This is a genomic window from Pantoea sp. GCM10028869 (assembly GCF_042666835.1).
Classification (GTDB): Bacteria; Pseudomonadota; Gammaproteobacteria; order Enterobacterales; family Enterobacteriaceae; genus Pantoea; species Pantoea leporis.
In genome coordinates, this window is sequence record NZ_JBHTGO010000008.1 from 1 (window position 1) to 113,895 (window position 113,895).

110 protein-coding genes (1 of these 110 only partly in view) are annotated in these 113,895 nt (G+C 55.6%); 44 read left to right on the forward strand and 66 right to left on the reverse strand.

Annotation, left to right across the window (positions count from 1 at the left end):
• From ACFQW4_RS18830 to fkpA, 9 genes are all read right to left on the reverse strand, one after another.
• A partial coding sequence (locus ACFQW4_RS18830) for a GTP-binding protein (protein ID WP_255526522.1) occupies positions 1 to 133 on the reverse strand: 133 nt, incomplete at its 3' end.
• Between the two features lie 69 nt (positions 134 to 202).
• Entirely contained in the window at positions 203 to 2,317 is a 2,115-nt protein-coding gene (fusA, locus tag ACFQW4_RS18835; RefSeq protein WP_101762633.1) for an elongation factor G, read from the reverse strand.
• Between the two features lie 93 nt (positions 2,318 to 2,410).
• On the reverse strand, positions 2,411 to 2,881 hold the full coding sequence (gene rpsG / locus ACFQW4_RS18840; RefSeq protein WP_007886246.1) for a 30S ribosomal protein S7: 471 nt from the start codon (positions 2,879 to 2,881) through the stop codon (positions 2,411 to 2,413).
• A gap of 96 nt (positions 2,882 to 2,977) precedes the next feature.
• Complete coding sequence (rpsL, locus tag ACFQW4_RS18845; RefSeq protein WP_006120575.1) at positions 2,978 to 3,352, reverse strand: 30S ribosomal protein S12; 375 nt, start codon at positions 3,350 to 3,352, stop codon at positions 2,978 to 2,980.
• 126 nt (positions 3,353 to 3,478) lie between these two features.
• Positions 3,479 to 3,766 (reverse strand): sulfurtransferase complex subunit TusB, encoded by a 288-nt coding sequence (gene tusB / locus ACFQW4_RS18850; RefSeq protein WP_137386634.1) that lies wholly within the window; start codon positions 3,764 to 3,766, stop codon positions 3,479 to 3,481.
• A gap of 9 nt (positions 3,767 to 3,775) precedes the next feature.
• On the reverse strand, positions 3,776 to 4,135 hold the full coding sequence (gene tusC, locus ACFQW4_RS18855; RefSeq protein WP_137386635.1) for a sulfurtransferase complex subunit TusC: 360 nt from the start codon (positions 4,133 to 4,135) through the stop codon (positions 3,776 to 3,778).
• Positions 4,135 to 4,521 carry a sulfurtransferase complex subunit TusD gene (gene tusD / locus ACFQW4_RS18860; protein WP_377726627.1) on the reverse strand — a complete coding sequence of 129 codons (387 nt, stop codon included), beginning with the start codon at positions 4,519 to 4,521 and terminating at the stop codon, positions 4,135 to 4,137. Before tusD ends, tusC begins: the two co-directional genes overlap by 1 nt.
• Positions 4,521 to 5,243 (reverse strand): transcriptional regulator, encoded by a 723-nt coding sequence (locus ACFQW4_RS18865; protein ID WP_007886240.1) that lies wholly within the window; start codon positions 5,241 to 5,243, stop codon positions 4,521 to 4,523. Before ACFQW4_RS18865 ends, tusD begins: the two co-directional genes overlap by 1 nt.
• 174 nt (positions 5,244 to 5,417) lie before the next feature.
• Positions 5,418 to 6,248, reverse strand: a complete 831-nt coding sequence (gene fkpA, locus ACFQW4_RS18870) for an FKBP-type peptidyl-prolyl cis-trans isomerase (protein ID WP_101762637.1) — start codon at positions 6,246 to 6,248, stop codon at positions 5,418 to 5,420.
• 280 nt (positions 6,249 to 6,528) lie between these two features.
• On the opposite strand from fkpA, the gene ACFQW4_RS18875 reads away from it, so the two are divergent.
• Positions 6,529 to 6,747: a protein SlyX gene (locus ACFQW4_RS18875; protein ID WP_137386638.1), complete on the forward strand. Its 219-nt coding sequence runs from the start codon at positions 6,529 to 6,531 to the stop codon at positions 6,745 to 6,747.
• A 44-nt stretch (positions 6,748 to 6,791) separates the two neighbouring features.
• Here ACFQW4_RS18875 and slyD read toward each other — a convergent pair whose 3' ends face one another.
• From slyD to kefG, 4 genes are all read right to left on the reverse strand, one after another.
• Positions 6,792 to 7,358, reverse strand: coding sequence for a peptidylprolyl isomerase (gene slyD, locus ACFQW4_RS18880; RefSeq protein WP_377726632.1), 567 nt, complete (start codon positions 7,356 to 7,358; stop codon positions 6,792 to 6,794).
• Positions 7,359 to 7,551: 193 nt separating this feature from the next.
• Positions 7,552 to 7,746, reverse strand: a complete 195-nt coding sequence (locus tag ACFQW4_RS18885; RefSeq protein WP_007892203.1) for a YheV family putative zinc ribbon protein — start codon at positions 7,744 to 7,746, stop codon at positions 7,552 to 7,554.
• Between the two features lie 45 nt (positions 7,747 to 7,791).
• A complete protein-coding gene (gene kefB / locus ACFQW4_RS18890) occupies positions 7,792 to 9,594 on the reverse strand; it encodes a glutathione-regulated potassium-efflux system protein KefB (RefSeq protein WP_110867600.1) in 1,803 nt (600 codons plus the stop codon).
• Positions 9,594 to 10,145 carry a glutathione-regulated potassium-efflux system ancillary protein KefG gene (gene kefG / locus ACFQW4_RS18895; protein WP_101762639.1) on the reverse strand — a complete coding sequence of 184 codons (552 nt, stop codon included), beginning with the start codon at positions 10,143 to 10,145 and terminating at the stop codon, positions 9,594 to 9,596. The genes kefB and kefG overlap by 1 nt, the downstream gene beginning before the upstream one ends.
• Positions 10,146 to 10,259: 114 nt before the next feature.
• On the opposite strand from kefG, the gene ACFQW4_RS18900 reads away from it, so the two are divergent.
• Positions 10,260 to 12,161, forward strand: a complete 1,902-nt coding sequence (locus tag ACFQW4_RS18900) for an ABC transporter ATP-binding protein (RefSeq protein ID WP_280172151.1) — start codon at positions 10,260 to 10,262, stop codon at positions 12,159 to 12,161.
• A 263-nt stretch (positions 12,162 to 12,424) separates the two neighbouring features.
• Here ACFQW4_RS18900 and tauD read toward each other — a convergent pair whose 3' ends face one another.
• Genes tauD through tauA form a run of 4 tightly spaced genes read right to left on the reverse strand, consistent with a single transcriptional unit; the run spans position 12,425 to position 15,844 of the window.
• Entirely contained in the window at positions 12,425 to 13,264 is an 840-nt protein-coding gene (tauD, locus tag ACFQW4_RS18905) for a taurine dioxygenase (protein ID WP_377726638.1), read from the reverse strand.
• Positions 13,261 to 14,088, reverse strand: coding sequence for a taurine ABC transporter permease TauC (tauC, locus tag ACFQW4_RS18910; RefSeq protein ID WP_217549937.1), 828 nt, complete (start codon positions 14,086 to 14,088; stop codon positions 13,261 to 13,263). The genes tauD and tauC overlap by 4 nt, the downstream gene beginning before the upstream one ends.
• Complete coding sequence (gene tauB / locus ACFQW4_RS18915) at positions 14,085 to 14,852, reverse strand: taurine ABC transporter ATP-binding subunit (RefSeq protein WP_101762643.1); 768 nt, start codon at positions 14,850 to 14,852, stop codon at positions 14,085 to 14,087. Before tauB ends, tauC begins: the two co-directional genes overlap by 4 nt.
• 11 nt (positions 14,853 to 14,863) lie before the next feature.
• Complete coding sequence (gene tauA / locus ACFQW4_RS18920; protein WP_377726642.1) at positions 14,864 to 15,844, reverse strand: taurine ABC transporter substrate-binding protein; 981 nt, start codon at positions 15,842 to 15,844, stop codon at positions 14,864 to 14,866.
• Between the two features lie 233 nt (positions 15,845 to 16,077).
• Here tauA and ACFQW4_RS18925 point away from each other — a divergent pair, with 233 nt between their 5' ends.
• Positions 16,078 to 17,058, forward strand: a complete 981-nt coding sequence (locus tag ACFQW4_RS18925) for a LacI family DNA-binding transcriptional regulator (RefSeq protein ID WP_101762645.1) — start codon at positions 16,078 to 16,080, stop codon at positions 17,056 to 17,058.
• A gap of 1 nt (position 17,059) precedes the next feature.
• Here ACFQW4_RS18925 and ACFQW4_RS18930 read toward each other — a convergent pair whose 3' ends face one another.
• The gene (locus ACFQW4_RS18930; protein WP_192414872.1) at positions 17,060 to 17,662 is read right to left on the reverse strand and encodes a LysE family translocator; all 603 of its coding nucleotides are present in this window, start codon (positions 17,660 to 17,662) and stop codon (positions 17,060 to 17,062) included.
• Between the two features lie 60 nt (positions 17,663 to 17,722).
• Here ACFQW4_RS18930 and ACFQW4_RS18935 point away from each other — a divergent pair, with 60 nt between their 5' ends.
• From ACFQW4_RS18935 to ACFQW4_RS18945, 3 genes are all read left to right on the forward strand, one after another.
• On the forward strand, positions 17,723 to 18,739 hold the full coding sequence (locus ACFQW4_RS18935; protein ID WP_110867605.1) for a hydrolase: 1,017 nt from the start codon (positions 17,723 to 17,725) through the stop codon (positions 18,737 to 18,739).
• A gap of 2 nt (positions 18,740 to 18,741) precedes the next feature.
• The gene (locus tag ACFQW4_RS18940; RefSeq protein ID WP_007892223.1) at positions 18,742 to 18,960 is read left to right on the forward strand and encodes a YheU family protein; all 219 of its coding nucleotides are present in this window, start codon (positions 18,742 to 18,744) and stop codon (positions 18,958 to 18,960) included.
• Positions 18,961 to 19,021: 61 nt separating this feature from the next.
• Positions 19,022 to 19,891 carry a phosphoribulokinase gene (locus ACFQW4_RS18945; RefSeq protein WP_101762648.1) on the forward strand — a complete coding sequence of 290 codons (870 nt, stop codon included), beginning with the start codon at positions 19,022 to 19,024 and terminating at the stop codon, positions 19,889 to 19,891.
• Positions 19,892 to 19,940: 49 nt separating this feature from the next.
• Here ACFQW4_RS18945 and ACFQW4_RS18950 read toward each other — a convergent pair whose 3' ends face one another.
• Complete coding sequence (locus ACFQW4_RS18950) at positions 19,941 to 20,345, reverse strand: OsmC family protein (protein ID WP_101762649.1); 405 nt, start codon at positions 20,343 to 20,345, stop codon at positions 19,941 to 19,943.
• A 305-nt stretch (positions 20,346 to 20,650) separates the two neighbouring features.
• On the opposite strand from ACFQW4_RS18950, the gene crp reads away from it, so the two are divergent.
• A complete protein-coding gene (gene crp / locus ACFQW4_RS18955; RefSeq protein ID WP_003852956.1) occupies positions 20,651 to 21,283 on the forward strand; it encodes a cAMP-activated global transcriptional regulator CRP in 633 nt (210 codons plus the stop codon).
• A gap of 58 nt (positions 21,284 to 21,341) precedes the next feature.
• Complete coding sequence (locus tag ACFQW4_RS18960) at positions 21,342 to 23,420, forward strand: YccS/YhfK family putative transporter (protein ID WP_101762650.1); 2,079 nt, start codon at positions 21,342 to 21,344, stop codon at positions 23,418 to 23,420.
• On the opposite strand, the gene ACFQW4_RS18965 is transcribed toward ACFQW4_RS18960, so the two are convergent.
• Together ACFQW4_RS18965 and ACFQW4_RS18970 are read right to left on the reverse strand one after the other, a co-directional pair.
• Positions 23,417 to 24,637: an aspartate aminotransferase family protein gene (locus ACFQW4_RS18965; protein ID WP_377726651.1), complete on the reverse strand. Its 1,221-nt coding sequence runs from the start codon at positions 24,635 to 24,637 to the stop codon at positions 23,417 to 23,419. The genes ACFQW4_RS18960 and ACFQW4_RS18965 overlap by 4 nt on opposite strands.
• 87 nt (positions 24,638 to 24,724) lie before the next feature.
• Positions 24,725 to 25,300 (reverse strand): aminodeoxychorismate synthase component II, encoded by a 576-nt coding sequence (locus ACFQW4_RS18970; RefSeq protein WP_137386648.1) that lies wholly within the window; start codon positions 25,298 to 25,300, stop codon positions 24,725 to 24,727.
• Positions 25,301 to 25,449: 149 nt separating this feature from the next.
• Between ACFQW4_RS18970 and ACFQW4_RS18975 the strand changes: the two genes are divergently transcribed.
• Together ACFQW4_RS18975 and ACFQW4_RS18980 are read left to right on the forward strand one after the other, a co-directional pair.
• Positions 25,450 to 25,821: a type II toxin-antitoxin system RelE/ParE family toxin gene (locus tag ACFQW4_RS18975; protein ID WP_192236992.1), complete on the forward strand. Its 372-nt coding sequence runs from the start codon at positions 25,450 to 25,452 to the stop codon at positions 25,819 to 25,821.
• Positions 25,805 to 26,128, forward strand: coding sequence for a DNA-binding transcriptional regulator (locus tag ACFQW4_RS18980; RefSeq protein ID WP_192236991.1), 324 nt, complete (start codon positions 25,805 to 25,807; stop codon positions 26,126 to 26,128). Before ACFQW4_RS18975 ends, ACFQW4_RS18980 begins: the two co-directional genes overlap by 17 nt.
• On the opposite strand, the gene ACFQW4_RS18985 is transcribed toward ACFQW4_RS18980, so the two are convergent.
• The 3 genes from ACFQW4_RS18985 to ppiA form a co-directional block, all read right to left on the reverse strand.
• Positions 26,120 to 26,722 (reverse strand): putative adenosine monophosphate-protein transferase Fic, encoded by a 603-nt coding sequence (locus ACFQW4_RS18985; protein WP_192236990.1) that lies wholly within the window; start codon positions 26,720 to 26,722, stop codon positions 26,120 to 26,122. The two genes, ACFQW4_RS18980 and ACFQW4_RS18985, sit on opposite strands and share 9 nt — an antisense overlap.
• The gene (locus ACFQW4_RS18990) at positions 26,712 to 26,882 is read right to left on the reverse strand and encodes a YhfG family protein (RefSeq protein ID WP_101762654.1); all 171 of its coding nucleotides are present in this window, start codon (positions 26,880 to 26,882) and stop codon (positions 26,712 to 26,714) included. The genes ACFQW4_RS18985 and ACFQW4_RS18990 overlap by 11 nt, the downstream gene beginning before the upstream one ends.
• 98 nt (positions 26,883 to 26,980) lie before the next feature.
• A complete protein-coding gene (gene ppiA / locus ACFQW4_RS18995) occupies positions 26,981 to 27,553 on the reverse strand; it encodes a peptidylprolyl isomerase A (protein ID WP_101762655.1) in 573 nt (190 codons plus the stop codon).
• 261 nt (positions 27,554 to 27,814) lie between these two features.
• Between ppiA and tsgA the strand changes: the two genes are divergently transcribed.
• The gene (gene tsgA / locus ACFQW4_RS19000) at positions 27,815 to 28,993 is read left to right on the forward strand and encodes an MFS transporter TsgA (RefSeq protein ID WP_008101801.1); all 1,179 of its coding nucleotides are present in this window, start codon (positions 27,815 to 27,817) and stop codon (positions 28,991 to 28,993) included.
• 33 nt (positions 28,994 to 29,026) lie between these two features.
• On the opposite strand, the gene ACFQW4_RS19005 is transcribed toward tsgA, so the two are convergent.
• Positions 29,027 to 30,310: a cytosine deaminase gene (locus ACFQW4_RS19005; protein ID WP_377726659.1), complete on the reverse strand. Its 1,284-nt coding sequence runs from the start codon at positions 30,308 to 30,310 to the stop codon at positions 29,027 to 29,029.
• Positions 30,311 to 30,596: 286 nt separating this feature from the next.
• Here ACFQW4_RS19005 and nirB point away from each other — a divergent pair, with 286 nt between their 5' ends.
• The 5 genes from nirB (at position 30,597) to ACFQW4_RS19030 (ending at position 36,225) form a co-directional block, all read left to right on the forward strand.
• Positions 30,597 to 33,137, forward strand: a complete 2,541-nt coding sequence (nirB, locus tag ACFQW4_RS19010) for a nitrite reductase large subunit NirB (protein ID WP_377726662.1) — start codon at positions 30,597 to 30,599, stop codon at positions 33,135 to 33,137.
• A complete protein-coding gene (gene nirD, locus ACFQW4_RS19015) occupies positions 33,134 to 33,460 on the forward strand; it encodes a nitrite reductase small subunit NirD (RefSeq protein WP_110867613.1) in 327 nt (108 codons plus the stop codon). The genes nirB and nirD overlap by 4 nt, the downstream gene beginning before the upstream one ends.
• 30 nt (positions 33,461 to 33,490) lie before the next feature.
• A complete protein-coding gene (gene nirC / locus ACFQW4_RS19020; protein ID WP_192236986.1) occupies positions 33,491 to 34,294 on the forward strand; it encodes a nitrite transporter NirC in 804 nt (267 codons plus the stop codon).
• Between the two features lie 44 nt (positions 34,295 to 34,338).
• Complete coding sequence (gene cysG / locus ACFQW4_RS19025; protein ID WP_377726667.1) at positions 34,339 to 35,703, forward strand: siroheme synthase CysG; 1,365 nt, start codon at positions 34,339 to 34,341, stop codon at positions 35,701 to 35,703.
• Positions 35,704 to 35,778: 75 nt separating this feature from the next.
• On the forward strand, positions 35,779 to 36,225 hold the full coding sequence (locus ACFQW4_RS19030) for a hypothetical protein (RefSeq protein WP_217549920.1): 447 nt from the start codon (positions 35,779 to 35,781) through the stop codon (positions 36,223 to 36,225).
• 49 nt (positions 36,226 to 36,274) lie between these two features.
• On the opposite strand, the gene trpS is transcribed toward ACFQW4_RS19030, so the two are convergent.
• The 12 genes from trpS to pilM all read right to left on the reverse strand — a co-directional run bounded on the left by trpS (position 36,275) and on the right by pilM (position 46,257).
• The gene (gene trpS, locus ACFQW4_RS19035; RefSeq protein ID WP_101762662.1) at positions 36,275 to 37,279 is read right to left on the reverse strand and encodes a tryptophan--tRNA ligase; all 1,005 of its coding nucleotides are present in this window, start codon (positions 37,277 to 37,279) and stop codon (positions 36,275 to 36,277) included.
• Between the two features lie 15 nt (positions 37,280 to 37,294).
• Positions 37,295 to 37,972 (reverse strand): phosphoglycolate phosphatase, encoded by a 678-nt coding sequence (locus tag ACFQW4_RS19040; protein WP_101762663.1) that lies wholly within the window; start codon positions 37,970 to 37,972, stop codon positions 37,295 to 37,297.
• A complete protein-coding gene (gene rpe / locus ACFQW4_RS19045; RefSeq protein ID WP_101762664.1) occupies positions 37,956 to 38,639 on the reverse strand; it encodes a ribulose-phosphate 3-epimerase in 684 nt (227 codons plus the stop codon). The genes ACFQW4_RS19040 and rpe overlap by 17 nt, the downstream gene beginning before the upstream one ends.
• Before the next feature lie 65 nt (positions 38,640 to 38,704).
• Positions 38,705 to 39,517, reverse strand: a complete 813-nt coding sequence (dam, locus tag ACFQW4_RS19050; RefSeq protein ID WP_101762665.1) for an adenine-specific DNA-methyltransferase — start codon at positions 39,515 to 39,517, stop codon at positions 38,705 to 38,707.
• A gap of 97 nt (positions 39,518 to 39,614) precedes the next feature.
• Positions 39,615 to 40,652: an SPOR domain-containing protein gene (locus tag ACFQW4_RS19055; RefSeq protein WP_137386657.1), complete on the reverse strand. Its 1,038-nt coding sequence runs from the start codon at positions 40,650 to 40,652 to the stop codon at positions 39,615 to 39,617.
• Between the two features lie 64 nt (positions 40,653 to 40,716).
• The gene (gene aroB / locus ACFQW4_RS19060; RefSeq protein ID WP_377726674.1) at positions 40,717 to 41,805 is read right to left on the reverse strand and encodes a 3-dehydroquinate synthase; all 1,089 of its coding nucleotides are present in this window, start codon (positions 41,803 to 41,805) and stop codon (positions 40,717 to 40,719) included.
• Between the two features lie 39 nt (positions 41,806 to 41,844).
• On the reverse strand, positions 41,845 to 42,366 hold the full coding sequence (gene aroK, locus ACFQW4_RS19065; RefSeq protein WP_008107887.1) for a shikimate kinase AroK: 522 nt from the start codon (positions 42,364 to 42,366) through the stop codon (positions 41,845 to 41,847).
• 481 nt (positions 42,367 to 42,847) lie between these two features.
• A complete protein-coding gene (gene hofQ, locus ACFQW4_RS19070) occupies positions 42,848 to 44,107 on the reverse strand; it encodes a DNA uptake porin HofQ (RefSeq protein WP_101762668.1) in 1,260 nt (419 codons plus the stop codon).
• The gene (locus ACFQW4_RS19075; RefSeq protein ID WP_350261220.1) at positions 44,052 to 44,429 is read right to left on the reverse strand and encodes a HofP DNA utilization family protein; all 378 of its coding nucleotides are present in this window, start codon (positions 44,427 to 44,429) and stop codon (positions 44,052 to 44,054) included. The genes hofQ and ACFQW4_RS19075 overlap by 56 nt, the downstream gene beginning before the upstream one ends.
• Positions 44,419 to 44,913: a hypothetical protein gene (locus ACFQW4_RS19080; protein ID WP_101762670.1), complete on the reverse strand. Its 495-nt coding sequence runs from the start codon at positions 44,911 to 44,913 to the stop codon at positions 44,419 to 44,421. The genes ACFQW4_RS19075 and ACFQW4_RS19080 overlap by 11 nt, the downstream gene beginning before the upstream one ends.
• Positions 44,906 to 45,448, reverse strand: coding sequence for a PilN domain-containing protein (locus ACFQW4_RS19085; protein ID WP_377726678.1), 543 nt, complete (start codon positions 45,446 to 45,448; stop codon positions 44,906 to 44,908). Before ACFQW4_RS19085 ends, ACFQW4_RS19080 begins: the two co-directional genes overlap by 8 nt.
• On the reverse strand, positions 45,448 to 46,257 hold the full coding sequence (gene pilM / locus ACFQW4_RS19090) for a pilus assembly protein PilM (protein WP_280172163.1): 810 nt from the start codon (positions 46,255 to 46,257) through the stop codon (positions 45,448 to 45,450). The genes ACFQW4_RS19085 and pilM overlap by 1 nt, the downstream gene beginning before the upstream one ends.
• A 149-nt stretch (positions 46,258 to 46,406) precedes the next feature.
• Between pilM and mrcA the strand changes: the two genes are divergently transcribed.
• A complete protein-coding gene (gene mrcA / locus ACFQW4_RS19095; protein WP_110867624.1) occupies positions 46,407 to 48,947 on the forward strand; it encodes a peptidoglycan glycosyltransferase/peptidoglycan DD-transpeptidase MrcA in 2,541 nt (846 codons plus the stop codon).
• 51 nt (positions 48,948 to 48,998) lie between these two features.
• On the opposite strand, the gene nudE is transcribed toward mrcA, so the two are convergent.
• The gene (gene nudE / locus ACFQW4_RS19100; protein WP_101762674.1) at positions 48,999 to 49,565 is read right to left on the reverse strand and encodes an ADP compounds hydrolase NudE; all 567 of its coding nucleotides are present in this window, start codon (positions 49,563 to 49,565) and stop codon (positions 48,999 to 49,001) included.
• Between the two features lie 397 nt (positions 49,566 to 49,962).
• On the opposite strand from nudE, the gene ACFQW4_RS19105 reads away from it, so the two are divergent.
• The 5 genes from ACFQW4_RS19105 to pckA all read left to right on the forward strand — a co-directional run bounded on the left by ACFQW4_RS19105 (position 49,963) and on the right by pckA (position 56,037).
• The gene (locus tag ACFQW4_RS19105; RefSeq protein ID WP_137386663.1) at positions 49,963 to 52,104 is read left to right on the forward strand and encodes an intracellular growth attenuator family protein; all 2,142 of its coding nucleotides are present in this window, start codon (positions 49,963 to 49,965) and stop codon (positions 52,102 to 52,104) included.
• A gap of 53 nt (positions 52,105 to 52,157) precedes the next feature.
• Positions 52,158 to 52,826: a GMP/IMP nucleotidase gene (gene yrfG / locus ACFQW4_RS19110; RefSeq protein WP_101762676.1), complete on the forward strand. Its 669-nt coding sequence runs from the start codon at positions 52,158 to 52,160 to the stop codon at positions 52,824 to 52,826.
• 18 nt (positions 52,827 to 52,844) lie between these two features.
• Entirely contained in the window at positions 52,845 to 53,246 is a 402-nt protein-coding gene (gene hslR, locus ACFQW4_RS19115; RefSeq protein ID WP_101762677.1) for a ribosome-associated heat shock protein Hsp15, read from the forward strand.
• A gap of 24 nt (positions 53,247 to 53,270) precedes the next feature.
• Entirely contained in the window at positions 53,271 to 54,143 is an 873-nt protein-coding gene (gene hslO, locus ACFQW4_RS19120; protein ID WP_192414824.1) for an Hsp33 family molecular chaperone HslO, read from the forward strand.
• Positions 54,144 to 54,417: 274 nt separating this feature from the next.
• Complete coding sequence (gene pckA / locus ACFQW4_RS19125) at positions 54,418 to 56,037, forward strand: phosphoenolpyruvate carboxykinase (ATP) (RefSeq protein ID WP_377726685.1); 1,620 nt, start codon at positions 54,418 to 54,420, stop codon at positions 56,035 to 56,037.
• Positions 56,038 to 56,073: 36 nt separating this feature from the next.
• Here pckA and envZ read toward each other — a convergent pair whose 3' ends face one another.
• Entirely contained in the window at positions 56,074 to 57,438 is a 1,365-nt protein-coding gene (gene envZ / locus ACFQW4_RS19130) for a two-component system sensor histidine kinase EnvZ (protein ID WP_101762680.1), read from the reverse strand.
• Positions 57,435 to 58,154 carry a two-component system response regulator OmpR gene (gene ompR, locus ACFQW4_RS19135; RefSeq protein ID WP_001157751.1) on the reverse strand — a complete coding sequence of 240 codons (720 nt, stop codon included), beginning with the start codon at positions 58,152 to 58,154 and terminating at the stop codon, positions 57,435 to 57,437. The genes envZ and ompR overlap by 4 nt, the downstream gene beginning before the upstream one ends.
• Before the next feature lie 512 nt (positions 58,155 to 58,666).
• Here ompR and yjbE point away from each other — a divergent pair.
• Positions 58,667 to 58,909 (forward strand): exopolysaccharide production protein YjbE, encoded by a 243-nt coding sequence (gene yjbE, locus ACFQW4_RS19140; protein WP_101762681.1) that lies wholly within the window; start codon positions 58,667 to 58,669, stop codon positions 58,907 to 58,909.
• A gap of 143 nt (positions 58,910 to 59,052) precedes the next feature.
• Here yjbE and greB read toward each other — a convergent pair whose 3' ends face one another.
• Positions 59,053 to 59,541 (reverse strand): transcription elongation factor GreB, encoded by a 489-nt coding sequence (greB, locus tag ACFQW4_RS19145; RefSeq protein ID WP_101762682.1) that lies wholly within the window; start codon positions 59,539 to 59,541, stop codon positions 59,053 to 59,055.
• Between the two features lie 192 nt (positions 59,542 to 59,733).
• On the opposite strand from greB, the gene ACFQW4_RS19150 reads away from it, so the two are divergent.
• A complete protein-coding gene (locus ACFQW4_RS19150) occupies positions 59,734 to 62,061 on the forward strand; it encodes a Tex family protein (RefSeq protein WP_377726894.1) in 2,328 nt (775 codons plus the stop codon).
• 113 nt (positions 62,062 to 62,174) lie between these two features.
• On the forward strand, positions 62,175 to 63,860 hold the full coding sequence (locus ACFQW4_RS19155; RefSeq protein WP_377726732.1) for an alpha-amylase family glycosyl hydrolase: 1,686 nt from the start codon (positions 62,175 to 62,177) through the stop codon (positions 63,858 to 63,860).
• On the opposite strand, the gene bioH is transcribed toward ACFQW4_RS19155, so the two are convergent.
• A complete protein-coding gene (bioH, locus tag ACFQW4_RS19160) occupies positions 63,844 to 64,614 on the reverse strand; it encodes a pimeloyl-ACP methyl ester esterase BioH (protein ID WP_222235075.1) in 771 nt (256 codons plus the stop codon). The genes ACFQW4_RS19155 and bioH overlap by 17 nt on opposite strands.
• Positions 64,615 to 64,649: 35 nt before the next feature.
• Here bioH and gntX point away from each other — a divergent pair, with 35 nt between their 5' ends.
• Together gntX and nfuA are read left to right on the forward strand one after the other, a co-directional pair.
• Entirely contained in the window at positions 64,650 to 65,327 is a 678-nt protein-coding gene (gntX, locus tag ACFQW4_RS19165) for a DNA utilization protein GntX (RefSeq protein WP_101762685.1), read from the forward strand.
• 58 nt (positions 65,328 to 65,385) lie between these two features.
• Positions 65,386 to 65,961, forward strand: coding sequence for a Fe-S biogenesis protein NfuA (gene nfuA / locus ACFQW4_RS19170; RefSeq protein ID WP_064741235.1), 576 nt, complete (start codon positions 65,386 to 65,388; stop codon positions 65,959 to 65,961).
• Positions 65,962 to 66,000: 39 nt separating this feature from the next.
• Here nfuA and malQ read toward each other — a convergent pair whose 3' ends face one another.
• The 5 genes from malQ to glpE form a co-directional block, all read right to left on the reverse strand.
• A complete protein-coding gene (gene malQ, locus ACFQW4_RS19175; RefSeq protein ID WP_377726738.1) occupies positions 66,001 to 68,055 on the reverse strand; it encodes a 4-alpha-glucanotransferase in 2,055 nt (684 codons plus the stop codon).
• 28 nt (positions 68,056 to 68,083) lie between these two features.
• Entirely contained in the window at positions 68,084 to 70,489 is a 2,406-nt protein-coding gene (malP, locus tag ACFQW4_RS19180; RefSeq protein ID WP_377726741.1) for a maltodextrin phosphorylase, read from the reverse strand.
• Positions 70,490 to 70,664: 175 nt separating this feature from the next.
• Positions 70,665 to 71,423 (reverse strand): DeoR/GlpR family transcriptional regulator, encoded by a 759-nt coding sequence (locus tag ACFQW4_RS19185; RefSeq protein ID WP_008107931.1) that lies wholly within the window; start codon positions 71,421 to 71,423, stop codon positions 70,665 to 70,667.
• A gap of 42 nt (positions 71,424 to 71,465) precedes the next feature.
• On the reverse strand, positions 71,466 to 72,290 hold the full coding sequence (gene glpG, locus ACFQW4_RS19190) for a rhomboid family intramembrane serine protease GlpG (protein ID WP_110867722.1): 825 nt from the start codon (positions 72,288 to 72,290) through the stop codon (positions 71,466 to 71,468).
• Positions 72,291 to 72,322: 32 nt separating this feature from the next.
• Positions 72,323 to 72,649: a thiosulfate sulfurtransferase GlpE gene (gene glpE / locus ACFQW4_RS19195; protein ID WP_008107933.1), complete on the reverse strand. Its 327-nt coding sequence runs from the start codon at positions 72,647 to 72,649 to the stop codon at positions 72,323 to 72,325.
• Positions 72,650 to 72,877: 228 nt separating this feature from the next.
• Between glpE and glpD the strand changes: the two genes are divergently transcribed.
• The gene (gene glpD, locus ACFQW4_RS19200) at positions 72,878 to 74,386 is read left to right on the forward strand and encodes a glycerol-3-phosphate dehydrogenase (protein WP_110867634.1); all 1,509 of its coding nucleotides are present in this window, start codon (positions 72,878 to 72,880) and stop codon (positions 74,384 to 74,386) included.
• 131 nt (positions 74,387 to 74,517) lie between these two features.
• Here glpD and iolE read toward each other — a convergent pair whose 3' ends face one another.
• The 3 genes from iolE to iolD form a co-directional block, all read right to left on the reverse strand.
• Complete coding sequence (iolE, locus tag ACFQW4_RS19205) at positions 74,518 to 75,414, reverse strand: myo-inosose-2 dehydratase (protein ID WP_008107936.1); 897 nt, start codon at positions 75,412 to 75,414, stop codon at positions 74,518 to 74,520.
• 65 nt (positions 75,415 to 75,479) lie between these two features.
• A complete protein-coding gene (locus ACFQW4_RS19210; protein WP_377726747.1) occupies positions 75,480 to 76,493 on the reverse strand; it encodes a Gfo/Idh/MocA family protein in 1,014 nt (337 codons plus the stop codon).
• Positions 76,494 to 76,561: 68 nt separating this feature from the next.
• A complete protein-coding gene (iolD, locus tag ACFQW4_RS19215) occupies positions 76,562 to 78,496 on the reverse strand; it encodes a 3D-(3,5/4)-trihydroxycyclohexane-1,2-dione acylhydrolase (decyclizing) (protein ID WP_192236966.1) in 1,935 nt (644 codons plus the stop codon).
• A gap of 549 nt (positions 78,497 to 79,045) precedes the next feature.
• On the opposite strand from iolD, the gene iolC reads away from it, so the two are divergent.
• Positions 79,046 to 80,959, forward strand: a complete 1,914-nt coding sequence (gene iolC, locus ACFQW4_RS19220; RefSeq protein WP_101762693.1) for a 5-dehydro-2-deoxygluconokinase — start codon at positions 79,046 to 79,048, stop codon at positions 80,957 to 80,959.
• A 331-nt stretch (positions 80,960 to 81,290) separates the two neighbouring features.
• On the forward strand, positions 81,291 to 82,136 hold the full coding sequence (locus ACFQW4_RS19225; protein WP_192414806.1) for a MurR/RpiR family transcriptional regulator: 846 nt from the start codon (positions 81,291 to 81,293) through the stop codon (positions 82,134 to 82,136).
• Between the two features lie 72 nt (positions 82,137 to 82,208).
• On the opposite strand, the gene iolB is transcribed toward ACFQW4_RS19225, so the two are convergent.
• Positions 82,209 to 83,024 (reverse strand): 5-deoxy-glucuronate isomerase, encoded by an 816-nt coding sequence (gene iolB, locus ACFQW4_RS19230; protein WP_377726753.1) that lies wholly within the window; start codon positions 83,022 to 83,024, stop codon positions 82,209 to 82,211.
• Between the two features lie 24 nt (positions 83,025 to 83,048).
• Entirely contained in the window at positions 83,049 to 84,554 is a 1,506-nt protein-coding gene (locus ACFQW4_RS19235; protein ID WP_192236963.1) for a CoA-acylating methylmalonate-semialdehyde dehydrogenase, read from the reverse strand.
• Between the two features lie 424 nt (positions 84,555 to 84,978).
• Between ACFQW4_RS19235 and ACFQW4_RS19240 the strand changes: the two genes are divergently transcribed.
• A complete protein-coding gene (locus ACFQW4_RS19240; protein WP_377726756.1) occupies positions 84,979 to 85,794 on the forward strand; it encodes a TIM barrel protein in 816 nt (271 codons plus the stop codon).
• 214 nt (positions 85,795 to 86,008) lie between these two features.
• On the opposite strand, the gene ACFQW4_RS19245 is transcribed toward ACFQW4_RS19240, so the two are convergent.
• Positions 86,009 to 87,232 carry an MFS transporter gene (locus tag ACFQW4_RS19245; protein WP_271461187.1) on the reverse strand — a complete coding sequence of 408 codons (1,224 nt, stop codon included), beginning with the start codon at positions 87,230 to 87,232 and terminating at the stop codon, positions 86,009 to 86,011.
• Positions 87,233 to 87,458: 226 nt separating this feature from the next.
• Between ACFQW4_RS19245 and ACFQW4_RS19250 the strand changes: the two genes are divergently transcribed.
• From ACFQW4_RS19250 to ACFQW4_RS19275, 6 genes are all read left to right on the forward strand, one after another.
• Positions 87,459 to 88,172, forward strand: coding sequence for an ABC transporter ATP-binding protein (locus tag ACFQW4_RS19250; RefSeq protein ID WP_377726760.1), 714 nt, complete (start codon positions 87,459 to 87,461; stop codon positions 88,170 to 88,172).
• Positions 88,150 to 89,121 carry an ABC transporter substrate-binding protein gene (locus ACFQW4_RS19255; RefSeq protein ID WP_222235067.1) on the forward strand — a complete coding sequence of 324 codons (972 nt, stop codon included), beginning with the start codon at positions 88,150 to 88,152 and terminating at the stop codon, positions 89,119 to 89,121. The genes ACFQW4_RS19250 and ACFQW4_RS19255 overlap by 23 nt, the downstream gene beginning before the upstream one ends.
• A 3-nt stretch (positions 89,122 to 89,124) precedes the next feature.
• Positions 89,125 to 90,774 (forward strand): ABC transporter permease, encoded by a 1,650-nt coding sequence (locus ACFQW4_RS19260; RefSeq protein ID WP_377726763.1) that lies wholly within the window; start codon positions 89,125 to 89,127, stop codon positions 90,772 to 90,774.
• Between the two features lie 199 nt (positions 90,775 to 90,973).
• Positions 90,974 to 91,648: a hypothetical protein gene (locus ACFQW4_RS19265; RefSeq protein WP_271461183.1), complete on the forward strand. Its 675-nt coding sequence runs from the start codon at positions 90,974 to 90,976 to the stop codon at positions 91,646 to 91,648.
• Positions 91,649 to 91,909: 261 nt separating this feature from the next.
• Complete coding sequence (locus ACFQW4_RS19270; protein ID WP_271461214.1) at positions 91,910 to 92,341, forward strand: type VI secretion system tube protein TssD; 432 nt, start codon at positions 91,910 to 91,912, stop codon at positions 92,339 to 92,341.
• A 230-nt stretch (positions 92,342 to 92,571) separates the two neighbouring features.
• Entirely contained in the window at positions 92,572 to 93,618 is a 1,047-nt protein-coding gene (locus tag ACFQW4_RS19275; protein ID WP_101762704.1) for an AI-2E family transporter, read from the forward strand.
• Positions 93,619 to 93,696: 78 nt separating this feature from the next.
• Here the strand turns inward: ACFQW4_RS19275 and ACFQW4_RS19280 are convergent, their stop codons facing one another.
• Positions 93,697 to 94,647, reverse strand: coding sequence for an ABC transporter substrate-binding protein (locus tag ACFQW4_RS19280; protein ID WP_350261235.1), 951 nt, complete (start codon positions 94,645 to 94,647; stop codon positions 93,697 to 93,699).
• A gap of 11 nt (positions 94,648 to 94,658) precedes the next feature.
• Positions 94,659 to 95,423 carry a class II aldolase/adducin family protein gene (locus ACFQW4_RS19285; RefSeq protein ID WP_101762706.1) on the reverse strand — a complete coding sequence of 255 codons (765 nt, stop codon included), beginning with the start codon at positions 95,421 to 95,423 and terminating at the stop codon, positions 94,659 to 94,661.
• Positions 95,424 to 95,650: 227 nt separating this feature from the next.
• Between ACFQW4_RS19285 and ACFQW4_RS19290 the strand changes: the two genes are divergently transcribed.
• Positions 95,651 to 97,255, forward strand: a complete 1,605-nt coding sequence (locus ACFQW4_RS19290) for an EAL domain-containing protein (protein ID WP_377726769.1) — start codon at positions 95,651 to 95,653, stop codon at positions 97,253 to 97,255.
• The gene (locus ACFQW4_RS19295) at positions 97,230 to 98,189 is read left to right on the forward strand and encodes a D-2-hydroxyacid dehydrogenase family protein (RefSeq protein WP_354467860.1); all 960 of its coding nucleotides are present in this window, start codon (positions 97,230 to 97,232) and stop codon (positions 98,187 to 98,189) included. Before ACFQW4_RS19290 ends, ACFQW4_RS19295 begins: the two co-directional genes overlap by 26 nt.
• On the opposite strand, the gene ACFQW4_RS19300 is transcribed toward ACFQW4_RS19295, so the two are convergent.
• The 3 genes from ACFQW4_RS19300 to ACFQW4_RS19310 all read right to left on the reverse strand — a co-directional run bounded on the left by ACFQW4_RS19300 (position 98,157) and on the right by ACFQW4_RS19310 (position 100,035).
• Positions 98,157 to 98,660, reverse strand: a complete 504-nt coding sequence (locus ACFQW4_RS19300) for a hypothetical protein (protein WP_271461179.1) — start codon at positions 98,658 to 98,660, stop codon at positions 98,157 to 98,159. The genes ACFQW4_RS19295 and ACFQW4_RS19300 overlap by 33 nt on opposite strands.
• Before the next feature lie 111 nt (positions 98,661 to 98,771).
• A complete protein-coding gene (locus tag ACFQW4_RS19305; protein WP_101762709.1) occupies positions 98,772 to 99,242 on the reverse strand; it encodes a hypothetical protein in 471 nt (156 codons plus the stop codon).
• Positions 99,235 to 100,035 (reverse strand): hypothetical protein, encoded by an 801-nt coding sequence (locus tag ACFQW4_RS19310; protein ID WP_192236954.1) that lies wholly within the window; start codon positions 100,033 to 100,035, stop codon positions 99,235 to 99,237. The genes ACFQW4_RS19305 and ACFQW4_RS19310 overlap by 8 nt, the downstream gene beginning before the upstream one ends.
• A 360-nt stretch (positions 100,036 to 100,395) precedes the next feature.
• On the opposite strand from ACFQW4_RS19310, the gene proP reads away from it, so the two are divergent.
• The 3 genes from proP to ACFQW4_RS19325 all read left to right on the forward strand — a co-directional run bounded on the left by proP (position 100,396) and on the right by ACFQW4_RS19325 (position 104,076).
• Entirely contained in the window at positions 100,396 to 101,901 is a 1,506-nt protein-coding gene (proP, locus tag ACFQW4_RS19315; RefSeq protein ID WP_101762711.1) for a glycine betaine/L-proline transporter ProP, read from the forward strand.
• A 116-nt stretch (positions 101,902 to 102,017) separates the two neighbouring features.
• Entirely contained in the window at positions 102,018 to 102,995 is a 978-nt protein-coding gene (hemB, locus tag ACFQW4_RS19320; protein WP_101762712.1) for a porphobilinogen synthase, read from the forward strand.
• Between the two features lie 109 nt (positions 102,996 to 103,104).
• A complete protein-coding gene (locus ACFQW4_RS19325; protein ID WP_101762713.1) occupies positions 103,105 to 104,076 on the forward strand; it encodes a diguanylate cyclase in 972 nt (323 codons plus the stop codon).
• Between the two features lie 30 nt (positions 104,077 to 104,106).
• Here ACFQW4_RS19325 and ACFQW4_RS19330 read toward each other — a convergent pair whose 3' ends face one another.
• The gene (locus ACFQW4_RS19330) at positions 104,107 to 105,129 is read right to left on the reverse strand and encodes an alpha/beta fold hydrolase (RefSeq protein WP_377726775.1); all 1,023 of its coding nucleotides are present in this window, start codon (positions 105,127 to 105,129) and stop codon (positions 104,107 to 104,109) included.
• A 317-nt stretch (positions 105,130 to 105,446) separates the two neighbouring features.
• Between ACFQW4_RS19330 and ACFQW4_RS19335 the strand changes: the two genes are divergently transcribed.
• Complete coding sequence (locus ACFQW4_RS19335; protein WP_354467941.1) at positions 105,447 to 105,938, forward strand: helix-turn-helix domain-containing protein; 492 nt, start codon at positions 105,447 to 105,449, stop codon at positions 105,936 to 105,938.
• 109 nt (positions 105,939 to 106,047) lie between these two features.
• Here the strand turns inward: ACFQW4_RS19335 and yfaU are convergent, their stop codons facing one another.
• The 7 genes from yfaU to ACFQW4_RS19370 form a co-directional block, all read right to left on the reverse strand.
• Positions 106,048 to 106,848 carry a 2-keto-3-deoxy-L-rhamnonate aldolase gene (gene yfaU, locus ACFQW4_RS19340; protein ID WP_192414779.1) on the reverse strand — a complete coding sequence of 267 codons (801 nt, stop codon included), beginning with the start codon at positions 106,846 to 106,848 and terminating at the stop codon, positions 106,048 to 106,050.
• Positions 106,849 to 106,861: 13 nt separating this feature from the next.
• The gene (locus ACFQW4_RS19345; RefSeq protein WP_101762717.1) at positions 106,862 to 108,148 is read right to left on the reverse strand and encodes an MFS transporter; all 1,287 of its coding nucleotides are present in this window, start codon (positions 108,146 to 108,148) and stop codon (positions 106,862 to 106,864) included.
• A gap of 47 nt (positions 108,149 to 108,195) precedes the next feature.
• Positions 108,196 to 109,398, reverse strand: a complete 1,203-nt coding sequence (gene rhmD / locus ACFQW4_RS19350) for an L-rhamnonate dehydratase (RefSeq protein ID WP_192414775.1) — start codon at positions 109,396 to 109,398, stop codon at positions 108,196 to 108,198.
• A gap of 13 nt (positions 109,399 to 109,411) precedes the next feature.
• Entirely contained in the window at positions 109,412 to 110,194 is a 783-nt protein-coding gene (locus tag ACFQW4_RS19355; RefSeq protein ID WP_101762719.1) for an IclR family transcriptional regulator, read from the reverse strand.
• Between the two features lie 177 nt (positions 110,195 to 110,371).
• Positions 110,372 to 110,908: a DUF1640 domain-containing protein gene (locus ACFQW4_RS19360; protein WP_101762720.1), complete on the reverse strand. Its 537-nt coding sequence runs from the start codon at positions 110,906 to 110,908 to the stop codon at positions 110,372 to 110,374.
• 267 nt (positions 110,909 to 111,175) lie between these two features.
• A complete protein-coding gene (locus tag ACFQW4_RS19365; protein ID WP_101762721.1) occupies positions 111,176 to 111,523 on the reverse strand; it encodes a hypothetical protein in 348 nt (115 codons plus the stop codon).
• 51 nt (positions 111,524 to 111,574) lie between these two features.
• Positions 111,575 to 112,759, reverse strand: a complete 1,185-nt coding sequence (locus ACFQW4_RS19370) for an NAD(P)/FAD-dependent oxidoreductase (protein ID WP_271461176.1) — start codon at positions 112,757 to 112,759, stop codon at positions 111,575 to 111,577.
• A gap of 241 nt (positions 112,760 to 113,000) precedes the next feature.
• Between ACFQW4_RS19370 and pitA the strand changes: the two genes are divergently transcribed.
• Positions 113,001 to 113,895: the 5' portion of an inorganic phosphate transporter PitA gene (gene pitA, locus ACFQW4_RS19375; RefSeq protein ID WP_137386695.1), read on the forward strand. 605 nt of this gene lie beyond the right edge of the window; only the first 895 of its 1,500 coding nucleotides appear in the window; its start codon is at positions 113,001 to 113,003; its stop codon lies off the right edge, out of view.

Here is a 113,895-nt window from a genome sequence, read left to right on the forward strand (position 1 = left end):
TTGCCTTACCGCCGTAGGTTTTAGCCAGTACGGTAGTAATTGCTGCAGTCAGGGTGGTTTTACCGTGGTCGACGTGACCGATGGTGCCCACGTTTACGTGCAGTTTGTTACGCTGAAATTGCTCTTTCGCCATGGCGATAATTCCTTACGTTGTGCCTTCATGAGTCATGAAGGCATCAGTTCACAATTTTTAAACCGTAGCTTATTTGCTACGAGCTTCAATAACGGCCTGAGCGACGTTGTTCGGCGCATCATCGTACTTCAGGAACTCCATGGAGTAAGAAGCACGGCCTTTGGTCAGAGAACGCAGCTGGGTTGCATATCCGAACATTTCAGACAGCGGAACTTCAGCATGGATCTGAACGCCAGTAGCGTTAGATTCCTGTCCTTTGAGCATACCACGACGACGGCTAAGGTCACCGATAACGTCACCGGTGTTCTCTTCCGGAGTTTCTACTTCAACCTTCATGATTGGCTCAAGCAGAACAGGTTGTGCTTTCTTAAAGCCATCTTTAAAGGCTAAAGAAGCAGCCAGTTTAAACGCCAGCTCAGAGGAGTCGACATCATGGTATGAACCGAAGTGCAGACGAACACCCAGATCAACTACCGGATAACCAGCCAGTGGACCTGATTTCAGCTGCTCCTGGAGACCTTTATCAACCGCAGGGATGTATTCAGTTGGAATCACACCGCCCTTGATATCGTTGACAAATTCGTAACCTTTCGGATTAACGCCCGGCTCCAGTGGGTACATGTCGATAACAACATGACCATACTGACCACGACCACCAGACTGCTTGGCGTGTTTACCTTCGATATCGGTAACTTTCGCGCGAATCGCTTCACGGTAAGCAACCTGAGGTTTACCGACGTTCGCTTCAACGTTGAATTCACGCTTCATGCGGTCAACGATGATGTCGAGGTGCAGCTCACCCATACCTGCGATGATGGTCTGGTTGGTTTCTTCATCAGTCCATACGCGGAATGATGGATCTTCTTTCGCCAGACGACCCAGAGCCAGACCCATTTTTTCCTGGTCAGCTTTGGTTTTCGGCTCAACGGCGATAGAGATTACCGGCTCAGGGAATTCCATACGCTCAAGAATGATGACGTTGTCTGGGTCACACAGGGTGTCACCAGTGGTTACGTCTTTCAGACCGATCGCAGCGGCGATATCGCCCGCACGAACTTCCTTGATCTCTTCGCGTTTGTTCGCGTGCATCTGAACGATACGGCCCAGACGCTCACGGTTTGACTTAACCGGGTTGAACACGGTGTCACCGGTGTTAACAACACCAGAGTAAACGCGGAAGAAGGTCAGGTTACCAACAAACGGGTCGGTAGCGATTTTGAACGCCAGTGCAGCAAACGGCTCTTTGTCATCGGAATGACGCTCAGCCGGCGTGTCTTTACCGTCGTCCAGCATACCGTTAATCGCGGTAACGTCAGTCGGTGCTGGCAGGTATTCAACTACCGCATCCAGCATCGCCTGAACACCTTTGTTCTTAAATGCAGAACCACAGGTAACCAGGATGATTTCGTTTTTCAGAACGCGCTTACGCAGAGAAGTTTTAATCTCTTCTTCGGTCAGTTCTTCACCGCCGAAGAACTTCTCCATCAGCTCATCAGAACCTTCAGCAGCGGCTTCAACCAGCTTCGCACGCCACTCTTCAGCCAGTTCCTGCATATCAGCTGGAATATCTTCGTAAACGAAGGTAACGCCCTGATCGGCATCGTTCCAGTTGATCGCTTTCATTTTCACCAGGTCAACAACACCGGTGAAACCTTCTTCTGCGCCGATAGCCAGCTGAAGTGGAACTGGGTTTGCACCCAAACGCACTTTCATCTGGTCAACAACTTTCAGGAAGTTAGCACCCATGCGGTCCATTTTGTTAACGAACGCGATGCGTGGAACTTTATATTTGTTAGCCTGACGCCATACGGTTTCAGACTGTGGCTGAACACCACCAACTGCACAGTAAACCATTACTGCGCCATCAAGCACACGCATAGAACGCTCAACTTCGATGGTGAAGTCAACGTGTCCCGGGGTGTCGATGATGTTTACGTGGTGTGGTTCAAACTGCTTAGCCATACCAGACCAGAAACAGGTAGTCGCAGCAGACGTGATGGTAATACCACGTTCCTGCTCCTGCTCCATCCAGTCCATGGTTGCTGCGCCGTCATGAACTTCACCGATTTTGTGGTTTACACCGGTGTAGAACAGAACACGTTCGGTAGTTGTAGTCTTACCGGCGTCGATGTGCGCACTGATACCAATGTTACGGTAGCGCTCAATGGGTGTTTTACGAGCCATTTGATTCCTCTGATTCTTAGACGTTCTAAGTTAAAAAAGCCCAGCAGGTGAGTCACTGGGACGCCCGCTGGGTTTATAACAACTACGTTGCTGTTACCAGCGGTAGTGTGCGAACGCCTTGTTGGCTTCAGCCATGCGGTGAACGTCTTCACGTTTCTTAACTGCAGTACCTTTGTTCTCTGCAGCATCAGAAAGTTCGTTCGCCAGGCGGAGAGCCATAGATTTATCACCGCGTTTACGAGCAGCTTCTACGATCCAACGCATTGCCAGGGCATTACGACGAACCGGACGGACTTCAACTGGAACCTGGTAGGTAGAACCACCAACGCGACGTGACTTAACTTCGACAGTCGGACGTACGTTTTCGAGAGCAACCTCGAACGCTTCCAGGCCATCTTTACCAGCGCGTTGAGCCAGGGTATCAAGCGCGGTATAGACGATAGATTCAGCAGTAGATTTTTTACCATCTACCATCAGGATGTTTACAAATTTAGCCAGCAGCTCTGATCCGAACTTAGGATCCGGCAGAATTTTACGCTGACCAATGACGCGACGACGTGGCATGGAAATACTCCGTTGTTAATTCAGGATTGTCCAAAACTCTACGAGTTTAGTTTGACATTTAAGTTAAAACGTTTGGCCTTACTTAACGGAGAACCATTAAGCCTTTGGCTTCTTCACGCCGTACTTGGAGCGTGACTGCTTACGGTCTTTAACACCTGAGCAGTCCAGCGCGCCACGAACGGTGTGGTAACGCACACCTGGCAAGTCTTTAACACGACCGCCACGGATCAGGATCACTGAGTGTTCCTGCAGGTTATGACCTTCACCACCGATGTAGGAGGTAACTTCAAAACCGTTGGTCAAACGCACACGGCAAACTTTACGCAGTGCTGAGTTTGGTTTTTTAGGGGTAGTGGTGTACACACGAGTACATACACCACGTTTCTGCGGGCAAGCTTCCAGCGCAGGCACGTTGCTCTTTGCAACTTTGCGTACGCGTGGTTTGCGAACCAGCTGGTTAACTGTTGCCATTAAATAGCTCCTGGGATTTAGCTTTTTGCTTCGTAAACACGTAATAAATCGCCTCGTATTACTACGAGGAGGCAGAATTTTAGGGCTGTGTCAAAAGGGTGTCAAGAAATAACCAGGTTTTCGCTCTTACCAGGCCACTTGTTGTGGATGCTTCGCTGTCATCGCAACGAAACCAGTATAGTCCAAACGTGCTACATTGGTCGAAATTTGCTCATCCAGGCCGCGCGCGCCCACATCTTCTTCTAATACCCACAGCGTAGCCGGCGACGCGCTGAGCTTGATTAACATTTGGCTGCCAGCCAAAGCGGCGCTGACGCCATCCTGCAATAAAAGTAGATCGTCGCCTTCCTGCAATAAAAGCAGCAGGCTATCGAGGTCGCATTGCCAGGGAGATTGCAACAGCGTGTAGAGCATGATCAGTTCTCAGAATCGAATAACACGATGATAGGAAGCCAGCTTCTCGCGTAGCGATGCGGCATCCATCACTTCAGCGTTTAACACACGTTCGGCCGTCAAACTTTGCCCGCGCGCCAGCAGCGAATCGGCGCAGACAAAACACTGGTCAATATCGTACAACTCCAGCACGCCAAAGGTCGCGATGTAGTTACGCGCCAGAATTTGCTCAGGTTGTTGGTCGCGATTGAGCTGCAGCACGCCATCCCCGATAAAGAACAGACCGATATCTTCGCTTAGCGCGCCCGTCGCCAGCACAGCATCCAGCCCTTCCCTGCCCGCGCTGCTGCCGTGCGGTGCCTGAGTAAATAGAAAAGCCACGCGGTTCATCAGAATTGCACCAGACGATCGCAGCTGAGCGCGGCTTCTGCCAATGCGCCCAAACCGCTGAGTTCAAAACCCGGCTGCAAGTTACTGCCCGCCAGTTGCAAGCGCGCGGCTTCATGCGCGTCGGTTACGCCACGACGTAATGCTGCGGCCACGCAGATATTCAGCGCGGCGCCACTCTCAGCGCGCAATTGCTGCCATTCACGCACCATATCCACCTCATCGCTGGCCGGCGCGCTCAGTTGGTTGGCATTCAACACGCCTTCACGATAGAAGAACACGCCCTCCAGCTGGTGCCCGGCCTTGATGAGTGCACGCGCAAACAGCAGCGCGCTGCTGGCGTGTTGCGTGCCGTATGCCGGTCCGGTGACCAGCAAGGTGTAGCGCATTAGCGATCCTGCCCCTGAAAATCACCGCTTTTAAACTGACGAATATAGAGGTAAACCGTGTGCTTGGAGATATTAAGGCGATCGGCCACCTGGTTAATCGCATCTTTAATGTCGAAGATACCCTTCTCATACATATTGAGCACGATTTGGCGATTCTTAGCATTATTAGAGACGTTACGGTCAGCGCTCACTTCTTCAATCGCGAACTCAAGCGTCTGCATCACCAGATCTTCCACCGAGCTGGCAAAGTTGACGTTGGAATCCACCTGCTGCATCTCCGGCGGCATAAAGGTCGACATAATCTGCGAGAACGGAACGTCGAGGTTCATGTTGATGCACAGCAAGCCAATAACGCGCTGCTGGCGATTACGAATCGCGATCGTGACCGATTTCATCAGCACACCGCTTTTCGCGCGCGTGAAGTAGGCTCTGGAGACATTGCTGTCGGCGCCGTGCATATCGTGCAGCATACGCAGCGCCAAATCGGTAATCGGCGAACCCACTTTACGCCCGGTATGTTCACCGTTGGCGATACGCACCGCAGAACACTTCAAATCTTCCAGCGAGTGCAGCACGATTTCGCAGTGCGAGCCAATCAGCATCGCCAGGCCATCGACAACGGCTTCGTAGGATTTGAGGATATCGTAATCTGCTTGCTCGAACGGACGTTGCTCCAGTAAATCGAAGTCAGTCAGTTCACCGGGATTGAATGGATTAGACATCGAAGACATTACCCTAAATGGCTGGAGCCTGTCTCGACAGCATTGGGGCAGACTCATATTGTGATAATTGTGCAGGCGCTAGTCTGGCAAATGTGATGGTCTTTAGCCAGACCTTTACTCTCTTCTCCGCAATAAAAACGCCGCCCGAGGGCGGCGTGATGCAGAAAGTTAAGATTACTGGGCTTTCTGATCGGCAGCGACTGGAGCCTGCGCTTTTTCGTCCGCTTTCGGCGCGGGTTTGATGTCGAGCAGTTCAACATCGAACACCAGCGTAGAGTTGGCCGGAATACCCGGAACGCCATTTTTGCCGTAAGCCAGGTTCGGTGGGATCACCAGCTTGATTTTACCGCCTTTCTTCACGTGCTTCAGACCTTCGGTCCAGCCCGGAATCACACCGTCCAGACGGAACGACAGCGGCTCACCGCGGGTATAAGAGTTATCGAACTCAGTACCGTCGATCAGCGTCCCTTTGTAGTTCACAACCACAGTGTCGCTGTCTTTCGGCGCGCTACCGGTACCCTCTTTCTCTACCTGATACAGCAGGCCAGATTCGGTTTTCTTCACGCCTTTTTCTTTAGCGAATTTGTCAGCGTAAGCGGAACCCTTATCGGAGTTCTCTTTCGCGTCTTTTTCCATCTTCGCCTGAGCAGCACCTTTTACGCGGCCTTCAAACGCCTGCAGGGTTTGCTCGATCTCTTGATCAGAGAGCTTGCTCTTGCCGCCAAAGGCGTCCTGAACACCCGCGATCAACTGATCTTTATCAAGTTTGATGCCCAGCTTCTCTTGTTCCTTCAGAGAGTTGTCCATGTAGCGACCCAGGGACGCGCCAAGTGCATAAGCTGATTGCTGGTCTTCGTTTTTGAAGGCTGCATTTTTCGGTGCTTGCGGCGCAGCCTGAGCGGCGTCTGCTGGAGCAGCGGCGGTTTCTGCTGCCATTGCCAGCGGTGCATTCAGCGCGAAGGCCATGGTGGTAGCTAACAATGTGACTTTAAACAGTGAATTCATCCTTTCTCCAAAACCGAAGCCTCTAACCTCGGGAATCATTGCGGACTGAGGCCCACACTATAACTTTACGTGGCAGCGGCGAACACTCCCACAATGTAATTACCCGTCCAACCTCCGACCTTTTTTGCTTCAGGAAGTTTCATCAGAGATATAGGCGTTATGCGCCGTTTCAATGCAGCATGGCGCGGAAAGGTAAAATATCAGGTGATTCTGAAGCGAAAGGCCGTAGAATCAGGCCCGAAACAGACTAACGTGCAGCACCGCAAGATGAGGAAAGATCATGCAACCAACAGAATGGGAACAACGCCTTGAGGCGCTGGAGAGCAAGCTGGCTTTTCAGGAATACACCATCGATCAGCTCAATCAAACGGTGGTTCAGCATGAGCTGGAGATGATCAGACTGCGTGAGCAGGTCCGTCTGTTAATCGATAAAGTGAAAGATAGCGCGCCGTCGATAATTGCCTCGCAATCTGAAGAAACCCCGCCGCCACATTACTAAAAAGAAAAGGCCACCCGAAGGTGGCCTCGCCAGCATCACACTAATTAGTGGCTGCAGCCGCAACCGCCAGTGCCACAACCGCCCTGGCCGTGATCGTGACCATGGTCGTGGTCATGATCGTGGTCATGATCGTGATGATGACCATCAGCGCCATGCACGTGACCGTGCGCCAGCTCTTCTTCGGTCGCTGCGCGAATCGCCACAACTTCCACGTTGAAGTTCAGGTTCTGACCCGCCAGCATGTGGTTACCATCAACCACTACGTGCTCATCTTCAACTTCGGTGATTTCAACCGGCACTGGACCCTGATCGGTTTCTGCCAGGAAGCGCATGCCAACCTGCAGTTCGTCAACGCCCATAAACACGTCTTTTGGCACGCGCTGTACGAGGTTGTCATCGTATTGACCGTAAGCGTCGTTCGCCGGGATATGCACGTCAAACTTATCGCCTACATCATGATTTTCCAGCGCTTTTTCCAGACCAGAAATCAGGGAACCATGACCGTGCAGATAGTCCAACGGCGCACTCACCGGTGACTCGTCAACCAACACACCGTCTTCGGTACGAACCTGATACGCCAGGCTCACCACCAGGTCTTTTGCTACTTTCATGATATCTCCTAACCGTTGAGAACTAAGATCCCGTCCCATTGGTCAATTTTGCGTGCAATAACCAACCAGAAAGGTTCAAGACTGAGGATGCCAACAAATGTGTTGTTGCATACTGCTCAGCGTTAATGGCGCCGATTGTAACGGAATTCAATCCCGCTGTAAGTTCAAGCTTAAAAAAAGCTGAGCCATTGCGCTACTCAGGATGAAAAATGCCGATCACTTGCTCATTGCTGCGAACCTGATCGCGCACCTGCTTATCCGCTTCCCGCATTTGATGACCGCACTCGACGCACTCCACCACATCAACATTGTTCTCACGCCACAATGCCAACGTGTCTTTTTCCTGGCAGTGCGGGCAAACCGCACCGGCAATAAATTGTTTACGCATACTGTTTCCTGCCGTCGTTAGTGAACGGATTGAGTAAGTATAGTTCTACTCGTCATCCCAGCCGTCAAACTGACGTTTCTCGTGCTGCATTTCGCGCTGGAAGATATCCTCCAGCTCGCGCCGCGCCTCACGCACACGCGAAACCTGCGCGCTGTCATCGTGGCTGGGCACCAGCTCACGCAGCATACGCATATCCAGACGACGGAAATGTTGCTGCGCGCGCTGCGCCTGATGCGGATGCATGCCCAGCGAGATCAGCGTTTTACGACCCAGCTCCAGCGCACTGGAGAACGTCTCACGCGAGAACAGCGTAACACCCGCCTGCAACAGTTCGTGCGCCTCAACACGTCCACGCGCACGCGCCAGGATTTCCAGCTGCGGGAAATGCTGCTGACACAGTTGTACGATGGTCATCGAATCTTCCGGATCGTTACAGGTAATGACGATGGATTGCGCATTCTCCGCGCCCGCCGCACGCAGCAGCTCCAGCTCGGTGGCGTCGCCATAGTAAACCTTATAGCCATATTTACGCATCAGGCTCACCGCGGAGATATCACGCTCCAGCACGGTAATGCGCTTGTTGTTCGCCATCAGCAAACGGCCAACAACCTGACCAAAACGACCAAAGCCCACCACAATCACCTGCGGCCGATCGTCCTCAACAAAGTGCTTCTCGGCATTTTCATCGGGCTCATTAAAGCGGTGCGCCAGTAAACGATCGATGCCGTTCATCAGCAGCGGCGTGGTCATCATGGATAACGTCACCGTCACCAGCAGCAGCGGCATTTGGTCGCCGCTGAACATTTTGGCTGACGACGCCGCCGAGAACAGCACAAAGGCAAACTCGCCGCCCTGGCTTAACACACCGGCAAACTGCTGGCGCTCCGAACTGCGCAGGCCATAAATGCGCCCAAGCACATACAGCACCAGCGTTTTCACCGTCACCAGAATCAGCACGCCCAACAAAATTTCAGTGATGTGGGTATAAAGCACGCCGAGATTCAGCGCCATGCCAACCGAAATAAAGAACAAGCCCAGCAACAAACCTTTGAACGGTTCGATGGCCACTTCCAGCTCGTGGCGATACTCGCTTTCCGCCAACAGAATACCGGCGATGAAAGTACCGAGCGCCATCGACAGGCCGAGCGCATCCATAAACAGTGCCGAACCCAGCACCAGCAGCAGCGAGGCGGCAGTAAACACTTCGCGCACGCCGGATGCGGCAATGAAGCGCAGAATCGGGCGCAGCAGATAACGACCACCAATCAGCATCCCGCCGAACGCCAGCACTTTCATCCCAACTTTCAACCAGTCAACATGACCGCTGTCGCCGCCCGCCAGCAGCGGCACCAGCGCCAACGCGGGAATCACCGCTAGATCCTGGAACAGCAACACTGAGAAACCGAGCTGTCCCGATTCACTGCGGTTCATGCCTTTATCGCGCATCAGCTGCAGCGCCATCGCCGTGGATGACATTGCCAGACCAATGCCGCCAATCACCGCCGCCTGCCAGCTAAAGTCGGTCAGCCACAGCAATCCGCCGAGAATGGCGGCGGAAATCAGCACCTGAGCCGCACCAACGCCAAATATCGAACGGCGCAGCGCCCACAGTTTCGAGGGGTTCAGTTCAAGCCCGATGATGAACATCAGGAACACCACGCCGAGTTCCGAGAAGTGCAAAATCTCCTCGACGTCGCTGATGAACCCCAAACCCCACGGACCAATCGCGATACCGGCCAGCAGATAGCCCAGCACCGCGCCAATGCCGAGACGCGCTGCAATCGGCACAATCAGCACCGCCGCGACCAGATAAATCACGCCCGCCGTCAGTAACGTTTCGCCTTCCATCACACTCCTCCCTGCGGCAGCGGTGAAGCCAGCCAGTCGCCGTATGCGCGCGCAAAATTACGCATCACGTCCGGCGTTTGTCGACGCGCCCAGTAAATCACCATCGGCGTCATCCAGTGCATGCGACACATCTGCGCCGTCAGCTCAAACGGACGCATGATGTCACTCATCGGATAGCGATTCAGGCCGCTGGGGTGATACGCCGCTTCCGGTTCGCCGGTGGTGACCACGCTGCGCCAGTATTTGCCTTCCAGCGCATTACCATCCGGTCCGCTGGCAAAGCCGCGCGACAGCACACGATCCAGCCACTCCTTCAGGAGCGCCGGGCAGCTGTAGGTATAAAGTGGATGTTGGAATACAACGATTTGATGGTCGCGCAGCAGCTGCTGCTCATAGTGAATATCAATAAAAAAATCCGGATAGTGGGCGTATAAATCGTGCACCGTGACGTGGTCCAGTTCCATAGCCGACTGCAGCAAAACCCGATTAGCAATCGAATCCTGTGATTCCGGATGGGCGTAAAGCAGCAATATTTTGGGTGGCTGCGACATCGTTCCCCTCCAAAGCGTCGTCACGGCACAGGAATTCCGCTACCATGCTCGACGCAACAAATTTTCTCGAATTATGTTGCCGGTAAATTAACATATTCTGACGATACGGCGCTTATGATTGTCTTTTCAGCACTACAAATTCGCCGCGGCACCAATGTGCTGCTGGATAACGCAACAGCCACCATTAACCCAGGCCAGAAAGTTGGCTTAGTGGGCAAAAATGGCTGCGGCAAATCGACGCTGCTGTCATTGCTGAAGGGCGAAATCAGCAGCGATGCAGGTAACGCTACGTTCCCGAGCAACTGGGCGCTGGCGTGGGTCAATCAGGAAACCCCGGCGCTGAGCAAACCCGCGCTGGAGTATGTTATCGACGGCGACCGTGAATATCGTCAGCTTGAATCCGAATTGGCCGACGCCAATGCGCGCAACGATGGCAACGCCATCGCCCTGCTGCACGGCAAGCTGGATGCGATTCAGGCGTGGAGCATACCTGCTCGCGCCTCAAGTTTGTTGCACGGTTTGGGCTTTAGCCAGGAACAATTAATGCGGCCGGTGAGCGATTTCTCCGGTGGCTGGCGCATGCGCCTTAACCTCGCGCAGGCGCTGGTGTGCCGTTCCGATCTGCTGCTGCTGGATGAACCGACTAACCACCTCGATCTGGATGCGGTGATCTGGCTTGAACGCTGGCTGAAAAGCTACGAAGGCACGCTGGTGCTGATTTCGCACGACCGCGACTTCCTTGATCCGGTGGTCGATAAGATCATCCACATCGAACAGCAGACGATGTTTGAATACACCGGTAACTACAGCTCGTTCGAACGTCAGCGCGGCGCCAAGCTGGCGCAGCAGCAAGCGCTGTTCCAGAGCCAGCAGGAAAAAGTGGCGCACCTGCAGAAGTATATCGATCGCTTCCGCGCGCAGGCGACCAAAGCCAAGCAGGCGCAGAGCCGCATCAAAATGCTGGAGCGCATGGAATTGATTGCGCCAGCACACGTCGATAACCCATTCAGCTTCAGTTTCCGCGCGCCAGAAAGCTTGCCGAATCCGTTGCTGAAGATGGAGCGCGTTACCGCCGGTTATGGCGAACGCATTATTCTCGACGCCATCAAACTCAACCTTGTGCCGGGTTCACGTATTGGCCTGCTGGGCCGTAACGGCGCGGGTAAATCGACGCTGATTAAGCTGCTAGCCGGTGAGCTCGACGCGCTGGATGGCAAAGTTGGCCTGGCGAAAGGCATTAAGCTCGGTTACTTCGCCCAGCATCAGCTGGAATATCTGCGCGCCGATGAATCACCCTTGCAGCATTTATCACGCATCGCACCGAAAGTGCTGGAGCAGCAGCTGCGCGACTACCTTGGCGGCTTCGGCTTCCAGGGCGATAAAGTCAGCGAAATCACCGAACGTTTCTCCGGCGGCGAAAAAGCGCGTCTGGTGCTGGCATTAATTGTCTGGCAGCGCCCGAACCTGCTGCTGCTTGATGAACCAACTAACCACCTCGATCTTGATATGCGTCAGGCGCTGACCGAAGCGCTGATTGATTTCGAGGGCGCGCTGGTGGTGGTCTCGCACGATCGCCATCTGCTGCGCGCCACCACCGACGATCTTTATCTGGTGCACGACGGCAAGGTCGACGTGTTTGAGGGTGATCTGGAAGATTATCAGCAGTGGCTGAGCGATCTGCAAAAGCAAGCGCAACAGGATGCCGCACCGAAGCAGGACAACGGCAACAGCGCGCAATCGCGCAAAGACCAGAAACGCCGCGACGCCGAACTGCGCGCACAAACGCAGCCGCTGCGTAAAGAGATCGAGAAGCTTGAGAAGCAGATGGTGAAGTGGCAGAGCCAGCTCAGCGACGCGGAAGCCCAGTTAGCCGACAGCGCGATTTACGATCAGAGCCGCAAAGCCGATTTGAATGTGGCGCTGCAGCGCCAGGCCGAGAGCAAGGCGGCGCTGGAAGAGGTCGAAATGGCGTGGCTGGATGCGCAGGAACAGCTGGAGCAGATGCTGGCGGGTTGAGTGTGCGCGCTGTCCCCCATCCCGGCCTTCCCCCGTAAGCGGGGGAAGGAGACGCTGCCACATGTAGCTTAATCACTGACATGTGGCAGCATCTTCCTCCCCTATTTATGGAAGTGTGCACGCTGTCCCCCATACCGGCCTTCCCCCGCAAGCGGGGGAAGGAGACGCTGCCACATGTAGCTTAATCACTGACATGCGGCAGCATCTTCCTCCCCTATTTATGGGGGAGGACCGAGGAGGGGGAATGCGAGCACTATTCCAAATTAAAACGGCTTATCCCCTAACACCGTCGCGCGATGCATCACCCGCCGCGCCGGATAATAATCCGCATTAGCATAGTGTTGGGTCACGCGATTATCCCAAATCGCCACATCATTCTCCTGCCAGCGCCAGCGCACCTGGAACTCCGGTTTGGCGCTATGCCAGAACAGGAAGTTAAGCAGCGCATCGCTCTCTTTTTCGCTCAAGCCCAGCAAACGCGTGGTAAAACCTTCGTTGACGAACAGCGCCTTGCGTCCGCTTACCGGATGGGTACGAATCACCGGATGCTGCACCGGCGGGTTCTTTGCCACCGCTTGCTGCCAGCGATGATGCTCTTCCTCGGTTTTACGGTATTTGTACTCCTGAAACGACTTCTTAAAGTCGTGCTCCGCCTGCAGTCCATTCAACAGCGTCTTAAACGGTTCAGACAGCGCTTCATAGGCCGCAATGCCGGTTGACCACAAGGTATCGCCGCCGCTTTCCGGCAGCAGCTTCGAAGCCAGAATCGCAATTGCCGGCGGGGTTTGAATAAAGGTGACATCGGTGTGCCAGTTGTCGTTATCCGGCGGATTATCCTGATGCGTATCCAGCACGATGATCTCTTCCACGCCTTCCGCATGCGGATAGACCGGATGGATATGCAGATCGCCAAAGCGAATCGCCAGCGCGCGCTGCTGTTCCGGGGTAATCACTTGATTGCGCAGGAACAGCACCTGATGGCGCAGCAAGCCATGATAGAGCTGTTCAAACTGGGCATCGCTCAGCGGACGGCTGAGGTCGACATCACTGACCTGCGCCCCAATATTCGGGCCCAGCGCGGTAAAAGAAAGTCGTTCGTTCATTGCTGTTCTCCATTCCAGGGCGTCAGTCGGCGCTGCAAGGCGCGCAGACCCAGTTCTAAGCCAAAGGCAATCAGGGCGATCACGGCGATACCGGCCAGCACCACGTCGGTGGCGAGGAACTCACCGGCCGACTGCACCATAAAGCCGAGTCCACGCGTAGCGGCAATCAGTTCCGCCGCCACCAGCGTTGACCAACCTACGCCGAGACCAATGCGCAAACCGGTGAGGATTTCCGGCAGCGCGCCAGGCAGAATCACGTAGCGCAGCAGTTGCCAGCGCGATGCGCCAAGCGCCTGCGCCGCGCGAATCCGTACCTGCTGGGCATTCTTCACACCCGCCAGCGTCGACAAGGTCACCGGCGCGAAAATCGCCAGATAAATCAGTAAAATCTTCGAGGTTTCGCCGATGCCAAACCAGATCACCATCAGCGGCAAATAAGCCAGCGGCGGTACCGGGCGATAGAGTTCGATCAGCGGATCAAGCAAGCCGCGAATCGCCGGGCTCAGGCCCATGGCGATGCCGACCGGAATCCCAATCAGCGCGGCAAAGAACAGCGCCACCAGCATACGCGCCACGCTGGCACCCAGATGCTGCCATAATGTGGCGTCCATAAAACCTTGCGGGCTAGCAATCAATATCAGCTTCTGCAGCACCACTTGCGGCGGCGGTAAGAACAGCGGTGCCACTAAGCCGAGCGCGGTAATAGCCCACCACAACAGCAGCAACAAGCCCACGCTGAGCAGGCTGAGTGAGAACTGGCGCGAGAACGGCCAGCGCAGTCCACGACGACGCATTTGGGTCTTCCCATCAATCACCGCACTCATATAAACGCCTCACGCTGGGAAAACACCTGATTCAGTACATATTCACGACGTTCGATAAACGCCGGATCGGATTTGATGCTGCGGCACGGTTCCCCGGCGGCGAAGCGTTGGCCGAAGTCGAGTTTCAAACGCTCCACTACGCGGCCCGGTCCCGGCGACAGCAGCACCAGTTCGCTGGCGAGGAACACCGCTTCTTCGATGTCGTGGGTGATCAGCAGAATCTGCTTGCCGGTATCACGCCACAGCGTTAGCAGCAGGGTTTGCATCTGTTCACGGGTAAAGGCGTCCAGCGCGCCAAATGGCTCATCTAACAGCAGCAACTGAGGATCAGCCGCCAGCGCACGCGCAATGCCCACGCGCTGACGTTGACCCCCAGAGAGCTGCCAGATATAACGCTGCTCTGCACCTTCCAGTCCTACTTTGCGGATCAAACGGCGTGCAATGCTATGGCGCTCCGCCTTCGCCATGCCCGCCAGTTGCAAACCGAACGAAACGTTATCGATCACGTTGCGCCACGGCAGCAATCCTTCATTTTGAAACACTACGCCGCGCTCAGCGCCCGGCCCTTTTACCGCTTTGCCATCCAGCGTAATGCTGCCAGATTCCAGCGGCAGAAAGCCGGCGATGAGGTTCAGCAGCGTGGTTTTGCCACAGCCGGAGGGACCTAACACCACCAGCAGGTCTCGGCTGCCCAGCTGCAGGTTGATGTCCTGCAGCGCGGGTTGTCCGGCGTAACGCGCATTGAGATGGGTGATGTTAAGCATACGGCCTCCGGTTATTTCACTAAGGGTGCAACGAAGCGCGTGGTGACGAAGCTGCTGTAATCGCTATCCGCTTCTGGCACTTTGCCCTGCTCTTTCAGGAAGCCGGCAGTATCGACAATCGCCTTGTTCACCGGCTTGCCGAGCTGCTCCACCTGCTGCTGCGCGGTGAGGTACGTGTTGCCTTTTACCAGCACCGGCACATCCGCTTCGGGTACACCGCTCAGGCGCGCCAGCTTGCTCAGGTTGTCTGACTGCTTCAGCCATTGATCCGGATTGGCAATGTAAGCTTGCTGCGCTTCAACGGCGCTGCGGGCAAAGGCGGTGACGATTTCTGGATGCTGCTGCGCAAAGTCTTTACGCACCACCCACACATCAAGCGTTGGCGCGCCCCACTTGCCGACCTGCGAAGAGTCCGTCAGCACCTTGCCATCTTTCTCCAGCTCGTTGACCGCCGGAGACCAGACGTAAGCGCCGTCAATATCACCGCGTTTCCATGCAGCAATAATCGCCGGCGGCTGCAGGTTGACTAAGGTCACTTGCGAAGGCTTGATGCCCCAATGCTTGAGCGCGGCGAGGACGCTGTAGTGCGTAGTCGAGATGAACGGCACGGCGATGCGCTTGCCAATCAGGTCTTTAGGATCTTTGATGGTTTTCTTCACCACCAGCGCTTCGGAGTTACCGAGCTGAGAGGCCAGCAGGAAAGCTTCAATCGGCAGCTTTTGCGTGGCGGCGACCGCCAGCGGGCTGGAACCGATATTACCAATCTGCACGTCGCCCGACGCCAGTGCACGTAACACGCTGGCCCCGCTATCAAATTTGCGCCAGTCGACGGTAGCACCGCTCTCTTTGGCGAAGGTGTTATCCGCCTGCGCCACTTTGGCTGGTTCAGCCGAGGTCTGATACGCCACGGTAACGTTGACCGCTTGCGCCTGGAACGCCATCAGGGCCAGAGCCGCTGTGACCGCCGTTATTGTTTTTTTCATTGCCATCATCATTCACCCCAATGTGTTTTGTCTGGGCAGTTTCTCCAGCAACAGTAATTTCATAAAGGAATTAAAAATTATCCCTAATGACGATCCGTTCTTAGATCAACATCGGGCAAGGCTATGCAAAAAGTGCAAATGGAAAGAAAAGGGAAAGCGGTAAATATGTCACACGCTCACATGGCAGCTGTGATATTGATAGAGATCTCATTTTTTAACTCTTTACTAACGGTCCTGAATCCATGTCGATAGAGAAAGTCGCACACCTGGCTGGCGTGTCAAAAGCCACCGTTTCACGGGTTTTGAACCAGAATCCCGGCGTGCGCCCGGATACGCGTGCCAAAGTGCTGGCGGCCATCGACATCTGCGACTATCAGCCCAACCTGCTGGCGCGCCAGCTGCGCACTTCGCAAAGCCATATGTTGTTAGTGCTGATTCCCGACATCACCAATCCGTTCTGCTCACGCGTGGTTCAGGGCATTGAAGCCGAAGCTGAAGCGCAGGGTTACCACATTCTGCTGTGTAACTCAGGATCGCAGCTGCGGCGCGAAGCGGCCTACATTGCGTTGCTCACCGGCAAAGTGGTCGACGGCGTGATCACCATGGATGCCGCCAGCAGCCTGCATGAGCTGAAAGAATTGATTGGCGATCAGCCTTGGGTGCAGTGCGCGGAATACGATCCGTCGATCGCCGCCTCAAGCGTGGCGATTGATAATAAAGAAGCGGCTTTCGAAACCGTGCGTTATCTGGCGAGCAAAGGCCGACGTCGTATTGCGCTGGTGAACTGTGATATGCGCTACCTCTATTCACATAAGCGTGAAGAGGGATATCGCGCGGCGCTGGAGCAGCTGGATCTCAGCTGGTGCGGTGTGGCTTATGCCGAGAATATCACCTGCGAAGCGGGCAGTGCGGCTTTGCGCGAACTGCTCACGCAGCCGGAACCGCCGGATGCGGTGTTTGCGGTATCAGATGTGTTGGCGGTCGGCGTCATCCACGCGGCGTTGGAAGCAGGTTTACGCGTGCCGGAAGATTTAGCGGTGGTGGGATTTGATGGCATCAACTTTACCAGCAGCCTGAATCCACCGCTGACCACGATTGAGCAGCCGATGAATCGTATGGGTGTGCGCAGCGTACAGCTGTTGCTGCAACGCATCCGCCAGCCTAACGCGTCGGTGGTCCATGAAGTGTTGCCGTGGAAGCGCGTTGAACGCGCTTCCAGCTAACTTAGCGCCAAATCAGCAATACGCAGGCAGCGGTGAGCAAGCCCATCGCCAGATTGAAGATTTTCCACGCGCGTGGGCTGCGCAGCAGACGTCCAATCAGCGAGCCAAAGCCCATCCAGATCACCCCGGAAACCACGTTCACCATGAACATGCCGATGCTGATTGCCACCACCGAATGCAGATATTCGCTGCCCGCCAGGCTGAAGCTGGCCACCGCGCCGAGCGCCATCAGCCACGCTTTCGGGTTGATCAACTGCAGCAAGCCGCCTTGCCAGAAAGGCATCTGCTTCACCGTGACAGCGTCGGTTTCCAGTTTTTCATACTCGGCGCTGGCGATTTTCCATGCCAGCCACAGCAGATAAAGGCTACCGGCAATCTTCAGGATGAGATGCAGCGAGGGATAAAGCAGGATGAGGCCGCCGATGCCAAATGCCACCATTAGCAACATGACTTGCATACCAATCATGATACCAATCAGCAGCGGAATGGTGCGCAGGAAGCCAAAATTAGCACCCGAGGCGGTAAGTAACATATTATTGGGCCCGGGCGTGATGGCCGCGACCCAGAGAAAACCTAACATTGATAAAAAAAGACTCAGTTCCATGTATATTCGGGTGCTCCTCACCCAGTAAAGCGAACAACCCATCGAAGCTATCAGCGACTTATGCATCAGACAAGCCTTTACCCAAGCTATTTTGATCGCCCCAGCGGCGAGCGTTTTAAACCCCTGCGCGGATTCAGTAACGCGCATCTGCAAACGCTGCTGCCGCGTATTCTGCGGCGCCGCGTTACGTTACGTCCGCACTGGCAGCGTCTTGACCTGCCGGACGGCGATTTTGTCGATTTAGCGTGGAGTGAAGATCCGGCGCAGGCGCGTCATAAACCGCGCATGGTGATGTTTCACGGACTGGAAGGCAGCTTTCGCAGCCCGTATGCGCACGGCCTGATGCAGGCGTGTCAGGCACGCGGCTGGCTGGCGGTGGTAATGCACTTTCGCGGCTGCAGCGGCGAGCCTAATCGCTTAAAGCGCATCTATCACTCCGGTGAAACCGAAGACGCCACCTACTTCCTTCACTGGCTGCAGCGCGAATGGGGCAGCGTGCCCACCGCCGCCGTCGGCGTTTCGCTGGGCGGCAACATGCTTGCTTGCCTGCTGGGTCAGCAAGGTCACGATGCACCGATTGATGCTGGCATCGCCATCTCAGCGCCGCTGGCGCTCGAGCCGTGCAGCGGCAAGCTGGATGTGGGTTTTTCACGCTTTTATCAGCACTATTTACTGACGCAGCTGAAAAAGAACGCCACGCGCAAACTGCGCGCCTGGCCTGGCACGCTGCCGGTCGATCTCAGCCAGTTACGTGCTTTCCGCCGCTTACGCGAGTTCGATGATGCGATAACCGCACGTGCGCACGGTTTTATTGACGCCAACGACTATTATCAACGAGCCAGCGCGATGCCGTTGCTGACCGGCGTGCGTAAACCGCTGTTGATCATTCACGCGCAAGACGATCCCTTTATGACCGATGCCGTTATTCCGCAACCTGACCAGCTGTCAGCCTCCATTCAGTATCAGCTGACGCAGCAAGGCGGCCACGTCGGTTTCGTCGGCGGCACCGTTCTTAAACCGAAAATGTGGCTGGAACAGCGCGTGCCCGACTGGCTCTCAACCTATCTGGATGTGTAATTTTGATTATTCCCTGGCAAGAACTCGAAGCGGACACGCTGGAAAACCTGATTGAAACCTTCGTGTTACGCGAAGGCACTGATTACGGCGAGCAGGAACGCAGTTTGCTGCAAAAAGTCGCCGACGTACGCCGCCAACTGGAGCGCGGCGACGTGGTGCTGGTGTGGTCGGAACTGCATGAATCGATCAATATTATGCCGAAGGGTGAATTCCGCGGCTGATGCACCCCGCGGCAATTCGTGGTAACAATGCTCATCGCCGGACTTCACAGGGAGCTCTGTTATGTCAGCCAGGCATCCAATTATTGCCGTCACCGGTTCCAGCGGCGCCGGAACCACCACCACCAGCCTCGCCTTCCGTAAGATTTTCCAGCAGCTGAATTTGCATGCGGCGGAACTCGAAGGCGACAGTTTCCATCGCTACACACGTCCGGAAATGGACATGGCGATCCGCAAGGCGCGCGATCTCGGGCGTCACATCAGCTACTTCGGTCCGGAAGCCAACGACTTCGGCCTGCTGGAGCAAACGTTTAAACATTACGGCCAAACCGGCCTTGGCGAATCGCGCAAATATCTGCATACCTACGATGAAGCCGTGCCGTGGAATCAGGTGCCGGGCACCTTTACGCCGTGGCAGCCGCTGCCGGAAAACACCGATGTGCTGTTCTATGAAGGCTTACACGGCGGCGTGGTCACGCAGCAGCAAAATGTGGCGGAGCATGTCGATCTGCTGGTTGGCGTGGTGCCGATTGTTAACCTTGAGTGGATTCAGAAGCTGGTGCGTGACACCAGCGAGCGCGGCCATTCACGCGAAGCGGTGATGGATTCGGTGGTACGGTCAATGGAGGATTACATTAACTTCATCACGCCACAGTTCTCGCGCACCCACATTAACTTCCAGCGCGTGCCGACCGTTGATACCTCAAACCCGTTTGCCGCACGCGAAATTCCGTCGCTCGACGAAAGCTTCGTGGTGATCCATTTCCGTGGTCTGGAAGGCATCGCGTTCCCCTATCTGCTGGCGATGATTCAGGGATCGTTTATTTCCCACATCAATACGCTGGTGGTGCCGGGTGGCAAAATGGGATTGGCGATGGAGCTGATTATGCTGCCGCTGGTACAGCGACTGATTGAAGGGAAGCGGATTGAATAAGCAAAGTTATTCCGTAGCGGCGCAATTTATTGCGCCGCTACAACCCGAGTTATAACTCGATCACCTCATAGCTATGGGTAATTTCCACGCCTTTACCCAGCATGATCGCTACCGAACAATATTTTTCCGCTGACAGATCAACCGCGCGCGAAACGGCCTTATCACTCAACGCTTTACCGCTAACGATAAAATGCAGGTTGATGTGAGTAAAAATGCGTGGCGCTTCTTCACGGCGTTCCGATGTGAGCTTCACTTCGCAATCGGCCACATCGCTGCGCCCTTTTTGCAGGATCGACACCACATCAATAGCGCTACAGCCGCCCGCGGCCATCAGCACCATCTCCATTGGACTTGGCGCTTTATCACCGGAATTACCATCCATCAATACCTGATGGCCGGATGAGGATTCTCCGAGAAAGGTAAGACCTTCCACCCATTTCACTCGTGCCTGCATGATTCTTTCTCCTGAAGCGGCGGTTTTGCCGCCAGAGTACGCTTTCACCTGACAAACAGCAATCCAGAGTAATCCCCCTTCTGCTGAAGCGAGACAACACAAGACAGCTCGCAAAAGCTGTGCTACAAACAGTGCTGAAAATATTTTCGTCATTACAGACGAAGGCCGGAAGAATCAAAAGCGTAGCTTAAGAGTCCACCCGGAATAATTTTTCCTTTACTGGAAACGCTCGACGATTAAACCGCCTGACAGGGAAAAAATGCCCCCTGTGTTTTGGGCACGATTACAACAGAGGATAATAGCGAATGGTTCTCGGCAAACCGCAAACAGACCCTACACTCGAATGGTTCCTGTCCCATTGCCATATTCACAAATATCCATCCAAAAGCACGCTCATCCATCAGGGTGAGAAAGCGGAAACGCTGTACTACATCGTAAAAGGTTCCGTAGCGGTACTGATTAAAGATGAAGAAGGCAAAGAGATGATTCTCTCCTACCTCAATCAGGGGGATTTCATCGGCGAACTCGGTCTTTTCGAAGAAGGCCAGGAACGTAGTGCTTGGGTGCGTGCGAAGTCTGCCTGCGAAGTGGCTGAAATTTCATACAAAAAATTCCGTCAGCTGATTCAGGTAAACCCGGATATTTTAATGCGACTTTCGTCGCAAATGGCGCGTCGTCTGCAAGTGACATCTGAGAAAGTGGGCAACCTTGCCTTCCTCGATGTCACCGGACGTATTGCGCAAACGCTGCTAAATCTGGCCAAACAGCCAGATGCGATGACTCACCCAGACGGGATGCAAATCAAAATCACCCGTCAGGAGATTGGTCAGATCGTGGGCTGCTCACGCGAAACCGTGGGTCGTATCCTGAAAATGCTGGAAGATCAGAACCTGATCTCCGCACACGGTAAAACCATCGTCGTTTACGGCACCCGCTAATTTCTTCTCACCCACGGCGTGATGGCAACATCGCGCCGTTTCTATTTGCGATGAGCTGATGTGGCGCCGAATCATCTATCATCCCGAAGTTAACTATGCGCTGCGGCAAACGCTGGTGCTGTGCCTGCCTGTGGCTCTCGGTTGGCTGTTTGGCGATCTGCAAAAAGGTCTGCTGTTCTCGTTAGTGCCGGCCTGCTGCAACATGGCGGGACTGGATACGCCGCACAAACGCTTCTTCAAACGCCTGATTGTGGGTGGTTCGCTGTTTGCCACCGGCAGTTTCCTGATGCAAATCCTCACCGCTTACCAGATTCCGCTGCCGCTGATTTTGCTGGCGCTGCCGCTGCTGATTGGCGTAACCGGCGAAATCGGCCCGCTGCACGCGCGCCTGCTGCCCGCCACACTCATCGCCGCCATCTTTACGCTCAGCTTAGTGGGACGCATGCCGATGTGGGTGCCGCCGCTGCTCTATATTGGCGGCACGCTGTGGTACGGCTTGTTCAACTGGTTCTGGTTCTGGCTGTGGAAAGAGCAGCCGATGCGCGAATCGCTCAGCCTGCTGTTCCGCGAGCTGGCGGATTACTGCGATGCCAAATACACCTTACTGACGCAGCTGACCGATCCGGAGAAAGCGCTGCCGCCGCTGCTGGCGCGCCAGCAAAAGGCGGTCGATCTCATCACCACCTGCTATCAGCAAATGCATATGCTGTCGGCGAGCCGCGATAACAGCCACAAACGCCTGACGCGCGCTTTCCAGGTTGCGCTGGATTTACAGGAACACATCTCCGTGAGTTTGCATCAGCCCGAAGAGGTGCAGAAGCTGGTTGAGGAGAGCCACGCCGAAGCGGTGATTCGCTGGAACGCCAAGATTATCTCGGCGCGGCTGCGCGTGCTGGCGGATGCGATTCTCTACCATCAGCTGCCGGACCGTTTTCACATGGAGAAACAGCTCGGCGCGCTGGAGAAAATTGCACGCCAGCATCCGGATAATCCGGTCGGCAACTTCTGCCTGTACCACTTCAGTCGCATCGCCCGCGTGTTGCGTACGCAGAAGCCGCTCTACACGCGTGACCTGATGGCCGATCGCCAGCGCCGTTTGCCGCTGTTGCCGGCGCTGCGCAGTTATCTGTCATTCAAATCCACCGCGTTACGCACCGCAGCCCGCTTCGCTGTGATGCTGATGTTTGGCAGCTCGCTGGCGCTGTTCTTCAACATCCCCAAACCTTACTGGATTCTGATGACCATCATGTTCGTCAGCCAGAACGGTTACAACGCCACGCGCGTGCGTATTCAGCACCGTGCGCTGGGCACTTTCGCCGGATTGCTGATCGCCGCCGCGTCGCTGCAGCTGGCGGTGCCGGAATCGATCACGCTGCTGTTTATGCTGGGGATTACGCTGGCGAGCTATCTGATCACGCGGAAATATTATGGCTGGTCGATGATTGGCTTTACCGTCACGGCGGTGTATTCGCTGCAATTGCTGTCGCTGAACGGCGCGCAGTTTCTGCTGCCGCGCATGATGGATACCTTGATGGGCTGTTTAATTGCCTTCGCCGGGATGATTTGGCTGTGGCCGCAGTGGCAAAGCGGGCTGCTGCGCAAGAACGCGCACGATGCGCTGGAAGCCTATCAGGAGGCGCTGCAACTGCTGCTGGGGCCGGAACAGTCGCCCGATAAACTGGCTTATCAGCGCATAAAGGTTAATCAGGCGCACAACGCGCTGTTCAACTCATTGAACCAGGCATCGAGCGAGCCGGGCTTTAACCTGCAATATCTGAAAGATATGCGCATGTGGGTTACGCACAGTCAGTTCATCGTCGAGCATATTAATGCCATGACGATTCTGGCGCGCGAGCACACCATGCTGACATCGAAGCTGGCAGAAGGTTATCTGCAATCCTGTGAAATCGCGCTGCAGCGTTGTCAGCAGCGGCTGGCGTATGACGGTCCGGGCAACGACAGCAATATTCTGGAAGCGCCGGAGAATCTTAATGAAGGGCCGGTGACGATTGTCGAACAGCATGTGAAGCGGATCTTGCAGCACCTCAGCGTAATGCACACCATCTCTTCGCTGGCGTGGAGCCAGCGACCGCATCATGGCCGCTGGCTCAAGGTGTTACGTCCGAAAGCGGATTAAGCGGCCAGCACCTTCTCAATCGCGCTGGCGAAACGCGTCATGCCTTCGGCGATATCGGTCGGTTCAATCACCAGCGACGGCACAAAACGGATCACGTCAGTACCGGCGGTGAGAATCATCAGCCCTTCCGCGGCGGAAGCGTTGAGGATGTCACGCGCTTTGCTGGCGAACTGCGGCTTCAGCGCGGCACCAATCAACAGACCTTTGCCGCGAATCTCGCTGAAGATAGCGAATTTGCTGTCGATGGCTTGCAGCGCTTCAACAAACTGCTGACGACGCGCTTCCACACCTTCCAGCACTTCTGGCGCGTTGATGATGTCCAGCGCGGTTTCAGCGATGGCACACGCCAGCGGATTGCCGCCGTAAGTGGTGCCGTGCACGCCCGGCGCCATTACTGAGGCGATTTCGTTGGTGGTCAACATCGCACTCACCGGGAAACCGCCGCCCAGCGCTTTGGCGGTGGTGAGGATATCGGGCTTGATACCGTAATGTTCATACGCAAAGAGTTTGCCGCTGCGTCCCATGCCGCTCTGCACTTCATCCAGCACCAACAGCGCATGATGTTCATCACAGAGTGCGCGCAGGCCTTGCATAAATTCTGGCGTAGCCGGCATTACGCCGCCTTCGCCCTGAATCGGCTCGACCACGATGGCGCAGGTATGGTCGTCAATCACCGCTTTCACCGCATCGAGATCGTTGAACGGCACATGCACGATATCCGCCGGTTTTGGACCGAAGCCATCAGAATATTTCGGCTGACCGCCCACCGACACGGTGAACAGCGTGCGACCGTGGAAGGCGTTATGGAAGGCGATGATTTTACTTTTGAACGGGCTGTGTTTTTTGCAGGCGTAATAACGCGCCAGCTTGAATGCCGCTTCATTGGCTTCCGCGCCGGAATTACCGAAAAACACCCGATCGGCAAAGGTCGCGGCAATCAGTTTACTCGCCAGACGCAGCGCCGGTTCGTTGGTGAACACGTTGCTGGTATGCCATAGCGTTTCGCCCTGGTTTTTCAGCGTTTCCACCAGCGCCGGATGACAATGGCCCAATGCAGTCACCGCGATACCGCCAGAGAAATCGATATACTCTTTGCCCTGCTGATCCCACACTCGGCTGCCTTTACCTTTTACCGGCACAAACTGCGCAGGTGCATAAACAGGCAAAATTACGTTATCGAACGTTTCCCGGGTTACCGCTAGTTTTTCCGCTGCCATTGACGACCTCATCGGGTTATTTGTTGAGCTGATGTGAAATTATAATCACAAAATATGCATAAAAAGTCACACGAAGGCAAACATAAGTTACGCGTTGAGGAAATTAGCCAGCAGCTGATGCCCTTGCTCACTGAGGATGCTTTCCGGATGGAACTGCACGCCTTCCAGCGGCAAGCTGCGATGGCGGAAGCCCATGATCTCATCCGGCTGGCCGTCGCGCAGGCTCCACGCGGTGACTTCAAACTCAGCGGGCAGCGTATCGCGCGCCACAATCAATGAGTGATAGCGGGTCACGGTAAGCGGATTATTCAGATCACGAAACACACCTTGGTTGGTGTGCTGAATCAGCGAGGTTTTGCCATGCATCACCTGCCGCGCGCGTACCACCTGCGCGCCATAGGCTTGCGCAATCGCCTGATGTCCAAGGCAAACGCCGAGGATCGGCAAGCGCCCGGCAAAATGGCGAATAGCCGCGAGCGAGATGCCAGATTGATCCGGCGTACATGGGCCCGGCGAAATCACCAGATGCGTCAGCGGCAGCGCTGCCATCTCATCCAGCGTAATGGCGTCGTTGCGCACCACACGCACATCCGCGCCCAGCTCGCAGAAGTATTGGTAGAGATTCCAGGTGAAGGAGTCGTAGTTATCGATTAGCAGCAGCATAGTAGGTCGTAGCAGTGTGTCATTGCGGGCAACTGGCGCAAGAAAGGTCGCAAAAAAGCCATGTTAACACCTTCAATCTTAATACCCGCTAGCTGACGAAAAAGATTCTGATTACTCTCGCACCCAGTGCTATATTTTGGAGAGTGACTATGTCAGCTACAACGCGAGTATTCAAAACCAAATGGTTCAGTAAGCAAGCCCGTCGGCATCTCATTGGCGATAAAGAACTTTGTCGGGCAATTACAGCAGTAAAACTGGGTTATGCCGATGATTTGGGTGGTGGCGTATTTAAAAAGCGTCTGCAGCAAAATCGCGATCGCGCCATCATTCTGGCCAAAGGGGGTAAAAACTGGATTTATACCTTTTTATTTGCCAAACAGGATCAGAGCAACCTGAGTGAAAGCGAACTTGAGGGCTTTCGTGAGCTGGCAAAACAATACTCGCTGATTTCGAATGAGGCTCTGAATCGGCTGCTCGCCGTTCGGGAGTTAGTGGAGATGTGTCATGACCATAACGCGTAAATTTAAAAGTCCGGCTTTTGCAGCCATTCACAGCGCGGCATCCGGATTGTTTGAAGTAGATGCCATCAGCAAACAGAGCATGCGTGATTTTGATGAACGTTGCCTGAGCGATGTCGCCGCGCTCGATGCGCAGGCGATTAAGAACTTGCGCGAGAATTTGAATGTTAGTCAGCCGGTTTTTGCCCGCTATCTCAACACCAGTGTGTCAACCGTGCAGAAATGGGAAACCGGGGCTAAACGCCCCGGCGGAATCTCTCTTAAGCTATTGTCCGTGGTGCAAAAACACGGGCTTGAAGTGTTACTGTAAAACCTTCGCCGGGCTCACCACTTTCGCAAACTGCGCGGTAAGCGGTGCCAGATCGCCGGCGACGCCCGCCGAGATCGCAGCGCGCCACGCATCACGTTCGAGTGTTTCCCACGAAAGCTGATACCCGGCATGCAGTGCCAACTGCTCGAAGAAGATGCGCTGCGCGCGGCCATTGCCGGCGCGGAACGGATGCAGCACGAAGATCTCACAATAGTAATGTGCGATACGCGCCACGAACGCTTCCTGCTCAAGGTCAGCCAGGCCGCGCTCTTCCTCCAGCGCCTGCATCAGCGTGTTGCCCTCTTTCTCGATGTATTCGCAATGACAATACGGCGTTTCATCGCGCCAGATATCAATGGTGCGCAATTCTCCCGCCCAGCTGTAGAGATCCTGAAACAGCGTGCGATGAATATGGCAAAGACGTGGCAAACCGATGCTGCGCTGGCCAAGTTCTAACGTCGCCAGGCGCGCGGTGCTGAAAGCCAGTTCCGCTTTGCGCAGCTGGGCTTCATCATGAATATCGAGGCGATTCTTCAACACATTGTCGTTGTGCCACAAATAGGGATCGCGTACCGCTAAGCTGTTATCCACCATATTGCCTCCTCAGCGACTCGAGTCGCTCCTCAGCATGTTCGGCATCGATAAGAGCTTCGCTATAGGTATATCCGGCCAGTCGACAGCTGGCCTGGTAGCTCGCAGCACGGCGCTGCTGCCACAAAGTGGCTTTCTGTTTCTCAGTGAGTTTGCTAGTCATAGCGCCTCCGGCAAGCAATGAGCCCTAAGTATAAGCAGCAATTTTTTGCTTTGCCGGAGAGCCAATGATGCGCCATGCGAAAATGGCGCGTTTCAGAATTAAGGCAGGACTTTGGCGGAGAGGATAACAATCGGTTTTGACGGCACATTTTGGTACGGTCCCACATCTTTGGTAGGGACCTGCGCAATCTTGTCGATCACATCCTGGCCTTTCACAACTTTACCAAATACCGCATAGCCGAAATCACGCTGACCGTGATCGAGGAACGCATTATCGGCTACGTTGAGGAAAAACTGGCTGGTGGCGCTGTCTTTATCTGCGGTACGCGCCATCGAAATGGTGCCGCGCAGATTACGCAAGCCGTTGTCGGCTTCGTTCTTGATCGGCGCTACCGTTTGCTTCTGCTGCATGTCGGTAGTGAAACCGCCGCCCTGAATCATAAAGCCAGGAATAACGCGGTGGAAAATGGTGTTGTTGTAGAAACCATTGTTGACGTAATCAACAAAGTTTTTCACCGAAACCGGGGCTTTCTGGTTGTTCAGTTCGAGTTCAATATTGCCCGCAGAGGTGGTGAGCAGCACATGAGGATCGCCTTTTGCGGCGAGCGCGGCAGACGATACGGAAGAGAGCGCTAACAGGGCAACCGCCGCTGTAAAAGTACGTTTAAGCATGAAAGATTCCTTACCATGGAGAGCTAGCTCAAAAACGAGATTGATTGTAAAGAGCATGTGATCCAAGAGCCAGCGTTTTACCGATATTTACGCGGATGTTGCTATTGTCATACTTTTGCCGTCACGCAATCATTTGCGTGATGAAAATCACACTCTCAATGAAATATTTCCGCCTTGTTACACTCGTTGTTTATTAAGATCACAGCAACACTTACAATTCATGACACTTTTGCCACCTTCGGCGCTTAACAGGTTCAGAACATGACAAACCGTAATCGCATTGGCCTTACCTGGATTAGCTATTTCTCCTATGCGCTCACCGGCGCACTGGTGATCGTTACCGGTATGGTGCTGGACAATATCGCGCAGTATTTCCAGCGCCCTATTTCAGAAATGAGCAACACCTTCACATTCCTCAATGCGGGCATTTTGGTGTCGGTGTTCCTGAACGCCTGGCTGATGGTGATTGTGCCGTTGAAGCGCCAGCTGATCTTTGGCTTTGTGCTGATGATCCTCGCCGTTGCCGGCCTGATGACCAGCCACGATCTCACTGTCTTCTCGCTGTGCATGTTCATCCTCGGCGTCGTCAGCGGCATCACGATGTCGATCGGTACCTTCCTGATCACCCATCTGTACGATGGCCGTCAGCGCGGCGCACGTCTGCTGTTTACCGATTCGTTCTTCAGCATGGCGGGCACCATCTTCCCGATCATCGCCGGAATCTTGCTGGCGCGCGCGTTGCCGTGGTATTGGGTTTACGCCTGCATCGGCATCATTTATGTCGCGATCTTTGTGCTGACGCTGTTCATTGAGTTCCCGGTGCTGAAAAGCGAAGCGGCTAAGCCAGGCGTTGAGAAAGAGAAATGGGGCATCGGCGTGCTGTTCCTGTCGATTGCGGCATTGTGCTACATCCTCGGCCAGCTTGGCTTCATCTCGTGGGTGCCGGAATACGCTACCAAATCGATGGGCATGGATATCGCCGCTGCCGGTCAGCTGGTGGGTAACTTCTGGACCGCGTACATGGTCGGCATGTGGGTGTTCAGCTTCGTGCTGCGCTTCTTCGATCTGCAGCGCATCCTGATGGTGCTGGCGGCGCTGGCAACCGGCTTGATGTACTGGTTCGTCACCTCCAAAGACGCCAGCATGCTGCACTGGATCATCATGACGCTGGGCTTCAGCTCCAGCGCGATTTACACCACCATCATCACGCTGGGATCGCTGCAAACCAAAGTCTCTTCACCGAAGCTGGTGAACTTCATCCTGACCTGCGGCACCGTCGGCACCATGTTGACCTTCGTAGTAACCGGCCCAATCGTGGCGCAAGGTGGCGCACATGCTGCGCTCTCAACGGCTAACGGTTTGTACGCCGTGGTGTTTGTGATGTGTGTTCTGCTCGGCTTTGTGACCAAACATCGCCAGCACGGTCACGTCACCCACTAAGTTTGACGGGCGGACCGCAGTCCGCCCTGCTCTTCAACGTTTGAAGGTTACCGCTTCTTTTCCCGCTAAATAGATCTCGCTGCTGGCGGGCTGCGTCGCAGCGACCAATACACCTTTACGCACTGAATAACGCACCGGCACCTGACGCCGCACCGCATCAAATCCACTCTCCGCCGGCAGAATAATCAGACTGGCATCATTACCTGCCTCAATACCGTAATTCGCCAGCTGCAGGGTTTTGGCGCTGTTGGCGGTAATCAGCTGCAATCCATTATCAATCTGCTCGTAACCCATCAGCTGACAGACATGCAATCCCATGTGCAGCACCTGCAGCATGCTGGCAGTGCCGAGCGGATACCAGGGATCGAACACATCATCGTGGCCAAAGCAGACGTTGATATTCGCTTCCAGCAACTCTTTCACCCGCGTGATGCCGCGACGTTTCGGATAGCTATCAAAGCGCCCTTGCAGATGGATATTCACCAGCGGATTGGCGACAAAGTTGATATTTGAGAGCTTAAGCAGACGGAACAGCCGCGACGTGTAGGCATTGTTGTAGGAGTGCATCGCCGTGGTGTGGCTGGCGGTGACGCGCTCGCCGTTGCCATCGCGGTGTGCCAGCGCCGCCACGGTTTCGACAAAGCGCGACTGCTCATCGTCGATCTCGTCGCAGTGCACATCCACCAGCCGATCGTAGCGATTAGCCAGCGCAAAGGTTTTATGCAGCGACTCCACGCCGTATTCGCGGGTGAATTCGTAGTGCGGAATCGCACCTACCACATCCGCGCCCATGCGTAGCGCCTCTTCCAGCAACGCTTCGCCGTTGGGATAAGAGAGAATGCCTTCCTGCGGAAACGCCACAATCTGGATGTCGATCCACGGCGCCATTTCCGCTTTCACCTCCAGCATCGCTGTTAACGCGGTCAGCGTGGGATCGGAGACATCGACGTGAGTCCGCACATGCTGAATCCCATTGGCGATTTGCCACTTCAGGGTTTGCTGCGCGCGCTGTTTCACATCGTCATGGCTCAGTAGCGCTTTGCGCTCCGCCCAGCGTTCGATGCCTTCAAACAGCGTGCCGGATTGGTTCCAGGCGGGTTCGCCAGCGGTTTGCGTGGTATCGAGGTGAATATGCGGCTCGATAAACGGCGCGCTCGCCAGTCCGCCCTCCGCATCCAGCGCGTCAGGCTGGGCTGCGGTTTGCGGCGGCTGTGGGCGAATTTGCGTAATCTTGCCGTTGGCGATTTCGATCTGCCACAAGCCTTGCTGGCCCGCTAAGCGCAGGTTGTTGATCCACTTCAGTGACGGGTCGGCCATGCCTTACTCCTGTAAAACACAAAACCTAAAGCTAGCATGAAAACCCCTGTCACCGCGGGCACATTCCGTAGCGGTGCAATTTATTGCGCGATGAATCGTGCCGCTACGGAATGTGCGGCGAAGAAATGATTAGGTAATTATCAACCAAATAAGCCACTTAACTAATTCGTTCAAAATCAGTTACATAACTCGAAATAGGTATATAAGGGTGCGCTTGATGTATATCAATAAGTTCCAAAAGCGCCGCGCTAAGGTAGGCGCAGATACCGCAATTTTTGAGGCAAGCATGAGCAAGCACAGTGTCGTTATTATTGGCAACGGCATGGTCGGCCACCGCTTTATAGAAGAACTTATCGATAAAGATGAATCTAATCAGTTTGCGATAACCGTTTTCTGTGAAGAACCTCGCGTCGCCTATGACCGCGTCCACCTTTCCGCCTATTTTTCCCATCACACCGCCGAAGAACTCTCACTGGTTCGCGAAGGGTATTACGAAAAGCATCAGGTAAAGCTGCTGCTCGGCGAACGCGCCATCACCATTAACCGCGATGAAAAACTGATTCACTCGAATAGCGGTCGCGCGGTGCATTACGACACGCTGATTTTCGCCACCGGCTCTTATCCGTGGATTCCACCGATTACCGGCGCGGAAGGCAGTGATTGCTATGTCTATCGCACCATTGAAGATCTCAACGCCATTGAAGCCTGTTCACGCCGCAGCAAACGCGGCGCGGTAATTGGCGGCGGCCTGTTGGGACTGGAAGCGGCAGGCGCGCTGAAAAACCTCGGCGTCGAAACCCACGTCATTGAGTTCGCGCCGGTGCTGATGGCGGAACAGCTCGATCCGCAAGGCGGCGAGCAGCTGCGTCGCAAGATCGAGCAGATGGGCGTGCGCGTTCACACCGGCAAAAACACCCAGCAGATCGTCCATCACGCGCAAGGCGGTAAAACGCTGGAGTTTGCTGACGGCAGCGCGCTGGATGTCGATTTCATCGTCTTCTCCACCGGCATTCGCCCGCAAGACAAGTTGGCCAAACAGTGCGGTCTGCAGCTGGGCGCGCGCGGCGGTATCGCCATTGACGATCATTGCCAGACCAGCGATGCGGATATCTTCGCCATTGGTGAGTGTGCCGCCTGGCAGAACCGTATTTATGGCTTAGTCGCGCCAGGCTACAAAATGGCGCAGGTCGCCAGCGATCGGCTGGTTGGCCGCGACAACGCGTTTGCCGGAGCAGATATGAGCGCCAAGCTGAAACTGCTGGGCGTTGATGTCGGTGGCATTGGTGATGCGCATGGCCGCACGCCGGGCGCGCGCAGCTTCGTGTGGCTTGATGAGCAGAAAAATATCTATAAGCGCCTGATCGTCAGCGAAGATAACCGCACGCTGCTGGGCGCGGTGCTGGTCGGTGACACCAGCGATTACGGCAATCTGCTGCAGCTGGCGCTGAATAACATCGCGCTACCGGAAAATCCGACGTTGCTGATCCTGCCTGCGGGCAGCGGCGAGAAGCCGGTAATGGGGGCTGATGCGCTGCCGGACAGCGCGCAAATCTGTTCCTGCTTCGACGTCAGCAAAGGCGATATCGTCAAAGCGGTGCAAGGCGGTTGCCACACCGTCGCAGCGCTGAAAACCGAAACCCGCGCCGGCACCGGCTGCGGCGGCTGTATTCCGTTGATTACTCAGGTGCTGAACGCTGAATTGAGCCGTCAGGGCATCGAAGTGAACAATCATTTGTGTGCGCACTTCCCCTATTCGCGTCAGGAGCTGTATCACCTGATTCGCGTGGAAGAGATCACATCGTTCGACGCGCTGCTGGCGAAATATGGTCAGGGCTACGGCTGCGAGGTGTGTAAACCGACGGTTGGTTCACTGCTGGCTTCCTGCTGGAACGAATATGTGCTGAAGCCACAGCTCGCACCGCTGCAGGACAGCAACGATCTGTTCCTCGGCAATATTCAGAAAGACGGTACTTACTCGGTGATCCCGCGCTCGGCCGGAGGCGAAATCACGCCGGAAGGATTGATGGCGATTGGCGCCGTGGCGCGCCAGTACAATCTCTACACCAAAATCACTGGCTCGCAGCGTATTGGCCTGTTTGGAGCGCAGCGCGATGATCTGCCGGCGATCTGGACGCAGCTGATTGATGCCGGTTTTGAAACCGGACAAGCGTATGCCAAAGCGCTGCGCATGGCGAAAACCTGCGTTGGCAGCATCTGGTGCCGCTTTGGCGTAGGCGATAGCCTCGGCTTCGGCATTGAGCTGGAGCATCGCTACAAAGGCATTCGTACCCCGCACAAGATGAAGTTTGGCGTCTCCGGCTGCACGCGCGAATGCGCCGAAGCGCAGGGCAAAGACGTGGGTATCATCGCCACCGAGAAGGGCTGGAACCTGTATGTGTGCGGCAATGGCGGCATGAAGCCACGTCACGCCGATTTGCTGGCTGCCGATCTTGATCGCGATACGCTGCTGCACTATCTCGACCGCTTCATGATGTTCTACATCCGCACCGGCGATCGCCTGCAGCGCACCTCGCTGTGGCTGGAAAGCATGGAAGGCGGCATTGACTATCTACGCAGCGTGATTATTGATGACAAACTCGGTCTGAATACGCAGCTGGAAACGGAGCTGGCGCGTCTGCGCGCGGCAGTGGAATGTGAATGGACCGCGACGCTGCAGGATCCGCAGCAGCAGCGTCACTTCCGCACTTTCATCAACAGCGATCGCCGCGATCCGCTGGTACAGCACATCAACCAACGCGATCAGCATCGTCCGGCGCAACCCGCCGAGCGCATTGCGGTCACTCTGATTGAGGAGATCGACGCATGAGCCAGTGGCATTCGGTGTGTGAACTCAGCCAAATTCTGCCTGCGACCGGCGTATGTGCGCTGATCAAAGGCCAGCAGATTGCCCTCTTCCGTCCGCACGACGATGAGCAACTCTACGCCTTGAGCAATATCGATCCTTTCGCCCAAGCCAGCGTGTTGTCACGCGGTCTGATTGCGGAGCACCAGCAGGCGCTGTGGGTGGCGAGTCCACTGAAGAAACAGCGCTTCCGCCTGAGCGATGGCTTGTGTCTGGAAGACGAAGCGTGCTCGGTGGCGAGCTATCCGGTGCGCGTTCGCGATGGCAAGGTCGAGATCTGCGCCTGACAGCATTCCTTCACTTTATGAGACGTCACTATGTTTACTGACACCCTGAATAAATGCGCCGCCAACGCGGCGCGCATTGTGCGTACGGCGCAGCACAGCCCGCTGGCCTTCTGGATCAGCTCGGCGATGGCGGGCGCTTACGTTGGCCTGGCGATTATCCTGATCTTCACGCTCGGCAATCTGGTCGATCCGGCTTATCGTCCGCTGCTGATGGGCGCGACTTTCGGTATCGCTTTAACGCTGGTGATCATCGCTGGTTCCGAGTTGTTCACCGGCCACACCATGTTCCTGACCATCGGCGTCAAAGCCGGCAGCATCAAGCAAGGCCAGATGTGGTGCGTGCTGCCGCAAACCTGGCTGGGTAATCTTGTCGGTTCAGTATTCGTCGCGCTGATTTATTACTATGCGGCGGGACCGCTGCTGCCAAATGCCGGATCGCTGCTGCACAGCGCGGCGCTGGCAAAAACCACGCAGCCAGCCATGGCGCTGTTCTTTAAAGGCGCGCTCTGTAACTGGCTGGTCTGTCTGGCGATTTGGATGGCGGTGCGTACCGAAGGCACGGCGAAGTTCATCGCCATCTGGTGGTGTTTGCTGGCGTTCATCGCTTCCGGCTACGAACACTCGATTGCCAACATGACGGTCTTTGCGCTGTCGTGGTTTGGTCAGCATAATGCCGACTTCACGCTAAGCGGCATCGGCCACAACCTGCTGTGGGTGACGCTGGGCAATATGTTCTCCGGCATGGTGCTGATGGGCCTCGGTTACTGGTACGCCACACCGCAGGCGCAGCGCCCGCAGGCCGAAGCGCAAGCCGCGCCGCTCAAAACCGCATAACACTTTTTCAGCCCGCCTTGCGCGGGCTTTTTTCAGGATGAGCTATGGACTACTTTCCGCTGTTTTGCCGCCTGCAAGGCAAGCGCTGTTTGCTGGTGGGCGGTGGCGATGTGGCAGAACGCAAAGCGCGTTTGCTGCTGGACGCCGGTGCCAATTTGCAGGTTGGCGCGCTGGATTTCTCTCCCGCTTTTCAGCAGTGGGCACAACAGGGAAAGTTGACCTTACTCCCCGGCGCGTTTGACGAGCGCTGGCTCGCGGATTGTTGGCTGGTGATTGCCGCCACCGATGATGATGCGGTGAATCAGCAGGTTGGCGATGCGGCTGAGCGGCGGCGCATCTTTTGCAATCTGGTGGATGCGCCGCAGGAAGCCAGCGCGATTATGCCGTCGATTGTTGATCGTTCGCCGCTGCTGATCGCCGTGTCGTCTGGCGGTCGCGCGCCGGTGCTGGCGCGTTTATTGCGTGAAAAACTTGAAGCGATGCTGCCACAACATCTCGGTGAGTTAGCGTCCTTAGCCGGATCGTTGCGCAATCGTGTGAAGCGTAGCTTTAACAGCATGGCGCAGCGGCGCGCTTTCTGGGAGCGCTTCTTCGTGAGCGATCGTCTGGCGCAAACTCTGGCGAATGGTGATCGACCACGCGCCGAGCACATCGTCGAGACCTTGTTCGATGCGCCGCTGTCGCAGCAAGGCGAAGTGGTGCTGGTAGGCGCCGGGCCGGGCGATGCGGGGCTGCTGACGTTGAAAGGTTTGCAGCACATCCAGCAGGCCGATGTTGTGGTGTATGACCGCCTGGTCTCGGCGCCGATTCTTAATCTGGTCCGCCGCGATGCGGAGCGCATCTTTGTCGGCAAACAAGCCGGCAATCACTGCGTACCGCAATCGCAGATCAACCAGGTTTTACTTGAGCAGGCGCAGAGCGGCAAGCGCGTGGTGCGACTAAAAGGTGGCGATCCCTTTATCTTCGGCCGCGGCGGTGAAGAGCTGGAACTGCTGGCGCAGCACAACATCCCGTTTAGCGTGGTGCCGGGCATCACCGCCGCCTCGGGCTGTTCTGCTTACAGCGGTATTCCGCTGACGCATCGCGACCACGCGCAGAGCGTGCGTTTCGTCACCGGCCATTTGCAGCAGCACGGCGAAATTGAGTGGCGCAAGCTGGCGGCTGAACAGCAAACGCTGGTGTTCTATATGGGGCTGGCGCAGGCGCCGGAAATTCAGCAGCAGCTGTTGCAACACGGCATGGATGCTGCCATGCCGGTGGCGATCGTGCAGAATGGCACCACGCCGCAGCAGCGCGTAGAGACCGCAACGCTGGCGGAACTGGCCACGCTGGCGCAGCAGTTTGCCAGTCCGGCTCTGATTATCGTTGGGCGCGTGGTGGAACTGCGTTCTCAGTTACGCTGGTTCTGAAACGGCAAAAAACTGTACAGCGCTGCGCTTTGTCGCCAGACTATGGGCCATCTTTCTCATCAATAAGGAGTTTCCATGCGCGTTGCTTCACGGGTTTGCGCGTTGTTATTGCCGTTAAGCGCGGTTGCTACCGCCGCACCGGTTACCTGGTCGAACGTGGTGGGTGAATGGCAGGTGGTGGCGGTAACGCCTAAGAAGGAAGTCGGTCAGCTGTATATCAAGAATGATCCACAGTTTATGGGCGCGCGCGTGGCGTTTAAGCCGAATGCGATCACCTGGACGCGCGGCACTGCTGAGCGCAGCATCAATCCTTCCGTCGATAACTGCAACGCTAAACCGCGCCTGAGCGCCGCCAATGGCGCGGGCCAGGATCGTGATTTCACCTTCCGTTACGGTTTCAATGTGAGCTGTGGCAATCAGGCGTGGGGACCTGCGCCGGGCGCGGTGATCAGCGTGCTGGCTGACGGTAACGCCCGCCTGTTCTGGGATGGCGCGGAACTGGCGTTACATCGCATCAAATAAAAAACGGCGGGTCAAATGACCCGCCGTTCTGTTCTATTCCGCAAACCGCTTACGGCTGTGCGACAAAACCTACCGCTTCATACACTTTCTTCAGCGTTTCCTGCGCATGAGCGCGGGCTTTTGCTGCGCCATCGCGCATCACCTGATTCAGCAACTCTTCATCGTTACGGAAACGATGATAGCGCTCCTGCAGCTCGGTCAACATGCCGGAAACCGCTTCAGCCACTTCACCTTTCAGATGGCCGTACATTTTGCCTTCGAACTCTTGCTCCAGCTGCGCAATGGTTTTACCGGTCACGCCCGCAAGAATATCCAGCAGGTTTGATACACCGGCTTTCTCTTTGACGTCGTAGCGCACCACTGGCGGCTCGGCGGAGTCGGTTACCGCACGTTTGATCTTCTTCACCACCGCTTTGGTGTCTTCCAGCAGACCAATCACGTTGTTACGGTTGTCGTCTGACTTGGACATTTTTTTGGTCGGCTCAAGCAGCGACATCACGCGTGCACCCGATTTCGGAATGAACGGTTCAGGCACTTTGAACACATCGCCGTACAGCGCATTGAAACGCTGGGCGATATCGCGGCTCAGCTCCAGATGCTGCTTCTGATCTTCGCCAACCGGCACCTGATTGGTTTGATACAGCAGGATATCGGCCGCCATCAGCACCGGATAATCAAACAGGCCTGCGGTGATGTTTTCCGAGTAGCGCGCGGATTTATCTTTGAACTGCGTCATGCGGCTCAGCTCGCCAAAATAGGCGTAGCAGTTCAGCACCCAGCTCAGCTGCGCATGCTCTGGCACGTGCGACTGAACAAAGATGGTGCTTTTTGCCGGGTCGATGCCGCAGGCAAGATAGAGCGCTAAGGTATCCAGCGTGGCTTTACGCAGCGCGGTTGGATCCTGACGTACGGTGATGGCGTGCAGATCGACGATGCAGTAAATGCAGTGAAAATCATCCTGCATCTGCACCCACTGACGCAGCGCACCCATATAGTTGCCAATGGTCAGTTCACCGGAAGGCTGGGCGCCGCTGAAAACGATGGGTTTGCTCATGTTATGTCCTGATAATCACAGCCCGATAGCGGGCAAAAGTTCGTCAAAAGAGTCGAGAGTTAAATCGGGTTGGCTGGTAGCAATCGGCTCGCCGTAGTTGTAGCCGAATGTCATACCGATGTTCGGTACGCCTGCCGCCTGGGCCGCGAGAATATCATTGCGAGAATCGCCGACAAACAGCAATTGTCCCGGAAGCACGCCAAAATGGCCAAGGACGAGGAAAATGGCCGCCGGATGGGGCTTTTTCACAATTACGTCGTCACCGCCGATAATCTGCGTGAAGTACTCAGCAATCCCGAGCGACTTCAGCAGCGGCGCCACAAATGGCGTTGGCTTGTTGGTGACGATCGCCAACGGCAGGCCTTTCGCCTGCAAGGCCGCCAGCGTCTCTACTACCTGCGGGAACAGCGTACTGCCCGCTTCTACCGTTTGCGCGTAATATTTGTCAAACAGCGCACGCGCATCGCGTTGCTCTTCGGCATGCGGCTCGCGTCCCAGCGCCCAGGTCAGCGCGCGGGTCATCATCACGTCAGCGCCGTTACCAATCCAGGTAGAAGCCAATGCCAAACCCGGCGGCGGCAGCTGCAGATCGCTCAGCGCATGATCGATGGCTTGTGCCAGGCCCGGCGCGCTATCGACCAGCGTACCGTCGAGGTCAAACGCCAGCGCGCGGATATCAGTGAAATGAGCCATTAACTTTCTCCAGTTCGCCACGCATCTCATCGATCACTTTTTTGTAATCCGGATGACCGAAGATCGCGGAACCGGCAACAAACATATCGGCACCGGCGGCAGCAATCTGGCCGATGTTATCGATTTTCACGCCGCCATCCACTTCCAGACGAATGTTGTAGCCACTCTCATCAATCAGGCGACGCGCCTGACGCAGTTTGTCGAGCGTACCGGGAATGAAGGATTGACCGCCAAAGCCTGGGTTCACCGACATCAGCAGAATGATGTCCAGCTTATCCATTACATAATCGAGGTAGTGGAGCGGCGTCGCAGGGTTGAACACCAGACCCGCTTTGCAACCATGCTCTTTGATCAGCTGCAGCGTGCGATCAACATGCTCGCTGGCTTCCGGGTGGAAAGTGATGAAGGTGGCGCCCGCTTTAGCGAATTCCGGGATCAATGCATCCACAGGTTTAACCATCAGATGCACATCAATAGGTGCAGTGATGCCGTAATCGCGCAGCGCTTTAAGCACCATCGGCCCCATCGTCAGATTGGGAACGTAGTGGTTATCCATCACATCGAAATGGACCACATCACCACCTGCCGCCAGCGCTTTGGCCGTGTCTTCACCCAAACGCGCGAAGTCAGCAGCCAGAATTGATGGGGCCAGTAAAAATTGTTTCATCCGATTCTCCCAATTTTGTGCGCCAGCCTGAGCTGGCGTAATGCCTTGGTCGCGGACGAAACAGGCTAGCGGAAAAGCGCTAGCAGTTCGTCGACTTGCGTGCGACCACTTATGCTTCGGCTGATGGAACGCCGGGCTTTGACTATGTGTAAATCCGCATTCTGATACCACTCACGCGTGAGTACCGTATCGTGGTTTGAAATCAGTACCGGGATGCGATTTTGCTGCGAAAGCTTATTGGCTAACTCAGCCAGATGCTGCTGCTCGCGCAGACTAAAACTGTTGGTGTGGTAAGCGGTAAAATTCGCTGTCGCCGAAAGCGGGGCATACGGCGGATCGCAATAAACCACTGAGCCTTCAACGGCGTTGTTCAGAGTAACATCGTACGATTCACAGACAAAGGTCGCTTTTTGCGCCCGTTCGGCAAACCAGAGCAGCTCCGCTTCCGGGAAGTACGGCTTGCGATACCGGCCAAAAGGCACGTTAAACTCACCGCGCAAATTGTAGCGGCACAGACCGTTATAACCGTGTCGATTGAGATACAGAAACAGCACCGCGCGCTGATATTCATCTTTGCTCGCATTAAAGGCGATGCGCTGCGCGTAGTAGGTTTCTGCCGTGTTGCCTTCAGCGTTGAAAAGCTGGCGCGCGTCTTCAATGAAAGCCGCGGTACGCGTTTTGACGATGTTATACAGATTGATGAGATCACCGTTGATGTCCGCCAGGTGATAGCGGTCATAGTCGGTGTTGAGGAACACGGAACCGGCGCCGACAAAGGGTTCGATTAGACAATCACCTTGTGGCAAATGACGACGGATGTCATCGAGGAGCGGGTATTTCCCTCCGGCCCATTTCAGGAAAGCGCGATTTTTTTTCATGCTGTCGTGGTTATTACATCTTAATTATTGGCTGTGGTGGAACCGACAGCAGCTCTGCGCTTTAAACGGGGCCGCATTTTTGCGGCCCCACATCTCATTACTGGCTTTCTTTCTTCACCTGGCTAAGCGGTTTTACCCACGGATTGGCCGCACGCACTTCCGCTGGCAGCGATGCCACGGCGCGTTTCGCATCGGCTGGCGTGGCGTAAGCGCCGCTCACCAACACATACCAAGGTTCGCCGTTACGCGTGGTTTTATACACGTGATAACCGCTCAGGTTCTGTTTTCTCGCCCAGGCGTTCAGGCTCTCTTCTTTCGACGCACCGCTCAACTGCAGCGTATAGTTTCCGCCCGACGGCAACGATTTGCTGGCACCGCTCGCACTGGCAGGCGCGGGATTACGCGTCGCGGTGGTGCGGGTGTTGTTCTCTTTCACAGCTGCTGGTTTAGTGGCGGTCGGTGTTTTATGCGGCGTCGACGCGTGCGTCTCGCGTGTACCGTTGTTGCTGGTGCGCGCGGGGGTTTCTGAACGCATGGCTGGCGGCGTGATCGCTTTACCGTTGCCGCTGACTGTGGCCGGCGCGGTTGGCAGCGAGCTATTACCCTGCGCGCCTTGTGCTGCGGCATCGACAGAACCTTGCTGATTGTTCAGTGCACTATTGAGATCGCCCGGCAGCGTGACACGTTGTTGATTAGCTGGCGTATCCACAGGCGCAGCTTGCGTCGGCGTCGAGGAGACTGATGGCATCGAGATGGCTTGACCATCGCTGCCCGCTGGTGCAGTTGTGCCCGCGGTGTTTTGCGCTACGCTGCCTTCAGCAGAAGGCGTGGCGTTTTGCTGGCCGCTCATGGACGTCGATCCCGAAAGGTCGATGTTCTTTTCGCTGCCACCGGCAGAAGGTGCCGCGCCATTATTTGCAGTATTGGTTGCGGGTTTCTTCTCATCTGGGCCGGTTAATGCTGAACCAATCCCCAGCACCACCAACAGCAGAACCAAAATACCAATGCCCATCATCATATGTTGACGGGAAACCGGTACTTTCACTTTCGGCGCAGAAGACGATTTGCGTGGCCGCGTCGGACGGCGGTCACTGGCGTCAGGTTTTAACTCGTCTTCCGGTTTGAACTCATCCATTTAGCCTCCTCCGTAAAACGACGCGCTTCCCACACGCCGCATCACCACTCATCACTTCTAATAATCAGGGTTTCTGGCAATCGTTGATTGCTGCCAGCACCATATCATGAGCCACACCGCCACGCACTTCAGAGCGGCCAATAGCGAGAGGCAGCACCAGACGCAGCTCGCCCGCCAGCACTTTCTTATCGCGCATCATGTGTGGCAAATAATCTTCCGCCGCCATGCTCGCCGGGCCATGTACAGGCAAACCAGCACGCAACAGCAGCGCGATAATGCGATTGGTTTCAACCGAGGTGAACTGCCCTAAACGTTCAGCGGTACGTGCGGCCATCACCATGCCAGCCGACACCGCTTCGCCGTGCAGCCAGTTGCCGTAGCCCATGTGCGCTTCAATCGCATGACCAAAAGTATGGCCCAGATTGAGCAGTGCACGTACGCCGGTTTCGCGCTCATCAGCCGCAACCACTTCGGCTTTAAGCTCGCAGCAGCGACGGATGCAGTAAGCCAAGGCTTTTTCATCCAGCGCCAGCAGAGCATCAAGATTTTGCTCTAGCCACTGGAAGAATTCGCCATCAAGGATAATGCCGTATTTGATCACTTCCGCCAGACCGGACGCTAATTCGCGCGGTGGCAGAGTGGCCAGGCAATGAGTATCCACTACGACAGACGCGGGCTGATAAAACGCCCCAATCATATTTTTGCCGAGTGGATGGTTTACCGCGGTTTTTCCACCGACGGAGGAGTCAACCTGAGACAACAACGTGGTCGGCACCTGAATAAAGCGCACGCCACGCTGATAGCTGGCTGCAGCAAATCCGGTTAAGTCACCAATCACGCCACCACCGAGTGCAATCAACGTGGTATCACGACCGTGCGGCTTTTTCAGCAGCGCGGTGAACACCTCGTCCATGACCGCCAGGGTTTTGTACTGCTCACCATCAGGCAAAATGACCTGATCTACCTTAATGCCGGCATTGCTGAGCAGCGCTGACAGGGGTTCAAGATAGATCGGCGCCAGGGTCTGGTTTGTCACCAGCATGGCATTGTCGCCTGCTTTGAGCGGCCAAAAAGAAGCCGGATCGTTAAACAGTCCGGCAGCGATGGTGATGGGGTAACTGCGATCCCCGAGTGAGACAGTGATCTTCTCCATGATGACCGATACCTATTGCTGAGCCCTCAGGGCGCTGGATTAGTTCTTTTCCAGCATGTTGATGATCTGATTGGCCACCACTTTTGCACTCTGATCGTCAGTGCGAATAGTGACATCAGCGATCTCTTCATAAAGCGGATTACGTTCACCAGCTAGCGCTTCCAGTACTTCGCGCGGCGGTGATTCAACCTGCAACAGCGGACGCTTTTTATCACGCTGGGTTCGTGCAAGTTGCTTTTCGATGGTGGTTTCAAGGTATACGACCACACCGCGGGCGGAGAGACGATTACGGGTCTCGCGGGATTTGACTGAGCCGCCACCGGTCGCGAGGACAATGCCTTGCTTCTCGGTCAGCTCATTAATGATCTTTTCTTCACGATCGCGGAAGCCTTCTTCGCCTTCCACATCAAATACCCAGCCTACATCCGCTCCGGTGCGTCGCTCAATTTCCTGATCGGAATCGAAAAATTCCATATTGAGTTGCTGAGCCAACTGACGACCAATAGTGCTTTTGCCGGCACCCATCGGCCCAACCAGAAAGATATTGCGTTTCTCTGCCATTTTATCGGTATTACTAAGAATTCGTTGATGATACCCCGCGTTCAGCATAGCTGGCGGGACAGGAACTGAGACCTCATGAGCGTTAACAAGAGTCAGACGGAAAATTATCTCAACACTCATGGCCGTTTGGCAACCGAATAAATTGCCCCCGGCGACCTCTTAACAGGACCGGTCTGTGGTTCGCGAGACGGTAACGCACCTCCGCTGATCCGCTATATTTCGTGCTACAGGCACGCTGGCCGGGGTCATCCACTGTCATCGCTTACCGATGTAAGCACAGTGCATTCACTCATTTAACGTCTTACTGGAGCTCGAATTATTTTGGCGATATTTCTTTTGACGTCAGTATCGCTTGTGACCAACGTCATTCGGAAGGTTATTCTGCCGCGTTCCGTTACACCGTTTTGAAAATCGCTAAACCTTGTAAGCTAATTCCAGCCCTGCGTCAACGCAGTTGGCCTCACAGAACGAATTTTCCGCTTTATCCGGCAGTAAGCGCTGCTTCCCTGACCAGTCTGGGAGTAATAAAGATCACCAGCTCCTTTTTCTTCTGCTCATCAGTTTGCTGACGGAACAAATTCCCTAATAAAGGCATATCGCCCAGCCAGGGCACGCGTTTTTCGCTCTGCGTGCGCTGCTGCTGGAAAATGCCGCCCAGCGCTAAGGTTTCGCCATCGCGCAGCGTCACCTGAGTCTCAATCTCCTGCTTATCAATACTCAGCACCTGGTTGTCGCCAATGTTTACACTGCGCCCTGGCAAGTTCTGGCTCAGCCGCAGTTTGAGCTGGATGCGGCCATTTCCCAGCACCACCGGCGTCACTTCCATGCCTAAAACCGCTTCCTTAAATTCAATGGCGGTGGCACCGCTGTTGCCCGATTTCACCTCATAAGGGATTTCCGTGCCCTGTTTGATGCTGGCGGTTTGCTGATGCGAGGTAAACAAGCGCGGACTGGCGATGATTTCGATTTGGTTCTCCTGCTCCAGCGCACTCAGTTCCAGGTTGAGCAGTTCGCCGCTGACCTGGCCCAGCGTCACGCCCGCGCGAAACGCCGGATTACTCACCGCAAGAGGAATCTCGAGCAGCGGGTTGCGCAACGCCTGCGTTACCACTTCTGCCGGTGACGTGCCCCAGTTAACACCTAACTCGCGCAGATGCTCTTCATTGATGGTGACGATATGTGCCGCGAGCTCAACCTGCTCGAGCGGCAAATCCAGCGCTTTTAACCAGCGCTCGGTGTCACGCAATGCCTCAGCCGTATCGCGCAGCAGTAAACTGTTGGTGCGGCTATCGACCGTGACGCTACCGCGCGGCGTCATCAACGAGCGTTCGGCTTGCAGGCTGCGGTAAATATCGCTGGCGCTGGCGTAATGAAGCGTCACGGTTTGTTGTTCCAGCGGCGTTTGCTGCTTCTCCTCCTCACGCTCCACCTTTTCCTGTTGCGCCTGCTGCTGCTGCCAGCTTTCCGGATAGACCAGCAAAACGCCCTCTTCCTGCACCACGGTGAGTTTTGCCAGCTGCGTCACCAGCGCGAGCGCGCGATCCCAGCCGACATTGTCTAAGCGCAGCGACAGCCGACCTTCAACGCCCGGCGCAATCAACAGGTTGGTCTGCTGATAATCTGCCAGCGCCTGCAAAATGCGTTCAACCGGCGCATCATCAAACGTCAGACTTAATCGGTCGTCGTTAGCGCGCAGCGGCATGCTCAGACACAGCAGCATCAGTAACGTCATCCATTTCATAAAAACCTCCTTTTATTACCCATGTGATTTGCTGTGGCGTGCAGCTTTGTACTGCGCTCAACACCAGCATGCGCGACGTAAGCTGCACGACTTGCCAGGGCGGCTGGGGAAAAGGCGCTTGATTATCCACCCGATGGCTTTTGCCTTGAGGTGACACCAGCCACGCCACGTAGTGCGGCGCCGTGCCAATAATGCCCTGCAAGCGCCAGCCTTCTGGCGCAGCAATCTGCGTCTGACACAGCGTTGCTGCCAGCGGCTGGAAAGGATCGCGCGCCAGCGCCAGCGAGCTGCAGAGTAACAACAGCAAGGCGCTACTCCGCATCGTCACTCTCCAGCCACAGTTGCGTGTTCAATACGCCTTGCTCGGCTTGCAGCTGAAAGCGTTGTGGCACCGGTAATCGGGTGCTGGCTAGTTCACTAAACAGCGGCAGAAATTGCGGCCAGGCAAGCCTTAATTGCAGCTGCTGCGGCTGGCTATCCGGATGCCAGGCTTCCAGCTGATTGCCGCGCGCTGCCACGATTCGCTCCAGCGTTTGCTGAGTGCCGGTATCCTTCGTGGGTTGCTGCAGCAGGCTAATCTCGCTCTGCAACACATCAATAGCCGGAAGTGAAGCCAGCTGTTGCAACCGCTGTTGCTGCTGTTGACGCATCTGTTCCAGCTGCCGCGCTTGCGCTTCACGCATCTGCTGCTGCGGACGAAGCAGCACGATCCACGTCAGCGCAAACAGCCCCAGCGATAACGTCAAAAGTCCCAGCATGCGCAGCGGCAGCGTGAGCATCAGCCAGCGCTGCAGGAGTTCATTCATCGGCTACCTCCTGCACGCGCGCATGCAAAGCAAAACGATAGTCGCCGCCCGCTTCGCGCTTCACACCGCCCTGCTTTACGCTGCTGAACAGCGGCTGAGTCATGAGCTGATGACGAAAATCACTGACAGCCGCCATGCTCTGCGCCCGCCCTTCCAACACCAGTTGCCCTTGCCGACGTTCGAGGCGATTGAGCCACAAGGTGTCTGGCATTAACTCCGGCAGTTGCTGCCAAAAATGCTGCCAGCGCTGATGCTGATCTTGCCGTTGCAGCTGTGCCTGCTGCGCCTGAAGAAGTGATTCACGCAGCTTCAACAGCGATTGCTGCTGTTCCAGCTGTTGCTGCAGTAAGCTGAGGAGAGAGGTGATATCCATCAGCGCGTCCGTTTGTTGCTGCCGTGCAATGACGCCGCGCCACCACAGTAATGAGAGGATCAGCAAGGTGCAGACCAGCGTAAGCGACAGCAGCGAGAGGCTCTGCTGGCGCCGCCGCTGCGATTGCTGGATGCGCCAGGGAAGCAGGTTGACCGCCAGCATCAGACATCCTCCGGGCGCAGCGCCAGCCCAAGCGCGATGGCAAAAATACCTTCCTGTGCAGGCAACGGTGGTTGCAGATAGTGCAGCAGCGAAAACGGCTTGCAGCGTTTAACCTGCTCCTCAGGCAAAACCTGAGTTGAGGTGCAGAATACGCTTTCCATCTGCGGGAAGGTTTCGCGCAGCTGCGCGAGGGTGAGAGGTTCAGTGGCCGCACCTGAAGTGGTGCTTTCCCCCACCAGCGTCCATAGCCAATGATCGCTAAGCGGATGAATCAATAAGTGGTTGTGGCGTAACGGCAGGCGCATGGCGATCTGCGTCAGCGCCAGGCTACTCAGCTCAAACACGTCCGGTCGCAGACCTGCCTGTTTGAGCGGCGTCAGCCATTGCGTAATCACCTCGCGCCGTGCCGCGGTAACGTAAAGCGGTGCATCCTTGCCCGGTGAGCGATAATCCAGCGACAGCGAAGCGGGTTCGACGGGAAACAGACGCTGCGCAGAAGCCGCCACATAGCGCCCCAGCGCGGGTTCACGCAGCGAGGTTTCCGGCAGCGGCAAAGTGCGTTGCAATACCAACTGCGGCGGCAGGCCAACGCGCAGTGAATAGCGCTTCGGCAGATGGCGCTGCCAGCGCCCTAACATATCCAGTAACGCAGGCGTGGTTTGCAGCACGCCGTTTCTTAACGTATCTTGCGGCAGCGTTTGTTGCCACCAGTGTCGCAACTGCCAACCATGACGTCGGCGTTCGATGCCAAGGGCACACAGTTGTCCGTTTTGGATATCCAGTCCAATTTGCCAGCGCTGAAAAGCCATACGCGCGATCTCCTTATCATTAAAAGGTCAGAGTGCTGATACCCCGGCAACTTCAAGCCTGACAGGTATATGAATGCGTCAGGCTTGTCTTTATACTACCGCGCGGTTGCTTATAAACTGCTCAAACGACAACAGATGGGAATTCTCAGGTGAAGTTCGTAAAGTATTTATTGATCCTTGCAGTGTGTTGCATTTTGCTGGGAGCCGGCACGGTTTATGGTTTGTACAAATACATAGAGCCGCAGCTGCCTGATGTGAACACATTGAAAGATGTGCGCCTGCAAACTCCTATGCAGGTTTACAGCGCGGATGGCGATCTAATCGCCCAGTACGGCGAGAAGCGCCGTGTCCCGCTGACCCTACAACAGATGCCGCCTGAGTTAATCAAAGCGTTTATTGCCACCGAAGATAGCCGTTTCTACGAGCATCACGGTGTCGATCCGGTGGGGATTTTCCGTGCAGCCAGCATTGCGCTGATGTCCGGTCACGCCTCGCAGGGTGCCAGTACCATTACTCAACAGCTGGCGCGTAACTTCTTCCTCAGCCCGGAACGCACCTTGATGCGTAAGATTAAGGAAGCGTTCCTCGCGATCCGTATCGAACAGCTGCTAAGCAAAGATGAAATCCTTGAGCTCTATCTCAACAAGATTTATCTCGGCTATCGCGCGTACGGCGTGGGTGCGGCGGCGCAGGTCTACTTTGGTAAACCTATTGATCAACTGTCGCTGAGTGAAATGGCGATGATTGCTGGGTTGCCAAAAGCACCTTCGACGTTCAACCCGCTCTATTCTCATACGCGTGCGCTGGCGCGTCGTAATGTGGTGCTGGCGCGTATGCTGGATCAAAACTACATCACGCAGCAGCAATATAACGAAGCGCGTAACTCGCCGCTGACGGCCAGCTATCACGGCCCGGAAATCGCCTTCTCTGCACCTTACTTAAGTGAAATGGTGCGTCAGGAGATGGTGAAGCGTTATGGCGATAAAGCCTATGAAGATGGTTACAAGGTTTACACCACCGTCACCCGCCATCTGCAGGAAGCCGCGCAGCAGGCGGTGCGTAATAATGTGATGGCGTATGACATGCGCCACGGCTATCGCGGTCCAACCAATGTGCTGTGGAAAGTGGGCGAAGCGAGCTGGGATCAAACCCGCATCCAGAATGCGCTGAAAAATCTGCCAACTTACGGACCGCTGAATGCTGCGGTGATCACCAGCGCCAGCGCCGATCACGCCACGGCGATGCTGAAAGATGGCAGCAGCGTTACGCTGAATATGGCCGGCGTACGCTGGGCACGCGCTTACAAATCTGACACGCTGCAAGGCCCAACGCCGCGCAGCGTGACGCAGGTGCTGCAAACCGGCCAGCAGATTTGGGTGCGTAAAGTGAATGACGACTGGTGGCTCGGCCAGGTTCCGGCGGTGAACTCGGCGCTGGTGTCACTCAATCCAGAAGATGGTGCGGTTCGCGCGCTGGTCGGCGGTTTCGACTTCAATCAGAGCATGTTCAACCGCGCAACCCAGGCGCTGCGTCAGGTGGGTTCCAACATCAAACCCTTCCTGTATACCGCAGCGATGGATCGCGGTTTAACGCTGGCATCGATTCTCAACGACGTGCCGATTTCGCGCTGGGATGCCGGTGCGGGTGCTGACTGGCGTCCGAAGAACTCACCGCCAACGTATGCAGGTCCAATCCGTTTGCGTCAGGGGTTAGGCGAGTCGAAAAACGTGGTGATGGTACGTGCGATGCGTGCGATGGGCGTTGATTACGCGGCGGAATATCTGCAGCGTTTCGGCTTCCCGGCGCAGAACATCGTGCATACCGAATCGTTAGCCTTAGGCGCGGCGTCCTTTACCCCAATGCAGGTGGTACGCGGCTACGCGGTGATGGCGAACGGCGGCTTCCTGGTTGATCCGTACTTCATCGCGAAGATTGAGAATGAACAAGGCGGCGTGATCTTCGAAGAGAAACCGAAGATTGCCTGTCCGCAGTGCAACCTGCCGGTGATCTATGGCGACACCAAAAAGTCGGTCGCGTTGAATGAAGAGAGCGTCGAGAATGTCGCGACCTCCGATCAATCGCAGAACCAAACCGTGCCGCAACCGGAGCTGGAGCAAGTGCCTGCACAGCCGGGTGGCGAGCAGCAGTATGCTCCGCACGTGATCAACACGCCGCTGTCATTCCTGATCAAGAGCGCGCTGAACACCAACATCTTCGGCGAGCCGGGCTGGATGGGAACGGGCTGGCGTGCCGGTCGTGATCTGAAGCGTAACGATATCGGCGGCAAAACCGGTACCACCAATAGCTCGAAAGATGCGTGGTTCTCTGGTTATGGTCCGGGCGTGGTAACGTCGGTGTGGATTGGTTTCGATGATTCACGCGCGTTGGGTCGCTCCACCATGTCAGGTGCGATACCGGATCAAATCTCCGGTTACGAAGGCGGCGCGAAGAGTGCACAGCCAGCGTGGGATGACTATATGAAATCCGCGCTGGAAGGCGTGCCGGTACAGCCGCTAACACCGCCAGATGGCGTGGTTACCGTTAACATCGATCGCGGCACCGGCAAGTTGGCTAACGGCGGTAACTCGCGTCAGGAGTACTTCATCAACGGCACCCAGCCAACCGAGTATTCGGTGCATGATGTCGGCACCACCCTCATGGACAACGGCGAAAGCCACGAACTGTTCTGATCAAAAAAGCCGGCAAATGCGCCGGCTTTCTTTTTTTAATGATGATGCAATTTAGTAGCTTAAACGGCCCTGCTTCACCAGCCACTCACGCACCATAAACAGCGCGCTGACGTTACGCGCTTCGCGGAAGTCGGGTTCATCCAGCAGCGCCAGCAGATTATTTAGCGGCCAGCGATGGACAATTAGCGGCTCCGGCTCATCACCTTCCAGCTTCTCTTCGTACAAACCTTCCGCCACCACGATGTTCATCTTGCTGGAGAAATATGAGGGCGCCATGGTCAGCTTGCCCAGCGCTTCCAGTTTGGTGGCACCAAATCCCGCTTCTTCTTTCAGTTCACGATCGGCGGCTTCAAAGGCGCTTTCGCCAGGATCGATTAGCCCTTTAGGAAAGCCCAGTTCATAGCTTTCCAGACCGACGGCATACTCCTGAATCAGGATCACGTCATCGCCAATTATCGGCACAATCATCACCGCTTCACGGTCGGAAGGTTTCATGCGCTCATAAACGCGGCGCGCGCCATTACTGAAAGCGAGATCGACCGCTTCGATGGTGAACAGGCGGGAGCGGGCCACCGCTGCCACATTGAGGATGTCAGGTTTTTTCATTGGGGTTTTCATATCAGCCTCAAACTTAGCACAACCCTGTGAAACGTGATGACGCCAGCATACCGAAGCCAGAACTATTGTGCGACACGCAGCGTAAGTAAACTATGGTGACACACATTCACTTATGGCTGCTAACAACTTCTTGTTATCTATGCAGTTAAAAATTCACAATAAGTCAACGGTGTGGGGTTAAATTCAGAAAATACCGATATTTAGTTGAGTCATGTCTGGTTAACATCCCGTTAAGGAATGATCTAACAAACTATAATTAAATGATTTTGCGCGTTATTTTATCTGACTTTTCCCTTGTCAGAATGACATCTGCTCGCCAAAATTGACTTGTATTGATGGATTCACCGGGAGTAATTCGTTAACGTGAAGGCAGTTTTTTGGCTGGATTGAGCAAAGCATGAGCACTTATATTGTCATTCTGGCTGTCATGCTCGCCTGTTCCTTATTAGCAGGTATCGGCTATTGGTTCGCTATGCGGCATCGTCCGCCGTTGGCGAAACCACTGCCGTTTATCAGTCCGCCTAATCGCAAGCTCACCGACGAAGAACGCGCTGCCGTTGAAAAGTACATCGCGCTACTAGTGAAACAGCAGCAACACAGCAGCGCGCGATCCGCAAAGAAGCCGCGCGAACCTCAAGCGCTGACGCTCACCGCGCAAAGCAACAATGTTTATCCTGTCACCCGCTCCATCACCCGCTATGGCCTCTCCACCGACGATCCGCAGAAGTGGCGCTACTATCTCGATGAAGTCGAAGTGCATCTTCCGCCGCTTTGGGAACAGTACATAGCCGAAGAGAACCACGTAGAGCTGATCCGCACGCAAACGCTGCCGCTGGTGATTTCGCTTAACGGACATTCGCTGGTGAATTACGCGGTAGAACAACCGGCGCTGCCGCCACTGGTGCGTCCGATGTCCACTAACGCGTCGATTCGTAAAGAAGAGAGCGAGAATGTTGAGCTGCTGCAGGTACGCAAAGAGACCTCAGAAGAGTATCAGCTTTCTCGCGCCGACGGCACGCGTGAAGCGGTCGCCATCTGTTTCGCTTTCCTGCTGTTCTTCCTGAGTCTGGTGCTGCCCGGCAGCCTGATGGGCTGGATTGCGCTGCTCGGCTGCCTGATGATCGCCGTTAGCCTGTGGTTCCTCTATCGCTTCCCTGGCGCCAAAGGTTTGCGCGATGTGCATTGCCTGCGCGGTGCGCCCAAGCGCTGGGGCCTGTTTGGTGAATCCAATCAGGAGCAGAGCAACATCTCGCTGGGCATTATTGATTTAATCTATCCCGCGCACTGGCAGCCGTATGTAGCGCACGATTTAGGCCAAACCACCGACGTCGATATGTACCTCAATCGTCAGGTAGTGCGTCAGGGGCGCTTCCTGTCGCTGCAGGATGAAGTGCGTAACTTCCCGGTGCAGCGCTGGCGTAAAAATCTGGTGCTGGCGTGCGGCTCGCTGCTGGTGCTGGTCATGCTATTCACCTGGATTCCTCTCAGCATGCCGATCAAACTCAGCCTTGCATGGGTGAAAGGCACCGAGAGCATTGAAGTGAATAGCGTGGATAAGCTGAATGCGCTGCCGCTGCACATCGGCGACATTTTGAAAGTGGGCGGCACCGGCATGTGTTCGGTACCGGGCAATTATCAAAGCAATCGCAGCTACGCCTACATGCCGTTCGACTGCTCGGCGATTTACTGGAATAACGCCGCGCCGCTGCCACAGCCGCAATCGGAGATCATCGATAAAGCCTCGGCGCTGCTCGATACCACCACGCGCCAGCTGCATCCGGAAACCAATACCGATCCCAAACTCAATCCGCAGCTCGCCTCGGCGATTCAGAAATCGGGCATGATTCTGCTGGATGACTTCTCGGATTTGGTGCTGAAAACCCAGGATCTGTGCAGCCAGCAGCAGGATTGCGTACGCCTGAAAAATGCGCTGGTGAATCTCGGCAACGCCAAAGATTGGGATTCACTGATTCACCGTGCGGATTCTGGCAAGCTGAATGGCATGAACGTACTACTGCGTCCGGTGAGTGCCGAAGCGCTGGAAAATCTGGTGAACACCGCCACCTCCAGCTTCTTCGCGCGTGAAACGCGTCGTGCGGCTGAAAACCTCAATAGTCCACCGCCGGGCGGCTTCCTGATTGTCAGTGATGAAGGTCGTCAGATGGTGATGCAACCGCAGCCGTCGGTACCGCTGTTCGATCTTGATGCGCCTTCGCAATGGCGCGAACTGCAACGCATGTCTGGCATGCTGCTGCATACGCCATTCGCCGCCAGCGGCATCATCACCAGTATTACCACCGATGCCAACGGCACACGCCATATCGCGCTGCATAACGAGCCGGATGCCATGGCGCAATGGCGCTATTTGGGTACCACGCTGTTGATGCTGGTGCTGATTGCCAGCGCGGTGATCAACGGCTTGCTGGCGCTGCGTCGTATTCATCGCAATCGCCTGCGCATGGCGGAAATTCAGCAGTATTACGATAAGTGCTTCAACCACAATCTGAACACTATGCAGAGCGTGCGCTCGCTGTTCTGAGCCCTCTCCTTCTGTGCTACCCTGTCGCCCACTTTTTTGCGGCGAGAAAGACAATGCAGGTTACGCTTAACTGGTCAGAGATTGATACCGTGCTGCTGGATATGGACGGCACCTTGCTCGATCTCGCCTTTGATCGCCACTTCTGGCTGGAACACGTTCCGGAAACCCTGAGCCGCGAACGCGCCATCACGCTGGGCGAAGCGCATCAGCTGATTGAGCAGAAATACCAGGCCGTGGTGCATACGCTAAACTGGTATTGTCTCGATTACTGGTCTCAGGAACTGGCGCTGGATATTCGCGCCATGACGTGGGAGAAGCGCCACCGCGCGGCAATGCGTGAAGATACGCTGCCGCTATTGCAGGCGCTGCGTGCCGCAGGTAAGCGCACGATTCTGTTGACCAATGCGCATCCTTACAATCTGGATGTGAAACTGGAGCAGACCGGATTAGCTGCCCACCTTGATTTATTACTTTCCACCCATACCTTTGGATATCCGAAAGAGGATCCGCGTCTCTGGCAAGCCGTTCAGCAACACACTGCGTTTGACAGCGCGCGCACGCTATTCATTGATGACAGCGAAGCGATTCTGGATGCAGCAACACGCTGGGGCATCCGCTGGTGCTTAGGCGTCAGCAATCCGGATTCCGGTCGGCCCGATCAATCTTTCCAGCGTCATCCGGCGGTACGCGATTATCGCCAATTGTGTGAGACGCTGCGTTAAAGCAGGAGCCGCAATACCATGAAAGAGAAAGTGAGCGAAGGCGTGCGCCTCGACAAATGGCTGTGGGCCGCGCGCTTCTACAAAACGCGTGCGCTGGCACGCGAAATGGTCGAAGGCGGCAAAGTGCATTACAACGGTCAGCGCAGCAAGCCGAGCAAACTGGTGGAGCTCAATGCTGAATTGACGCTGCGTCAGGGCAACGATGAGCGCACCGTGGTGATCACCGCCGTGACCGATCAGCGTCGTCCGGCCAGCGAAGCCCAGGCGCTGTATGCCGAAACCGCCGCCAGCATCGACAAGCGCGAGAAAACCGCGCTGGCACGCAAGATGAATGCCTTAACCATGCCGCACCCCGATCGCCGCCCGGATAAGAAAGAGCGCCGCGATCTGATGAAATTTAAATTGTCGGGTGATAAATAACGCGCCCCCAACGAGAGAAACACTATGTCTGCGAACGATCAACTGCACCGTTACCTGTTCGAAAACGTCGCCGTGCGCGGCGAGCTGGTCAATGTGAGCGAAACCTGGCGTGAAATCGTCGAAAATCACCACTACGTTGAGCCGGTAAAAACCTTGCTGGGCGAGCTGCTGGTAGCCACCAGCCTGCTAACGGCAACGCTGAAGTTTGACGGTGATATCACGGTGCAGTTACAGGGCGACGGTCCGCTGACGCTGGCGGTGATCAACGGTAACAACCGTCAGGAGTTGCGTGGCGTGGCGCGCGTGCAAGAAGACGCGGAGATCGCACCCGGCAGCAGCCTGAAAGAGATGGTCGGCAACGGCTATCTGGTGATCACCATTTCGCCAGAGAAAGGCGAGCGCTATCAGGGCGTGGTTGGCCTGGAAGCAGATACGCTGGCGGGTTGTCTGGAAGATTACTTCATGCGTTCTGAGCAGTTGCCAACGCGCCTGTTTATCCGCACCAGCGACAAAGGCGCAGCCGGCATTCTGCTGCAGGTGCTGCCAGCGCAAGAGCCGAGCCTGGATGATTTCAATCACCTCGCCACGCTGACCGAAACCGTGAAGAGCGAAGAGCTGATTGAGCTGCCCGCCACCGACGTGCTGTGGCGCCTGTATCATCAGGAAGAAGCCACCGTGTTCGATCCGTCGCCAGTCAGCTTCAAGTGCACCTGTTCACGCGAGCGCTGCGGTGAAGTGCTGAGCACGTTGCCGGTTGAGGAAGTGGACGAAATCCTCGCAGAGGATGGCGAAATCGATATGAATTGCGACTATTGCGGATCGCATTACGTGTTCGATGCAGTGGATATTGCCGCCATTCGTAACGCGCCAACCAACAACAGCGATCACGTGCATTAATTACCTGCCGGGCGGTTCATCCGCCCGCATTCCTGCTGAACGTATCCCTATCATTTATCACGGTTATTAGCTAAATAACGCTGACTTTAGTTTCATAAGTGGCAGATTTCTCTACTTGTCACGTTCCAGCTCGCATTTCTGACTATCTTCTCTTTTCCGCTGTGCTCAGAAGAGTACACTGCGCGCGATCTGCCCTGCGTGGCTATGCAGGCAGGCGGCAGAATCACCCCATAAAAAATATGCAGTAACAGATACCGATTAAAGGAGCAGTCACATGCGCGTTAACGGCCTGACATCGCAAGACCTCGCCTCTATGGGCATCAGCGGCACCACCGAAGTGGTGTACAACCCTGATTTCGACACCCTGTTTCAGGAAGAAACTCGCCCAGAGCTGGAAGGTTATGCGCGAGGCATTCTGACGCAGAGCGGTGCTATTGCCGTGGATACCGGCATCTTCACGGGTCGCTCGCCAAAAGATAAGTACATCGTTCGGGATGACACCACGCGCGACACGCTGTGGTGGAACGATGTCGGCAACGGTAAAAATGATAACCAGCCGCTGTCACAGGAAACCTGGCAGGCGTTGAAAGATCGCTGCACCCAGCAGCTTTCCGGCAAACGCCTGTTTGTGATTGATGCGTTCTGCGGTGCCAATCCTGACACGCGCCTCAGCGTGCGCTTCGTGATGGAAGTGGCCTGGCAGGCGCACTTCGTCAAAAACATGTTTATCCGCCCGAGCGCAGCCGAACTGGCTGACTTCAAACCGGATTTCGTGGTGATGAACGCCGCGCAGTGCACCAATCCAGACTGGCAGGCGCAAGGTCTGCACTCCGAGAACTTCGTCGCCTTCAACCTGACCGAGCGCATGCAGCTGATTGGCGGCACCTGGTACGGCGGCGAGATGAAGAAAGGGCTGTTCGCCATCATGAACTACCTGCTGCCGCTGAAAGGCATCGCTTCAATGCACTGTTCGGCTAATGTCGGCAAAGCGGGCGATGTGGCGGTGTTCTTCGGCCTGTCCGGCACCGGTAAAACCACGTTGTCCACCGATCCGGATCGCCAGCTGATTGGCGATGACGAACATGGCTGGGATGACGACGGCGTGTTCAATTTTGAAGGCGGCTGCTACGCCAAAACCATCAATCTGTCTGAGCAGGCGGAGCCGGAGATCTACCGTGCGATTCGCCGCAATGCGCTGCTGGAAAATGTGGTGGTGCGCGCCGATGGCAGCGTGGATTACGCCGACGGCAGCAAGACCGAGAACACCCGCGTCTCTTATCCGATCGAGCATATCGAGAACATCGTGCAGCCGGTGTCGAAAGCGGGCCATGCGAAGCGGGTGATTTTCCTTACCGCCGATGCTTTTGGCGTGCTGCCGCCGGTTTCACGCTTGACGCCGGAACAGACGCAATACCATTTCCTGTCTGGCTTTACCGCCAAATTGGCCGGCACCGAGCGCGGCGTCACGCAGCCAGCGCCCACCTTCTCTGCCTGCTTTGGCGCGGCGTTCCTGACGCTGCACCCAACGCAATATTCAGACGTGCTGGTGAAGCGTATGGAAGCGGCAGGTGCGCAGGCGTATCTGGTGAATACCGGCTGGAACGGCAGCGGCAAGCGCATTTCGTTGAAAGACACGCGCGCCATCATCAACGCGATTCTGGCCGGTGAGCTGGATGAGGTTGAGACTGACACCTTGCCGGTGTTCAACCTGCAGATGCCTAAAGTTCTGCCGCAGGTGGCTAGCGCGATTCTCGATCCGCGCCGCAGCTGGCCGACAGAAGCGGCCTGGCAGCAAGCCGCGCAGGATCTGGCGCAGCGCTTTATTACTAACTTTGAGAAATATACCGATAACGATGCGGGTAAAGCGTTAGTGCAGGCGGGTCCGCAGTTGTGATGTGAAAACCCGGTGGGCATAAATGCCCGCCGGGTATCACGCACTGTGATTGATACTCGCCACCGCCGTAGCGCTGCTGCCTTCCGGAATCGGCAACCAGGCACGAATCCGCAATCCGCCCCGGTCGCTGTCACCAATCTCCAGCGAGCCTTCATGCGCATCGATAATACGCTGCACAATCGCCAAACCGAGACCGGTGCCGCTGGTACTGCGCGCGCTGTCGCCGCGCACAAACGGCTGGAACAGATGCTGTAGCTGATCCGGCTTGATGCCCGGACCATCATCTTCCACCTGGAACCACGCGCGGTTCAGCTCCTTGCCGCTGCTGACCTTAATCCATCCATTGCCATAACGCGCCGCGTTGACCACCAGATTCGCCAGCGCGCGCTTGATCGACAGCGGGTTGATATCCAGCATCAAATCCTCGGACATCACCGCGTTCTCAATCTCGCGCTCGTAGCCGCTCTCTGCCGCCACCACTTCGCCCAGCACGCTGTTGAGGTCGGCACGCTCGGTCTGCATCTCCTGACCGGTACGCAGATAGTCGATGAACTGCTCGATAATCGCGTTGCACTCTTCGATATCTTTGTTGATCGACTCCGCCAGATAACCATCCTGCTCGCCCATCATCTCAGTAGCGAGACGAATGCGCGTCAGCGGCGTACGCAAATCGTGGCTGACACCCGCCATTAACAAGGTACGATCGTCGGCCAACTGCTTCACACCGGCCGCCATTTGGTTAAACGCCCGCGTCACCGAACGCACTTCCGACGCGCCGTATTCACGAAGCGGCGGTGGAATGATGCCTTTACCGACCTGCAACGCCGCATGCTCCAGATCCACCAGGGGTCGGTTCTGGATGCGGATAAACAGCCAGGCGCCGCCAATCGCCAGCAGCATAATCGCCAGCGTGTAGCGGAACAGCGGTGAGAAGTCGCCCTGATGGATTTCGGTGAGCGGCACGCGCACCCAGATATCCGGCGACAGCCAGGTTTTCAGCCACACCACCGGCGAGTTTTTATTCACCTCGACACGGACATCGGTAGGACCGCCCAGCTGCTGGCCCATCTGCTCACTGAGGAATTCGTAATGTTGCGCCCAGCGCAAACCGCTCTCTTCCGCCGCCGCGTTGGTATACAACGAGATGCCCAGCTCACGATAAATTTCGCGTCGGAAGGCCGGTGGCACTTCCAACTGCGTTCCGTCTTCCAGCTGCAGCCGATCGGTCATCAACATACGTACTTCGTACGCGAGGACCTTATTGAACTGCTGCAAGCTGGGAAGAATGGCGAAATTGAGCACCACCAAATAGGTTGTTACCAGGCTGACGAACAGCAAGGTAACAATCAATAACAAGGTGCGGGCAAACGAACTGCGGGGTGAGAAGCGCAATCGCCTCATGCTTTGCTGCCGTCCGGAACGAATACGTAGCCAAGACCCCAAACGGTCTGAATGTAACGTGGATGCGCCGGATCTTCTTCCACCATGCGGCGCAGACGCGAGATCTGCACGTCGATGGAGCGTTCCATGGCGCTGTATTCACGGCCACGCGCCAGGTTCATCAGCTTATCGCGTGACAGAGGCTCACGCGGATGGCTCACCAGCGCTTTCAGCACGGCAAACTCACCGCTGGTCAGCGGCATTGGCTCATCTTCACGGAACATCTCGCGGGTGCCGAGGTTCAGCTTAAACTTACCGAAGGCGATAACCGCTTCTTCCTGCGAAGGCGCGCCCGGCAACTCATTGGCCTGACGACGCAATACGGCACGAATACGCGCCAGCAGTTCGCGCGGGTTAAACGGTTTTGGAATGTAGTCATCCGCACCGATTTCCAGACCGACGATACGATCCACTTCTTCGCCTTTCGCGGTGACCATGATGATCGGCATCGGGTTGCTTTGACTGCGTAAACGGCGGCAGATAGACAAACCATCTTCGCCCGGCAGCATCAAGTCGAGCACCATCAAGTGGAAGGATTCGCGGGTTAACAGTCGGTCCATTTGCTCGGCGTTGGCAACGCTACGCACCTGAAAGCCCTGCTCGGTGAGATAGCGCTCCAGCAACGCACGCAAACGCATATCATCATCGACGACCAGAATTTTGTAGTTCTCTTGCATGTTCAACTCCCAAAGGCGCCATTGCCTGAGCCAATATTGTTAAAAAAAGAGGCCTCAGTGTGACAGTCATTAATGGTTTATATTCTAGCCGAAATTGTTACAAAGCATATTAAACAGCAGCTTATATTTATTTTTGACCCTGAAATGCGCTTCGCTTCGCGTTTTTTATCTGTGCTTTCAAGCCGCTTAGCGCTTATCTGAAAATTTGGCGCATTTTCTTTCTGTTACTGGTTCATGACAAAAAATCCCGCCGCCAGAGAGGCGTTCAGGGCGATTTGACTTAAGGTGATGGTGAAGAATAGGCCTGAGTTGGAGTGATGGCAGCATAAAATAGGGCATTTCTCTTGCGGAATGCGCATCTGTTTTCGGAACAATTCCCGAGCGATGAAAAACAAGGCCAGTGTTAAATTAATTCCTACAAATCAATCAGTAATCTCCTCTTTCCTCTCTTCTCTCGATCTCCGACACTGGATTCGTACCTGTTGTTATTGAGTTCATGTGGAGAGAGAAAAATGAAAAAAACGGTAATTCTGCTGGGCGCACTGGTACTGACCAGCTTCACTCAGGTTCAGGCGGCCACCAGCGCGGGCGAAGCGGCTGGCGCGCAGGCATCCACGACGGCGAAGGGTAACTCGGACGCGATCGGTGTTGGCGCTGTAGGCGCGCTGCTCGGCGTGGCGCTGGCGACCATGGGCGGCGGCGACAAAGGTGGCAGCGGTACCTCAACCACCACCGCGACCCAGGCCGGTAAATAACGCATCACGGCCATTCAGTTCACCTCTGCTATCCAGTACCGCATTACGTCGCGGCGCGATTTATCGCGCAATCAATTGCGCCGCGACGATGTGTGCGTTTTGCGAAAGAGTGTTGAGTACGACACCAACGGCGATTACCCGTTTCAGGGCGTCTCTTTGACATAGTCGATGCTGTTGACGAACCACAGCTTCTGCCCTTCCGGCGTGTTGACCACCACTTCGTCATCCACTTCTTTCTTGATCAGCGCGCGCGCCATCGGCGAGTCGATCGAGATGTACTCTTTCATCGTCTCGCCATAAATTTCATCCGGGCCAACAATGCGGAAACGCTTCACATCGCCCTGTTCATTCTCCACTTGCACCCAGGCACCGAAAAACACTTTGCCCTCCTGCTGCGGCGCGTAATCGACGATTTTCAGATCGGCGAGGCATTTGCGCAGATAGCGCACCCGGCGATCGATCTGGCGCAGCAGACGCTTGTTGTAGGTGTAATCCGCGTTTTCCGAACGATCGCCGAGGCTTGCCGCCCAGGAGACGATTTTGGTGACTTCCGGACGCTTTTCATTCCACAAATGGTCGTGTTCGGCACGCAGCTTGTTATAGCCTTCGCGGGTAATCAGTTGGGTTTTCATGACTTCAACTCGTGGTGACGGCGGTTCTTCGCAGCAAAGAGGCTAACAATAAGCGACCGATTGACCATCAGCAAGATTGCGCGCGCTGCATTCAGAAAAAGACGGATTCACGGGCCACCGGCTGGCAATTTTCGGCCTCATTCCGTATAACTGTCCGCTATTTCCAACCCTGTGTAAGCATTGTTAATGATGATGAAAGATTCACTGAGCCAGATTATCGCAGGTGAGCTGAAGGCACGCGCCGACCAGGTTGATGCTGCCGTTCGCTTACTTGATGAAGGGAACACCGTGCCGTTTATCGCACGTTATCGTAAGGAAGTGACCGGCGGACTCGACGACACCCAGCTGCGTTTGCTGGAGAGCCGTCTGAGTTACCTGCGCGAGCTGGACGATCGTCGCCAGTCGATTCTGAAATCCATCGACGAACAGGGCAAACTCACGCCTGAACTCGCCACCGCCATCAACAGCACGCTGAACAAAACCGAGCTGGAAGACCTTTACCTGCCGTACAAACAGAAGCGTCGCACGCGCGGACAGATCGCTATTGAAGCCGGTCTGGAACCGCTGGCCGATACGCTGTGGCAGGACCCATCGCAGGATCCCGAGCAGCTGGCCGCCAGCTACGTTGATGCCGACAAAGGTGTCGCCGACGTGCGCGCTGCGCTGGATGGCGCGCGCTACATCCTGATGGAGCGCTTTGCCGAAGACGCGACGCTGCTGGCGAAAGTGCGTGAATATCTGTGGAAGAACGCGCATGTGGTTTCGCGCGTGGTGGAAGGTAAAGAGGAAGAAGGCGCAAAATTCCGCGACTACTTCGATCACCACGAAGCGCTGAGCGGCATACCGTCGCACCGTGCGCTGGCGATGTTCCGCGGCCGCAATGAAGGCGTGCTGCAGCTGTCGCTGAATGCCGATCCGCAGTTCGATGAAGCCCCGCGTGAAAGCTATGGCGAAACGCTGATCGCCGAACACCTCAAGCTGCGCCTGAATAACGCGCCAGCGGATAGCTGGCGTAAAGCGGTGGTGAGCTGGACCTGGCGCATCAAAGTGCTGCTGCACCTCGAAACTGAATTGATGGGCACCCTTCGTGAACGCGCCGAAGATGAAGCCATCAACGTATTTGCCCGTAACCTGCACGATCTGCTGATGGCCGCGCCTGCGGGCATGCGCGCCACCATGGGCCTCGATCCAGGCTTACGTACCGGCGTGAAAGTTGCGGTGGTAGATGCCACCGGCAAGCTGGTCGCCACTGATACCATTTATCCGCACACCGGCCAGGCGGCGAAAGCGGCCACGGCTGTGGCGGCGCTGTGCGCCAAACATCAGGTTGAACTGGTGGCGATTGGTAACGGTACCGCCTCGCGCGAAACCGAGCGCTTCTTCCTCGACGTGCAGAAGCAGTTCCCGCAAATCAACGCGCAGAAAGTGATCGTCAGCGAAGCCGGTGCATCGGTCTATTCCGCTTCTGAGCTGGCGGCGCTGGAGTTCCCGGATCTCGACGTTTCCATCCGTGGCGCGGTTTCCATCGCGCGTCGCCTGCAGGACCCGCTCGCTGAGCTGGTGAAGATCGATCCGAAATCGATCGGCGTAGGCCAATATCAGCACGACGTCAGCCAAAGCCAGCTGGCGAAGAAGCTGGATGCGGTAGTGGAAGACTGCGTAAATGCCGTGGGCGTCGATCTCAACACCGCGTCTGTGGCGCTACTGACCCGCGTCGCCGGTTTAACCCGCATGATGGCGCAGAATATTGTCAGCTGGCGCGATGCAAATGGCCGCTTCCAGAACCGTCAGCAGCTGCTGAAAGTGAGCCGCCTCGGGCCGAAAGCCTTTGAGCAGTGCGCGGGCTTCCTGCGCATCAACCACGGCGATAACCCGCTGGATGCCTCAACTGTGCACCCGGAAGCCTATCCGCTGGTCGAGCGCATTCTGGCCGCCACCGAGCAGGCGCTGAATGAGCTGATGGGCAATGCTGGCGGACTGCGCGATCTGAATGCCCGCGACTTTACCGATGAGCGCTTCGGCTTGCCAACGGTCACAGACATCATCAAAGAGCTGGAAAAACCGGGCCGCGATCCACGTCCGGAGTTTAAAACCGCGCAGTTTGCTGAAGGCGTGGAAACGCTCAACGATCTGCTGCCGGGCATGGTGCTGGAAGGCGCCGTCACCAATGTCACCAACTTCGGTGCTTTCGTCGATATCGGCGTGCATCAGGATGGTTTGGTGCACATCTCTTCCCTTTCCGACAAGTTCGTTGAAGATCCCCATCAGGTGGTGAAAGCCGGCGATATCGTCAAAGTGAAGGTGATGGAAGTGGATATGCAGCGTAAGCGTATTGCGCTCACCATGCGTCTGGACGAGCAGCCTGGTGAAAGCAATGCCCGCGGCAGCAACCGCAGCGCAGGCAAAGAAAACGCCCGCCCGGCGGCCAATAACAAAGGCCGCGGCAAACCTGCCGGCGCTCCGGCAGGCAACAGCGCGATGGGTGATGCGCTCGCCGCGGCATTCGGTAAAAAACGCTAAGTTCCTGCCGTAAATAACGCGCGGAGAAACCCTCGTCTCTGCGCGTATCAGCTTGATAAATCTCCTCATCCAACTACGCTGAAAAAATAACCTTCCGCGTGGCCCAGCGATCCATGGATATTATCAACGCCTTAATCGATGAGATTTATCACGGCAGCTTTCCGGTCGCGGCGCGTGAACGCCTGCTTTCACACATTCGTGCCGCGCGCGATACGGCAAAACTGCCGCGCAAGGCGCACTGGGATGAGAAAGATGTGGTGCTGATTACCTATGCCGATCAATTCCGCGAACCTGAACAGCCAACCCTTGCCAGCTTCTCACGTTTTTATCAGCAGCATCTGCAATCCACTTTCAGTCTGGTGCATCTGTTGCCGTTCTTTCCCTACTCTTCCGACGATGGCTTCTCGGTTATCGACTATCACCAGGTCAATCCGATTTGCGGCGACTGGCAGCATATCAGCGCGCTGCACAGCGAAACGCGGCTGATGTTTGATTTTGTCTGCAACCACATGTCGGCGCACAGCCGCTGGTTTCAACACTTTCTGGCGCAGGATCCGGGTTGGGATGATTTCTTTATCAGCATGCCGCCGGCGACCGATCTCAGCGCGGTGACGCGTCCACGCACCTCGCCGCTGCTCACACCGTTTGCGATGGCCGACGGCGAGACGCGCTATATCTGGACCACCTTCAGCGCCGATCAGATCGACCTCAACTTTGGCAATCCGGAAGTGCTGATTCGCATGGTCGATGTGCTGCTCGACTACCTGAACAAAGGCGCGGATTATGTGCGGCTCGACGCGGTGGGCTACATGTGGAAAACGCCGGGCACCAACTGCATTCACCTGCCGAAAACGCATCAGCTGGTGAAGCTGTTTCGCGCCATTGCCAATGAAGTGGCGCCCGGCACGGTGATCGTCACCGAAACCAACGTGCCGCACAAAGACAACATCAGCTATTTCGGTAACGGCAAAGATGAAGCGCAAATGGTGTATCAGTTTTCGCTGCCGCCGCTGGTGCTGCACGCCATTCATTCCGGATCGGCGCGTGCGCTGCGTCAATGGGCCAGCACGCTGGATTTAGGCGGTGGCACCACCACTTTCTTTAACTTTCTCGCCTCGCACGACGGCATTGGACTCAATCCGGCGCGCGGCATTTTGTCGGAAGTGGAGATTGTGGCGCTGGTGCGTGATTTAGCGCTGGAAGGCGCGCTGGTCTCCTACAAGAACAATGCCGATGGCACCACCAGCCCTTACGAAATCAATGTCACCTATTTCGATGCGCTCAATCAGCAGGACGACGACGATGACACGCGTTTGCGCCGCTTCCTGCTGGCACACGCGATTCTGCTGTCGTTTCCTGGCGTACCGGCGATTTACATTCAAAGTATTCTTGGCTCGCGCAACGATAATGAAGGCGTGCGCGCCGCCGGTCACAACCGTGCCATCAACCGGGAGAAGTACAGCCTGCGTGAAATGGAACAGTGGATCAGCGGCGGCAACCCGCTGCGCCAACAGGTGTATGAACGCCTGAGCGCGCTGATTCAACTGCGCACGCGGCAACCCGCGTTTCATCCCGATAACCCGATGACGCTGCTGGAAAGCGAAAATAGCCTGCTGGTGTTGCGTCGCCATCAGCCGGATAGCGATGAGGGTTTGCTGTGTGTGTTTAATCTCAGCCGTCATGAGGTGACGACACAGTTACCGCTGGCGCGGCGTATGCAGGATGTGATTAGCGGGGAGAAGCTGGATGGCAGCCAGCCCTTAACGCTGGCTGCGTGGCAGTTTATGTGGCTGCGGTAAACGTCATGATCAGCTGCGTAAATTCATCGGGGTGAGAAATGAAAGGCGCATGCGCGGCTTTCTCCATCACCACCGAGGATGAAGCTGGCCAGCGTGAATCCAGTACTTCTGCAATACGACGCGGCACCAGCCCATCGAGATAGCCGTAAATACGCAGGAACGGCAGCGGTAGATCGTCGAGCGCGGCACGCAAATCGTCCTGACGCAAAATCTCTAATCCCCCTTCCAGCACCGCAACCGACGGCATCGGCTGTGATAACACCACCTCTTTCAACTGACGCGCATCCTGTCGCGCGTTCTCCGTGCCCATGGTTTGCAGCGCCAGAAAGCGCTCAACGGTGCGCTGGAAATCCGTGCTCAACTGCTGCTGAAAATTTTGCAGCGTTTCGGGCTTGATGCCGGGCCATACATCACGCGCGGTAAAACACGGCGATGAGGCAACGGTGATCAGCGCTGCAACGCGCTCCGGCTGGGTTAACGCCAGCTGGCTGGCCACCAATCCACCCAGCGACCAGCCGAGCAGCACCGCGCGGTCGGGTAACTGCGGCAACAGCTGTTGCGCCATTTCCGCTAAGGTCAGCGGCGCAAAACCCTGGCTGCGGCCAAAGCCCGGCAGATCCACCAGATGCAGGCGAAAATGCGAGCTGAGTCGCGGAACGATGTTTTGCCACACTTCGGCGTTCAAACCCCAGCCGTGCAGCAGCACAAGATCGCGATCGCCCGTGCCTGTGGTGTGCCAGTAAAGCGAACTCATCGGTTACACTCCGGAAAAGTGATAAGGAGGTCGCTATGCTACCAATCCCGGCCCTGTGTTGGCTATGCCGCCTGCCGTTGCAGATTGCCAGCCACGGTTTGTGCAGCCGCTGCGTGCAGCAAATTCCGCGGCTACCGGCACTCTGTCCCTGCTGCGGTTTACCGGCCAGTGGAATGCAGCCCTGCGGGCGCTGCCTGCGCCGCCCGCCGCCGTGGCAGAGTCTGAGCTGCGTCAGCGATTACCTGCCGCCGCTGAGCGATTGGGTGCAGCAGCTGAAGTTTTCTCGCGTAACCGCACTCAGAGTGATGCTGGCGCGGCTGATTTTGTTAAAATTGTTAACAATGCGTCGTGATTACCGGCTGCCGCGTGTAGATTTGGTGCTGAGCGTACCGCTGCATCGTCGGCGCGCCTGGCAACGCGGCTACAATCAGGCGGCGCTGCTAGCAAAACCGCTGGCTCGCTGGCTGGGCTGTGAATATCGCGAAGCGGTAAAGCGGGTGCGACAGGGCGCAGTTCAGCATTCATTGAGCGCCAGCGCGCGCAAAAAGAACCTGCGCGGCGCGTTTCGCCTTGAAATGCCGGTGCGCGGACGCCATATCCTGCTTATCGACGATGTTGTGACGACCGGAAGTACCGTGGCGGAAATTAGCCGCATCCTGCTGGCGCAAGGCGCGGCCAGCGTACACATTGGTTGCCTGTGCCGTACCTTGTAGAGCGTCGGTGTTGGGCGTATTATAACCAAGTAATTTAGTCAACTATTGAGCAATCGCCATGATCGTTATTACTGATGCTGCGCAAGAGCACTTCTCAAAATTGCTGTCCAAACAAGAAGATGGCACTCAGATTCGCGTATTCGTCATTAATCCGGGTACGCCAACCGCAGAATGCGGTGTTTCTTACTGCCCACCCGATGCAGTAGAAGCGACTGATACCGAATTTAAGTTCGAAAAACTGTCAGCCTTTGTTGATGAGCTGAGCGCACCGTACCTCGATGACGCGGAAATCGACTTTGTTACCGACAACCTCGGTTCGCAGCTGACGCTGAAAGCGCCTAACGCCAAAATGCGGAAAGTCTCTGACGATGCGCCAATGGTGGAACGCGTGGAATATCTGCTGCAAGCGCAGATTAACCCGCAGCTGGCTGGTCACGGCGGTCGCGTATCGCTGATGGAAATCACCGATGACGGCATCGCCATTCTGCAATTCGGCGGCGGCTGTAACGGTTGTTCGATGATCGACGTCACGCTGAAAGATGGCATCGAGAAAGAGCTGCTGGCAGCCTTCCCTGAGCTGAAAGGCGTGCGCGATTTGACCGAGCACCAGCGCGGCGAGCACTCGTACTACTGATTAAGCACGCGGCAGCGACCCGACGCTGCCGCGCGTTCTTCAACGCTTCCTGCGCCCGGTATTCACCGCATTCAATAAGCCCGGCACGTTTCCTCTAAACATCTTTTCGATTGTGACGCTTAACTTGCGCCGCCAGTTTGGATATTCATCTACCGTACCCGGCACGTTGACCGGTGAAGTCATAGCAAGCCAGTCTTCAGGTTGCAGCCCCAGCAATGCGCTGTTAGTGCGCGCCAGATAGCGGTGGAAGCCGCGATTGAGCATCGGTGTGAAGGACAATCGGCTGGCAACGGTACCGTGGCGCGCAGGCAACGTATTCATCTGATGCAGCACATCCAATAGCGCCTGTTTTTGTGTATCCCTTTGCCTTAGCAATGACATGTATACGCTCTCCTGGTACAAGCCCAGTTTGTGACCCAGAAAAAGATCCTCATATCTCCAGAATCCCGCCAACGTCGGCAAATCATGGGTACTGGCGCTGGCAATCGACTGCACGGGATACTCTTGCGGCTGACGATAGCTGCCATCGCCGTGCTGCTCGAAGAACAACACTTTCCACGAGAAAATGCCGCTTTTGCGCAGCAGGCTGACGATCTCTTTTGGCACCGTGCCGAGATCTTCGCCAATGACCATGCAGCGATGGCGCTGACTCTCCAGCGCAAGGATCGCTAGCAGATCCTCAACCGGATAGGCCACGTAAGCGCCTTTATCCGCGCTTTCGCCGTAGGGAATCCACCACAAGCGCAGCAGCGCCATCACGTGATCGATACGCAAAGCGCCGCAGTCACGCATATTGGCGCGCAGCAGGTCGATAAAAGGCTGATAGCCGCGCGCGCGCATCACATGTGGATCGAGCGGCGGCAAACACCAGTTTTGCCCCTGCGGACCGAGGCGATCCGGCGGTGCGCCAACGGAAGCGCCGAGTTTATACAGTTCCGGATCCTGCCAGGTTTCCGCGCTGCCTTGCGCCACGCCGACCGCTAAGTCGCGATATAATCCCACTTCCATGCCAAGCTGCTGGCTAATTTGACAGCAGATGGCAAACTGCTCTTGTGCCACCCACTGCAACCAACTCCAGAATTGAATCTCCTCTTCGTGTTCCGCACACCATTGCTGCACCTCCGGCAGCAAAGCGTTGCGCCAGCCTTCCGGCCAGTTGGTCCAACCCCATTCATCAGGATGCTGCTGGCTGCGTTCGGCGAGAATGCCATCAAACGCCGCCTGATAACGCAGATGGTCGCCGCCCTCAACGATAAATTGCTGGAATCCGGCATCTTCAGCGGCGCGCGGCTGAAAGCGTTGCCAGGCAAAGCGCAGCGCGGCCAATTTCAGTTTGGCCACCGCGCTGTAATCGACAAACTCAGCCGCGCGCGCCTGATCCAGCGCTTTGCGTGTTTTCGCCCTTTGCCACCAACGCTGCGCTGCCTCGCTACGCTGAAAATCCTCCAGCCGATTAACGTCGATATACAGCACGTTGAGCCAGCGACGCGAGGTTGGGCTGTAAGGACTGGCATGTTCTGGCTGTGCAGGATAAAGCGCATGCAAAGGATTAAGGCCAACGAAGTCACCGCCATTATTGGCAACGTTCTCCAGCATTTGCGCCAAATCGCCGAAGTCACCGATGCCCCAATTGTCATCCGATCGCAGCGTGTAAAGCTGTACTAACGCGCCCCACAGTTTCTCGCCTTGCTCGACTGATGCCGGGATAAAACAGCGGCGTGGCGCAATGATGATGCGCGTTTGCCACTGCTGGCGACCTTTGCGCAGCGTGAGCTGGTGATAACCTTGTGACAGACGTGGCGGCAGTGTGAGCGGTTCTCCGCCCTGCACTTCGCCGCTGAAGCTTTTGCCCTGTTCGGTTTGTAGCTGCCAGGAAAAGGTGCCGCTGCCTTGTGGCGTCAGTTGGCGCTTGCTGCGAGCGGCAAATACCTGCACCGGCGGCAGCGGTGGCGCTTTACCGGTTGGCGTTTCCATGACTGCCAGCAACGCGCGTTTGGTCTCATCGCTGATGGTTTCCGGCTCGCCGTGCGCATTGATAAAGCGCAGCGAAATGCCGGCATCCTGTGTCGCCTGGTCCAGCTTGTTGAGCGTCATCGTGTCTCCAAAATCATCAATCGTGTCTTTATCGGGCCGCCTGCCAAATCCGCTGCTGATAATCGCGAATTGAACGGTCAGAGCTGAAGCGGCCGGTGTGAGCGGTATTGAGGATCGCTGCGCGCGTCCAGGCGTCCGGGTTTTTCCACAACGCTTCCACCCGCTGCTGCGCGGCGATGTAGGCATCAAAGTCGGCCAGCACCAGCCAGGGATCGCCATTTTTGGTCAGGCTTTGCAGCATCAAATCAAACGCATGCTTATCGCCCTCGCTGAACTTGCCCTTCTCCAGCTCCTTCAGCAAACCATCCAGATAAGGATTCTGTTTACGCAGCTTTTTCGGGCTGTAGCCGCCCGCCTTCAGCGCTTTCACCTCATCCACGCTGTTGCCGAAGATAAAGATATGCTTCGCGCCCACCGCTTCAGCAATCTCCACATTGGCGCCGTCCAGCGTGCCAATAGTGAGCGCGCCATTCAGCGCCAGCTTCATATTGCCGGTGCCGGAAGCCTCATAACCGGCGGTGGAAATCTGCTCGGAGAGATCGGCGGCCGGAATCATCAGCTCTGCGGCGGTGATGCGGTAATCCGGGATAAACACCACTTTGAGGCGATCGCTGACGAGTGGATCGTTGTTAATCACCTCCGCCACTTTGTTGATGGCATAGATGATATTTTTGGCGAGGTAGTAGCCGGGCGCGGCTTTGGCGCCAAACAGGAACACGCGCGGCACGAAGTCGGGGTTATCCGGGTTGTCGCGCAGCTGGCGATAGCAGTGCAGCATATGCAGCAAACTGAGGTGCTGACGTTTGTACTCATGCAGTCGCTTAATCTGCACGTCAAACAGCGCATCCGGATTGATATCAATGCCGGTCACGCGCTTGACGTAGAGCGTCAGCCGCTGTTTGTTTTGCTGCTTGATGTCGCGAAACTGCTGACGAAACGCCTTCTTGCGGGCGAAAGGTGCCAGCCACGCCAGCGCATCGAGATCGTTGGCCCACTCAACCTGCAGGCTGTCATCGATCAGCGTCGCCAGCAGCGGATTACACTGTTTCAACCAGCGGCGCGGCGTGATGCCGTTGGTCACATTATGGAATTTGTTCGGCCACAGCAGGTGATATTCCGGGAACAGATCTTTCACCACCAGCTCGGAGTGCAGCGCCGCCACGCCGTTGACGGCGAAACAGCTCACCACGCACAGATTCGCCATACGCACCTGACCATCAGCCACCACCGCCAGCTTGTGCCAGATCGCTTTATCGTCTGGCCACCGTTGCTTCACTATCTTTTTCAGGCGGCGATTAATCTCGCGGATGATCAACATATGGCGCGGCAGCAGGTCGCGCACCAGCTTCTCATCCCAGCGCTCCAGCGCTTCCGGCATCAGCGTGTGGTTAGTGTAAGCAAAAGTGCGGCTGGTGATATGCCACGCATCGTCCCAACTCAGTTGATGCTCATCCAGCAGCACGCGCAGCATCTCCGGGATGGCGATGGTGGGATGCGTGTCGTTAAGCTGGATTACTTCGAAATCTGGCAAAGTGCGAATGGCGCGCCCGGCGAGATGATGACGCCGCAGAATATCGCCCACCGCGCAGGCGCACTGGAAATACTGCTGCATCAGGCGCAGCCGCTTACCTTCGGCATGATTATCATTGGGATAGAGCACTTTGGTCAGCTTGTCGGCTGCAATGCCTTGCTGCTCAGCCTGCAGGAACTGGCCGTTGTTGAACGCGTTGAGATCGAACGGCTGCGCGCTGCTGGCTTTCCACAGGCGTAGCGGCAGCGTGATACCGTTGCGATAGCCCACCACCGGCAAATCCCAGGCTTCGCCTTTGAGGTGAATTTTAGGTCGCCAGCTGAGGCTACCATCGTGGTTCTCTTTGACCTTGCCGCCGAGGCCTACCTGCACATCCAGCGCGGCGTTGTAGCGGAACCACGGATAGCGATCGCGCTGCCAGTCATCCGGCGCTTCCTGCTGCTGTCCGTCGGCAAACGTCTGACGAAACAGGCCGTATTGATAGTTGAGGCCGTGGCCCATCGCAGCCTGGCCGACGGTCGCCATCGAATCCATATAGCAAGCGGCCAAACGCCCCAATCCGCCGTTACCGAGTGCCGGATCCACCTCCTCTTCCAGCAGTTCGCTCAGCTCAACCTGATGTTCCGCCAGCGCGGCTTGCACTTCGTTATACCAGCCAAGATTGAGCAAATTGTTGCCGGTCAAACGCCCCAGCAGAAACTCCATCGACAGATAGTTGACGTGGCGCTGCCCGTGTTTGGCTGGCACAGGTGGCTGCGTCGCCAGCATTTCTGCCAGCACGCGGCTCAGCGCTTGCCACCATTGCTGCGGTGTCATTTGCTGGGCGGAAGTGAGTCCGAGATGCTGCCATTGGCGGGTGAGCGCGGCGTCGAAACGTGTTTTATTGAATTTTTGCTGCGACATATCAATCCCTTCGAGTCCGTTAACGGTAAAGCCGGGCGAGCGCAAGAGGTGAATGGATAAGTAAAGCTGGGGGCGCAGAAAAAAGCGACAGGGAAATGCAGGTGCGGTGAAAAAAATCGGTGCTGATTTTTGTAGCGGCGCGATTTATCGCGCAATAAATTGCGCCGCTACGGCATTAGCAAAGTTCGAGGTGAACTTCGTGCTGTTCAATCACTTTCAGCACGCTGGCCGGCGGGCTTTGATCGGTATACATGTAATCAATCAGGCTCATATTGCCGAGGTTGACCATCGCATTACGGCCAAACTTCGAGTGATCCACCACCAGCATCACGCAGCGCGAGTTTTCGATGATGGCGCGTTTGGTGCGCACTTCGTGATAATCGAACTCCAGCAGCGAACCATCCATATCAATGCCGCTGATGCCGAGAATGCCGTAATCGAGGCGAAACTGCGAAATGAAGTCCAGCGTCGCTTCGCCCATGATGCCGCCATCGCGCGTGCGCACTTCGCCGCCGGCGATAATCACGCGGAAATCAGGTTTCGCCATCAGCAGAATCGCCACGTTGAGGTTGTTGGTGACGACGCGCAGATTATTGTGATTGAGCAGCGCATGCGCCACCGCTTCCGGCGTGGTGCCGATATCAATAAACAGCGTGGCGCCATCAGGGATCTGGCTCGCCACGCGCTCGGCGATGCGCGCTTTCTCCGCCGACCACATCATTTTACGATCCTGCCATGCGGTATTTTCTGAGCTGGACGGCAGCGCCGCCCCGCCGTGATGGCGCATGATTTTGTTCTGATCGGCCAGGTCGTTCAGGTCACGCCGAATGGTTTGCGGGCTGACTTCAAAGTGATCAACAAGCTCTTCGGTACTGACATATCCCTGACGCCGGACCAGATCGATAATGGCGTCATGACGTTGCGTCTGCTTCACATCTCTCTCCTCGGCTCGTGGCCGCTTCTTTTATTGGTGCTGCTAACGACGCGTAATCTTACGCGTATCAACAAATGCCATCGCTAAACCCACCAGCAAGCCGGTGACGTGCGCGGCGTTGGCGATCGACAGACCAAATGCGCCGTACCAGCCAATCACCAACCATACGACCGCGAAGCCAATCAGGCCGCGCTCGAGATAAATACCACTTTCGGGATCGCGCTCGCCGCGCAGCCAGCAGTAACCCATCAACGCGTAAACCACGCCCGACAAACCACCAAACAGCACGCCGCTGAACTTGGCCTGCATCCAGCCGGTTAGCAGCGCCGAGATCAGCATAATCACAAACAGCTTGCCGCTGCCGAGACGCTTCTCGACCGCACCGCCGAGATACCACCACCACATCAGGTTGAACAGGATATGCAGTAGCGAGAAGTGCAGCAGCGCATGGCTAAACCAGCGCCACACCTGGAAATATTGCGAAGAATCCGCCGGCCACGCCAGCCAATCCAGCGCCACATCATCACCGACGATCTGCATCAGGATAAATACCGCGACGCAGGCGATCATGATGGTCATGGTGAGCGGACCTGCGCGTTCGCGAATGCTCGCCCAGATGTGGGTGCGCTCGTAGCGCAAGCCACTTTCGGTGTTGCCGCTATGCCAGCTGGCCGCCTGATAGCGCGGATGGTTGGGATCGCGCACGAACTGCGCGAGTTCGTTTTCGACCCTCTCCAGCTTGCTTTCGTCATCCAACATAATGACAAAGTGGCTTTCGCGCTCAATGCGTAGCGTCACGCCGCGAGTCGCCATGTAGTCGACAAACGCCTGCGCCATGCGCGGATTATTGAACTGGGTGATGCGCATCATGCGGTGATCTCCTTCCTTATGCGATGGGCTCAGGCGTCGCCGAGGGCAACCTGCGCCGGGAATGCCGCGCGCCAGGCATCAAATCCGCCGTCAATGCTGTACGCCGCGCTGAATCCCTGGCCCAGCAGGAACTGCGCCGCGCCTTTGCTGCTGTTGCCGTGATAGCACATCACCAGCACCGGCAAAGCCTGATTGGCGTTGGCGATGAAATCCGCCAGATTGTCGTTGGTCAGGTGCTGCGCGCCCGCCGCGTGGCCCATCATAAAGCTCTGCGGATCACGGATATCCACCAGCTGCGCACCTTGTGCCAGATGCTCTTGCGCCTGCAGGACGTTAATACACTCGAAGGTTTCCATGGTGTCTCTCATTACTTCATCACAATTAGCGCCTAGTTTAACCTGAGAACGCGCCGCGATAACCTGACAAGTCCTGTGGTTATGTGATTTTTTTCCTGTCGGAATGTTAGCTATATCACGCAAAAATGTTTTTATTCAGTTAACCGCTGGCGTAGATGTTGGTTTCCGATTATTATTACGCTCGAAAACGAACATTTTAGAACTATTCCGAACATCGGAGGAGATGACGTGGAAACCAAAGACCTGATCGTGATCGGCGGCGGCATTAACGGAGCCGGCATTGCAGTGGACGCTGCAGGACGCGGACTGTCGGTGCTGATGCTGGAGGCGCGGGATTTGGCCTGTGCAACCTCCTCCAACAGCTCGAAATTGATTCACGGCGGCCTGCGCTACCTTGAACACTATGAATTCCGCCTGGTGGGCGAAGCGTTAGCAGAACGTGAAGTGCTGCTAAAAATGGCCCCGCACATCGCCTTCCCGATGCGCTTCCGTCTGCCGCACCGTCCGCATCTGCGTCCGGCGTGGATGATCCGCATGGGCCTGTTTATGTATGATCGCCTCGGCAAACGCACCACGCTGCCGGGCAGTAAGAGCCTGCGTTTTGGCGCGGATTCGGCCCTCAAGCCAGAGATCACGCGCGGATTCGAATATTCTGACTGCTGGGTTGATGATGCGCGCATGGTGGTACTCAATGCGCAGGAAGTGGAAAAACAGGGCGGCGAAGTACGCACCCGCACGCGCGTGACCCGCGCCTGGCGTGAAGCCGGTTTGTGGATGGTGGAAGCCGAAGATATCGACAGCGGTAAAACCTACACCTGGCGCGCCAAAGGTCTGGTCAATGCGGCCGGTCCGTGGGTAAAAGAGTTCTTCGACGATGGCCTGAAGCTGAAATCGCCGTACGGCATTCGTCTGATCAAAGGCAGCCACATTGTGGTACCGCGCGTCCATCGCGAAAAGCAGGCGTATATCCTGCAAAACGAAGATAACCGTATCGTGTTTGTGATTCCGTGGATGGATGAGTTCTCCATCATCGGCACCACCGACGTGGAGTACAAAGGCGATCCGAAAGACGTGAAGATCGATGACAACGAAATCAGCTACCTGCTGAACGTGTTCAATGGACACTTCAAACAGCAGCTGAGCAAAGATGACATCGTCTGGACTTACTCGGGCGTACGTCCGCTGTGCGATGACGAATCGGATTCGCCGCAGGCCATCACCCGTGATTACACGCTGGATGTGCATGACGACAATGGCCAGGCGCCGTTGCTGTCCGTGTTCGGCGGCAAGCTGACCACCTATCGTAAGCTGGCGGAACATGCGCTCGAGAAACTGACCAAATACTACCCGAATATCGGCCCGGCGTGGACCAAAAACGCGGTATTGCCGGGCGGGGATTTCTCCGGTTCACGCGAGGATTACACCGCCAGCCTGCGTCGTCGCTATCCGTTTATTAGCGAAGGGATGGCGCGTCACTTTGCGCGGACTTACGGCAGCCGCACCGAAGAGCTGCTGGCAGGCGCGAAGAGCATCGACGATCTGGGTGAAAACTTCGGTCACGAGTTCTACGAAGCCGAGCTGCGTTACCTGGTGAAAAACGAATGGGTACGCGAGCTGGATGATGCGATTTGGCGTCGTACCAAACAAGGTATGTGGCTGAACGAAGCCGAGCAGGCGCGCATTGCCGAGTGGCTGGCGGTCAACGCACAGAAACCGGCGTTGTCGTTAGCGTCATAATCTCAGCCAATTAAAAGGCCGCTATCCTGATGGGATAACGGCCTTTTTTTATGGAAAACAGCGCGATAAATCGCGCCGTTACGAATGCGTGCACATCCCGTAGCGGCGCAATGCATTGCGCGCATTTGCCCTTACAACCCCGCATTCTCGCGGATGTATTTACGCGCTTTTACCGCATATTCGAACGGATTGGCCAGCGCCGGATCCTGCTCCGCTTCCACCACCATCCAGCCTTTATAGCCGTAATCATCGAGGATTTTGAACACCGGTTTAAAATCGATCACGCCATCGCCCGGCACGGTGAAAGTCCCCTTCTTCACGCCGTCCAGGAACGACAGCGATTTCTCACGCACTTCGGCTACCACGCTGTCACGCACGTCTTTCAGATGCACGTGGAAAATACGCGGCAGATATTTGGTCAGCACATCCAGCATCGCCTGCTGTGAACCTTCGGAATAGTAGATGTGGCCGGTATCGTACAGCAGGCCAACATTCTCATTGGTCGATTCCATAAAGCGGTCAATCTCGGCTGGCGTCTGAATGCCGGTGCCCATGTGGTGGTGCAGCGTCAAACGCATGCCTTTTTTCGCGGCGATCTCCGCCAGCTCGTTGTAGCCTTCCGCGGTTAAACGCCACTCTTCATCGCTGAAAATCGGCTTCTGCTCCAGCACCGCCAGCGTGGTGCCCTGAATACTTTTGCTCTGCTCGGAGCAACCAATCACGCGCGCGCCCATCGCATGCAGGAAATTCATGTGATTGGTAAATTCGTCGATGGTTTTCGCTTTGTCGCCGTTGGCGAAGAAGGTGCTGAACCAGGCGTTGCAGATCTGAATGCCACGGATATCGAGCATCGGCTTGAGAATCGCCGGATCGCGCGGATATTTGCTGCCCACTTCGCTGCCGGTAAAGCCCGCGAGCGCCATTTCACTCACGGTTTGCTGGAAGGTGTTTTCGCTGCCCAGCTCTGGCATGTCGTCGTTAGTCCAGCCGATTGGCGCGATCGCCAGTTTAACGTTGTCTTTGTTCATGTTGTTGTCCCTGATTCACAGAGGCGGCCGCTGAGCCGCCGAGGAGTATTTAGCGCACAGCTCAGTTATTTGGCGTAGAAATCCGGACGCGGCGGCATGGTTACCGGCTCAATCGCGCCGCTGTTCTGCGCTTTATGGCAGGCATCGGCGGCCACGGAGGCAGCAAAACCATCCCAGGCAGAAGGTCCGGTCAGTTGGCCGTCTTTCACGTCATTAATAAACGCTTGCAGCTCAACGTCATAAGCATCAATGAAACGGTCTTTCCAGTCGGTTAGCAGCGGCACGCCGAGACGCGCGTTTTTGCGCGTTTGAATAGCCGAAGGCTCCGGCAGCTTAGCGATGCCCTCTTCGCCCACCACTTCACACTGAATGTCGTAGCCGTACGCGCAGTTAACAAAGATCTCCACATCAATGCGGATACCTTTCTGCGTTTCGAACAGCACGATCTGCGGATCTTTCAACCTGGCATGAGACTTCGACGTGGTGCGCGGGAACACCACCTGCACGGTTTTGTAGTCGTCTTCGGTCAGCCAGCGCAGCACGTCCAGCTCGTGAATCAGGGTGTTAGTGATCGCCATGTCGGTGGTGTAATTCTCGCCGACGCTCTGGTTGCGGTGCGCGCAGTGCAGCATCAGTGGTTCGCCGATTTCACCGTCGGTGATCACTTTTTTCAGCGCGCGATAGCCGGCATCGTACGGGCGCATAAAGCCCACTTGCACCAGACGTTTACCGTGTTTGATCTCGGCATCCACAATGCGACGGCAACCTTCAGCGCTCAGCGCCAGCGGCTTTTCACAGAACACCGGTTTGCCGGCCGCGATTGCCGCCAGCGTAAACTCTTCGTGGGTCGGATCCCAGGACGTCACCAGAATGGCATCGACTTCCGGCGAGTTGATCACCTGATGACCATCCTGATACACCTCGGCTTCGATATTCAGACGTTGCAGCGCAGCACGCGCGCCTTCTATGTTGATATCAGAAACCGCCACCACTTTCGCACCCTGCAAAACGTTATTGCAGCGACGAATGTGTTCCTGACCAATTGCACCGGTACCAATTACACCGAGTTTGAGCGTCATAATTACACCTGTAGAGTCGGATAAGTTAGGGTAAAACAAGGCCGGAGAGCTCCGGCCTAAAAGAGGTTTTAATACTTACGGGCTTGTTCGATATGCACGTTAAGGTTGTCGGCCACTTCTTGCGTGCGCGTTGACGTAGAGGTTTGCGCCACGCCGACGTGCCACCAGCTGAAGTATTTGTGCACCATGGTTTTTGGCAGCACTTTGATGTCGAACAGCACGGAAACGGTCTGCTTCTGCGCGTCGATCAACGCGGCTTCCAGCTGTTCCAGCGTGGTAATGCGGTAGGTTTTGCAGCCGTAACCGCCGGCGATCGCCGCGAAGTCCACCGGCACAAAGCCGCCATCCAGCTTGCCGCCTTCCGGATTACGGAAGCGGAACTCGGTGGTGAAGCTGTCCATGCCGTGTTCCATCTGCAGGTTGTTGATACAACCGTTGGTCATGTTATCCAGCAGCACCACGTTGATTTTCGCCCCTTCCTGAATCGACGTGACCAGCTCGGAGTGCAGCATCATGAACGAACCGTCGCCAACCATGACGTAGACTTCACGCTGCGGCTGCGCCAGCTTTACGCCCAGCGCGGCATTCACTTCATAACCCATACAGGAGTAGCCGTACTCAACGTGGTACGAGTTGTAATCTTTGGTGCGCCACACGCGCTGCAGGTCGCCCGGCAGACTGCCCGCTGCCGCGACGATCACCGCATCCTTTGGGAGCTGCTCGTTTAAGGTGCCCAGCACGCTGCTCTGCGTCAGCACCGATTTCGTCAGGCGCTCAAACTCGGCAAACAGCGCTTCGCGATCGGCGTGGTCGGCGATTTCCGGAATGAAATCGTCGGTGTTATAGGTGGCGGCATAGACGCGCTGCGTCTCTTTCAACAGCTTGCTTTGCGACAGCTCAATCTGGCCGCCCCAATGGTTTTCGAAACCTTGCAGCCCGCTTTCCAGCGCGGTTAAACCTTCACGCGCATCCGCCAGCAGCTGCACCGCATCCAGCTTGTAGCTGTCGAAGTTGCTGACGTTGAGGTTCAGATAGCTGACGTCCGGATTCTGGAAAATCCATTTCGACGCGGTGGTGAAGTCGGTGTAACGCGTACCGATACCAATCACCAGATCGGCCTCTTTCGCCAGCAGGTTGGCCGCCAGGCAGCCGGTTTCGCCCACGCCGCCGACATTGAGCGGGTGATCGGAAACGATGGTGCCTTTACCGGCCTGAGTTTCGGCAAACGGAATGTTGAAGCGCTCGGCAAATTTCAGCAGCGCATCCCCGGCATCGGAATATTTCAGGCCACCGCCGACAATGATCAGCGGCTTGTGTTTACGCGCAATCAGCGCCAGCGCATCTTCTAATTGCGCGGCCGTTGGCAAGCGGCGATCCAGACGATGCACACGTTTCTGGAAAAAGTATTCCGGGAAGTCCCAGGCTTCGCCCTGCACGTCCTGCGGCAGCGCAATCGTCACCGCGCCGGTTTCTGCCGGATCGGTCAACACGCGCAAGGCGTTGATGCAGGCAGTCATCAGCTGTTCCGGGCGGCTGACGCGATCCCAGTATTTGCTCACCGCGCGGAACGCGTCATTGGTGCTGATGCTGAGATCGTGGCTCTGTTCGATCTGCTGCAATACCGGATCCGGTTGGCGCGTGGCGAACACATCGCCCGGCAGCAGCAGTAAAGGAATGCGGTTGGCGGTCGCGGTGGCAGCAGCGGTAATCATGTTGGCCGCGCCGGGACCGACCGATGAGGTACAGGCGATAATCTGACGACGCAGCGACTGCTTGGCAAAGCCAATGGCGGCGTGCGCCATGCCCTGCTCGTTACGGCCCTGATGCACCACCAGATCGCCGCTGTCCTGCTCCAGCGCCTGTCCCAATCCCAGCACGTTGCCGTGACCGAAAATGGCAAAAATGCCTTTCACAAATTTGGTTTCAACGCCGTCAACGTTCAGGTATTGGTTATCAAGAAATTTTACCAGCGCCTGTGCCGTGGTGAGTCTGATTGTGCCCATATGCTTCTTCCTTTACATGCTGGTACCTGCGGCGAGGTACATCGCGGTTCGGGTAAAAACTGCCGTTCACGGCGCCCGCGGATTAAGTGAAACGTGAGGCGATTATAAACAAATATTTTTTTCATTAAACACGATTACAGAAGAAACATTTCATTTTGCGATGGAGATCAAATTCAGCAATGAAACGTGGGCTGCGCAAGCCGCGAAAGGGGGAAAAGTGGAACAGTAACAGGTCATTTGCAGGTCATAACGAAATTTCATTTCACTTCAGTAGCTTCCTTGATTCGCCAGCACTTTCCTGAGACCTGGCTCACAAGCCTGACTATCACTGAAACTCCCGACGATTCCAACGCCGCTTTGCGGCCTGGTCAGAGTTTTACCTGGCTCACAAAATCGTGATGGATGTTTCATTTCATATTGAATTTGGAATTTTTATTCCTCATACTGCGACCAAAGCCAATCAGGCACCTTGAGAACCCGGAAGCAAAGCGCTCGACGTTGGGCGGCAGCGCCCGCAGTGTCTGCTTATCACAGAAGGAAACAATAGGTATGAGTACACAACAGAAGCGGCTTGATGTGATTTGTATCGGACGCATCGCCGTCGACCTCTACGGTCAGCAAATTGGATCACGCCTGGAAGATATGACCAGCTTCAACAAATATCTCGGCGGGTCTTCCGGCAACGTGGCCTACGGTACGGCGATCCAGGGCCTGAAATCGGCGATGCTGGCGCGCGTAGGTGACGAGCATAACGGCCGCTTTTTGCGTGAAGAGCTGCAACGTGCGGGCTGCAATACCGATGGCCTGATTACCGATAAGCAGCGCCTGACCGGGCTGGTGATCCTTGGGATCAAAGATGAAGAGAGCTTCCCGCTGATCTTCTACCGCGACAACTGCGCCGATATGGGGCTGGTGCCGGAAGATATTAACGAAGATTTCATCACCTCTTCACGCGCGGTCGCCGTCACCGGCACGCACCTTTCGCATCCGCAAACCCGCGCCGCCGTACTGAAAGCGCTGGATATCGCCAAACGCAACGGCCTGCGCACCGCGCTGGATATCGATTATCGTCCGGTACTGTGGGGATTGACCTCACTCGGCGACGGCGAAACGCGTTTCATTGAATCGGGCGAAGTGACGCAACAGCTGCAGGAAGTGCTGCACTATTTCGATTTGGTGGTCGGAACGGAAGAAGAGTTCCATATCGCCGGTGGCAGCACCGATACGCTGACCGCGCTGAAAAATGTGCGTCAATCGAGCCAGGCCACATTAGTGTGCAAACGCGGTCCGCTGGGTTGCGTGGTGTTTGAGGGCGAGATCCCGGATAGTTGGGAACAGACCAAACTGCAGAGCGGCGTGCGCGTTGAAGTGCTGAACGTGCTGGGTGCGGGCGATGCCTTTATGTCTGGCCTGCTGCGCGGCTGGTTGAATGATGAAAGCTGGGAGCAAGCGTGCCGTTACGCGAACGCCTGTGGCGCGCTGGTGGTTTCGCGCCACGGCTGTGCACCGGCGATGCCGACCAAAGAAGAGCTGGATGATTTCCTAAGCCGCGATAAAGAGGTGAAACGTCCGGATCTTGATGTACGTCTCAATCACCTGCATCGCGTCACCACGCGTAAACAGCAGTGGCCAGAGCTGAATGTGTTCGCCTTCGACCATCGCAAACAGCTGGCTGATATGGCGCGCGAAGCGGGCGTCAGCGAAGCGCGCATCCCAGAATTGAAACTGCTGCTGCTGCGTGCCGCAGAAGAAGCGGCCAATGAAGCCGGCCTGAATGAAAAGAGCGGCATCCTCGCGGACACCACTTACGGCCAGAAAGCGCTGAACGCGATTACCGGTAAAAACTGGTGGATTGGGCGTCCAATTGAGCTGCCAAGTTCACGTCCGCTGCGCCTTGAACACGGCAACATCGGCTCACAGCTGGTCGACTGGCCAGCCGAGCACGTGGTGAAATGTCTGGTGTTCTACCATCCGCACGACAGTGCGGAACTGCGTAAAGAGCAGGATGAGCTGGTGCTCGATGTGTGGAATGGCTGTAACAAGAGCGGGCACGAATTGCTGCTGGAACTGATTCTGCCGGAGAGCAATCCGGACCGTAACGAATCCTACTATTACGACATGCTGAGCCACTTCTACAGCCTTGGCATTCAGCCAGACTGGTGGAAACTGCCGCCGCTGTCTGCCGAAAGCTGGCAGGCAATCAGCGGGTTGATCGAGCAGAACGATCCGCACTGCCGCGGCATTCTGCTGCTGGGCCTCGATGCCCCGGAAGAGACGCTGAAAGCCGGTTTCGCCGCCGCAGCGCAAGCGCCGTGGGTGAAGGGTTTCGCGGTAGGCCGCACCATCTTCGGCCAGCCGTCACGCCAGTGGCTGCAAGGCGAGCTGGATGATACAGCGCTGGTTGAGACCGTGAAAGGGAATTACCTGCGGTTGATCGGCTACTGGCGCGCTGTGCGCGGTTAAGTGCGAAGTTAGCTGGGAAAAAGCGGCCAATTGGCCGCTTTTTTGATTGTGCTCGCTGGCCCTCATCCTCGCCTTCTCCCGCCAGCGGGAGAAGGGACCGATCCAGCAATTGTTGAGTATTGAACGCGATCCGGTGTACCGCACAAGACGGTTCCCTCGCCCGCTTGCGGGAGAGGGTTAGGGTGAGGGGAAAACCTGCATATTCTGTGAGGCATTTCATAAACCGATGAAATAAGCGTCACGATGATGTCAAACAAATGAAATTTTCCATCCATCTGGTACTATAGCGCTCATTATCCAGCCATATTTTCTTTTCTAGCGGGCCGAAGTAATGACCAATAATCCAACGCAATTAACCTTGTTACAGGACGAGATCCGTCGTCGCTATGAGACGCTGAGCAAACGCCTGAAGCAGGTGGCTCGTTATATCCTTGATAACAGTAACAGCATCGCTTTCGATACCGTTGCTTCCATCGCACAACATGCCGATGTGCCGCCCTCGACGCTGATCCGCTTTGCCAACGCCTTTGGCTTCAGCGGCTTCAACGAAATGAAACAGGTTTTCCGTCAGCACCTGATGGAAGAGACCGTTAACTATACCGAGCGCGCACGTCTGTTCCGCCAGACCGCCACCGACGACAGCGCCACTTCACCCGAAAGCCCGGCCGAAATCCTTAACGTCTTCACCATGGTCAACAGCCAGGCGCTGCAACAGCTGGCGATGCAGGTCAATCCAGACCAGCTCAACCGCGCGGTGAAAATGCTCGATGAAGCCGAGAACATCTACATCATCGGCCTGCGTCGCTCATTCAGCGTGGCATCGTATCTGGTGTATGCGCTGCGCCATCTGGAGCGTCGTGCGTTCCTGATCGACGGCCTCGGCGGCATGTTCACCGAGCAGCTGAGCATGGTGAACCCGAAAGACGTGGTGATCGCCATCAGCTATTCGCCATACGCGCGTGAAGCGGTGGAGTTGGTTGAGTTGGGTGCCAAACGTGGCGCGCATCTGATCGCCATCACCGACAGCCAGGTCAGCCCGCTGGCTGCCTTCAGCGATGTGTGTTTTGTGGTGCGTGAAGCGCAAGTGGATGGCTTCCGTTCGCAGGTCGCTTCGCTGTGTCTGGCACAGACGCTCGCCGTGTCGCTGGCGCTGAACAACAACGTGGCCAGCGAATAATCTCTTCGCAGAGTCGACCAGCTAACAAAAAAGGGCAGCCACCTGGCTGCCCTTCTTACATTGATGTGCAATCTACGAACGCGGATACTGGTCGCTGTTCACCCAGGCGTGATCCTTCTCCCAGGTAAATTTCCACAGACGTTTTGGACCCGCCATCACGTTGAGATAGTAGTTATCGTACCCGGCAATGGTTGCCACCGGATGATAGCCACGCGGCACCGTCACCACATCGCGGTTATACGGCGCCATGCACTCGTCGAGTGAACGGTCGTCGGTATAGACGCGCTGCATGGCGAAACCTGGCTCGGGATCGAAACGGTGATAGTAGGTCTCTTCCAGATAGGTTTCGTCCGGGCTGTTTTTCTGGTCGTGCTTGTGGCTGGGGTACGAACTGGTCGCGCCTTCATCGGTGTAAACTTCCACCACCAGCAGGCTGTCGGCCTCTTTATTGTCCGGCAGAATGTTGTGCACCAGACGCTGATTACGCCCTTTACCACGCTGCTCAACACCAACATCTTCCGGCGCAATCAGTCGCGCCGGCAGGTTGCCGCTGCTCGGTGCATTACACACCGCCAGCTCCAGATTGCTATCCGCATACACTTCCACTTCGTCGTTATGCGGTACGTAAACTGAGTAAGGCGGAGTGCGTTCAAACGGCGACAGACGTTTACCCAGATTCGGAAACTCGGCGTGACGGGTTTTCACCGACGCAAAGCCCGCCACCAGCACCAGACACAACTCTTTGTCGCCGCTACTCAGCTTCAGGCTCTGCCCTTTTTTCAGCAGATAAGCGTCGAAGCCGACATATTCCCAGCCCGCGCTTTCCGGCGTGACGTGCTGGATGCGGCCGTTGCTGTCGGGTTTTTGCGCTTTCGAAATCAGAGACATCCTGTTCCTCCTTGTTGAGCGAAATTAGCCCAGCGTCGGCATGCTGAACTCAGATACGGTCTGCTGGCCGCTCGGCCAACGCACGGTGGCGGTTTTCATGCGGGTGTAGAAACGCACGCCGTCTGGACCGTGCACGTTCAGCGCACCAAATACCGAACGCTTCCAGCCGCCGAAGCTGTGGAACGCCATCGGAACCGGAACCGGCACGTTGACGCCAACCATGCCAGCTTCGACGTTCTGCACGAACTCACGCGCGGTGTGGCCGTTGCTGGTGAAGATGGCGCTGCCGTTACCGAATTCGTGGCTGTTAACCAGCTGCAGTGCGCTGTCGTAATCGCTGGAACGCATGATGCTCAGCACCGGCCCGAAGATCTCTTCGCGCCAGATGGTCATATCCGACGTCACATTGTCGAACAGCGTGCCGCCAACGTAGTAACCTTCTGCATGGCCAGCAACCTGGATGCCGCGGCCATCAACCACCAGCTTCGCGCCTTCCTGCTCACCTTTGTCGATGTAGCCCAGCACTTTCTTCTGGTGCGCAGCAGAAACCACCGGCCCCATTTCATTCTCTTCGGTACCTTTCTGGATGCCAGGACCGACGCGCAGCGCTTTGATCAGCGGCGTCAGACGCGCAATCAGTTTGTCTGCGGTGTCATCACCCACGGCAACCACAACCGGCAGCGCCATGCAGCGTTCACCCGCTGAACCAAACGCGCCGCCCATGATGGCGTTCACGGTGGCATCGAGATCGGCATCGGGCATCACGATGGCGTGGTTTTTCGCCGCGCCAAACGCCTGCACGCGTTTACCGTGGGCGCTGGCAGTTTTATAGATGTGCTCCGCTACGCCGGAAGAACCCACGAAGCTGACTGCGGCGATGCGCGGATCTTTGTAAAGCTGCTCGGCATCTTCGTTAGACGAATGCACCACGTTGAATACGCCATCCGGCAGGCCCGCTTCTTTCAGCAGTTCGGCCATGCGCACAGATGCAGAAGGATCCAGCGCCGGTGGCTTGAGGATAAAGGTGTTGCCGCACGCCAGCGCGATGGGGAACATCCACAGTGGCACCATCGCCGGGAAGTTAAATGGGGTGATACCGGCGACAACACCGACCGGCTGCATCAGCGAATAGCTGTCAACGCCGGTGCCCACGCTCGGTGAGTTCTCACCTTTAATCAGATGTGGAATACCGCAGGCATACTCGATCACTTCGATACCGCGCGTCAGTTCACCCAGCGCATCGGACCACACTTTACCGTGCTCAGACACGATCAGTGCCGCCAGCTCTTCGCGATGTTTTTCCATCAGCGCTTTAAAGTTGAACATCACACGGGCACGACGCAACGGCGCGGTTTTCGACCATTCCGGGAAGGCGGCATGCGCGACTTCAATCGCCTTTTCCACTTCAGCAGCGGTGCTCTGCGTCAGTTCACGCACGACTTTGCCGGTCGCCGGATCGTACACGGGAATGGTTTCATTGCTGGCGCTGTGGGTAATTTTGCCGCCGATAAAGTTTCCTACGATAGTCATGTCGTTGCCTCTTAGATGTGAAGTTCCCTGCAGATAGCCCGTTCGAACCGCGACGCTGCGTGTGCAGGCAATGCTTAAAGCGTGCTATGAAGCTATCGTAATGAAATGAATTTTTCAAATACTTCTTTTTAGAAAATTTCCTTTTAGCGGCATGGATCGCATTTTTTCCGCCTGCGCTGACAGCCGGGTGTAAATCAGCCCGTAGCGCTGCACTGCTGGTGCTAAAGGCTCGCCAGACCGCTCTGCCGCTAAGCCGTTGCCCGCACCGAATTTATGTCTGAAATCCAGCTTCCCCATGCAACGCGAAACGAAATATGAAATTTTTGCGAGGCAGATCCAATATCTGATATTTCATAATTCAATAATAATGAAATAAATGTTCTCTTTGCAGCACCTAATCCGTATCCGTTTACAGGAGCCGCACATGGCCATCGATCCGACCCGTTTCTGTATTAACCGTAAAATTGCGCCCAGGCTAACGCTGGAAGCCTTCTTTCAGCTGGTGCAACGCCTGGGATTGAGCAAGGTTGAACTGCGTAATGACATGCAGAGCGGCAAGGTAACCGATGATCTCAGCGCGGCGCAGCTGCGCGCGCTAGCGGATAAGTACCACATTGAAATCGTGACGATTAACGCGCTCTATCCGTTTAACCGTGCCAATGAGTCGCTGCTGGCTAAAGCCGACGCGCTGCTACAGGAAGCTCAGGCCATCGGCGCAAAAGCGCTGGTGATGTGTCCGCTCAATGAAGGGATTGAGATTTCGCCCCAGCAGACGCTGGAAGCGCTGCAGGTACTGGCGCCGCGCTTTGAAAAGTATGGCATTCAGGGGCTGGTTGAACCGCTGGGCTTCCCGGTCAGCTCGCTGCGCTCGGCGGTGCAGACGCAGCAACTGATTCAGCAAGCAAAAGTCCCGTTCAAGGTGCTGCTTGATACCTTCCATCATCACCTGTATGAGAACGCCGAAAACGAGTTCCCGCAGGAGATTGATATCAACCATATTGGTCTGGTGCATTTATCCGGCGTGGAAGATACCCGCCCAACGGCGCAACTGACCGATGAACAACGCATCATGCTCAGCGACCGCGATGTGCTGAACAGCGTGGCGCAGGTGAAACGTCTGGAGATGTTGGGCTATAAAGGCATTTACGCATTTGAGCCGTTTGCCTCATCGCTGGAGACGTGGAATACCGCTGAGATTGAACGCCAAATTCGCTACAGCATCGAGTTGCTGCAAGCCTGAAAACGAACCCTTATCTGTGTCTAATGACACATTTTGTTAGTGTTGGCCTCGGTCGGAGGCCTTTTTTTCATACCCGTCATATTTTAAGCCATAGCTGCGTTGGCTGCCCGTGCTCACCCCAGTCACTTACGGGCGTAAGCTCCTGGGGATTCTCACGCTTGCCGCCTTGCTCTGACTTAAACTATTTAGGGTATGCCTGAGTTCAATAGCAAAATTATGCGTTCTCTTTAACCTCCCCCATCGGCTCTTCCGGCATCTGCTTAATCATGCGCAGCGTGCAGAACAGCGCTAAACACACCAGCAGTGCGGTGAGGAAATAGACCAGCGACACGCCGGCATAACTCATGATGAAACCGGCGATCGGCCCGGTGATGCCCAGCGATAAATCCATAAACGCGGTATAGGTGGCGAGCGCGCTGCCCTGATTCTGCTGCGGCACCACTTTCACCGCCACCACGCCAATCGCCGGGAATACCAGCGAGAAACCCGCGCCGGTGAGGAACGCGCCCATCTTCGCCATCCACGGGTCGAATGAACCGGCCACCAGAAACAGGCCCATCGCTTCTACCGCAAAGCAGATACTCGCCACGCGCAAACCACCGAGCTTGTTGATGGCATTCGGAAACAGCAGACGCGTGCCGACGAACGCGGCGCTGAACATGGTCAACGCGAAGGCGGCGCCATCCCAACCTTTATCCTGATAAAACAGCGTGATAAAGGTGGCGATCACGCCAAATCCGGCGGAACCCATCGCCAGAATCAGGCCGAAACCATACACCTTGCTCAGCACGTCACGGAACGGCAGCGGCTTGGCTTTGCTGCCTTTCACCGGTGCACGCGGCAGCGCCAGCGCAATTGCCAGTAAACAAATGGCAATGATGATGCTGGAGAGCAGCAGCAAGCCGCCGCTGCGGAAAATCACCACGCCGAGCGGCGCACCAATCGCCATCGCGCCATAAGTGACAATGCCGTTCCACGAAATCACCCGGCCAATATGCAGCGAACCGACGCGCGCCACGCCCCACAGCGACGTACCGGTGCCGGAAAAACTCTGTCCGATGCCGAGAATCACGCGCCCCAGACACAGCAGCACCAGGCTCAGCACGCCCTGCCCATCGCTGAGCGCCGACAGCAAAATACAGATGCCGCTCAGCAAGCATCCCACCAGCCCCAGCACCACCACTTTTTTCGGCCCCCACAGATCGGCATAGCGTCCCGCGTGTGGGCGACTGAGCAGCGTGGCGATGTATTGCAGGCTGATCACCAATCCGGCCCAGAAGGCGTTGTAGCCCAGTCCGTCATGGACAAAACCGGGCAGCACCGCCAGCGGCAAGCCGATGGTGAGATAGCTGGCAAAGTTGAACTTCACGATGGAAAGGATCAGTAAATTGAGGCGAAAACGGCCGTGTTCAGGTGCGGCGGCAGGCGAGTCAGGCATGAGTGATTGCGCTCGTGGGTGACGGAATTTTTATAACAAGAGGATAACTATACGCCATTTGGTTTTATCCGCATCAGTGAAATGCCCAGTTTTATGGTCATCATTTCGTCATATCGCGCTCGTAGACTCGCCCCCAATCAAATCCCAAAGAGGATAGCAATCTGATGACGCCCCTGATTTCTCAGGCGCGCGTGCGTAACGCTCACGCCTTCGCGGGAGGTGGCCGATGACGCATGCCGCGCTGCCTATTGAACTGAAAAATCTCAGATGGTCGGTGGATAACCTGACTATTCTGCACGATCTCTCCCTGACCATTCCCGCAGGCGAAATTCTGGCGCTGCTCGGCCCGAGCGGCTGTGGCAAAAGCACGCTGCTGAAACTGCTGGCGGGTTTGTTGCAGCCCACCGCCGGCGAACTGTGGATCGGCCAACGCTGCGTGGCATCGCCGCACCACTGCGATGCGCCGGAAAAACGTAACCTTGGCATGGTGTTTCAGGATTACGCGCTGTGGCCGCACATGTCGGTGGCGCAAAACGTCGCCTTTCCGCTGCGCATGCGCGGCATGAAAAAAGCCGCCGCGCGGCAACAGGCCGATGCCGCACTGGCGCAGGTGGGCCTTGCGGATTTTGGCGATCGCAAACCGGCGCTGCTTTCAGGCGGCCAGCAGCAGCGCGTGGCGCTGGCGCGCGCGCTAATGGCGAAACCGGCCATTCTGCTGTTCGACGAACCGCTCTCCAACCTCGACCGAGACCTGCGTGAAACTCTGGTTCACACCATGGCGGATTTGCTGCGCGCGGCGCGCATCACCGCTGTTTACGTTACGCACGATCGCGACGAAGCCAACACGCTGGCCGACCGCATCATTCACCTGGCGCAGGGCCAGATTGTTTCCGTTACTCACCTCTCAGGGGACTGCAATGCCATCTCTCAAGTCAGTTAAAACAGGAGCCATCAGCGCGATGATGTTGACTTCCGCCATCATGATCAACGACGCCCAGGCGCTGACGGTATACACCGCCGGTCCGGGTTCGCTGTCGAAAAGTCTTGCCGCCGGATTTGAAAAACAGACCGGCATCAAAGTGAATATTTTCCAGGCCACCACCGGCAAAGTGATGGCGCGTCTGGAAGCGGAACAGGCCAATCCGCAAGCCGACGTGCTGATCTCGGCTTCGTGGGATACCGCCGAAGATCTGCAACAGCGCGGCTGGCTGCTGCCGTTCAACAGCGCCAACGCGGCGAAGGTGCCGAATCAGTTCAAAACCGCCAACTATGTCGCGCAGGGCATTTCCGCGCTCGGCATCGTGTGGAATACGCAAAGCAACACGCCAGAGCCGAAAACCTGGCAGGATCTCACCGCGCCCGCCTTCAAAGATAACGTCACCACGCCGGATCCGGCGCTGTCTGGCGCGTCACTCGATCTGCTGATTGGCCTGCAAAACAGCGAAGGCGAAAAAGCCTGGCAGCTGTTTGACCAGCTGAAAGCCAACGGCATGGTGATGAGCGGCCCCAACGCGCAGGCGGTGACGCCGGTGCTGCAGGGCGCGAAAGCGGCGGTGTTTGGCGCGGTCGATTACGTCACCTATAACAACATCGCGCAGGGCGAGAGCGTGAAGGTGATCTTCCCGGAAAACGGTACCGTGGTCGCACCGCGTCCGATGATGATCCTGAAAAGCAGCCAGCACCCAGACGATGCGAAGAAATTCGTTGATTACGTGCTGTCAGATGAAGGTCAGGAGCAAGTGGCGAAAGCCTGGCTGATGCCGGCGCGTACCGATATCAAAGCGCAACGTCCGCTGTTTACCGAGATCAAGTTATTGCCGACTAATCAGGATGGCAGCAGCGAACGATCGGCGGTGCTAAAGCGCTTTGGCGCCCTGTTCGGACAGTAAGCGATGTCGCGTGCCCTGAATGGCGTGATTCTGCTGGCGTTATTGCTGCTGGTAGCGCTGCCGCTGCTGTTTATCGTGTTGCAAGCGTTATTTCCCTACTTAGGTGAAGGCAGTTGGCGCGGCGCTTTTAGTGCTTTTCCGGCGCTGCTGGACGATCCGCAGCTGGCAGCGATGTGGCTGGGCACGCTGAAAATCGGCGGCGGCGTGGCGCTGTGCAGTTTGCTGCTGGGCTTGCCGCTCGGCGCACTGCGCGGCCTGTTCCGCTTGCCGGGCGCGGCGCTGTGGGATCTGCTGTTTCTGATCCCCTTTTTGACGCCGCCCTATATTGTGGCGCTGTCATGGACGCTGGCGCTGCAACGCAACGGGTATATCGAACAACTCACCGGCATCAACTTCGACAGCCTGCTGTTTAGCAGCAGCGGCATGATTGGCGTGATGACGCTGAACATCTTTCCGGTGGTCTATTTCGCGGTGTCGCGTTCGCTGCTGGCCAGCGGGCAACGTCTCGCTTGGGTGGCGCGCGTGCATGGCGCATCGGCGTGGCGCGGCTTCTGGCACATCACCTTGCCGCTCACCTTACCGGCATTGGCGGGCGGCGTGCTGTTGGCGTTTACGCTGGCGATTGAGGAGTACGGCGTGCCTGCGGCGCTCGGTGCGCAGGCGAAGTTGACGCTGATGACCGTTGGCATTGAAACCAAACTCGCCGACTGGCCGATCGATCTGCCTGGCGCGGCGTCGCTGTCACTGATGCTGAGCCTGATGGCGCTCACGGCGTGGCTGCTGCAGCGCAAACTGACCGGCAGCAGCGATGTGACGGCGGTTGGTGGCAAACCGGTGAGTCAGGAACTGGCGCATGCGGGACGCTTACAAATCTTAATGCTGCTGCCGTTTGCTGTCACCGTGCTGCTGGCGGTGGTGCTGCCGCTCGGCGCGATGACCCTGAGCGGCTTACTGAATACGCTCTCCGGCGGATTACATCTGAGTAATCTGACGCTACGCCACTTCGGCGCGCTGTTCAGCCAGCAAGGCGATGCGCTGGCGGCCTTCTCCACCAGCATTGGCCTGGCGCTCGGCGCGGCGCTGCTGACCGGCGCGCTGGGTTTTCTGATCGCCTGGCGCTTATCAGAAGGGAAAACCCGTTTGCTGGCAATGATGGATGGCCTGGCGCTGCTGCCTGCGGCGATGCCCGGCGTGGTGGTGGGCGTGGGGTTGATTCTGCTGTGGAACCGCGGTTTCTGGCCGGTTTCGCCCTACAACACGATGTTTATTCTGCTGCTGTCGTACAGCTGTTTGCTGCTGCCGTGGCCGGTGCGTTATGTCAGTAGCGCGCTGCGCCAGCTGGCACCCACGCTGCAACCGGCGGCGCGCGTGCACGGCGCATCACGTGTGCAGGCGCTGCGTCTGATTGTGCTGCCGCTAGTCGCGCCCAGCCTGCTGGCGGCGATGATGATGGTGTTTGCCGTAGCGTCGCGCGAGCTGGTGACATCGCTGCTGCTGGCTCCGGCAGGCACGCAAACCGTGGCGATCTTTATCTGGCGTCAGTTCGAACAGGGCTCGGTGGGACAAGGTATGGCGATGGCCACGCTGACGCTTTGCGCCAGTTTGAGTTTGATGTTGGCGGCCACGGTGCTGATGCGGCGTCATGAAAAATAGTCATACATACCGTAGCGGCGTGATTCATCACGCATAAATATGACATTGATGATTAACATTATTTAAGCCGTGATTATGGGTTTAACTGTCATCTTATCCACATATTTTAAAACCCATGTCCATGCCGCATTGACCTTACATTTTAAATGGGTAAATTATAGTTTCGATTAGGGATGATTTCTAACCGTAAGGAAACGGCATGTATCACAGTGATTTGATACTCAAGGGCATCAAAGCCGATGAGTTGATGGCGTCACAGCTTGAAAAAGCTCTTATAGGTGTAAAAGACCAGGTACTTCAGCAAGCCAGTAAAATTGGCGACGGAGCAACACGCTTGGTGTATTACACATCTTGCTTCACCGATAACTATCAAGATGTCTGTGCAAAGCTAAAAGAAGAAGACTTGCGCTTCCTGGATGGCATTGCCGAAGTGGTCAAAAGACGTGACATTATCTTTAGGCTGGTTCACATCTATTTTGAAGGAATTTTCAGATTCAAAACACGCGAACAACTTTCAGCAATCAATTCCGGTTTATTAAAAGCAGGCGTGATCATCTCCTCTAACACACTAAACAACCAGACTTTTGTCATTGGAATAACAACAGCTGTTTGCCTTGGCATAGGCTTTAACTCATCCATCGTCGCCTGGACAGGAAAGACCGCCGCACTAACTGTTACCGGGCTAGGGCTATACGGCATCGTACAACAAGCTGCTGATAGTGCTGAAAGGCTTAGGCTGCAAGCGCCGATGTATTATCAAGCCCTGCATATGCAAAGGCTCGAAATGATGTATTTCCTCATCGAGCCGACTTTTATGAAAGCTCAAGCATTTGAGAGTGACATTACCAACGCAATAATTAACATGGTGAAGTAGGCATGCGTAATTTTCTAAAACAATGGTTAAAAGCGCAGGCATCATATTTCTTTTGGGGCTACGTTCCGCTTGTTTTAATTATTACTTTCGGTGTTTTTGCAGTAACGTACTTTCGCCCCTACGCACTTCAGGCCATAGGGGTTTTGATAATCATTACCTTTGCGTTTGTTGTCTGGTTTAACCGCCCTCGTTAAAATTAAAAGGAACTTAACTATGTCTACTCCAGCTCATTAATGGCTAACAGATGAAAACGGATCCCCTATCGTGGGTGGATGCCTGATGCCTACACGACTCGGCTCAATTGAAATGCGCACTCTAACGCATAACATATCGGTTCCAGCCGACAGACATACCGGAAAGTTAACAGCAGCAAGAATCCATGCCCCAATAGTTTTCCAGAAAGAATTTGACCAGACGACGCCATTATTATTTCGCGCGTTGTGTCAGGGCAGAATGTTTAAATCAGCCACCATAAAAATGTATAGAATTAATGAGGCAGGAATTGAAACAGAATACTTTAACATTGTTCTTGAAAACGTAAAAATAACCAGCATTACTCCATCACTCGTACCAGCAGGCATAGCAAGCACACATATGGAAAATGTCGAGATTCGTTATGAAACTATTATGTGGAAATACGTAGATGGAAATATTCAGTTTAAAGATGGTTGGAATGAACGAATGATCGCTTAATAAAATAGCTAACACCTTACCTTGCTCGCTGTTTGTCTGTGCCGATGTTTAAATAAGTATTGATGTCGGCACGGTAAGCCGAGGTGTGAAAATTCCACAGCTACCGCTTGACGTTCATGCAGGTAGCTACGGATGTTGCGTGTTGTAAAAATTTCTCTTTATCTTAAAAAACAGATGGTTAATTTCCATCAACTACACTCTCCTGAGCAAAAACCGTCTCAGGAGAGAGAATGAATAACCTGCTTCAGGAAAAAATTGGCCAGAACATCCTGGTAAAACTGGCGATGCTGGTGATTATTCTGGCGGGCATTCGCGCCGCCTCGGACATTCTGGTGCCCTTCTTACTCGCCAGCTTTTTAGCTATTGTGCTCAATCCGCTGGTTACGATGCTAATGCGACGCGGCGTCAAACGTGGCCTGGCGATTACGCTGGTGATCACCGTGATTTTTATCGTCGTACTGTTACTCATTGCTGTACTCGCCAGCTCGGCCAGTGATTTCAGTGATACCTATCCGCAAATCCGCGCCATGCTGGAGCAGAAACTGGCGGTGGTGCAACATTTTGCCGCGCGTTTTCATATCAACATCTCTACCGAAGCGCTGGCTGCGCGCCTCGATCCCAACGTGGTGATGGACATGGCCACATCGGTGCTGAAACAGCTGTCCGGCGCGATGACCAACGTCCTGCTGCTGATCCTCACCGTGGTGTTTATGCTGTTTGAAGTGCGTCATCTGCCGTACAAGATGCGCAATGCGATGGTTAATCCACAAATCCGCATCGCCGGTCTGCACCGCGCGCTGAAAGGTGTGACGCACTATCTGGCACTGAAAACCCTGGTGAGTTTGATTACCGGCGTGGCCGTTTGGCTGTCGCTGCTGCTGCTCGGCGTGAAGTTCGCGCTGTTCTGGGGCGTGGTGGCGTTCATCCTTAATTTCATCCCCAACATTGGCCCGATCATCGCCGGTATTCCGCCATTTATTCAGGCGCTGGTGTTAAATGATATTTATGACGCCATGCTGGTGGCGGCGCTGTTCAGCGCGATTCATATGGTGTTCGGCAACATGCTGGAGCCAAGATTGATGGGGCGCGGGCTGGGACTCTCGACGCTGGTGGTGTTTCTGTCGTTGATTTTCTGGGGCTGGCTGCTGGGTCCGGTCGGCATGTTGCTGTCGGTGCCGCTCACCAGCGTGACCAAGATTTTGATGGAAACCACGCCGGGCGGAAGCCGATTGGCGATTATGTTGGGTAATGGACGGCCGGGTAAACGGGCGCGTTAAGGCTCTTTTACTCAAGGTCGCGCAATAAATTGCGCCGCTACGGTTTAGTGCAGGTTGTCGTAGCGGCGTGATTTTACGTTATTGCGTTTGAAACACGCTGTTGTCGGTAATCGCCTGGACATCAACTTTGTTTGGCAGGATGTTCAACTCGCTAAACAAGTCCGACACCTTCTGCACCTTCGCCACATCATCCGGCGTCACGCCACGTACGCCGTGGGAAATACGCGCAGTAATCTGCTGCGCGTCCGCCGGTTGCAGGCGCGTTAACTGCGCATACACCTCGTTATACTGCTGCGGATGCGCCAGCGCCCACTCGCGCGCTTTGGCCAGACGATGGGTGAAATCCGCAATCGCCGCGCGCTTCGCGGGATCGTCGAGCGAGCTTTGCGTGGCGGTGACAAACGACAGCGCGGTTGTCAGCCCTTTGCCGTCACGCAGCAGACGCGCGCCATGCTTTTCCGCAATACCTAAATAGGGATCGAAGGTCGCCCATGCGGTAATCTGCCCGGAGTTAAACGCCGCGCTGGCGTCGGTTGGCAACACAAAACGCACCGGCACCGTATCACGTGGCACTTTCGCCTCTTCCAACGCCTCATACAGCAAGTGCTGCGAGATACTGCCGCGCGCCGACGAGACGACAACCTGCTTGCCAGCCAAATCTTTCACGCTGTGGATCGGCGAATCGGCAGGGACGATCAGCCCGTTCGAACCGGCGTCACCGACGTTGGTGGCGATGATCTTCAGCGGCACGCCGCCCGATGCCGCCATCAGCACCGGCAAATCGCCGGCGTACGAGGTATCGACCGCACCCGCACGCTGCGCTTCAAACAGCGGCGCCGCGCCCTGGAAATTCGCCCAGCGATAGTGATAAGGCGCGTCTTTCATGACATCTGCCGCTTCGATCAGCGAACGCAGATTGCGTGCCTGATCGCCCAGCACCAGCGTGACTTTACTCAAATCAGGCGCCGCCTGACTGCCAAACGCCGCGCACAGCAGCAGCGTAGAAACTACCGGTTTTAGCCATTTCATCGGGGAGATTCTCAGAGTGCGTTGCGGTTGAGCTGGCGGATGTAAGCATCCCAGTGCAGCTGATATTTGCGATTGCGGATGCTGTTATCAAACGCCTGCGCGGCTTTCTCGGAAACGGCGTCCGGCAGAATGATCAGATCCGCGCCACCCGATTGTGCCGCCAACTGTGCCTGGCAGGCGCGCTCGAGGTAATAGAGGTTGTAGAAAGCTTCTTCAATGCTGCCGCCGCTGGTCAGCAGGCCGTGATTGCGCAGGATCAGCGCGTTAAGATCGCCGAGATCGGCAACGATGCGCTGCTGCTCGTCGAGATCCAGCGCGATACCTTCGTAATCGTGATAGCCGAGGCGATTATGGAAACGCGTGCTGTGTTGCGAAATCATCAGCAGGCCGTTTCGCTGCGCCGAAACGCCAATGCCGGCCGCGGTGTGCGTATGCAGCACCGCATGGGCATCTGGCCGCGCGCGGTGAATCGCGCTGTGAATAACAAACCCGGCAAGGTTAATTCCCAGCCCGGTTGGGTCGTCAATAATATTGCCGTCGATGTCGATTTTAACCAGCGTTTCCGCCTGGATTTCATCGAAGGTTTGTCCAAAAGCGTTGATAAGAAAGTGCGGCTGATCGCCCGGTACGCGCAGGGAAAAATGGGTGTAAATATGGTCGGTCCAGCGTAGCTTCGCCGCCAGATGATAAGCCTGCGCCAGCTTGATGCGCGCCTGCCATTCGCCTTCACTGATGCGCTGCCGTAATGATGTGACATCCAGGGTTTCCGTGCTCATTTTCGCTCCTCATTTCAGGTCAATGTGCTTACCTAACATCGTGGCATAGCGTTTTTGCCGCTGGGAAATGCCAATAACGGCAAAACAATGTCATTAAACGCAAAGTGAGATTGATCATTGACCTGTATCAGACCGGTTTATTCTTAAATCGCTACCCTACACAGCCCTGTGAAAATGGTATGCTGCTGACGCCGCAAGCGCAGCTTAAACCGACTGAGGATTGTCTGGTGCCACTGAAAAAACGACATCACGATTTTGATTGGGTCTTAATCGTTTGTGCCGGGTTGCTACCGTTGGTGCTCGGCATCCTTTGTACGGCCATCGAAGCGCGTCACACCGTCAGCCAACAGCAGATTTCTACCGCCAATACCTTGATTACTCAGGCTGAAAAGATGAGTGACAACGCCTGGGATATGATCACTGAGATGCGCCAGTATCAGTACCAGCCTTGTGCACAAATCGAAGATCAGCTGCAGCGCGCCGGTACGCTCAATCCCTATTTTCGATCCATTGGCATGCTGAAAGGCGATGACATCATTTGCTCGTCCGCCTTTGGCCTGCGGCATGGCACCCTGCCCGAGATGATGATGCAGCCGCCGCCGATAACCGGCAAAGCCTGGTGGAGCATTTCGGTGCGCGGAACGGTTGGCGTGCCGAATCGTCCGGCGGTGGTGTTTATGCGTCAGCTTCCCGATACCAGCGGTTTTTGGGCGGTAATCGACGGCCAATATTTGATGGATTTCATGAACGCCATTGGCGGTTCACGCGGTTACCACATGAGCCTGCAATTTAGCGGTGGCGCAGTGATCGCCAGCGGACCGGCTGACATGCAGCCAAAGCTGTATATGAAAAGTGAATCTTTTCAGGCCGACTCCAGCCGCTATCCCATCACCGTTAATGTAACCGTTCCGGCTTCTGAGCTGCTCAAAGCCTGGCGTCAGGCGCTGTTCATCTTCCTGCCGATGGCGGCGATTTTCTCGATTTTGCTGATGATCCTCACCGCCAATTGGCTGCGTCGTCGTATTTCCTGGCACGATGAGATTGGTCGCGCCATCCGCGCCCGCCAGTTCTCAGTGCATTATCAGCCGGTATACAGCAATACCTTGCACGCCTGCGCCGGTGTTGAAGCCTTACTGCGCTGGCAACGGCCCAACGGCGTGATGATTCGTCCGGATATCTTTATCAGCGCCGCTGAAGCCGAAGGGATGATTGTGCCGTTGACGCAGCATCTGCTGGAGTTGATGGCCGAAGATATTCAGAGCTGGCAGGTCGAGCCCGGATTTCACCTCGGGCTGAATCTGGCGGCGGAGCATCTGCAGCATGACGATTTCGTGGCCGATATTGAATTGTTTGCTGAGCGCATCAAAGATAAACAGCTGTGCATCACGCTGGAGCTGACCGAACGCAGCCTGATTGAAGAGGGTGAAAAGGTGGCGTGTAAACTGCGTCATTTGCGCGCGCAGGGCATGAAGGTGGCGATTGATGATTTCGGTACCGGCCACTGTTCACTGACCTACCTGCTCACCTTCCCGCTGGACTACCTGAAAATCGATCGCGGCTTTATCAATGCCATTGAAGGCCTCGACGTAGAAACACCGGTGCTCGATGCGATTATTAATCTGTGCCACAAGCTGGAACTGGATGTGCTGGGCGAAGGCGTCGAGACCGCAACACAATTTGAGTACCTGCGGCAGCGTGGTGTGATATTTATTCAGGGCTACTATTATGCCCGTCCGCTGGATAATGACCGGCTGCGTGCCTGGCTCAGCGAGCAAGGGCACAAGCCACTTCTCGTTGAGGAACATTATGAGCCTGAACTGCATCATTCTTGATGACTACCAGAACGTCGCCCAGTCGCTTGCCGATTGGGCGTCTCTCGCCCCGCTGGTGCACACCACTTCCCTGACTGAACATTTCGCCGACCAGGATGAATTGGTTAAGCGCATCGCGCACGCCGATATTTTGGTGGTTATGCGCGAACGCACGCCGCTCAGCGCCAAGCTGATTGGCCGCTTGCCCAATCTGAAAATGGTAGTCACTTCCGGCATGCGTAATGCCTCCATCGATTTACATGCCTGCGCGGAACGCTATATCGCGGTGTGCGGAACCGCCAGCAGCAGCGCGGCACCGCTGGAACTGACGTGGGGATTGTTGCTGGGATTGGCGCGCCATATCGTGCCGGAGAATCAGGCGCTGCGCAGCAACGGCGCGTGGCAGCACACCGTTGGCATGAGCCTGCAGGGCAAAACGCTGGGATTACTTGGATTGGGTAAAATCGGCGGCGAGATGGCAAAAGTGGCGCAGGCGTTTGGGATGCGCGTGTGTGCGTGGAGCCAGAATTTAACCGCCGAACGTGCCGCCGAGTGTGGCGCAGAACGTTCGCCATCGCTGGCTGCGCTGCTCAGTAGCAGCGATGTGGTGTCCATTCATCTGGTATTGAGCGAGCGCTCACGCCATTTAATCGATGCAGCGGCGCTGACGCAGATGAAGCCCGGCGCGCTGCTGATTAACACATCGCGCGCCGGCATTGTCGATCAACAGGCGATGATCGCCGCGCTGCAATCGGGTCAGTTAGCCGGTGCGGGATTAGATGTGTTTGAACAGGAACCGCTGCCCGCCAATCATCCGCTGCGTCAGCTGCCGAACGTGCTGGCGACGCCGCATCTCGGCTATGTCGCCGACAGCAATTATCGCACCTACTTCACGCAGGCGGTGGAAGATATTCAGGGATGGTTAACGGGTGCGCCGCTGCGCTCGCTGCTCTGAACGGCCTGCGCGCCGTTTTTCCGCAATGCGCAGCGCCACTTCAAGGCTGTCTTCCGCCAGCTCGCCATTCGGCACATCGCGCTGGGCATTGAGACGTTGATTAATGCGCTCCAGCGTCGGCGTTAACTGCCCCACCAACTGCTGATATTCATCAAGCTGCGTGATGGGTTGGTTACATGCGATGCTGGTTTGCGTCAACCGTTGCAGCTGACGTAAGCTCTCGGTCGCCTGGCGGGAGAGTAATCCGGCCTGACGCCAGCTTTTAAGGCGTTGCAGCAGTTCATCGGGTTGTTGCGCCAATAATGCCAGCTGCGCATCGGTTCGTTCGCCACAGTTAATCCACGCCACCGAGCTAATGGAAACGGCAGTCGTACGCTGTGCCGCAGGCACAAGATTGATAAGATTGCTTTCTACACTGTCGCTCATCGACAGCCAGGGATTCTTAAAAGACTGGGCGTTTATCCTCGACATGAACACTCCACCAAAGCACGGCGGCAGAGTATTACCCAATGTTTTGGAGCTGGCAAGCAGAGGTTACCGCCTCGCTTAATGGTAAGTTTTTCTTATTTATGTGCGCATCAATCAGGTATGGCAATAAAGCCGCGGCATACCAGAATAATTGATTATTTGATCGCCATTGGGGAGTTGATACATCTGATAATAATCACTGTGGGATTCTCGCGCCGAGGTGAAAAGTATCTGCGCAGCGAGTGGCTCGGGCACCGTATCATCGGCCATCGCCTGCACTTTACGGGTATTCACCAGCATAAAATCGCCCTGACGATGCCAGCTACTGACAGAAACGCGATTTAAACGATATTGACGATCCGGCAATGTCACCGTGCCGATTAGCGTTGATGCGCCGCTACCATCCGCTTTAAAACGTGTGCGTACCGTCGCATCCAGCGTACCCGTTGGCTTCCCTTCATTATCAATGCGATAGGGAACATCACACCATTCGGGTACCACAACGGTTGGGCGGACCAACAGCACCCACGCCCAGGGAAGAATGAAAGCAATAATAACAACCAATGTGAGTAATGACTTACGCATCAGGTAGCTCCTGATTAGATATCAACCATGAAATACATCCATTATTCTTTTGCTCGATGGGTTGAAGGCAAAGGAAAGCACTGCTGAAGGCACGAATGCGTGAACGGTTGATGTACAGCAACGGCGGGACTGAGCCATCCGGCAGGCGCGGTTTTAACTCGCGGAATCGGCGCATAGCATCCTGAACGACAAAAGAATCGGCAGAAAGTCTTTCATTGATAAAGACCTGCGTCTGCGCTTCCTGACCATAAAATTTAAATTGCATGCCATCATGTTCGGTTGGCGCAAACTCCTGACGGATAATCAGTGCCAGCGCCACATTTAGCAGTAATAATCCCGCCAGCACGCCACGCCACAGCCAGGATTTTTTCTTCACGGCGACCGCTTTCACAGCAGGTTCGGGCTGCACCGTGACCGGCTTATCAGCTTCAGCAGCAGGCGTAGCGACCTCACTGAAGGATTCGACATCGACCTGCTCGGCCAGCACGCAGCCAATCAGCGGCACCTGATGTACCAATGCACCTGGCGCGTGCGCCTGCTGCGCCAGACGATTGATCTCAGCAATGGTCAACGTTAAGCGATCGGCAAAGGGGATCTCAGAAGGTTCGCGCTGAAACAGCACATGCAATGCCTGATTACGCACCAGCTTGCCTTGGGCATTGAGCACGCGACGTAATACCGCGCTTTGCAGCGGACTTAATGCCACGCGTTGAGCGGGAGAATTGAGTGGATAAAACACCTGTTGGTCGGCATCAAAACAGAGACTTTTGGCAAATAAAACAAAGCGCGCCATATGAAACCTGATTTCCAAAAAAGCAACTCACGCAAGTATATGTAGTTTCGCGAGATGGCGCACGCTTACTGCAAATCGCTGCGTGAAATTGTGGCCTTTTTTCGACGCGTTTTAAGCGCTAACAGGCCACAGCATTAGCTAAAAAATAGCCAGTTAATGGTGAGAACATGACAAATATCACACAAAATCGGTATACTCTGTCGCGGTTGGCAATCATTACTTTCCTAATAATTGCCCGGCAGGGCAGGGAAAAAGCGTTATTTCCCCGCTATGCTTTAATTTTCTCAACGCCGCGGACTGTTGGCATTGTTTGAGTCCGCAGCGTTGAGGATTTTTCGAATTCCAATACAGGGTATCTGCATGAAACTACGTAGGAAGCGTGTAAAACCTATCGGGATTGATGATGTCACCATTATCGATGACTCCCGTTTACGTAAAGCCATTACCGCGGCTTCGCTGGGCAACGCGATGGAATGGTTTGATTTTGGTGTTTATGGCTTTGTGGCTTACGCGCTGGGTAAGGTGTTCTTCCCGGATGCTTCTCCAAGTGTACAGATGATTGCTGCACTGGGTACGTTCTCAGTTCCGTTCCTGATTCGTCCACTCGGTGGTTTGTTCTTCGGCATGTTGGGCGATAAATATGGTCGCCAGAAAATCCTTTCTATTACCATCGTTATCATGTCGATCAGTACCTTCTGTATCGGCTTGATACCGTCCTATGCCTCAATTGGTATTTGGGCACCTATTCTGCTGCTGTTGGCAAAAATGGCGCAGGGCTTCTCGGTCGGCGGTGAATATACCGGTGCATCGATTTTCGTTGCCGAGTACTCGCCTGACCGCAAGCGCGGCTTTATGGGCAGCTGGCTTGATTTCGGCTCCATCGCCGGTTTTGTGCTCGGTGCGGGCGTCGTGGTGCTGATCTCCACCATTATCGGTGAAGAGAAATTCCTCGAGTGGGGCTGGCGTATTCCGTTCTTTATTGCGCTGCCGCTCGGCATTATCGGTTTGTATCTGCGTCATGCCCTGGAAGAAACGCCGGCGTTCCAGCAGCACGTTGACAAGCTGGAACAAGGCGACCGTGAAGGTCTGCGCGACGGCCCGAAAGTGTCGTTTAAAGAGATCGCGACCAAACACTGGAAAAGCCTGTTGGCCTGTATCGGTCTGGTGATCGCCACCAACGTGACCTACTACATGCTGCTGACCTACATGCCGAGTTACCTGTCACATAACCTGCACTACTCGGAAGATCACGGCGTGTTGATCATCATCGCCATTATGATGGGTATGTTGTTTGTACAGCCAGTAATGGGCATGCTGAGTGACCGCTTTGGCCGTCGTCCATTTGTCATCATCGGCAGTATCGCCCTGTTTGCCTTCGCGATTCCGGCCTTTATGCTGATTAACAGTGGCGTGCTGGGTCTGATTTTTGCCGGTCTGTTGCTGATGGCTGTGATCTTAAACGCCTTTACCGGTGTAATGGCATCCTCGCTACCTGCGATGTTCCCAACCCACATTCGCTACAGCGCATTAGCAAGTGCCTTCAATATTTCGGTGCTGATTGCCGGTCTAACACCGACATTCGCCGCTTATTTAGTGGAAGCCACCAACAATCTGTATATGCCGGCATACTACCTGATGGTTGTCGCGGTGATTGGTTTGATTACCGGTATCTTCATGAAAGAGACCGCCAACAAGCCGCTGCGCGGTGCTACGCCAGCCGCGTCGGACATGGATGAAGCACGTGAGATCCTGCAGGAGCATCACGACAACATCGAGCAGAAAATCGAAGATATTGATGACGAGATCGCCAAGCTTGAGGCGAAACGTAAAAACCTGGTGCAGCAGCATCCGGACATCAACGAGTAATCTTCCCTACTCCCGCCGCCCGGCGGGAGTTTTCGTTTCCGCACACAATCCTTCATGCGCAGCCGCGAAAAGGGGTAAACTATTGCCACTTTTTTAACCTGCATAAGTTGTAGAGCATGTCTGAATTTAATCTGATCCAGCGCCCAAGAAGGCTGCGCAAAAGCGCGTCAATGCGCGAAATGTTCCAGGAATCTCACCTCAGCATCAACGATTTGGCACTGCCGATTTTCGTTGAAGAAGGCGTGGACGATTATGTGCCCATTAACGCCATGCCGGGCGTGGTGCGTATCCCCGAGAAACGTTTAGCTTATGAGATTGAACGTATTGCCAAAGCGGGCATTCGTTCAGTGATGACCTTCGGTATTTCCCACCACACCGACGCCACCGGCAGCGATGCCTGGAATGAAAACGGTTTAGTGGCGCGTATGTCACGTATCTGCAAAGACACCGTGCCAGAAATGATCGTGATGTCTGATACCTGCTTCTGCGAATACACCAGCCACGGCCATTGCGGCGTGCTGTGCGATCACGGCGTCGATAACGACCAAACGCTGATCAACCTCGGCAAGCAAGCCGTGGTTGCGGCACAAGCCGGCGCAGACTTTATCGCTCCTTCTGCCGCGATGGATGGCCAGGTGAAAGCCATTCGCCAGGCGCTCGACGCCGCTGGCTTCACCGATACCGCCATCATGTCTTATTCGACGAAGTTCGCGTCCTCCTTCTACGGCCCGTTCCGTGAAGCCGCAGGCACCGCGCTGAAAGGCGATCGTAAGACTTACCAGATGAATCCGATGAACCGCCGTGAAGCGCTGCGCGAGTCGCTGCTTGATGAAGCGGAAGGTGCAGATTCTCTGATGGTAAAACCGGCTGGCGCTTACCTCGATATCCTGCGCGATATCCGCGAACGCACCACGCTGCCGCTCGCTGCGTACCAGGTGAGCGGTGAGTACGCGATGATCAAATTCGCCGCGCAGGCGGGTGCCATCGACGAACGTAATGTGGTTCTGGAGAGCCTTGGCGCGATTAAACGTGCCGGCGCGGATCTCATTTTCAGCTATTTTGCCCTTGATCTCGCTGAGCAAAAAGTGCTCTGATTATCGTTACGCCTGGCATCGGACATCGCATACCGTTGCCAGGCGCTTTCAGCCTTTGTGGCTTAAACACCAGTGTTTCTGTAATTCCATAATTAATAAGAGTAACGCGATGAAAGCACCTGCACTGCCTGCGGACGAGTCATATCGTCTGGCCCAGTTACGTGCGCTCAACATTCTGCACACGCCTGCCGAAGAGCGTTTCGACCGTTTAACCCGCCTTGCCCGTCGTTTGTTTGGTGTACCCGTTGCGCTGGTCAGCCTGCTGGAAGAGGACCATCAGTGGTTCAAATCCACTGCGGGTTCAAGCGATATCACCGCACCGCGCAATACCTCTTTCTGTGGCCACGCCGTGCTGCAGGATGATGTGATGGTGGTAGAAAACGCGCTTGATGACGAGCGCTTCTTCGATAATCCACTGGTTAAAAATGCCGAAAATCCGGTGCGTTTCTACGCCGGTTGCCCATTGCGCACGCCGGCTGGTGCGAAAGTCGGCACCTTGTGCATTATCGATCATCATGCGCGCCAGTTCGATGCGGATGATATCCATACATTGCGTGATTTAGCCGCAATGGCGGAAGCGGAGCTGGTGGCGTTCCAGACCGCAACATCCGATGAACTGACGCAAATCACCAACCGCCGTGGCTTTATGACGCTCGGCCAGCTGGCGCTGAATGAGTGCCAGTTGAAGCAGTTACCGGCCAGCCTGACTTTCCTCGATCTCGATCGCTTTAAAGCCATTAACGATACGCTCGGTCATCGCGAAGGCGACCGCGCATTAATGGACTTTGCCAACGCCATGAAGGTGAGTTTCCGCCATGCGGATATCTTTGCCCGTTTGGGCGGCGACGAATTTGTGGTGCTGTTTAATGGCTTGCAGCAAGCCGATGCCGAAGGTGTGTTGGCGCGCTTTGATGGTTTCCTGCAACAGCAAACCCAGAACCTCGAGCGCCGCTACGCTCTGCACTTCTCATCGGGCATTGTTGAGTTCGATCCCGATCATCCGCAGTCGCTGGAACAGCTGCTGGAAGGTAGCGACGAACGGATGTACGCCGCTAAGAACGGGAAAAAGAAGCTGAGTTGATGTTGGTCGCCGTGAATGGCGACCCTGCAATTAATGACCCACTAAATCCGTGATCAATGTCTGATTAAACGTCTGCGGTTCTTCCATCTGCGGCGCGTGCCCCATGCCCGGGAATTCGATTAAGCGTGCGCCGGGAATCAGCTGCGCCACCTGCTTACCCAATACATTGTAATGCCCGAGTTTTGCTTTCACTTCCGGCGGCGCGATATCACTGCCAATCGCCGTGGTATCTGCGGTGCCAATCATCAACGTGGTCGGCACGCGCAGATCTTTAAACTCGTAATACACCGGCTGAGTGAAAATCATGTCGTAGATGAGCGCCGAGTTCCACGCCACTTTCTTGTGGCCTGGCCCGCTGTTTAGCCCAGCCAGCATATTGACCCATTTGTCATACTCCAGCTTCCACTGGCCGCTGTAATATGTCTGCTGTTCATATTTCTTGATGCCCGCCGCATCCAGCTTAAGTTCACGCTGATACCACTGATCCACCGAGCGCCACGGCGCGCCTTTGGCTTTCCAGTCTTCTAAGCCGATGGGATTGACCAGCACCAGCTTCTGCGTTTGTCTGGGATACATCAGCGCATAACGCGTCGCCAGCATGCCGCCTGTCGAGTGCCCAACCATAATGGCGTTGTCGATACCCAGCTGCTGCAACAGTTGATGGGTGTTCTGTGCCAGTTGCTGGAAGGTGTATTGATAGTTAGCTGGTTTAGTTGAGCTGCAGAAGCCAATCTGATCTGGCGCGATGACGCGATAACCTTTCTGGCTCAGCGCTTTGATGGTGTCATCCCAGGTTGCGCCACAGAAGTTCTTGCCGTGCATCAGCACCACGGTTTCACCGTTGGCCTGCTGGGTAGGTTTGACATCCATATAACCCATACTTAGCGCTTGCTGCTGCGAGGAGAAGTTAAAGTGCTGCAGCGGATAGGGATAGTTAAAGCCTTCGAGCTGTTCACCATACACATTGGCGGCGAGCGCCGGAGCAACAGCGCCTAATGCCACTGATGCCAGAATCACGGCAAGTGACTGTTTTGGCTTGAAACGAAAACCCATTAGGTGATTCCTCAACAGTGAAAACCTTCAGTGTGGCACGTTAATCCGCGTTAAGTATTGATGAGGTGTGCCGCCAGAAAGCACACCTTTTACTATTAAGCGCCGCGAAGCGATGAAAAATTTGAGTTAATAATAACGCCCGTTATTACGATAAATACTCAACACCATCACAACAAGAAAACCTGTAAATTCACGAAAACCGAGACCGGTCTTGATGACAAATATTAAAACAGCCAAATAACCAGAAAACTTTACATTAATTGCAGATTGGAAAGATTAATTAAATTACACTCTGCCACTGTTAATGGAGGACTATGATGACACAGCAAAAATATAATGAAGGGGTAATTGATTCGGTAACCGAATGGATTATGGCTAACCTGGATCAGCGTTTAACGATTGATGATATTGCACTGAAGTCTGGCTATTCGAAATGGTATTTACAGAAACTGTTCGCCCGCTATCACAATGAGACGCTGGCACGCTACATCCGAAAAAAGAAACTGGTTCATTGCATTAATGACTTAAAAGACAGCAATGTGCCAATTATCAGCCTGGCAGTGAAATATCATTTTGAAAGCCAACAATCTTTCACGCGCTCATTTAAACATGTGCTGGGCTGCACGCCTCTTTATTGCCGTAAGCGCCAGCTGGATGAGGAAGCCAAACTTGCAATGCGTGAAAGTAGCGATCCCTGTGTGCTTTGCCGTCAGGCGGGATTTGACGCCACGGAACGCAATAAAGCAATTATCACGCCCGCGGTACGTAACGATAAATATATGCCGCGAATTGGTTGTGCGATGCGTTGATAAATAATTGACTCTTTTTTGGCGCCATTTGACGCCAACAGACCTCTTCATTCCAATTCATGAACGCTTTAATTGAATAGAAACGGATGGCATACCATCCGTTTCTCAATTAGTAACTCGATTTATTCAGCGCATTTACGCTCTTTTTAAAATGCGCGAGCCGATTATCCAGCGCATCGGTATACAGCATGGTATCCACACCGACGGCAACGAAATTAGCTCCCCAATGAATAGCGCGTTCCGCCATCTCCAGATTAACCGCCAGAAAACCGGCCGCTTTTCCTGCGCTGCGGATGCGTTTGATACTCTGCTCAATCACTTTCTGCACTTCAGGATGCCCGGCATTATCGGGATAGCCCAATGAGGCTGACAAATCAGCCGGACCAATAAAGATTCCGTCAACGCCCTCAACCTCCAGCAACGCATCGAGATTATCAATCGCCGTTTTGCTTTCGGCCTGAATCAGCAGGCATAACTCTTCATTGGCGCGCGCCATATAATTTTCCACGCGCCCCCAACGTGCCGCCCGCGCCACGCCTGCGCCGACACCGCGCGTGCCGTAAGGCGGATAGCGCGTCGCCTTCACCAGCGCCTGTGCCTGCTCAGCGGTATCGATCATCGGCACCAGCAAGGTGCGCGCACCGATATCCAGCACCTGCTTAATCAGTGCCGTCTGGAATTCGATTGGCCGTATCACCGGCTGACTGCGATAAGGCGCAACGGCCTGCAATTGATGATAGAGATCCTGTACGGTATTCGGGGCGTGTTCGCCATCAATCAATAACCAGTCGTAGCCGCTGGTGGCAGCAATTTCGGCCAGATACGACGATGTGCTGCTCAGCCACAAACCAATCTGCGTTTCGCCTTTCGCCAATCCGGCTTTGAAGGGATTATTTAACGGATCCTGCATAGCTGCTCCTTACTTAATGACTTGGCTGCTGAGAGTGTGGCAACTGACGCTCCACTTTCAGGCTGAGGATAATGAGTGAACCGATGGCGGCAATTAGCGCCAGCGCCAGCAATCCGGCAGCGCTGCTGTTAAAGTGCATTTCGGCATTTACGCGAATCAGCGGCGCCAGGAAGCCACCTACAGCACCAAACAAATTGACGAAGCCGATGCCCGCCGCCAGCGCAGTGCCAGAAAGCAGCTGCGTCGGCATGGTCCAGAACACCGGCTGCACGGCAATAAAACCCACCGCTGCGACGCTAAGCGCAATGATGGCCAACAGCGGCGAAACCAATCCGGACAAACCAATCCCGACGGCAGCAGCCAGCAAGGTGAACGCCGCGACCCGGCGACGCTCGCCGCTGCGGTCGGAATAACGCGGAATCAGCCAGGTGCCAAACAGCGCGGCCACCCACGGAATCGCCGCCACCAGCGAGGCGAGGAAACCGACTTTGGTGCCCAACAACGCTGCGACCTGAGAAGGCAGGAAGAAAATCAGGCCATAAACCGCTATCTGAATGGTCATATAGATAATGGCGAGCTGCCAGACGCGACCATTGCGCAGCGCATCACGCAGATGTGAAGTCGGCTTCTGCTGCTCTTCGCTCTCCAGTTGACGTTGCAGCGCCCGCTTCTCCTCGGCGCTGAGAAAACGCGCTTTCGCCGGTGTGTCGTCGATATAGCTGAAAGTGAAAACGCCGGCTGCCACCGCCAGTAATCCTTCAATGATAAACATCCAGAACCAGCCGGGATGGCCTAGCACGCCGTGCATTTCCAGCAGTGCGCCAGAGAGCGGTGAACCCAGCGTCAACGCCAGCGGCGCGCCCATGTAGAACAGTCCCATGACGCTAGCGCGCTGCTGTTGCGGGAACCACAGCGAGGTCAGATAAATCATGCCCGGGAAGAAACCCGCCTCAGCGGCGCCGAGCAAGGTACGCACCAGCAGGAATTTGGCTTCGGTATCAGCAAATGCCATCGCCGCCGAAAGCAATCCCCACAGCAGCGTGGTGCCGCCAATCCAGCTGCGCGCGCCAAAGCGTCGCATCAGCAAATTGGCCGGCACGCCAAGCAGCGCGTACACCACAAAGAAGATTCCAGCACCTAACGCGTAAGCTTCATTACTCAGGCCGGTATCAAGTTGATATGCCTCTTTGGCGAAACCAATGTTGGCGCGATCGAGAAACGCCAACACGTAGAGCATCAACATGAAAGGAATAAGACGTGCGCGATTCTTTTTAACCGCGCTTAACACCAGATTATCCATGGTAAACCCTCACGCAGGGCTGCGACGCGTCGCCGCAGCCGCTGCGATTAGTGTTGATAAGGACGCTTCAGTCCATCGCGATTCAGCTCCACGCCGAAGCCCGGTTTATCCAGCACCGATTTGTGCATGCGGCCGTTAACCGGTACCGGTTCGTTGATCAGCAGCGGATCAAACTGCGGGCGCAGCGTGCTGCAATCCGGGCTGGTCATCAGGAATTCACTGAATGGGCTGTTGGTGAAGGTGATCACCGCGTGATGCGAGTAAACCGAGGAGCCGTGCGGCACCACCAGCTGGCCGCGTGATTTCGCCAGCGCCGCCACTTCCACCAGCGTGGTCAGGCCGCCGCACCAACCGACATCAGGCTGCAAAATATCGATGCCGGTTTCAGCCAGCGTGCGGAATGATTGCAGCGTGCCGTGATGTTCGCCGCTGGTGATCAACATGCCCTGCGGCGCTTGCTGTTTCAGCTGGGCGTATCCTTCGAACTGTTGCGGCGGCAAACACTCTTCCAGCCACTTGACGTTATAAGGTGCGCAGGCGTGGGCCAGCCTGGTGGCGAAATTGACGTCCTGGCTCATCCAGCAATCAAGCATCAGCCAGAAATCCGGGCCGCAACTTTCGCGATAGTGAGCGATGCGCGCCACCTCTTTACGGATGCCTTCATCGCCATCGTGCGGTCCCCACTGCACCGCCATTTTGCCGCCGATAAAGCCCATCTGCTGCGCCAGGTCCGGACGCGCACCGGTGGCGTAGAACTGCAGTTCATCGCGTACCGCGCCGCCCAGCAGTTTGTACACCGGCAGATCGGTGACTTTGCCGAACAGATCCCATAGCGCCAAATCGACACATGAAATGGTGTTCATCACCAGGCCGCCCGATCCGGCGTAATACAGGGTGGCGTTCATCATCTGGTCGTGAATCAGTTTGATATCGCTGACGCAGCGTCCTTCAAGGAAGCGGTTGAGATGCTTTTCCACGATGAAGCAGCCCATTTCGCCGCCGGTGGTAATGGCAAAACCGGTTTGACCGTTATCGGCTTCGACTTCGACAATTAGCGTGCCTAACACGTTGATGCCAAAGGATTGACGCGACTGCTCATACTGCTTGTATTTGCTCATGGGCGTGGCGACGTGGTCATCAATCCAGTGATTGGCACCTTGATCGTGGTAATCGCCGCCAGCCGCTGCTTTATCCGCGGTAGCGCCACCGGCAAAGTAGGCGCGGACAGTTTTAATTTTAGGTAGGGACATGCTCTTCTCCTGGTTACGAGGCGTGTTTTTCCGCCGGGCTACGCCAGCCCAGCAGACGGGAAATATCGCGGGCGCAGGCAATCGCCTGGCCAGCAAGGTAATCGCGTTTGTCGTCGTCAATGTCGAGTCGGGTGCCCACCAGCGAAATGGCGGCGACGAGCTGCTGGCGGGCATTGAAAATCGGCGCGGCGACGCAGCGCACATCGGGATAATCTTCACCGTTATCAAAGCTCCAGCCCTGACGGCGAATGCGTGCCAGCTCGGTACGCAGCGCGTCGGCATTGCGCAGCGAGGTTGGCGTCACCGCCACAAAGCGCAGGCCGCTGATGATGCGTTCCTGCTCTTCAGGTTGCTGCCAGGCGAGCAGACACTTGCCAATGCCCGAGCGATACAGCGACAGGCTTTTGCCTTCGTGCGAGCGCACGCTGATGGTGGCGGCGGATTCGAGTTTGAGGATGTAACAGGCGTGACCACCCTCGAGGATGCCGAGGTGGCACAGCAGATTGGTCTGCTGCATTAAACGTGTCAGAGGTGGACGCGCAATATCGCGGATATCCATGCGCTGCAGTGCATGACCGGCAAACTCCACCAGCCGCGTCCACAGGCAATAGTTGTTGTTGCGATCGATAGTGATCAGACGCTGTTTTTTCAGTTCAGCGAACAGCAGGTAGGCGCTGCTTTTGGGAAGCGCCAGCGTTTCAATGATCTCGGCGGCGCTGCACGGTCCGTGCTGGGCAATAAAGTCGAGAATCGCAATGGCGCGCGTCAGCGCGGGGACAGGCGTAATTTCCAACATGCTGGACTCCAGTCTGATGATCTGGAGCGCAGTGTTGTAGTTTTACTTCGTGATAAGTGTGCGCCGCTTCAAATTACGCAGCGCTGAGCGTGTTTGCTGGCAGCGCGTGTGCGGGAATGTGAATCGCGCCGCGCTGAGAGTACAGCCGACTGTACTCCTGCCGCAGGAGCACAAGATCTAAGAGAAAATGTATTTGATCGCTGCAATGACCATCGTGGTGGTCATCACCATTAGCAAACGTTTGATCCAGCGCATATCGGTTTTTAAAGCAGAGACATCGGCTTTGATAACTTCAATGTCTTTTTCTATGCGATCAAGGCGAGCTTCGACTCTGGTCAGGCGAACATCGACTGCTTTAATCTCACTACTCAGTCGAACATCCAGATTAGTAAGCCGAACCTCCAGTTCTCGAATAGCAGCACTAAGCCGGTCATCCAGCTCTTTAATCGCACCACTCAGCCGCTTATCCAGTTCTTTAATCGCACCAGTAAGCCGAATATCCAGCTCTCTGATATCGCCGGTAAGTCGAACATCCAGTTCTTTAATGCTCCCTGTAATTCCTTCTCCGGCCTTCATTAAATCAGCACGAGATAACGCATTATCCTGCGGCATCTCAGTAAAGATCTCGACCATGGCTTCGGCCTGCTGGTCGCTGACGCCGGCCAACTGCAGTGCTTTAAAGGCTTTGTGTGTGTTCATCATCGCGAGTGTCATCCGTGAAGCTCCTGAGTTGATGTGAGGCGCGTGCCAACATCATGCTCAGCGAGCGATTGCTGCACCATGTGACTGTGTGTATTTTGCGCGGCGCTGCGAAAAATATCAATTAGTACAACAAGTAACGTGCAAGCGGATGCGGAGCGTCTCGCAAAATTGGCGTCAGATTCTGCTGCGAAACGTTTTGCGATATGGGAACGGGAAGGTGTTGAGCGGCTTCTTAAAACGGCGGCGCAGCTTTTAATCCCTGCGCTGCCCGTTCAATAATTACTGAACCGGCTGGCCCGGTAGCAATTTCTCAGACATCAAACGGCGGCAGGAGAGTCTTTCCTGCCGCGCTTGTTGCTGCTGTTGCGGTGACAAATCCTGCCAAACCGTTTGCAGATGCTCTGCCAAAGCTTGCTGGAAATGCACCTTTTGTAATGCGTAATCGGAATTACTGCCTTCAATAATCTGCTGCATATCTTGCGGAGCATTGCCGCGTCCATCATGAGTGAGCGTACAGAACATGGCGATGTAATAGCCTTTGTCCTCATCGCTGTAATGCGGCATCAGCCACCAAACGGCGGCACTGATGACGATCAGCAACGGCACAATAAATTTGAGTTTTAACATCAATAGGTTCATCCGCTGGAGAAAGGAAATGCGCCATCATAGCGACGAGAGTTAAAGCGCCTGCGCGCACGCCCAAGCCGAGCTCCACGCCCACTGGAAGTTGTAGCCGCCCAGCCAACCGGTAACGTCCACCACTTCGCCGATAAAGAACAAACCTGGCACATCGCGCGCTTCCATGGTTTTTGACGACAGTTGGGTGGTATCGACGCCGCCTAGCGTCACCTCGGCGGTGCGATAGCCTTCGGTGCCGTTTGGCTGCACGCGCCATTGATGCAGCGTGCTGACCAGTTCGCCCTGCTGCTTGCTGTTTAGCTGCTTCAGCGTGACGTCAGGAATCTGCTTTAGCTCCTGCAGCACTTCCACCAACCGTTTTGGCAGAATTTTCGCCAGGCTGTTTTTCAGGCTAAGATTGGGATGCGCCTCGCGCTGCACATGAATGAAATCATCCAGCGAAGTGGCAGGTGACAAATCAATGGTGACGAATTCACCCGGCTGCCAGTAGCTGGAGATTTGCAGCACGGCGGGCCCCGATAAGCCGCGATGGGTAAACAGCATCGCTTCTTTAAATAAGGTGCCGTCCTGCGAGGTGATGGTGGTGGGCAGCGCGACGCCCGACAGCGTGTTGAGCTGTTCCAGCAGCGGTTTATGCAGCGTGAACGGCACCAATGCCGCGCGCGTCGGGAACACTTTCAGGCCGAACTGTTCCGCCACTTTGTAGCCAAACGGCGTGGCGCCGAGGCCTGGCATCGAGAGCCCGCCGCTGGCGATCACCAGTTTTTCTGCCTGCACCGATGTGCCGTTCAGCTGCAAGGTATAACCGTTATCGTCGCGCTCAACGCTCAGCACTTCACTGCGCAGGCGCAGCGTCACCTGCCCGGCATCACACTCTTTCAACAGCAGATCGACAATCTGCTGTGCGGAGTCATCGCAGAATAATTGCCCGAGCGTTTTCTCGTGATACGCAATGCCGTGGCGATTGACCAGATCGATGAAATCCCACTGGTTGTAGCGCGCCAGCGCCGATTTGCAGAAATGCGGATTATGCGACAGATACGCCGCCGGTTCGGTGTGCATGTTGGTGAAGTTGCAGCGACCGCCGCCCGACATCAAAATCTTGCGACCGGCTTTTTTGCCGTTATCCAGCAGCAATACGCGGCGACCCAATTGCCCCGCCTGCGCCGCGCAGAACATGCCGGCTGCGCCTGCACCAATAATGATAACGTCAAACTTTTCCACTGCTTTATCCGCCTTGCCCGAAAGGCGCTGATTGTAGGGATTTGCGGCTTTTAGCGCCAGCTTCAAAAAAATGCCGTAAATGTGTCATAATGTAACTTACTAATTTTAAGCTGTTTTCAGCTAAATCTATACGCTGCATTACAATTTTAAGACAATAAAGAGCTATATTTTTCTTTCATATCGCGCACGTTGTCGCAGATAATGCGCCGCGTTCATGTCCTCCCAAAATGGCGTAACGTTTATGCTACATCTGTTTGCTGGTCTCGACCTCAGTACCAGCCTGTTACTGATTCTTGCTCTGCTGTTTGTATTGTTTTACGAAGCAATCAACGGTTTTCACGACACTGCTAACGCGGTCGCGACTGTCATTTATACCCGTGCGATGCGGGCGCAACTGGCGGTTGTCATGGCGGGTGTTTTCAACTTCTTAGGTGTTTTGCTTGGTGGATTGAGCGTGGCGTATGCCATCGTTCACATGCTTCCGACCGATTTACTGTTGAATGTCGGTTCGGCCCACGGACTCGCCATGGTCTTCTCCATGCTGCTTGCCGCGATTATCTGGAACCTTGGCACCTGGTATTTGGGTTTGCCGGCGTCCAGTTCTCACACATTGATTGGCGCCATCATCGGTATTGGTCTCACCAACGCCCTGATGACCGGCACCTCGGTGGTTGACGCGCTCAACCTGCCGAAAGTCATCAATATCTTCATGTCCCTGATTCTTTCGCCGATTGTAGGTCTGGTGATTGCAGGCGGTCTGATCTTTATCCTGCGTCGCTACTGGAGCGGAACCACCAAGCGTTCACGCATCCACATGACGCCTGCTGACCGTGAAAAGATTGATGGCAAGAAAAAGCCCCCGTTCTGGACGCGCATTGCCCTGATCGTTTCCGCGATTGGCGTGAGCTACTCACACGGCGCTAACGATGGTCAGAAAGGCATTGGCCTGATTATGCTGGTGCTGATCGGCGTTGCGCCGGCTGGTTTTGTGGTGAACCTGAATGCGTCGGGTTATGACATCACCCGCACGCGCGATGCCGTAAACCATCTGGAGCAGTATTATCAGCAGCACAACGAATCACTGACGCACATGGTGCAGATGGCGCCGCCTGTGGTGCCAACGCCAGATGAATCGC

Coding starts and splice junctions, on each gene's coding strand:
- cysG (WP_377726667.1), top strand. CDS start 34,339: ATGGACTACTTTCCGCTGTTTTGCCGCCTGCAAGGCAAGCGCTGTTTG.
- ACFQW4_RS19075 (WP_350261220.1), bottom strand. CDS start 44,429: ATGCGGAGTAGCGCCTTGCTGTTGTTACTCTGCAGCTCGCTGGCGCTG.
- ACFQW4_RS19250 (WP_377726760.1), top strand. CDS start 87,459: ATGACGCATGCCGCGCTGCCTATTGAACTGAAAAATCTCAGATGGTCG.
- nfuA (WP_064741235.1), top strand. CDS start 65,386: ATGATCGTTATTACTGATGCTGCGCAAGAGCACTTCTCAAAATTGCTG.
- ompR (WP_001157751.1), bottom strand. CDS start 58,154: ATGCAAGAGAACTACAAAATTCTGGTCGTCGATGATGATATGCGTTTG.
- hemB (WP_101762712.1), top strand. CDS start 102,018: ATGTCTGAATTTAATCTGATCCAGCGCCCAAGAAGGCTGCGCAAAAGC.
- envZ (WP_101762680.1), bottom strand. CDS start 57,438: ATGAGGCGATTGCGCTTCTCACCCCGCAGTTCGTTTGCCCGCACCTTG.
- tauB (WP_101762643.1), bottom strand. CDS start 14,852: ATGCTTAACATCACCCATCTCAATGCGCGTTACGCCGGACAACCCGCG.
- ACFQW4_RS19300 (WP_271461179.1), bottom strand. CDS start 98,660: ATGTCGAGGATAAACGCCCAGTCTTTTAAGAATCCCTGGCTGTCGATG.
- tauA (WP_377726642.1), bottom strand. CDS start 15,844: ATGATGGCAATGAAAAAAACAATAACGGCGGTCACAGCGGCTCTGGCC.
- ppiA (WP_101762655.1), bottom strand. CDS start 27,553: ATGCTTAAACGTACTTTTACAGCGGCGGTTGCCCTGTTAGCGCTCTCT.
- iolC (WP_101762693.1), top strand. CDS start 79,046: ATGAGTACACAACAGAAGCGGCTTGATGTGATTTGTATCGGACGCATC.
- ACFQW4_RS18935 (WP_110867605.1), top strand. CDS start 17,723: ATGCATCAGACAAGCCTTTACCCAAGCTATTTTGATCGCCCCAGCGGC.
- ACFQW4_RS19225 (WP_192414806.1), top strand. CDS start 81,291: ATGACCAATAATCCAACGCAATTAACCTTGTTACAGGACGAGATCCGT.
- hslR (WP_101762677.1), top strand. CDS start 52,845: ATGAAAGAGAAAGTGAGCGAAGGCGTGCGCCTCGACAAATGGCTGTGG.
- ACFQW4_RS18945 (WP_101762648.1), top strand. CDS start 19,022: ATGTCAGCCAGGCATCCAATTATTGCCGTCACCGGTTCCAGCGGCGCC.
- slyD (WP_377726632.1), bottom strand. CDS start 7,358: ATGAAAGTAGCAAAAGACCTGGTGGTGAGCCTGGCGTATCAGGTTCGT.
- ACFQW4_RS18950 (WP_101762649.1), bottom strand. CDS start 20,345: ATGCAGGCACGAGTGAAATGGGTGGAAGGTCTTACCTTTCTCGGAGAA.
- tusC (WP_137386635.1), bottom strand. CDS start 4,135: ATGAACCGCGTGGCTTTTCTATTTACTCAGGCACCGCACGGCAGCAGC.
- aroK (WP_008107887.1), bottom strand. CDS start 42,366: ATGGCAGAGAAACGCAATATCTTTCTGGTTGGGCCGATGGGTGCCGGC.
- ACFQW4_RS19360 (WP_101762720.1), bottom strand. CDS start 110,908: ATGACACTCGCGATGATGAACACACACAAAGCCTTTAAAGCACTGCAG.
- greB (WP_101762682.1), bottom strand. CDS start 59,541: ATGAAAACCCAACTGATTACCCGCGAAGGCTATAACAAGCTGCGTGCC.
- nirB (WP_377726662.1), top strand. CDS start 30,597: ATGAGCAAGCACAGTGTCGTTATTATTGGCAACGGCATGGTCGGCCAC.
- ACFQW4_RS19365 (WP_101762721.1), bottom strand. CDS start 111,523: ATGTTAAAACTCAAATTTATTGTGCCGTTGCTGATCGTCATCAGTGCC.
- ACFQW4_RS19255 (WP_222235067.1), top strand. CDS start 88,150: ATGCCATCTCTCAAGTCAGTTAAAACAGGAGCCATCAGCGCGATGATG.
- yrfG (WP_101762676.1), top strand. CDS start 52,158: ATGCAGGTTACGCTTAACTGGTCAGAGATTGATACCGTGCTGCTGGAT.
- yfaU (WP_192414779.1), bottom strand. CDS start 106,848: ATGCAGGATCCGTTAAATAATCCCTTCAAAGCCGGATTGGCGAAAGGC.
- ACFQW4_RS18990 (WP_101762654.1), bottom strand. CDS start 26,882: ATGACTAGCAAACTCACTGAGAAACAGAAAGCCACTTTGTGGCAGCAG.
- trpS (WP_101762662.1), bottom strand. CDS start 37,279: ATGAGCAAACCCATCGTTTTCAGCGGCGCCCAGCCTTCCGGTGAACTG.
- aroB (WP_377726674.1), bottom strand. CDS start 41,805: ATGGAGAAGATCACTGTCTCACTCGGGGATCGCAGTTACCCCATCACC.
- ACFQW4_RS19285 (WP_101762706.1), bottom strand. CDS start 95,423: ATGAGCACGGAAACCCTGGATGTCACATCATTACGGCAGCGCATCAGT.
- ACFQW4_RS18980 (WP_192236991.1), top strand. CDS start 25,805: ATGACCATAACGCGTAAATTTAAAAGTCCGGCTTTTGCAGCCATTCAC.
- ACFQW4_RS19280 (WP_350261235.1), bottom strand. CDS start 94,647: ATGAAATGGCTAAAACCGGTAGTTTCTACGCTGCTGCTGTGCGCGGCG.
- ACFQW4_RS19240 (WP_377726756.1), top strand. CDS start 84,979: ATGGCCATCGATCCGACCCGTTTCTGTATTAACCGTAAAATTGCGCCC.
- ACFQW4_RS18965 (WP_377726651.1), bottom strand. CDS start 24,637: ATGGCAGCGGAAAAACTAGCGGTAACCCGGGAAACGTTCGATAACGTA.
- hslO (WP_192414824.1), top strand. CDS start 53,271: ATGTCTGCGAACGATCAACTGCACCGTTACCTGTTCGAAAACGTCGCC.
- ACFQW4_RS18885 (WP_007892203.1), bottom strand. CDS start 7,746: ATGCGTAAACAATTTATTGCCGGTGCGGTTTGCCCGCACTGCCAGGAA.
- crp (WP_003852956.1), top strand. CDS start 20,651: ATGGTTCTCGGCAAACCGCAAACAGACCCTACACTCGAATGGTTCCTG.
- gntX (WP_101762685.1), top strand. CDS start 64,650: ATGCTACCAATCCCGGCCCTGTGTTGGCTATGCCGCCTGCCGTTGCAG.
- ACFQW4_RS19345 (WP_101762717.1), bottom strand. CDS start 108,148: ATGGATAATCTGGTGTTAAGCGCGGTTAAAAAGAATCGCGCACGTCTT.
- pilM (WP_280172163.1), bottom strand. CDS start 46,257: ATGGCTTTTCAGCGCTGGCAAATTGGACTGGATATCCAAAACGGACAA.
- kefG (WP_101762639.1), bottom strand. CDS start 10,145: ATGTCGCAGCCACCCAAAATATTGCTGCTTTACGCCCATCCGGAATCA.
- ACFQW4_RS19335 (WP_354467941.1), top strand. CDS start 105,447: ATGACACAGCAAAAATATAATGAAGGGGTAATTGATTCGGTAACCGAA.
- ACFQW4_RS19040 (WP_101762663.1), bottom strand. CDS start 37,972: ATGGCTCATTTCACTGATATCCGCGCGCTGGCGTTTGACCTCGACGGT.
- malP (WP_377726741.1), bottom strand. CDS start 70,489: ATGTCGCAGCAAAAATTCAATAAAACACGTTTCGACGCCGCGCTCACC.
- ACFQW4_RS19310 (WP_192236954.1), bottom strand. CDS start 100,035: ATGGCGCGCTTTGTTTTATTTGCCAAAAGTCTCTGTTTTGATGCCGAC.
- rpe (WP_101762664.1), bottom strand. CDS start 38,639: ATGAAACAATTTTTACTGGCCCCATCAATTCTGGCTGCTGACTTCGCG.
- tauC (WP_217549937.1), bottom strand. CDS start 14,088: ATGAGTGCGGTGATTGATGGGAAGACCCAAATGCGTCGTCGTGGACTG.
- ACFQW4_RS19210 (WP_377726747.1), bottom strand. CDS start 76,493: ATGACGCTCAAACTCGGTGTAATTGGTACCGGTGCAATTGGTCAGGAA.
- ACFQW4_RS19005 (WP_377726659.1), bottom strand. CDS start 30,310: ATGGCCGACCCGTCACTGAAGTGGATCAACAACCTGCGCTTAGCGGGC.
- glpE (WP_008107933.1), bottom strand. CDS start 72,649: ATGGAAACCTTCGAGTGTATTAACGTCCTGCAGGCGCAAGAGCATCTG.
- iolB (WP_377726753.1), bottom strand. CDS start 83,024: ATGTCTCTGATTTCGAAAGCGCAAAAACCCGACAGCAACGGCCGCATC.
- bioH (WP_222235075.1), bottom strand. CDS start 64,614: ATGAGTTCGCTTTACTGGCACACCACAGGCACGGGCGATCGCGATCTT.
- ACFQW4_RS18930 (WP_192414872.1), bottom strand. CDS start 17,662: ATGGAACTGAGTCTTTTTTTATCAATGTTAGGTTTTCTCTGGGTCGCG.
- dam (WP_101762665.1), bottom strand. CDS start 39,517: ATGAAAAAAAATCGCGCTTTCCTGAAATGGGCCGGAGGGAAATACCCG.
- hofQ (WP_101762668.1), bottom strand. CDS start 44,107: ATGAAATGGATGACGTTACTGATGCTGCTGTGTCTGAGCATGCCGCTG.
- ACFQW4_RS18875 (WP_137386638.1), top strand. CDS start 6,529: ATGCAACCAACAGAATGGGAACAACGCCTTGAGGCGCTGGAGAGCAAG.
- ACFQW4_RS19030 (WP_217549920.1), top strand. CDS start 35,779: ATGCGCGTTGCTTCACGGGTTTGCGCGTTGTTATTGCCGTTAAGCGCG.
- ACFQW4_RS18925 (WP_101762645.1), top strand. CDS start 16,078: ATGTCGATAGAGAAAGTCGCACACCTGGCTGGCGTGTCAAAAGCCACC.
- ACFQW4_RS19305 (WP_101762709.1), bottom strand. CDS start 99,242: ATGCGTAAGTCATTACTCACATTGGTTGTTATTATTGCTTTCATTCTT.
- nirC (WP_192236986.1), top strand. CDS start 33,491: ATGTTTACTGACACCCTGAATAAATGCGCCGCCAACGCGGCGCGCATT.
- ACFQW4_RS19325 (WP_101762713.1), top strand. CDS start 103,105: ATGAAAGCACCTGCACTGCCTGCGGACGAGTCATATCGTCTGGCCCAG.
- ACFQW4_RS18900 (WP_280172151.1), top strand. CDS start 10,260: ATGATTGTCTTTTCAGCACTACAAATTCGCCGCGGCACCAATGTGCTG.
- ACFQW4_RS19275 (WP_101762704.1), top strand. CDS start 92,572: ATGAATAACCTGCTTCAGGAAAAAATTGGCCAGAACATCCTGGTAAAA.
- kefB (WP_110867600.1), bottom strand. CDS start 9,594: ATGGAAGGCGAAACGTTACTGACGGCGGGCGTGATTTATCTGGTCGCG.
- ACFQW4_RS19295 (WP_354467860.1), top strand. CDS start 97,230: ATGAGCCTGAACTGCATCATTCTTGATGACTACCAGAACGTCGCCCAG.
- ACFQW4_RS19330 (WP_377726775.1), bottom strand. CDS start 105,129: ATGGGTTTTCGTTTCAAGCCAAAACAGTCACTTGCCGTGATTCTGGCA.
- tsgA (WP_008101801.1), top strand. CDS start 27,815: ATGACAAACCGTAATCGCATTGGCCTTACCTGGATTAGCTATTTCTCC.
- ACFQW4_RS19080 (WP_101762670.1), bottom strand. CDS start 44,913: ATGAATGAACTCCTGCAGCGCTGGCTGATGCTCACGCTGCCGCTGCGC.
- ACFQW4_RS18960 (WP_101762650.1), top strand. CDS start 21,342: ATGTGGCGCCGAATCATCTATCATCCCGAAGTTAACTATGCGCTGCGG.
- rpsG (WP_007886246.1), bottom strand. CDS start 2,881: ATGCCACGTCGTCGCGTCATTGGTCAGCGTAAAATTCTGCCGGATCCT.
- tauD (WP_377726638.1), bottom strand. CDS start 13,264: ATGAACGAACGACTTTCTTTTACCGCGCTGGGCCCGAATATTGGGGCG.
- pckA (WP_377726685.1), top strand. CDS start 54,418: ATGCGCGTTAACGGCCTGACATCGCAAGACCTCGCCTCTATGGGCATC.
- yjbE (WP_101762681.1), top strand. CDS start 58,667: ATGAAAAAAACGGTAATTCTGCTGGGCGCACTGGTACTGACCAGCTTC.
- fusA (WP_101762633.1), bottom strand. CDS start 2,317: ATGGCTCGTAAAACACCCATTGAGCGCTACCGTAACATTGGTATCAGT.
- ACFQW4_RS19155 (WP_377726732.1), top strand. CDS start 62,175: ATGGATATTATCAACGCCTTAATCGATGAGATTTATCACGGCAGCTTT.
- rhmD (WP_192414775.1), bottom strand. CDS start 109,398: ATGTCCCTACCTAAAATTAAAACTGTCCGCGCCTACTTTGCCGGTGGC.
- ACFQW4_RS19105 (WP_137386663.1), top strand. CDS start 49,963: ATGAGCACTTATATTGTCATTCTGGCTGTCATGCTCGCCTGTTCCTTA.
- tusD (WP_377726627.1), bottom strand. CDS start 4,521: ATGCGCTACACCTTGCTGGTCACCGGACCGGCATACGGCACGCAACAC.
- ACFQW4_RS18985 (WP_192236990.1), bottom strand. CDS start 26,722: ATGGTGGATAACAGCTTAGCGGTACGCGATCCCTATTTGTGGCACAAC.
- ACFQW4_RS19265 (WP_271461183.1), top strand. CDS start 90,974: ATGTATCACAGTGATTTGATACTCAAGGGCATCAAAGCCGATGAGTTG.
- ACFQW4_RS19085 (WP_377726678.1), bottom strand. CDS start 45,448: ATGCTGGCGGTCAACCTGCTTCCCTGGCGCATCCAGCAATCGCAGCGG.
- proP (WP_101762711.1), top strand. CDS start 100,396: ATGAAACTACGTAGGAAGCGTGTAAAACCTATCGGGATTGATGATGTC.
- nirD (WP_110867613.1), top strand. CDS start 33,134: ATGAGCCAGTGGCATTCGGTGTGTGAACTCAGCCAAATTCTGCCTGCG.
- ACFQW4_RS19150 (WP_377726894.1), top strand. CDS start 59,734: ATGAAAGATTCACTGAGCCAGATTATCGCAGGTGAGCTGAAGGCACGC.
- ACFQW4_RS19055 (WP_137386657.1), bottom strand. CDS start 40,652: ATGGATGAGTTCAAACCGGAAGACGAGTTAAAACCTGACGCCAGTGAC.
- ACFQW4_RS18865 (WP_007886240.1), bottom strand. CDS start 5,243: ATGTCTAATCCATTCAATCCCGGTGAACTGACTGACTTCGATTTACTG.
- fkpA (WP_101762637.1), bottom strand. CDS start 6,248: ATGAATTCACTGTTTAAAGTCACATTGTTAGCTACCACCATGGCCTTC.
- iolD (WP_192236966.1), bottom strand. CDS start 78,496: ATGGGCACAATCAGACTCACCACGGCACAGGCGCTGGTAAAATTTCTT.
- nudE (WP_101762674.1), bottom strand. CDS start 49,565: ATGAAAACCCCAATGAAAAAACCTGACATCCTCAATGTGGCAGCGGTG.
- ACFQW4_RS18970 (WP_137386648.1), bottom strand. CDS start 25,300: ATGCTGCTGCTAATCGATAACTACGACTCCTTCACCTGGAATCTCTAC.
- iolE (WP_008107936.1), bottom strand. CDS start 75,414: ATGAACAAAGACAACGTTAAACTGGCGATCGCGCCAATCGGCTGGACT.
- rpsL (WP_006120575.1), bottom strand. CDS start 3,352: ATGGCAACAGTTAACCAGCTGGTTCGCAAACCACGCGTACGCAAAGTT.
- tusB (WP_137386634.1), bottom strand. CDS start 3,766: ATGCTCTACACGCTGTTGCAATCTCCCTGGCAATGCGACCTCGATAGC.
- ACFQW4_RS19260 (WP_377726763.1), top strand. CDS start 89,125: ATGTCGCGTGCCCTGAATGGCGTGATTCTGCTGGCGTTATTGCTGCTG.
- ACFQW4_RS19355 (WP_101762719.1), bottom strand. CDS start 110,194: ATGTTGGAAATTACGCCTGTCCCCGCGCTGACGCGCGCCATTGCGATT.
- glpG (WP_110867722.1), bottom strand. CDS start 72,290: ATGCGCATCACCCAGTTCAATAATCCGCGCATGGCGCAGGCGTTTGTC.
- ACFQW4_RS19235 (WP_192236963.1), bottom strand. CDS start 84,554: ATGACTATCGTAGGAAACTTTATCGGCGGCAAAATTACCCACAGCGCC.
- malQ (WP_377726738.1), bottom strand. CDS start 68,055: ATGACGCTCAACAAGCTGGACCAGGCGACACAGGATGCCGGCATTTCG.
- ACFQW4_RS18975 (WP_192236992.1), top strand. CDS start 25,450: ATGTCAGCTACAACGCGAGTATTCAAAACCAAATGGTTCAGTAAGCAA.
- ACFQW4_RS19245 (WP_271461187.1), bottom strand. CDS start 87,232: ATGCCTGACTCGCCTGCCGCCGCACCTGAACACGGCCGTTTTCGCCTC.